108 protein-coding genes and 1 tRNA gene (2 of these 109 only partly in view) are annotated in these 115,078 nt (G+C 55.4%); 52 read left to right on the forward strand and 57 right to left on the reverse strand.

Annotated features, from left to right (window positions below):
* Both VJ369_RS06280 and VJ369_RS06285 read left to right on the forward strand, forming a co-directional pair.
* Positions 1 to 250, forward strand: the 3' end of a protein-coding gene (locus VJ369_RS06280) for a response regulator transcription factor (RefSeq protein ID WP_096254153.1). The gene continues 491 nt to the left of window position 1, outside the view; only the last 250 of its 741 coding nucleotides appear in the window; its start codon lies beyond the left edge, outside the window; it ends in the stop codon at positions 248 to 250.
* Entirely contained in the window at positions 247 to 1,749 is a 1,503-nt protein-coding gene (locus VJ369_RS06285) for a HAMP domain-containing sensor histidine kinase (RefSeq protein WP_324091237.1), read from the forward strand. The genes VJ369_RS06280 and VJ369_RS06285 overlap by 4 nt, the downstream gene beginning before the upstream one ends.
* On the opposite strand, the gene upp is transcribed toward VJ369_RS06285, so the two are convergent.
* Entirely contained in the window at positions 1,746 to 2,393 is a 648-nt protein-coding gene (upp, locus tag VJ369_RS06290; protein WP_105677932.1) for a uracil phosphoribosyltransferase, read from the reverse strand. The genes VJ369_RS06285 and upp overlap by 4 nt on opposite strands.
* Before the next feature lie 199 nt (positions 2,394 to 2,592).
* On the opposite strand from upp, the gene tadA reads away from it, so the two are divergent.
* The gene (gene tadA / locus VJ369_RS06295; protein ID WP_324091238.1) at positions 2,593 to 3,069 is read left to right on the forward strand and encodes a tRNA adenosine(34) deaminase TadA; all 477 of its coding nucleotides are present in this window, start codon (positions 2,593 to 2,595) and stop codon (positions 3,067 to 3,069) included.
* Positions 3,070 to 3,163: 94 nt separating this feature from the next.
* Positions 3,164 to 3,254 (forward strand) — tRNA-Ser (locus tag VJ369_RS06300).
* Between the two features lie 150 nt (positions 3,255 to 3,404).
* On the opposite strand, the gene VJ369_RS06305 is transcribed toward VJ369_RS06300, so the two are convergent.
* From VJ369_RS06305 to modA, 7 genes are all read right to left on the reverse strand, one after another.
* Positions 3,405 to 3,947, reverse strand: a complete 543-nt coding sequence (locus tag VJ369_RS06305) for a YaeQ family protein (RefSeq protein ID WP_324091239.1) — start codon at positions 3,945 to 3,947, stop codon at positions 3,405 to 3,407.
* 172 nt (positions 3,948 to 4,119) lie between these two features.
* Entirely contained in the window at positions 4,120 to 4,638 is a 519-nt protein-coding gene (locus VJ369_RS06310) for an NUDIX hydrolase (protein WP_324091240.1), read from the reverse strand.
* 69 nt (positions 4,639 to 4,707) lie between these two features.
* Positions 4,708 to 5,586, reverse strand: coding sequence for an NTP transferase domain-containing protein (locus VJ369_RS06315; RefSeq protein ID WP_324091241.1), 879 nt, complete (start codon positions 5,584 to 5,586; stop codon positions 4,708 to 4,710).
* Positions 5,583 to 6,830 (reverse strand): gephyrin-like molybdotransferase Glp, encoded by a 1,248-nt coding sequence (gene glp / locus VJ369_RS06320; RefSeq protein ID WP_324091242.1) that lies wholly within the window; start codon positions 6,828 to 6,830, stop codon positions 5,583 to 5,585. Before glp (VJ369_RS06320) ends, VJ369_RS06315 begins: the two co-directional genes overlap by 4 nt.
* Complete coding sequence (locus VJ369_RS06325) at positions 6,830 to 7,576, reverse strand: ATP-binding cassette domain-containing protein (protein ID WP_324091243.1); 747 nt, start codon at positions 7,574 to 7,576, stop codon at positions 6,830 to 6,832. The genes glp (VJ369_RS06320) and VJ369_RS06325 overlap by 1 nt, the downstream gene beginning before the upstream one ends.
* Positions 7,573 to 8,379 carry an ABC transporter permease gene (locus VJ369_RS06330; RefSeq protein ID WP_324091244.1) on the reverse strand — a complete coding sequence of 269 codons (807 nt, stop codon included), beginning with the start codon at positions 8,377 to 8,379 and terminating at the stop codon, positions 7,573 to 7,575. Before VJ369_RS06330 ends, VJ369_RS06325 begins: the two co-directional genes overlap by 4 nt.
* Positions 8,372 to 9,136, reverse strand: coding sequence for a molybdate ABC transporter substrate-binding protein (gene modA / locus VJ369_RS06335; protein ID WP_324091245.1), 765 nt, complete (start codon positions 9,134 to 9,136; stop codon positions 8,372 to 8,374). Before modA ends, VJ369_RS06330 begins: the two co-directional genes overlap by 8 nt.
* Before the next feature lie 133 nt (positions 9,137 to 9,269).
* Here modA and moaA point away from each other — a divergent pair, with 133 nt between their 5' ends.
* Positions 9,270 to 10,310, forward strand: a complete 1,041-nt coding sequence (gene moaA, locus VJ369_RS06340) for a GTP 3',8-cyclase MoaA (protein WP_324091246.1) — start codon at positions 9,270 to 9,272, stop codon at positions 10,308 to 10,310.
* A gap of 206 nt (positions 10,311 to 10,516) precedes the next feature.
* On the opposite strand, the gene VJ369_RS06345 is transcribed toward moaA, so the two are convergent.
* The 3 genes from VJ369_RS06345 to VJ369_RS06355 form a co-directional block, all read right to left on the reverse strand.
* The gene (locus tag VJ369_RS06345; RefSeq protein WP_324091247.1) at positions 10,517 to 10,867 is read right to left on the reverse strand and encodes a DUF6036 family nucleotidyltransferase; all 351 of its coding nucleotides are present in this window, start codon (positions 10,865 to 10,867) and stop codon (positions 10,517 to 10,519) included.
* Positions 10,864 to 11,460 carry a helix-turn-helix domain-containing protein gene (locus VJ369_RS06350; RefSeq protein ID WP_324091248.1) on the reverse strand — a complete coding sequence of 199 codons (597 nt, stop codon included), beginning with the start codon at positions 11,458 to 11,460 and terminating at the stop codon, positions 10,864 to 10,866. The genes VJ369_RS06345 and VJ369_RS06350 overlap by 4 nt, the downstream gene beginning before the upstream one ends.
* A gap of 62 nt (positions 11,461 to 11,522) precedes the next feature.
* Positions 11,523 to 12,068: a DinB family protein gene (locus VJ369_RS06355; RefSeq protein ID WP_324091249.1), complete on the reverse strand. Its 546-nt coding sequence runs from the start codon at positions 12,066 to 12,068 to the stop codon at positions 11,523 to 11,525.
* Positions 12,069 to 12,172: 104 nt separating this feature from the next.
* Between VJ369_RS06355 and VJ369_RS06360 the strand changes: the two genes are divergently transcribed.
* From VJ369_RS06360 to VJ369_RS06375, 4 genes are all read left to right on the forward strand, one after another.
* On the forward strand, positions 12,173 to 13,129 hold the full coding sequence (locus VJ369_RS06360; protein ID WP_324091250.1) for a YafY family protein: 957 nt from the start codon (positions 12,173 to 12,175) through the stop codon (positions 13,127 to 13,129).
* A 752-nt stretch (positions 13,130 to 13,881) separates the two neighbouring features.
* Positions 13,882 to 17,562 (forward strand): hypothetical protein, encoded by a 3,681-nt coding sequence (locus tag VJ369_RS06365; RefSeq protein ID WP_324091251.1) that lies wholly within the window; start codon positions 13,882 to 13,884, stop codon positions 17,560 to 17,562.
* 698 nt (positions 17,563 to 18,260) lie between these two features.
* Entirely contained in the window at positions 18,261 to 19,217 is a 957-nt protein-coding gene (locus tag VJ369_RS06370; protein WP_414652625.1) for a S66 family peptidase, read from the forward strand.
* Positions 19,218 to 19,435: 218 nt separating this feature from the next.
* Positions 19,436 to 19,726: a hypothetical protein gene (locus VJ369_RS06375; protein WP_324091253.1), complete on the forward strand. Its 291-nt coding sequence runs from the start codon at positions 19,436 to 19,438 to the stop codon at positions 19,724 to 19,726.
* A gap of 104 nt (positions 19,727 to 19,830) precedes the next feature.
* On the opposite strand, the gene VJ369_RS06380 is transcribed toward VJ369_RS06375, so the two are convergent.
* Both VJ369_RS06380 and VJ369_RS06385 read right to left on the reverse strand, forming a co-directional pair.
* Positions 19,831 to 20,412: a shikimate kinase gene (locus VJ369_RS06380; protein ID WP_324091254.1), complete on the reverse strand. Its 582-nt coding sequence runs from the start codon at positions 20,410 to 20,412 to the stop codon at positions 19,831 to 19,833.
* 176 nt (positions 20,413 to 20,588) lie between these two features.
* Complete coding sequence (locus tag VJ369_RS06385) at positions 20,589 to 20,999, reverse strand: hypothetical protein (RefSeq protein WP_324091255.1); 411 nt, start codon at positions 20,997 to 20,999, stop codon at positions 20,589 to 20,591.
* Positions 21,000 to 21,593: 594 nt separating this feature from the next.
* On the opposite strand from VJ369_RS06385, the gene VJ369_RS06390 reads away from it, so the two are divergent.
* Positions 21,594 to 22,649 (forward strand): PDDEXK nuclease domain-containing protein, encoded by a 1,056-nt coding sequence (locus tag VJ369_RS06390; protein WP_324091359.1) that lies wholly within the window; start codon positions 21,594 to 21,596, stop codon positions 22,647 to 22,649.
* Between the two features lie 371 nt (positions 22,650 to 23,020).
* Here VJ369_RS06390 and VJ369_RS06395 read toward each other — a convergent pair whose 3' ends face one another.
* Positions 23,021 to 23,428, reverse strand: a complete 408-nt coding sequence (locus tag VJ369_RS06395; protein WP_324091256.1) for a molybdenum cofactor biosynthesis protein MoaE — start codon at positions 23,426 to 23,428, stop codon at positions 23,021 to 23,023.
* Between the two features lie 2 nt (positions 23,429 to 23,430).
* The gene (locus VJ369_RS06400) at positions 23,431 to 24,603 is read right to left on the reverse strand and encodes a ThiF family adenylyltransferase (RefSeq protein ID WP_324091257.1); all 1,173 of its coding nucleotides are present in this window, start codon (positions 24,601 to 24,603) and stop codon (positions 23,431 to 23,433) included.
* Between the two features lie 39 nt (positions 24,604 to 24,642).
* Here VJ369_RS06400 and VJ369_RS06405 point away from each other — a divergent pair, with 39 nt between their 5' ends.
* From VJ369_RS06405 to VJ369_RS06425, 5 genes are read left to right on the forward strand one after another with little or no spacing between them, the layout of a single operon-like run.
* A complete protein-coding gene (locus tag VJ369_RS06405) occupies positions 24,643 to 24,894 on the forward strand; it encodes a MoaD/ThiS family protein (protein WP_324091258.1) in 252 nt (83 codons plus the stop codon).
* Positions 24,895 to 24,897: 3 nt separating this feature from the next.
* A complete protein-coding gene (gene glp, locus VJ369_RS06410; protein WP_324091259.1) occupies positions 24,898 to 26,130 on the forward strand; it encodes a gephyrin-like molybdotransferase Glp in 1,233 nt (410 codons plus the stop codon).
* Positions 26,123 to 26,599, forward strand: a complete 477-nt coding sequence (moaC, locus tag VJ369_RS06415; RefSeq protein ID WP_324091260.1) for a cyclic pyranopterin monophosphate synthase MoaC — start codon at positions 26,123 to 26,125, stop codon at positions 26,597 to 26,599. The genes glp (VJ369_RS06410) and moaC overlap by 8 nt, the downstream gene beginning before the upstream one ends.
* A complete protein-coding gene (locus VJ369_RS06420; RefSeq protein WP_324091261.1) occupies positions 26,589 to 27,080 on the forward strand; it encodes a MogA/MoaB family molybdenum cofactor biosynthesis protein in 492 nt (163 codons plus the stop codon). Before moaC ends, VJ369_RS06420 begins: the two co-directional genes overlap by 11 nt.
* 38 nt (positions 27,081 to 27,118) lie before the next feature.
* A complete protein-coding gene (locus VJ369_RS06425; protein ID WP_324091262.1) occupies positions 27,119 to 27,328 on the forward strand; it encodes a DUF1653 domain-containing protein in 210 nt (69 codons plus the stop codon).
* Positions 27,329 to 27,352: 24 nt separating this feature from the next.
* Here the strand turns inward: VJ369_RS06425 and VJ369_RS06430 are convergent, their stop codons facing one another.
* A complete protein-coding gene (locus tag VJ369_RS06430; protein ID WP_324091263.1) occupies positions 27,353 to 27,784 on the reverse strand; it encodes a MarR family winged helix-turn-helix transcriptional regulator in 432 nt (143 codons plus the stop codon).
* 79 nt (positions 27,785 to 27,863) lie between these two features.
* On the opposite strand from VJ369_RS06430, the gene VJ369_RS06435 reads away from it, so the two are divergent.
* Positions 27,864 to 28,964 (forward strand): ABC transporter permease, encoded by a 1,101-nt coding sequence (locus VJ369_RS06435; protein WP_324091264.1) that lies wholly within the window; start codon positions 27,864 to 27,866, stop codon positions 28,962 to 28,964.
* Positions 28,965 to 29,061: 97 nt separating this feature from the next.
* On the opposite strand, the gene VJ369_RS06440 is transcribed toward VJ369_RS06435, so the two are convergent.
* The 11 genes from VJ369_RS06440 to VJ369_RS06490 all read right to left on the reverse strand — a co-directional run bounded on the left by VJ369_RS06440 (position 29,062) and on the right by VJ369_RS06490 (position 41,746).
* Positions 29,062 to 29,355 (reverse strand): DUF6966 domain-containing protein, encoded by a 294-nt coding sequence (locus VJ369_RS06440; RefSeq protein ID WP_324091265.1) that lies wholly within the window; start codon positions 29,353 to 29,355, stop codon positions 29,062 to 29,064.
* Between the two features lie 65 nt (positions 29,356 to 29,420).
* The gene (locus VJ369_RS06445; RefSeq protein WP_324091266.1) at positions 29,421 to 30,071 is read right to left on the reverse strand and encodes an alpha/beta hydrolase; all 651 of its coding nucleotides are present in this window, start codon (positions 30,069 to 30,071) and stop codon (positions 29,421 to 29,423) included.
* A 517-nt stretch (positions 30,072 to 30,588) separates the two neighbouring features.
* On the reverse strand, positions 30,589 to 31,392 hold the full coding sequence (locus VJ369_RS06450; protein WP_324091267.1) for an IclR family transcriptional regulator domain-containing protein: 804 nt from the start codon (positions 31,390 to 31,392) through the stop codon (positions 30,589 to 30,591).
* 80 nt (positions 31,393 to 31,472) lie between these two features.
* Positions 31,473 to 32,129, reverse strand: coding sequence for a 3-oxoacid CoA-transferase subunit B (locus tag VJ369_RS06455; protein WP_324091268.1), 657 nt, complete (start codon positions 32,127 to 32,129; stop codon positions 31,473 to 31,475).
* On the reverse strand, positions 32,129 to 32,800 hold the full coding sequence (locus VJ369_RS06460) for a 3-oxoacid CoA-transferase subunit A (protein ID WP_324091269.1): 672 nt from the start codon (positions 32,798 to 32,800) through the stop codon (positions 32,129 to 32,131). Before VJ369_RS06460 ends, VJ369_RS06455 begins: the two co-directional genes overlap by 1 nt.
* Before the next feature lie 43 nt (positions 32,801 to 32,843).
* On the reverse strand, positions 32,844 to 34,055 hold the full coding sequence (locus VJ369_RS06465) for a thiolase family protein (RefSeq protein ID WP_324091270.1): 1,212 nt from the start codon (positions 34,053 to 34,055) through the stop codon (positions 32,844 to 32,846).
* 177 nt (positions 34,056 to 34,232) lie between these two features.
* Positions 34,233 to 36,500, reverse strand: coding sequence for a choline BCCT transporter BetT (betT, locus tag VJ369_RS06470; protein ID WP_324091271.1), 2,268 nt, complete (start codon positions 36,498 to 36,500; stop codon positions 34,233 to 34,235).
* 724 nt (positions 36,501 to 37,224) lie between these two features.
* A complete protein-coding gene (locus VJ369_RS06475) occupies positions 37,225 to 37,698 on the reverse strand; it encodes a DUF3237 family protein (RefSeq protein ID WP_324091272.1) in 474 nt (157 codons plus the stop codon).
* 459 nt (positions 37,699 to 38,157) lie between these two features.
* On the reverse strand, positions 38,158 to 39,516 hold the full coding sequence (locus tag VJ369_RS06480) for an MFS transporter (RefSeq protein ID WP_324091273.1): 1,359 nt from the start codon (positions 39,514 to 39,516) through the stop codon (positions 38,158 to 38,160).
* A 95-nt stretch (positions 39,517 to 39,611) separates the two neighbouring features.
* Positions 39,612 to 40,622, reverse strand: coding sequence for a PDR/VanB family oxidoreductase (locus VJ369_RS06485; RefSeq protein WP_324091274.1), 1,011 nt, complete (start codon positions 40,620 to 40,622; stop codon positions 39,612 to 39,614).
* 29 nt (positions 40,623 to 40,651) lie between these two features.
* The gene (locus tag VJ369_RS06490) at positions 40,652 to 41,746 is read right to left on the reverse strand and encodes an aromatic ring-hydroxylating dioxygenase subunit alpha (protein WP_324091275.1); all 1,095 of its coding nucleotides are present in this window, start codon (positions 41,744 to 41,746) and stop codon (positions 40,652 to 40,654) included.
* A 113-nt stretch (positions 41,747 to 41,859) separates the two neighbouring features.
* On the opposite strand from VJ369_RS06490, the gene VJ369_RS06495 reads away from it, so the two are divergent.
* Positions 41,860 to 42,441, forward strand: a complete 582-nt coding sequence (locus VJ369_RS06495; RefSeq protein WP_324091276.1) for a PadR family transcriptional regulator — start codon at positions 41,860 to 41,862, stop codon at positions 42,439 to 42,441.
* A gap of 84 nt (positions 42,442 to 42,525) precedes the next feature.
* On the forward strand, positions 42,526 to 43,275 hold the full coding sequence (locus VJ369_RS06500; RefSeq protein ID WP_324091277.1) for an IclR family transcriptional regulator: 750 nt from the start codon (positions 42,526 to 42,528) through the stop codon (positions 43,273 to 43,275).
* A 114-nt stretch (positions 43,276 to 43,389) separates the two neighbouring features.
* Here VJ369_RS06500 and VJ369_RS06505 read toward each other — a convergent pair whose 3' ends face one another.
* The 10 genes from VJ369_RS06505 to VJ369_RS06550 form a co-directional block, all read right to left on the reverse strand.
* Positions 43,390 to 44,259 carry an ABC transporter ATP-binding protein gene (locus tag VJ369_RS06505; protein WP_324091278.1) on the reverse strand — a complete coding sequence of 290 codons (870 nt, stop codon included), beginning with the start codon at positions 44,257 to 44,259 and terminating at the stop codon, positions 43,390 to 43,392.
* Complete coding sequence (locus VJ369_RS06510; protein ID WP_324091279.1) at positions 44,249 to 45,022, reverse strand: ABC transporter permease; 774 nt, start codon at positions 45,020 to 45,022, stop codon at positions 44,249 to 44,251. Before VJ369_RS06510 ends, VJ369_RS06505 begins: the two co-directional genes overlap by 11 nt.
* Entirely contained in the window at positions 45,019 to 45,852 is an 834-nt protein-coding gene (locus VJ369_RS06515; protein ID WP_324091280.1) for an ABC transporter permease, read from the reverse strand. The genes VJ369_RS06510 and VJ369_RS06515 overlap by 4 nt, the downstream gene beginning before the upstream one ends.
* The gene (locus VJ369_RS06520) at positions 45,849 to 46,826 is read right to left on the reverse strand and encodes an ABC transporter substrate-binding protein (RefSeq protein ID WP_324091281.1); all 978 of its coding nucleotides are present in this window, start codon (positions 46,824 to 46,826) and stop codon (positions 45,849 to 45,851) included. Before VJ369_RS06520 ends, VJ369_RS06515 begins: the two co-directional genes overlap by 4 nt.
* A gap of 86 nt (positions 46,827 to 46,912) precedes the next feature.
* Positions 46,913 to 47,911 (reverse strand): ABC transporter substrate-binding protein, encoded by a 999-nt coding sequence (locus tag VJ369_RS06525; protein WP_324091282.1) that lies wholly within the window; start codon positions 47,909 to 47,911, stop codon positions 46,913 to 46,915.
* A gap of 258 nt (positions 47,912 to 48,169) precedes the next feature.
* Positions 48,170 to 49,687, reverse strand: a complete 1,518-nt coding sequence (gene menE, locus VJ369_RS06530) for an o-succinylbenzoate--CoA ligase (RefSeq protein WP_324091283.1) — start codon at positions 49,685 to 49,687, stop codon at positions 48,170 to 48,172.
* 56 nt (positions 49,688 to 49,743) lie between these two features.
* Positions 49,744 to 50,199, reverse strand: coding sequence for a MaoC family dehydratase (locus tag VJ369_RS06535; RefSeq protein ID WP_324091284.1), 456 nt, complete (start codon positions 50,197 to 50,199; stop codon positions 49,744 to 49,746).
* Between the two features lie 56 nt (positions 50,200 to 50,255).
* The gene (locus VJ369_RS06540; RefSeq protein WP_324091285.1) at positions 50,256 to 51,443 is read right to left on the reverse strand and encodes an acyl-CoA dehydrogenase family protein; all 1,188 of its coding nucleotides are present in this window, start codon (positions 51,441 to 51,443) and stop codon (positions 50,256 to 50,258) included.
* Complete coding sequence (locus VJ369_RS06545) at positions 51,443 to 52,333, reverse strand: amidohydrolase family protein (RefSeq protein ID WP_324091286.1); 891 nt, start codon at positions 52,331 to 52,333, stop codon at positions 51,443 to 51,445. The genes VJ369_RS06540 and VJ369_RS06545 overlap by 1 nt, the downstream gene beginning before the upstream one ends.
* 17 nt (positions 52,334 to 52,350) lie before the next feature.
* Positions 52,351 to 53,280 (reverse strand): SDR family NAD(P)-dependent oxidoreductase, encoded by a 930-nt coding sequence (locus VJ369_RS06550; protein WP_324091287.1) that lies wholly within the window; start codon positions 53,278 to 53,280, stop codon positions 52,351 to 52,353.
* A gap of 134 nt (positions 53,281 to 53,414) precedes the next feature.
* On the opposite strand from VJ369_RS06550, the gene VJ369_RS06555 reads away from it, so the two are divergent.
* The 7 genes from VJ369_RS06555 (at position 53,415) to pcaC (ending at position 59,436) form a co-directional block, all read left to right on the forward strand.
* Entirely contained in the window at positions 53,415 to 53,888 is a 474-nt protein-coding gene (locus VJ369_RS06555) for a MarR family winged helix-turn-helix transcriptional regulator (protein WP_324091288.1), read from the forward strand.
* A gap of 157 nt (positions 53,889 to 54,045) precedes the next feature.
* Positions 54,046 to 55,242, forward strand: a complete 1,197-nt coding sequence (locus tag VJ369_RS06560; protein WP_324091289.1) for a 4-hydroxybenzoate 3-monooxygenase — start codon at positions 54,046 to 54,048, stop codon at positions 55,240 to 55,242.
* Positions 55,243 to 55,286: 44 nt separating this feature from the next.
* Positions 55,287 to 56,120, forward strand: a complete 834-nt coding sequence (gene pcaH / locus VJ369_RS06565) for a protocatechuate 3,4-dioxygenase subunit beta (protein WP_324091290.1) — start codon at positions 55,287 to 55,289, stop codon at positions 56,118 to 56,120.
* Positions 56,121 to 56,699 (forward strand): protocatechuate 3,4-dioxygenase subunit alpha, encoded by a 579-nt coding sequence (gene pcaG / locus VJ369_RS06570; RefSeq protein WP_324091291.1) that lies wholly within the window; start codon positions 56,121 to 56,123, stop codon positions 56,697 to 56,699.
* A gap of 127 nt (positions 56,700 to 56,826) precedes the next feature.
* A complete protein-coding gene (locus VJ369_RS06575; RefSeq protein ID WP_324091292.1) occupies positions 56,827 to 58,233 on the forward strand; it encodes a lyase family protein in 1,407 nt (468 codons plus the stop codon).
* Positions 58,215 to 59,012: an alpha/beta hydrolase gene (locus VJ369_RS06580; protein ID WP_324091293.1), complete on the forward strand. Its 798-nt coding sequence runs from the start codon at positions 58,215 to 58,217 to the stop codon at positions 59,010 to 59,012. The genes VJ369_RS06575 and VJ369_RS06580 overlap by 19 nt, the downstream gene beginning before the upstream one ends.
* Before the next feature lie 16 nt (positions 59,013 to 59,028).
* A complete protein-coding gene (gene pcaC, locus VJ369_RS06585; protein WP_324091294.1) occupies positions 59,029 to 59,436 on the forward strand; it encodes a 4-carboxymuconolactone decarboxylase in 408 nt (135 codons plus the stop codon).
* Between the two features lie 86 nt (positions 59,437 to 59,522).
* Here the strand turns inward: pcaC and VJ369_RS06590 are convergent, their stop codons facing one another.
* On the reverse strand, positions 59,523 to 59,954 hold the full coding sequence (locus VJ369_RS06590; protein ID WP_324091295.1) for an acyl-CoA thioesterase: 432 nt from the start codon (positions 59,952 to 59,954) through the stop codon (positions 59,523 to 59,525).
* Positions 59,955 to 60,013: 59 nt separating this feature from the next.
* Complete coding sequence (locus tag VJ369_RS06595) at positions 60,014 to 61,138, reverse strand: hypothetical protein (RefSeq protein WP_324091296.1); 1,125 nt, start codon at positions 61,136 to 61,138, stop codon at positions 60,014 to 60,016.
* Between the two features lie 179 nt (positions 61,139 to 61,317).
* On the opposite strand from VJ369_RS06595, the gene VJ369_RS06600 reads away from it, so the two are divergent.
* Together VJ369_RS06600 and VJ369_RS06605 are read left to right on the forward strand one after the other, a co-directional pair.
* Positions 61,318 to 63,165 carry a calcineurin-like phosphoesterase family protein gene (locus tag VJ369_RS06600; protein ID WP_324091297.1) on the forward strand — a complete coding sequence of 616 codons (1,848 nt, stop codon included), beginning with the start codon at positions 61,318 to 61,320 and terminating at the stop codon, positions 63,163 to 63,165.
* A 111-nt stretch (positions 63,166 to 63,276) separates the two neighbouring features.
* A complete protein-coding gene (locus VJ369_RS06605) occupies positions 63,277 to 64,251 on the forward strand; it encodes a D-2-hydroxyacid dehydrogenase family protein (protein WP_324091298.1) in 975 nt (324 codons plus the stop codon).
* On the opposite strand, the gene VJ369_RS06610 is transcribed toward VJ369_RS06605, so the two are convergent.
* The gene (locus VJ369_RS06610) at positions 64,217 to 64,933 is read right to left on the reverse strand and encodes a phosphatase PAP2 family protein (RefSeq protein ID WP_324091299.1); all 717 of its coding nucleotides are present in this window, start codon (positions 64,931 to 64,933) and stop codon (positions 64,217 to 64,219) included. The genes VJ369_RS06605 and VJ369_RS06610 overlap by 35 nt on opposite strands.
* Before the next feature lie 66 nt (positions 64,934 to 64,999).
* Between VJ369_RS06610 and VJ369_RS06615 the strand changes: the two genes are divergently transcribed.
* The 8 genes from VJ369_RS06615 (at position 65,000) to VJ369_RS06650 (ending at position 74,355) form a co-directional block, all read left to right on the forward strand.
* A complete protein-coding gene (locus VJ369_RS06615) occupies positions 65,000 to 65,458 on the forward strand; it encodes a 23S rRNA (pseudouridine(1915)-N(3))-methyltransferase RlmH (RefSeq protein ID WP_170947926.1) in 459 nt (152 codons plus the stop codon).
* 63 nt (positions 65,459 to 65,521) lie between these two features.
* Positions 65,522 to 65,980, forward strand: a complete 459-nt coding sequence (locus VJ369_RS06620) for a hypothetical protein (RefSeq protein WP_324091300.1) — start codon at positions 65,522 to 65,524, stop codon at positions 65,978 to 65,980.
* A gap of 58 nt (positions 65,981 to 66,038) precedes the next feature.
* Positions 66,039 to 66,503 (forward strand): hypothetical protein, encoded by a 465-nt coding sequence (locus VJ369_RS06625; protein WP_324091301.1) that lies wholly within the window; start codon positions 66,039 to 66,041, stop codon positions 66,501 to 66,503.
* Positions 66,487 to 66,789 (forward strand): transcriptional regulator, encoded by a 303-nt coding sequence (locus VJ369_RS06630; protein WP_324091302.1) that lies wholly within the window; start codon positions 66,487 to 66,489, stop codon positions 66,787 to 66,789. The genes VJ369_RS06625 and VJ369_RS06630 overlap by 17 nt, the downstream gene beginning before the upstream one ends.
* A gap of 40 nt (positions 66,790 to 66,829) precedes the next feature.
* Positions 66,830 to 71,494, forward strand: coding sequence for an ATP-dependent helicase (locus tag VJ369_RS06635; protein WP_324091303.1), 4,665 nt, complete (start codon positions 66,830 to 66,832; stop codon positions 71,492 to 71,494).
* 23 nt (positions 71,495 to 71,517) lie between these two features.
* A complete protein-coding gene (locus VJ369_RS06640) occupies positions 71,518 to 72,333 on the forward strand; it encodes a DNA-formamidopyrimidine glycosylase family protein (RefSeq protein ID WP_324091304.1) in 816 nt (271 codons plus the stop codon).
* Positions 72,334 to 72,344: 11 nt separating this feature from the next.
* A complete protein-coding gene (locus VJ369_RS06645; RefSeq protein ID WP_324091360.1) occupies positions 72,345 to 73,352 on the forward strand; it encodes a pseudouridine synthase in 1,008 nt (335 codons plus the stop codon).
* 103 nt (positions 73,353 to 73,455) lie between these two features.
* Positions 73,456 to 74,355, forward strand: a complete 900-nt coding sequence (locus tag VJ369_RS06650) for a hypothetical protein (RefSeq protein WP_324091305.1) — start codon at positions 73,456 to 73,458, stop codon at positions 74,353 to 74,355.
* Here the strand turns inward: VJ369_RS06650 and VJ369_RS06655 are convergent.
* The 3 genes from VJ369_RS06655 to VJ369_RS06665 all read right to left on the reverse strand — a co-directional run bounded on the left by VJ369_RS06655 (position 74,352) and on the right by VJ369_RS06665 (position 77,535).
* Positions 74,352 to 75,128, reverse strand: coding sequence for an SDR family NAD(P)-dependent oxidoreductase (locus VJ369_RS06655; protein ID WP_324091306.1), 777 nt, complete (start codon positions 75,126 to 75,128; stop codon positions 74,352 to 74,354). The genes VJ369_RS06650 and VJ369_RS06655 overlap by 4 nt on opposite strands.
* Positions 75,129 to 75,348: 220 nt before the next feature.
* Positions 75,349 to 75,807 (reverse strand): GatB/YqeY domain-containing protein, encoded by a 459-nt coding sequence (locus tag VJ369_RS06660; RefSeq protein ID WP_324091307.1) that lies wholly within the window; start codon positions 75,805 to 75,807, stop codon positions 75,349 to 75,351.
* 279 nt (positions 75,808 to 76,086) lie between these two features.
* Entirely contained in the window at positions 76,087 to 77,535 is a 1,449-nt protein-coding gene (locus VJ369_RS06665; RefSeq protein ID WP_324091308.1) for an MDR family MFS transporter, read from the reverse strand.
* Positions 77,536 to 77,720: 185 nt separating this feature from the next.
* On the opposite strand from VJ369_RS06665, the gene VJ369_RS06670 reads away from it, so the two are divergent.
* Positions 77,721 to 78,260 carry an NUDIX hydrolase family protein gene (locus VJ369_RS06670; protein ID WP_324091309.1) on the forward strand — a complete coding sequence of 180 codons (540 nt, stop codon included), beginning with the start codon at positions 77,721 to 77,723 and terminating at the stop codon, positions 78,258 to 78,260.
* A gap of 5 nt (positions 78,261 to 78,265) precedes the next feature.
* On the opposite strand, the gene VJ369_RS06675 is transcribed toward VJ369_RS06670, so the two are convergent.
* The gene (locus VJ369_RS06675) at positions 78,266 to 79,357 is read right to left on the reverse strand and encodes an FUSC family protein (RefSeq protein ID WP_324091310.1); all 1,092 of its coding nucleotides are present in this window, start codon (positions 79,355 to 79,357) and stop codon (positions 78,266 to 78,268) included.
* Between the two features lie 134 nt (positions 79,358 to 79,491).
* Here VJ369_RS06675 and tgt point away from each other — a divergent pair, with 134 nt between their 5' ends.
* Positions 79,492 to 80,784 carry a tRNA guanosine(34) transglycosylase Tgt gene (tgt, locus tag VJ369_RS06680; protein WP_324091311.1) on the forward strand — a complete coding sequence of 431 codons (1,293 nt, stop codon included), beginning with the start codon at positions 79,492 to 79,494 and terminating at the stop codon, positions 80,782 to 80,784.
* An 87-nt stretch (positions 80,785 to 80,871) separates the two neighbouring features.
* Here tgt and VJ369_RS06685 read toward each other — a convergent pair whose 3' ends face one another.
* From VJ369_RS06685 to VJ369_RS06695, 3 genes are all read right to left on the reverse strand, one after another.
* Entirely contained in the window at positions 80,872 to 82,479 is a 1,608-nt protein-coding gene (locus tag VJ369_RS06685; RefSeq protein WP_324091312.1) for a DUF6297 family protein, read from the reverse strand.
* Positions 82,469 to 83,155, reverse strand: coding sequence for an ABC transporter ATP-binding protein (locus tag VJ369_RS06690; RefSeq protein ID WP_324091313.1), 687 nt, complete (start codon positions 83,153 to 83,155; stop codon positions 82,469 to 82,471). The genes VJ369_RS06685 and VJ369_RS06690 overlap by 11 nt, the downstream gene beginning before the upstream one ends.
* Positions 83,156 to 83,219: 64 nt before the next feature.
* On the reverse strand, positions 83,220 to 83,930 hold the full coding sequence (locus VJ369_RS06695; protein WP_324091314.1) for a queuosine precursor transporter: 711 nt from the start codon (positions 83,928 to 83,930) through the stop codon (positions 83,220 to 83,222).
* A 303-nt stretch (positions 83,931 to 84,233) separates the two neighbouring features.
* Here VJ369_RS06695 and VJ369_RS06700 point away from each other — a divergent pair, with 303 nt between their 5' ends.
* From VJ369_RS06700 to VJ369_RS06720, 5 genes are all read left to right on the forward strand, one after another.
* Positions 84,234 to 85,016 carry a TetR/AcrR family transcriptional regulator gene (locus VJ369_RS06700; protein ID WP_324091315.1) on the forward strand — a complete coding sequence of 261 codons (783 nt, stop codon included), beginning with the start codon at positions 84,234 to 84,236 and terminating at the stop codon, positions 85,014 to 85,016.
* Positions 85,017 to 85,202: 186 nt separating this feature from the next.
* Positions 85,203 to 85,817, forward strand: a complete 615-nt coding sequence (locus VJ369_RS06705) for a hypothetical protein (RefSeq protein ID WP_324091316.1) — start codon at positions 85,203 to 85,205, stop codon at positions 85,815 to 85,817.
* Between the two features lie 36 nt (positions 85,818 to 85,853).
* A complete protein-coding gene (locus VJ369_RS06710) occupies positions 85,854 to 86,678 on the forward strand; it encodes a hydroxymethylpyrimidine/phosphomethylpyrimidine kinase (RefSeq protein ID WP_324091317.1) in 825 nt (274 codons plus the stop codon).
* Positions 86,679 to 87,017: 339 nt separating this feature from the next.
* Positions 87,018 to 87,506: an FBP domain-containing protein gene (locus tag VJ369_RS06715; RefSeq protein WP_188687242.1), complete on the forward strand. Its 489-nt coding sequence runs from the start codon at positions 87,018 to 87,020 to the stop codon at positions 87,504 to 87,506.
* A gap of 456 nt (positions 87,507 to 87,962) precedes the next feature.
* Positions 87,963 to 91,280 (forward strand): S8 family peptidase, encoded by a 3,318-nt coding sequence (locus VJ369_RS06720; protein WP_324091318.1) that lies wholly within the window; start codon positions 87,963 to 87,965, stop codon positions 91,278 to 91,280.
* 137 nt (positions 91,281 to 91,417) lie between these two features.
* On the opposite strand, the gene VJ369_RS06725 is transcribed toward VJ369_RS06720, so the two are convergent.
* The 4 genes from VJ369_RS06725 to VJ369_RS06740 all read right to left on the reverse strand — a co-directional run bounded on the left by VJ369_RS06725 (position 91,418) and on the right by VJ369_RS06740 (position 95,661).
* A complete protein-coding gene (locus VJ369_RS06725; RefSeq protein WP_324091319.1) occupies positions 91,418 to 92,680 on the reverse strand; it encodes a glycoside hydrolase family 3 N-terminal domain-containing protein in 1,263 nt (420 codons plus the stop codon).
* 25 nt (positions 92,681 to 92,705) lie between these two features.
* Entirely contained in the window at positions 92,706 to 94,025 is a 1,320-nt protein-coding gene (locus VJ369_RS06730; protein WP_324091320.1) for a Y-family DNA polymerase, read from the reverse strand.
* Complete coding sequence (locus tag VJ369_RS06735; RefSeq protein WP_324091321.1) at positions 94,015 to 94,431, reverse strand: translesion error-prone DNA polymerase V autoproteolytic subunit; 417 nt, start codon at positions 94,429 to 94,431, stop codon at positions 94,015 to 94,017. The genes VJ369_RS06730 and VJ369_RS06735 overlap by 11 nt, the downstream gene beginning before the upstream one ends.
* A gap of 72 nt (positions 94,432 to 94,503) precedes the next feature.
* Positions 94,504 to 95,661 (reverse strand): glycosyltransferase 87 family protein, encoded by a 1,158-nt coding sequence (locus VJ369_RS06740; protein WP_324091322.1) that lies wholly within the window; start codon positions 95,659 to 95,661, stop codon positions 94,504 to 94,506.
* Positions 95,662 to 95,951: 290 nt separating this feature from the next.
* Between VJ369_RS06740 and VJ369_RS06745 the strand changes: the two genes are divergently transcribed.
* A complete protein-coding gene (locus VJ369_RS06745; RefSeq protein ID WP_324091323.1) occupies positions 95,952 to 96,809 on the forward strand; it encodes an NAD(P)H-binding protein in 858 nt (285 codons plus the stop codon).
* A 208-nt stretch (positions 96,810 to 97,017) separates the two neighbouring features.
* Entirely contained in the window at positions 97,018 to 97,821 is an 804-nt protein-coding gene (locus VJ369_RS06750) for an aminoglycoside phosphotransferase family protein (RefSeq protein ID WP_324091324.1), read from the forward strand.
* 81 nt (positions 97,822 to 97,902) lie between these two features.
* Here VJ369_RS06750 and VJ369_RS06755 read toward each other — a convergent pair whose 3' ends face one another.
* The gene (locus VJ369_RS06755) at positions 97,903 to 99,180 is read right to left on the reverse strand and encodes an FAD-dependent oxidoreductase (RefSeq protein WP_324091325.1); all 1,278 of its coding nucleotides are present in this window, start codon (positions 99,178 to 99,180) and stop codon (positions 97,903 to 97,905) included.
* Positions 99,181 to 99,490: 310 nt separating this feature from the next.
* Here VJ369_RS06755 and VJ369_RS06760 point away from each other — a divergent pair, with 310 nt between their 5' ends.
* Positions 99,491 to 100,687: a hypothetical protein gene (locus tag VJ369_RS06760; protein WP_324091326.1), complete on the forward strand. Its 1,197-nt coding sequence runs from the start codon at positions 99,491 to 99,493 to the stop codon at positions 100,685 to 100,687.
* An 80-nt stretch (positions 100,688 to 100,767) separates the two neighbouring features.
* On the opposite strand, the gene VJ369_RS06765 is transcribed toward VJ369_RS06760, so the two are convergent.
* Together VJ369_RS06765 and VJ369_RS06770 are read right to left on the reverse strand one after the other, a co-directional pair.
* A complete protein-coding gene (locus VJ369_RS06765) occupies positions 100,768 to 101,388 on the reverse strand; it encodes a malonic semialdehyde reductase (RefSeq protein WP_324091327.1) in 621 nt (206 codons plus the stop codon).
* A gap of 344 nt (positions 101,389 to 101,732) precedes the next feature.
* Positions 101,733 to 102,917, reverse strand: coding sequence for a sensor histidine kinase (locus VJ369_RS06770; protein WP_324091328.1), 1,185 nt, complete (start codon positions 102,915 to 102,917; stop codon positions 101,733 to 101,735).
* Positions 102,918 to 103,229: 312 nt separating this feature from the next.
* On the opposite strand from VJ369_RS06770, the gene VJ369_RS06775 reads away from it, so the two are divergent.
* The 4 genes from VJ369_RS06775 to VJ369_RS06790 all read left to right on the forward strand — a co-directional run bounded on the left by VJ369_RS06775 (position 103,230) and on the right by VJ369_RS06790 (position 108,374).
* A complete protein-coding gene (locus tag VJ369_RS06775) occupies positions 103,230 to 103,904 on the forward strand; it encodes a response regulator transcription factor (protein ID WP_324091329.1) in 675 nt (224 codons plus the stop codon).
* 114 nt (positions 103,905 to 104,018) lie between these two features.
* The gene (locus VJ369_RS06780) at positions 104,019 to 106,571 is read left to right on the forward strand and encodes an ATP-dependent Clp protease ATP-binding subunit (RefSeq protein WP_324091330.1); all 2,553 of its coding nucleotides are present in this window, start codon (positions 104,019 to 104,021) and stop codon (positions 106,569 to 106,571) included.
* 266 nt (positions 106,572 to 106,837) lie between these two features.
* Entirely contained in the window at positions 106,838 to 107,650 is an 813-nt protein-coding gene (locus VJ369_RS06785; RefSeq protein ID WP_324091331.1) for a hypothetical protein, read from the forward strand.
* 61 nt (positions 107,651 to 107,711) lie between these two features.
* Complete coding sequence (locus VJ369_RS06790; protein ID WP_324091332.1) at positions 107,712 to 108,374, forward strand: alpha/beta family hydrolase; 663 nt, start codon at positions 107,712 to 107,714, stop codon at positions 108,372 to 108,374.
* Here VJ369_RS06790 and VJ369_RS06795 read toward each other — a convergent pair.
* The 3 genes from VJ369_RS06795 to VJ369_RS06805 form a co-directional block, all read right to left on the reverse strand.
* Positions 108,371 to 109,081, reverse strand: coding sequence for an AAA family ATPase (locus VJ369_RS06795; RefSeq protein WP_324091333.1), 711 nt, complete (start codon positions 109,079 to 109,081; stop codon positions 108,371 to 108,373). The genes VJ369_RS06790 and VJ369_RS06795 overlap by 4 nt on opposite strands.
* Before the next feature lie 13 nt (positions 109,082 to 109,094).
* A complete protein-coding gene (locus tag VJ369_RS06800; protein WP_414652627.1) occupies positions 109,095 to 110,582 on the reverse strand; it encodes a helix-turn-helix domain-containing protein in 1,488 nt (495 codons plus the stop codon).
* A 154-nt stretch (positions 110,583 to 110,736) separates the two neighbouring features.
* Positions 110,737 to 111,906 carry a hypothetical protein gene (locus VJ369_RS06805; RefSeq protein WP_324091334.1) on the reverse strand — a complete coding sequence of 390 codons (1,170 nt, stop codon included), beginning with the start codon at positions 111,904 to 111,906 and terminating at the stop codon, positions 110,737 to 110,739.
* A 467-nt stretch (positions 111,907 to 112,373) separates the two neighbouring features.
* Between VJ369_RS06805 and VJ369_RS06810 the strand changes: the two genes are divergently transcribed.
* From VJ369_RS06810 to aceA, 3 genes are all read left to right on the forward strand, one after another.
* Complete coding sequence (locus tag VJ369_RS06810; protein ID WP_324091335.1) at positions 112,374 to 112,925, forward strand: thymidylate kinase; 552 nt, start codon at positions 112,374 to 112,376, stop codon at positions 112,923 to 112,925.
* Between the two features lie 9 nt (positions 112,926 to 112,934).
* Positions 112,935 to 113,537 carry a HutD family protein gene (locus VJ369_RS06815; protein WP_324091336.1) on the forward strand — a complete coding sequence of 201 codons (603 nt, stop codon included), beginning with the start codon at positions 112,935 to 112,937 and terminating at the stop codon, positions 113,535 to 113,537.
* Positions 113,538 to 113,847: 310 nt separating this feature from the next.
* A protein-coding gene (gene aceA, locus VJ369_RS06820) for an isocitrate lyase (RefSeq protein ID WP_324091337.1) crosses the window boundary here: on the forward strand, positions 113,848 to 115,078 show its 5' portion. 71 nt of this gene lie beyond the right edge of the window; 1,231 of the gene's 1,302 nt are visible here — the first part of the coding sequence; it begins with the start codon at positions 113,848 to 113,850; the stop codon falls past the right edge of the window.

Consider the following 115,078-nt stretch of genomic DNA (forward strand, 5'->3'; position numbering starts at 1 on the left):
CTCTCGCGCCGGGCGTTCCATTTCGCTCACCGCCACGGAGTTTGACCTGCTTAGCTACCTCATGAATAACGCCCGCCGAGTCGTTTCCAAGTCGCAGATCCTAGATAACGTCTGGCACTACGATTTTGACGGCCAGGCAAATATTGTCGAGCTGTACATCTCCTACCTGCGCAAGAAGATCGACGTTGATGCCGAATCAATGATCCACACGGTGCGCGGCGTGGGCTACGTCCTCAAGCCTGCTGCATGAGTTCGTTTCCTACGGGACTAAGGCCCAGCTCACCTCACGCATTACAGCGAAAGCTGCTGATTATTCTGCTCGGTTCGCTCACTGCCGTCTGTGTGCTGCTTGGCCTGCTCTACAACGCCGGCATGCGACAAACACTCATGGATCAGCTGCATGAACAACTCAACGCCTCGGTCGAACGCGCCAGCAGCTACTCGGTCGGTCTGGCTCGGCCCGATCAACGCTTGTATGCCCCCGGCCAAGCTGCGGGTACGCTCACCGCCCGCTTTGTGGACCGCTATGTATTCTCCGGCGATGTGCTGGATCAACACGGCGAACGAGTGATGCTCACCCAGGATGATGCGATTCATCTAGTGACCATCGATGTGAACTCTGAGCCTGTGCGGCGTTCCTTATCCGTAGGTGACTATCTGCTTTCTGCTGTTCCCGATCCCGGTTCCGGCGGCGTGCTCATCGTTGGCCTACCGCTGGACTCCACCGATCGCACGTTGCTTGAAATGGCCTGGCTGACGTTGTTCATCGCGATTAGCTTAGTGCTCGGTACCGGCCTAGTAGGGACCTGGCTGATCAGCCGCTCCTTCGCACCATTAAAACGTGTCGCCGCGGTAGCTTCCTCCGTGGCAGCCGAAGAACTTGATTCAGGCAAGGTGGAGCTGACTCAGCGTGTGGACTTAGCCGATGCCGTGCCAGGCACCGAAGTCGGAAATGTGGGACGCGCGCTCAATGCGATGCTCGACAACGTGTCCACCGCACTGACTGCGCGTGAAAAATCCCAAGATCAAATGCGCCAATTTGTGGCAGATGCATCCCACGAGCTGCGCACCCCGCTGTCGGCAATTCGCGGATACACCGAATTGCTCTCCGCCACCGAACATTTCTCGCCGGACGGCCGACGCTCCGTGGACCGGGTTCTGCAGCAAAGCCACCGCATGGGTTCCTTAGTGGAAAACCTGTTGCTGTTAGCCCGCTTAGATGAAGAAAACTCATTCACTATGAAACGTCTAGATCTCTGCGTGCTGACCGCCGACATCACCGAGGACTTTAAAGCCACCGCGGATGATCATCAATGGGAATTTAAGTGCCAGGCCCCAGGAACTTTTGTTGACGCCGACTCGGCATCGCTACGTAGGGTGATTACAAACCTGCTGGCCAACGCCCGCAAACACACTTCGGCGGGTAACAGCGTGACCGTCAGTGTGGGACAAGACCTGGAAAATAACGACGCTGTCTTGCAGGTACACGACACCGGTGAGGGGATCGCTGAAGACTTCCTGCCCAAGGTGTTTGAACGATTTACCCGCGCAGATAAGGCGCGTTCGGGCTCCGACGGCACCACTGGACTGGGTTTGCCGATTGCTAAAAGTATTGTCGAAGCGCATCGCGGCACCATTACGGTGACATCTCAGCCCGGTCATACGCTCTTCGAGGTGCGGTTGCCGCTGGCCGGCGAAGTGCCAGCCAGCGGCAACCCAGAAACCTTCGGATCAGAGGATTCCGCTTAGGCGATGGGTGCGGTGACGCCGTAGAGGCGGTCACCGGCATCTCCCAGACCCGGGATGATGTAAGACTTCTCGTCGAGCTTCTCGTCCATGGCTGCCAGCACGATGTGAATGCGATCGTCGCCCCCGTGGATTTCCTTCAGGCGTTCAACGCCTTCCGGAGCTGCGATCAGGCAGATGCAGGTCACCGATTCGGCGCCTCGGGCGAAGATGAACTTGATTGCCTCGGCCAGGGTACCGCCGGTGGCCAGCATTGGGTCCAGTACGAACACCTGACGGCCGGTCAGGTCATTTGGTACGCGGTCTGCGTAGGTGATGATATCCAGGGTCTCTTCGTTACGGGCCATGCCCAGGAAGCCAACCTCGGCGGTGGGGACCAAGCGGGTCATACCTTCGAGCATGCCCAAACCTGCACGCAGAATTGGGACTACCAATGGGGTGGGCTTCGCAAAAGTAATACCCGTGGTGGTGGCTACCGGCGTGACGACCTGAACTTCCTCGGTTTTCACCTCACGGGTTGCTTCATAGGCCAGCAGGGTGACCAGTTCGTCGGTCAGCTGACGAAAAATCGGGGACGGAGTGTTTTTGTCTCGAAGAACTGAAACCTTGTGTGCCACCAATGGGTGGTCGACTACCTGTACGCGCATAGGTAGAAATCTATCAGCCCACCGGGCCCGCAAACGAGAGAAAAGCCCGAAATTCCGGCGGAAAAACTCGTTGATGTGCCCAACTAAACAGGAAACAGCGAATATTTGCTTGCTCTAACGGCTTTGTCGGCATAATTTCTTCGTCGCGGGATACCGAAGTGGGACCCGCGCCAACCAGAGCACGTAGAGTAAAAGCACTATGGAGCACGTACATAACAGTTGGATGGATCTGGCCTTAGCACAGGCCCGAGCCGCGTTGGAGACCGATGATGTACCTATCGGCGCCATCATCATCTCCCCCGAAGGCAAGCTACTCTCCACCGGCCGCAACGAACGCGAAGCGGGCGCGGATCCCACGGCGCACGCCGAGGTCCTGGCCATCCGGAATGCGGTGAAGGCGCTGCAGGCAGAAGGCAATGCCGACGGGTGGCGACTAGAGGACTGCACCCTCGTAGTCACTTTAGAACCCTGCGCAATGTGTGCCGGGGCAATTGTGCTTGCACGCATCCCCCGTTTGGTCTTCGGAGCCTGGGATGAGAAGGCCGGGGCATGCGGTTCCGTCTTTGACATCGTCAGAGAACCACGGCTGAACCACTGGGTTGAGGTCTATCCTCGGGTGAAAGAAGAAGAATGCGCACAGCTACTGCGCGATTTTTTCCGTTCCAAACGCATCTAATCGCAACCAACAATGTGTTTCGAACCACTAACTGCGCATTGGAGCCCTTTCGTTTTGGAGTTCTCTAAAGGTTCGTTATAGAGTTATCAGGTCTGGTGACGTGTCCGAGCGGCCGAAGGTGCAACACTCGAAATGTTGTGTACGGTAACCCCGTACCGTGGGTTCAAATCCCACCGTCACCGCCACTAAGAAATACCCCGGTTCCCTTTAGAAATTAAGGGAGCCGGGGTATTTTTTCGTTCAAGACCACTCAGAGAATCCGCTGGAAGACCTAGACGCTGAAGTCTCGCTTCGATGACCAGAGAAGACACCGAAGCGAAATGCTCCACCGGTACTTAATCGATCTGGTGCTCGTGAATCTCAGTCTCAAGATTGGTGCCGTTGATTTCAAGATAAATCTGCCCTTCGGTGACCGAGACCGACAGGGTATTGCGCCGAGTCCGCTCCTTGGCAGCAGAGTCAATGAATCGCGGGTCAAAGGAACGAACCACAATGTCCTGCGCTTGGTAGATCGTTTTACCCTTCCACGAGGCCAACAACTTTGCTGGTTCGCGGTGGGTATATACGGCTGTCCGGTTAGCTTTTTTACTTCCCAAATGCAGACGAGCGGCATCCGGTGCACCGACCTCAATCCAAGCCAGAATATCCCCGGTCAGATCCTTGATCATCACCGCTGGTTCTTCTCCGGTAGAGACTCCACCTGCGGAGAAGGTGATGCCCTCTTCAAACTCCAGGGCGTACGCCAGAACACGGGTGATCAGATAGGCGTCGGTTTCCGAGGGGTGCTGTGCCACCCGCAATGAAAGCTCCTCGTAAACACCGCGATCCACATCAGCCAGTTGGACTTCGAAAGTTTGTATTGTCGCGCCGATAGCCATAGTTCACGAGTTTACCGTGGGCGCGCAGCACCTCTTTACGCCCCCAAAGGCTGGCGTCCACAAGTTCTCACTGAAGAGATGCGCCGCAAGGACAAGGGACACGACAAAAGGAAGCGGCTAAAACAGCCCTCAAGGACTCAAAAGATGTCGTTTAACCTCGTGAACAAAATACCTAGTGGGCAACTGGCAAATTCCCGTTCAACCCGCGTAGCCAATCAAGAAGGAGCTCCACGGAGTCAGGCATGTACCGCGCGGGGTCTCGGGTGATATCTGTAATCAGTTCATTCTGAGCTACCCAGGATCCACAGGCGACTTCCTCGGCCTGCAGGATCAATGGTCCCTGGGCGATGGTCCAATATAAGAAGGCCCGATAGGTGGTGTTGGCGTCGCAATAATTCGCTTCGCCCAATCCCACCAGCTTGCTGTCGACTCCCAGCTCTTCCTTGGCTTCGCGCCGCGACGACTCATCAGGGCCTTCGCCCACCGCAATCACCCCGCCAGCGGTGAAATCATACAGCCCCGGATATACGTCCTTGGTCGGGGTGCGCTGGTGAACGAAGATATTCCCGTCGGCGTTGAACACCACAATTGAGGTGGCACCATGGCGCAGATTCTCCGCCCGAACTTGCGAACGCGGGGCTTGACCAACAACTTGGCCGTGCTCATTAAACAGTGCGACTTGTTCTTCCATGCCTACATTCCACCGCGGCAGGCAACACAACGCAATCTGCCGGTAAAGACCTGACGGGCAAAAAATGGCTCAGCTGAGTTTTTCGGGGTTTTCATCCGCCCAGCGATGAGCACGTGAGACGAGCTGCTCCGAGAGCCCCGCAAGACCTCCCTTGCCGCTTCCCACAGCCAGGCCAAGCAGGAAGGTGCTCAACGGCGCCGCAGGGCGTGCTACCTCATGTGCTACATGCTTAGCAGCATCGAGCACAGTGGCGATATCTACGTCACCGGAATCCAGGCCCAATTCCTTGGCTGCGGCTTCCAGCCATTCGTTCAATGCTTCGGGTGGCAGATGCTGTGCCATGCGTGTCCTTTCATCGTGGCGGGCGCTTTCCAACGCCTGCGGGGTATCAATATCACTGCTGGTTTCATCATCCACCGCCACCTGTGCCAGGCGAAGCTGATTTAGGGCTCGGCGCACCGGTGCGTTGACCAGTTTCTCGCCTAATCCTTCACAGACCGAGGCCAAGGCGGAAGTCCGGTAGATTCCGGCCAACCATTGGGTATGACCTTGCCCATCAACCAATAACAGACCCTCGGCGTCCCGCCGGTCAAAGTTGTTCGTCAAGGCCGCTGCTACGGCGGCCGGACGTTGCAGGTCGCAGGCCAGGACCATAGTCCATTCGTTGGCACCGTCTGCCGCCAGTTGCCGCAATCCTGCGGCGATGCCGGCCAAGGGGCCGGCGAACGGAGGATCTTCGCGCACCACGGCATCGGCCTTCGTTCCGCTGGATTTCGGACCCACTACGATTACGCGGCTAGCTCCTGCCCTGCGGGTGGCTGCTACTGCACGGTCAACGAGCCGCTGTCCATGCAATTCCAGCTCGGCTTTGCCGCTCCCGCCCAAACGTCTGCCCCGGCCACCGGCGAGCACGAGCGCATCAAATTCAGGAAGGTCGATGGCACTCATGGGAGCAACCGCAGCACGTCGACTTCATCCCCGGGATTAACCTGTGTGGTGCCAGCTGGAACCAGCGCATAACCTTCGGCCGCGCCGAAGCCGCCTACCGAATGGGAGATGCTCTGCGCCTGCACCGCGGGGGCGCAGCGCAACACCACACCGTGCTCGAAGACCACCGGGATCACCTGCATCCGTCCGGCGGCGCCTTTCCAGCCGACTGCGGCGATGGCTCGCAAGGTTGGGCGCAATACCTCGCGGTGGCCCTGCATGGCGCGCAGGGCCGGCCGCACGAACAGCTCGAAGCTGACCGCGGCGCTCACCGGATTACCCGGTAGGGCGAAGATCATTGCGCCGGCGGCCAGCCGACCGGCGCATTGAGGCTGGCCGGGGCGCAGCTTCACTCGGGTCGCCTGCACATCGGGCTCGGTATCCAGCACCTGGCGCATCACATCGTAAGCACCAGGTCCCACTCCGCCGGTACTCAGCACCGCATCATGGGTGGCACCTAGAATTTTCAGTTGCTCACGCACCGCTTCGGTATCATCCACGCAGTGCACCACGGTGTCCGCTTGAATTCCGGATTCGGCAAGAAGCCCGGCCATCAGCAAGGAATTTGTTTCCGGGATCTGCCCGCGCGACAGCTGATCCCCGGGTGTACGCAGTTCTGCCCCGGTGATCAGTACCGCAACCTTGGGCATGGTGCGCACCATCAACGAGCTGGCACCGGCCGCAGCCAATGCCGATAGCCGGGCAGCGGTGAGTTCCTCACCGGCCTGGGCGACCAGGTCCCCGGCCGCCTTGTCCTCCCCGCGCCGGCGCACATCCTTGCCCGCAGCCACCGGCACGTTGACCTGCACCGTGCCCGCATCCCAACCCGCGACGAGCCCTGAGGTATCCTCGATGCGCACCACGGCGTCGGCGCCGGAAGGCAGCGGAGCGCCGGTCATGATCTTCACGCACTGGCCAGGGGTCAATGCCGGGTCCCATCCGCTTCCGGCCGGTACCTCACCGATGACCTCCAAGACCACCGGCGCAGCAGCCGCATCAGCCGAACGCACCGCATAGCCGTCCATGGCCGAGTTATCCCACAACGGCAGCGGATGCGCGGCGCTCACGTCTGCGGCCAGCACCGCCCGGTGCAGGTCGGCGAAGCCTCCGGCCACGTCGATGATGCGCGGCGGCAGAGGAGTCACCAAACTGAGCAGCCGCTCGCGGTGCTCTTCGAGTTCTATGGGGTCGCTGCGGTGGGGCATCAGTGGTCTTTCTCGATGGCCAAGGGGTGCGCGGGCAGGGTGGCTACCACGGCACGGACAAAGCGGCTTGCGGGGTCGGCGAAAACTTCAGCGACGGTTCCCCATTGAATAATGAGACCGCGTTCGAGCACCAGCAGATCATCGGCGAGCGCCAGGGTATCCGCGGCCGAATGCGAGACCACGATGGCGCTGGTGGCGGTGCGTTTCAGTTCTTCGCGCACCAAAGCGCGCATGTCCATGGCCGCCTCGACATCCAGTGAGGCGAAGGGCTCGTCGATGAGCAGGATCTTCGGTTTGGCGGCCAGCGCACGCGCTAAGGCGATGCGTTGGCGTTGGCCTCCGGAGAGGGTTCCGGGCCGGTGCGTGGCTATTTCTTGAAGTCCCAGCCGTTTAATCCACTCGCCGGCGGCAGCCTTGGCCTCGGACTTATCCATTCCCCCCGCACGCGCCCCAAAAGCGATGTTCTTCAGCGCATCCAGATGCGGGAACAGGTGCGGGTCCTGTCCCAGCAGGCCAACTTCGCGCAGGTGCGGTGGACGGTGTGCCACGGCATCGGCGAGGACATTTCCGGAGAGTTCAATGCTCCCGGCAGTGATTTCCTGAATCCCCGCAATGGCATGGACTATCGTGGACTTGCCCGATCCGCTCGGGCCCATGATCGCCAGCGTGCGGCCGGCGGGAACCTCGAATTTAACGTCCACGTCGAATCCGGTGCGCGGCACGCGCAGCTGGACCTTGAGCGTCATTTCAGCGCCCCCGGACGCCAGGCACGCACCAGCAGCAGTACCACCACTGCGGTGGCCAGCAAGAGCAGAGACAGCGCGACAGCCGAGTCGCGCCCGGTGCCGGCGCCATTAAAAGCGGTGTAGATGGCCAGCGGCATCGTCTGGGTGACACCGGGCGCATTGCCGGCAAACAGTGCGGTCGCACCGAACTCGCCAATGGCCCGGGCAAAGCACAAGATAATACCGGCGACCAAGCCCGGTGCGGCCAGCGGCAGGGTGATGCGGGTGAGCACCATCCAGCGTCCGGCACCCAAGGTGGCGGCGGCCTGCTCATAGCCGCTGCCAGCTGCGCGCAGCGAGCCTTCTACGGAGAGCACGAGGAATGGCAGTGCAACAAAGCTTTGGGCAATGACCACCGCGGCTGTGGAAAAGGGCAGGGTGATCCCCCACAGTGAATCGATCACCTGGCCGATAGGGCTGGTGCGCCCGAATAGGAAGAGCAGCGCAACACCGCCAACCATCGGCGGAAGCACCAACGGCACCGCGATCAGCGCTCGCAGCAGCTGAGCGACGCGGGTCGAGCTGCGGGCCATCAGCACCGCCAGCGGCACACCGAGCAAGACGCACAGCGCGGTGGCGGCCACCCCGGTGCGCAAGCTCAGCCAAAGCGCGGACAGTGCCACCTCGCTGGTGGCATCGGTGATGAGTGTGGACCAGCTGGCGCGGCCCACCAAGGCCAGCAGCGGCAGCACCAGGAGCGCCACACCTAACAACGCCGGGGCGATGGCAAACCCGGGAACTCGCACCCCGGTATCGCTAGCCACGTGCCTGACCTGTGCCGAAGCCGTGCTCGGCCATGATCGCTTGGCCGCGCTCGCCGACCACAAAGTCGACGAATGCCTGCGCTCCGGGGTTCTCGCCCAGCGTGGTAATCGGGTAGCTGTTGACGATGTCTTCTGCCCCCTGTGGCACTATCGCTGCGACTCTTTGATCATGCCCCACGTCGGTGGCGTAGACCAGTCCCGCATCTGCCTCACCCGCCGCTACCTTCTGCAGCACAGCAGTAACATTCTGTTCCTGGCTGGCCGGGGTGATCTCCACGCTGCTGGCCTTGAGTAATCGTTGAGAAGCCGCTCCGCAAGGCACCTGTGGAGCGCACAGTACGGTGGTGGCGTCCGCGAGGTCAGCTAGGGAGTCAATGTGAGCCGGATTATCTTGCGGCACCGCGATTACCAGGGTGTTACTGGCGAAGATCACCGGTTCATTGCCGAGGCCGCTCGTCGTCACCTCAGACATATTTCGTTCGTCAGCCGAGGCAAAGACATCCACGTCTGCGCCTTCCAGGATTTGTGTGGCCAGCGTCGACGAACCGTCATAGCTGATGCTGGTGATCTGCACGTCCGGGTGTTCTGCAGTGAATTCTTCAGAGATCTGCTCGAAGGCTCCCTGCAGGGAGGCCGCTGCGGCGATGGTGATGGAATCCCTGGCTGCATTGTTGCTCGCCGAACAGCCGGTTAGGGCCAGCGAGGTCGCGGTGACGAGCACCGCGCATCGGAGGGCCAACGGCCTACGTACATGCATGAATTCTCCAGAAATTGTGCTTTGAGCCCATGCTACAACCGTCCTGCAGCCTCCTTGCTTATTTTACGTGCTGATTTGCGCTTTCAGACGACTCCCTATCGTCTAAGCCCCCAACCGGGTTAAGCTGGGAAGTATGAAATCTCCATTAGCAGGGGACATCCTTGATGCCCGTTCACGCCCCCTGCATGACTTGCGGATTTCGGTGACGGATCGGTGCAATTTCCGGTGCGTGTACTGCATGCCCAAGGAAATTTTTGGCCGTGACTTCCAATTCCGTGAGCGCTCAGAGCTACTGAGCTTCGAGGAAATTGAACGTCTGGCCCGGGTGTCGGTGTCCCTTGGCGTCACTAAGCTGCGCCTGACCGGTGGCGAACCACTTCTGCGCCGCGGCATCGTGGATCTGGTGGCGATGCTCTCCAAGCTGCGCACCCCGGAGGGTCAGAGCGTTGATCTAGCGATGACTACTAATGGTTCAGCCTTGCCGGTGCTCGCACCCGCCCTGAAAGAAGCCGGGCTTAACCGTGTCACCATCTCCTTGGACTCGCTGGATGATGAAAAGTTCAAGGCCATTAATGATGTTAAATTCCCCGTGTCCAAGGTGCTGGAAGCTATTGAGGTGGCTCGCGATGTCGGTCTGGGACCGGTAAAGATCAACACCGTCATCAAACGCGGCGTCAATGACAGCGAGATCCTTTCCCTAGCCGAGCATTTCCGCGGCACCGGGAACATCCTGCGCTTCATTGAATTCATGGATGTCGGCACCACCAATGGCTGGAAGCTCGACGAGGTACTCCCCTCTGCTGAAGTGGTCTCCATGATCAACAACCGGTGGGCATTGGAACCGGTCACCAAGACCGAACCGGGCGAGACAGCAAACCGCTGGCGCTATGCCGACGGAGCCGGTGAAATCGGCGTAATTTCCAGTGTCACCAATGCCTTCTGCGGCAATTGCTCGCGGGCTCGGGTCTCGGCCGAAGGCCAGCTGTACACCTGCCTGTTCGCCGGCTCAGGATATGATCTGCGCCAGCTGATGCGTGACGGAATCAGCGACGAAGACTTGGCCAAGGCGCTAACCGGCCACTGGCGCAAACGCGATGACAATTACTCGGAACTGCGCGCCGCACTGACACCGGGCAATCGCAAGCGTATCGAAATGTCCTACATCGGTGGCTAGAGGTTTTTGTTGGCCTTAAAACGTCGCGCTGCACTTAGGGCTTCTGCTGCGACGATCTCGTAATTTACCCGTCCCTGGGATAACGGGATCGAATCTACTCCATACTTTCCGTAGGCGAAGCCGACTATTTCACTTGGGTCGTTGAGTCCTAAAACGTTGATTAAATGCCCTAAATCAAGAATGTCTGTGTCACGTTCAGCTGCCAGCTACATGTCGGTCAATGTTGGTAGATCTGCCAACTTGATGTGGGCAAGAACCGGATCTGGAGCAGCTGTCCAGCCGGCATTGTCGGGAATAAACGCAGCTGCGCTCGAGTTCAGCCATTTTTTAGGCAGTCCAAACTCCTGGGCCATTGCGTCGATGATTTCTTCCACTTCAGCTTGAGGCGAATAGCAGGCGTCAGTATCTTCCGTAGCACGATCAATTAGACCGTGAAGAAGCAGTGCTGAGCCCCCGACGATTCTAATATTCAAAGTGAGTTCACGTTCACCCGTGCGCCTGTCGAGTTCTACTAGCAACTCATCCACTTGGAATCTTCTTATCCCTGCTCCGCTCATGTTGTTCCTAAGCTCCGTTCACCTATCCAAACGTTCAGCTCTTGAAGTTCGCTAGGAGTTTCAGAGCGGATAACCTCCTTCATCTTCTCCCCTGCCGGATACAACTTTTCCAATAGGAAAACGGGCTCCGCCGGCCGCGTGATGTCTGCGGCCCACCGCGGGATTGGAGTCTGAGTTTTATTCGCAATCCACCGAGTTAGTGCGGCCAGCGCCACCTGATACTGAGCGTCTTCTATGGCCGGCGACTTATCCAAAAGTGGATGGCCCTGTTCTATGGACTCCGCTGAATACTCGCTCACAAGGCGTAGAGCATATTCGTAGTCCTGTGCATGGAGAGCCTGTTGGAAGTCGCGCGCTATCTCAGCACCCCGGTCGCGTACGATGCGCCGTCCGGGCTCCTCAAAACCAAGCGTCTCTAGGACTTTGAGAACCAACCCAAGAGCCACCGTCTCTTTTCCAGATTCCAGGTCAACGATGAACTTGCGCGAAACACCCACCGAACTGGCCAACGCAGCTTGAGTCAGACCGAGAGCACCGCGTTGGGTGCGGATCTTGCCTGCCAAGCTGGCGGCTGTGAACGATGGGCTTTTCATATTCCCACCATGTCACCGTGCGGTGACCTGATCGATAGATTGAGATGATGTCACATCCCGTGCTAGCCCATCGACTTCTGCCCATCCAATGATTCGCGGATGATGTCCGCATGCCCTGAATGCTGGGTGGTTTCGGAGATGATGTGCAGCAAAGTGCGGCGTACCGACCAGTGGGTATCGACGAACCACGGAGCTGAAGGCAGCTCATGCACGGTGTCCAGGTCCACCTCCGCCAGTAGGGCATCGGTGCGCTCGGCAGTCTGCGCATAGTTTCCCAGGAGCGCAGCCAGGGTTTCGCCGGATTGCATGTGGAACTCATCGTGGAAGGCTTCGATGGCTTCGGGTGGCATCTGGCTGAAATCCGCTCCATCCCAGGCCATGGCAGCGCGGCCCTTGACGATGAATCCCTGCCACTGCTTTTCCACGGCATTTACATGCTTGATCAAACCGCCAAGGGTCAGCTCGCTGGACGTGGTGCGCTGCGCTGCCTGTTCGTCGCTCAACCCTTGGACAGTGAACCGCAGGAAATGCCTGGCGTTGGCCAGCGACTGGAACAGGTCGGCGCGTTCGCCACGCAGGGTGGTGTTGGTGATGGCCATGGTGCTCATAATTGCCTCCTGGCATAAGCTGCAGCCGGTATTTCCAACTGGTAATACCCAGAATATGAGTAATAGGTGCCAGTTTCTGTCCTAAATCAAGGCAGACTTATTGCATGAGTACCAGCACCAGATTTTTGCGTTTGCTCTCCCTGCTGCAGACCCATCGCTACTGGTCCGGAGACGAGCTTGCCGAACGCCTGAATGTCAGCTTGCGCACCGTGCGCCGAGACATCGACCGGCTGCGCGATCTAGGATATCCGGTGCAGGCTGATCGTGGCGTGGGCGGTGGCTATCAGTTGGCATCCGGCACCGCGCTTCCACCGTTGGTGCTTGACGACGAGGAAGCCGTGGCACTAGTAGTCGCATTGCAGTCCACCATTCATGGCGGATCTTCCACGCTAGCCGAGGCCGCGTTGCGGGCAATGGGAAAAATTGTGCCTGTGCTTCCAGCCAGGTTGCATCAGCGCGCGCAAGCGCTGGCCACGAGCACCGTACCGCTCAATTCCCAGTCCTCCGTACCTGATCCAGTGGATCCAGGGGTACTTGTGGCGTTTGCCCAGGCTTGCCGCGACCATGAACGAATCGCCTTCGATTACCTTGATGCCAAAGGTAGCGCGAGCTCTCGCAGGGCAGAACCGGTCCAGCTGGTGAACGTGGGCAATCGCTACTACCTGGTGGCTTTTGATCTGGACCGCGATGATTGGCGTAGCTTCCGCGTGGACCGCGCACAGAACCCCTCGCCCAGGGCGTTGCGTTTCACGCCCCGCCAAGTGCCAGGTGGCGATGCCGCGGGATTCGTACGCGCGGGGTTGCGCGGGAGCGGACAACTAGAGGTAAGCGCACGGATTCACTCCAGTGCACAGAAACTAGAGCCGCTCATCGGTCGTTGGTTTCAGATCCAGCAGATCGATGAGGAAAGTTGCCTCGTGCGCACCGAGAATATGGATCTGCGCTGGGTGGCGTTCGGCCTTGCGATGAGTGAGTCGAGGGTCAGCGAGGTGCAGCCGAAGGAATTGCGTGAACTGCTGAACTCGTGGTCAAAGAATTTGGTGCAGGGTTCCAAACAGTAACGGTGGAATGCCGTGCTCAAAGTTGTTGAAGATGAGCAGATCCGCCATTCGCGGATCAACAAGCCCTCGCCCTGTTGTGTCTAGCGATTTCGGTGCGCAACTACCTTCACCCCTCGTAGATTGAGCGCCGATATTGTAGATTATGTCAAGGCTGTTGTATTTGTATTTTTTGCAAATAAAGAAGTTTCGGATAACGCACCACATTGATCTACAATCCCCTTTTGGTCTGAGGTTTACCAGTGACCGCGTCAATTATTCTGGCGCCGTACCTTGCCCCAAGACGCCGCAAAATCTTCAGTAAAAATGTATGAATTGACGTGGTGTTTCAGCCTCAGGCATTGCGCGTTTCGCAAATTATGTGCAAGAATCGCAATCCAGTTTCAAACGCTGAGGACGCTCGATGGGCGACAATAAAAATATTCTGCTAGTTCCGTTCGGGCAAACGATCCAGACTCCGTTGCTTTCGTCAACGTGGTCCTGAACAGTAGGTATCAGTTTGAATTGATCTCTAAGGACGTTGATGCCTTCTTCTTACAGATGAAAACACCCGAAAATCATCCTGAGCTGTGCGGTAATATAGCTACCCATAATGCAATGATCATCGCAGAATATGTTCTTATGATGCTCCGGAATCCGAGATCGCATTGCACGAAGCAGGTTTCTCATCAGGCATTCCTAGATAGGGTATTTTGTTAGTAAAACTTGCGTCGTTCGAATACAACCCTTGGTTCATCCGCCGATAGAATCCATTCATGGATCTACTCTTTCATGGATTTTCCTTGTCGCCTTCAACCTTGGCTGAAGAGGGCGAGAACCTCAGCCTACAGTCGCTACAGCCTAAGTACGAGCCTATCGATCACGCAGCCTATGTCGATATGTTGGAGTCTTCTTTAGCAGAGAGATCGTCCAGAGCTGCTCGGAATATTGCGCTCACAGGAAACTATGGCAGTGGCAAGAGCAGTATTATTAGCGAACTGGAATCAAGGTTGGGCAATCGCTCTGTAAACCTTGCCCTCGCTACAATGCAAGAAGACCTCCCTCCGGCGAACTCTAATGATGGAGAATCGGGCCAGGGAAAGCCATCTCTAGTAACAAACTTCATCCAAAAAGAAATCGTAAAACAGCTGTTGTACCGCGAGAAACCTTCGCGAATGAGGGGATCGAGGTATCGACGCATTGAGTCATTTCGCTGGTGGCCAGCAACCGGAATTTCGGCCGGGCTTGCCCTGGCGGTTGCTTTCATGCTCATTGTTACGGGCATGGGAGACCGAATTAGCCAGAGAATCCCAAGTGACATTTTCTGGGTTCAAGCGCTGATTCTATCGACGCTCACAATCATCCTTGCTGGCACTTTCTTAACGATTCTGTGGACTGCTCATGGAAAGCTTCGCGTAGACAAATTTACAGCGGGAGCCGCATCTTTTTCGCTTACCGGTAGCGACAGTTACTACTTCGACATTTTCCTCGACGAAATCATCTTCTTCTTCCAGCGTACAGGTTGTGATGTGGCTGTGTTCGAGGATATTGACCGGTTTGAGGATCCCCATATCTTCGAGACTTTGAGGGAGCTGAACACGATCTTGAACAGCTCCAAGCAGCTCGGCCAACGCCCTATCAGGTTCGTCTATGCAATCAAAGACAGTGTATTTGAGATGCTGGGCCGTCCGCGAGAAGATGGCAAGCAGGCTCGGGAGTGGTCCGAAACGGCAGCAAATCGTACAAAGTTTTTCGATCTCGTCGTCCCGATCGTTCCGTTCATCACCCACCGTACGTCCCGCGACCTGATTACTGAGCAAATGGAGCATTCACCAGAAGGTCCCTCGGCAAACGTCATCTCCACTGTGGCCCCATATCTGACAGATATGCGCTTGATCAAGAACATTCGCAATGAGTACGAGATCTTCCGCCGGGTCGTGTTATCTGCCAGCGACGGCTTGGTGGGTCTGAACGCGGACTCTCTATTTGCAATGGTCATCTACAAGAACGTGCACTTGACGGACTACGAAATGATTAAGAGCAACGAAAGTAGACTGGACGATTTGTATCGGGCAAGCCGTCTACTGGTAAAAGAGAATATTGATCGGCTTGATCAGGAGATCCGCGATCTTTCTGTCCGGCGAACGAGGCTGGAGAGCGCTACAGCGCAAGGGCAAACTTATGCCACAAGGCTTTTCCAAAGATTAAGCACCACTAGCGATCTATTCGGTGCAAAATGGGACCAACAGGTACGGGTGAATGGTTCGAGCTATTCCTTAAGTGCCGCGTCAAGCGATAATTTTTGGTCCGAGTTCCTTGCACATGGTGGAGATGTCCGCGCCCTTGACGGATGGGGGAACCAGCGGAGAACAGCACTCTCCGTTGAGCTCGTGGAAAAGCTTTTGGGCATGAAATTGGAACCTGAAGATTGGAAGACCAGCGAGCTCTCTGGCCTAGAAGAACAGATCGCTTCCTGTGAAAAAGAAAAGGCCTTTCTCAAATCAGCAGATATTTCCGCACTTGTCGCTCGTCCTGACTTAGTGGTGGGCAAGAAGGAACGGACATCCTTGCTTGATTATGCGCGATCCAAGAATTTATCCGAACTAGCTATCAAGCTTCTGGAAACGAAGCACATCGATGAGAACTACGCCCTCTACGTTTCCAAGTTCCATGGCATCAATGTTTCAATGCCCGCGATGAACTTCATCCTTAAAGTCGTCCAGCCTGGTACGACCGACGCGTACTTTCAACTGACTAGGGCACAGGACGTGCAAGGCGTTATCGACGAGGCGGGGGACAGTCTCTTCAACCAAGAAGCAATCTACAACATAGACATTATCGACTATCTGATAAAGACCGGCGACACTCGTCTTGACCGTACATATAAGCGGCTCGCACGAGTAAGCGTCCCCGACTTGGAGTTCATAGGAACCTACATACGTGAAGGTGGAAGCCCTGAATCGCTAATAAGTAATTTGGCGCCTCAGTGGACTGGTGTGTTTACATTCTTGGGCAATTTCCAGGGCACCCCGCCCGAACGAATGGTCCGATTACTAGACAGTGCGTTATTAGGCTCAGCTTCCACGTTGACGTATGAATTCGACGAAAATATCCGGAAGCTACTTTTTGATGAATACCCCGAGCTTTCTACATTTACTGGATGCATTGATGAAGTAGAGGCTAACAAGGTAGCGAACCTTCTTCAGAGATTTGGTATTTTCATACCTGAGCTTGAGTTCGTAACTTCGTCCGTTCGGCAGCATCTTATTGATGGTCATCTGTACCAACTGACGTTACCTAATCTGTCCTCCGCGCTGGAAGGCGAGTCCGATCTCGCTCTCGATGTAATTAAGGACTCAAGCCGCTCTGTATATGAATATGTCCTGCGCGAACTACCAACGTATCTTTCTGTATTGGGAGAGGAGACTCCAACCATCAGGGACGCCTCGCGATTCCCCGCGGTCCTAATTGATGTAGCGGATAGTGAGCCGAAACCACTCAGCCTCCTCATAAGCCGAGCTCATCGGGATTGTGTTCTCGAGGATCTTGCCACTGTTCCCACTGCCGTTTGGCCGCACATCGCCGAAGCCGGGCGCATGCTGCCATCATTCAAGAACGTAAATACCTACCTCGGAGTCGAAGACGAGCAAGCATTGGACAGCAACCTCGCACATTTCCTGGAAAATGAGCCGATCATCCTAGACACTCCTGAGGAAGCGGATGAGACGTCCGCACGAATGGCTGTACGGTTCATCAATTCAAAATTGCTAGAAACTTCAACGGCCATATCACTCGTCAAGAGCCTTCGACTCAATTCCCCAATAGCACTTAGTGAGATCAAGCCTCGGGACAGCGATATATTCGGCGAACTCCTGGCTTTAGGTCTTCTAAACGACACGAGCGAACTTTTCGTCCATATCGCCGACCAAAACTGGGCTACCAAAGAAAAAATAATTGTTTCTTCGACGAAATTTCACTCCTATCTAGAGGATGTCAAGCTCAGCAGGACCGAAATCCACAACATAGCCACTAGCGTTGAAGTCCCCAACCTAGTTAAAGAGGCACTGATCTTAGCGTTGCCCGCATACCAAGATGTTCCAGATAGAAAGTCGTTGCAGGCTCTCGCCCATCAATCTCTGGTGTCCAACTTCCCAGTCACTCTGGCATCTCTGACTGTTATGATCACGGGGAACATCTCACATGATGCTTCACTTCAGCTTCTTGTCCCTCACTTGCGATCCATTGATCGGGATGACCTCATGAAGATTGTTGGACTTTTGGGAACGCCCTATGACATGCTTACACGCAAAGGAGGACATCAACCTCTCCTGCCGGATACTCCGGAAGTTAAAGCGTTGCTCAGGGTACTGAAGGAAATGAAACTCGTTAGCTCGGTTTCTTTTGACAAGAAGGCTAAAAAAGTGCGAGTTTACATGAAACGCGCAGAAACATCCTGACGCGTTTGGTCTGTAGCCCCCGGCCTTGGATCAAGTGCTCGAAGAGCTCAGCACTAGGAGATTTGGGATGTTGCTCCCCCGCCGTTCCAGCTTCTACGATCTCATTCTGATCCGGTCGAAAATTGTTTAGGATCATCTCCAATTATGGGTGTTCCAGGTTCTCCTCACCACATGATCCACAACGAAACTATCACATGGTTTGCTTTAGGTCTCTCGGATTCAGCTGGGCGCCCTGCCCCATGATGCTACCGTATGTATTCCATTACTGGCTCATCACGGATCCCGGGTCTCAGCAAAGGATCCTTTGCCCAGATTCAGGACAACTTATCTCTGAGTCCATCACGAAGTGTCGTGGCCGTGTTGTTATTTTCCTTAAAGCCAAATGCAGTGGAAGCACGAAGCTTTCTGAACCTGAATTATGCTCTTCCAGGAGAACCCGAATTGAGGAATAATCTGAGCGTTGCCTGCTGGCAAGCATTCTCCAGGCTTCCGTCCCGAAGTATGGAAACCCTTTCCTCACAGTATCTAAATCGACCGTTTTTGGTGTCCTGTATATGGCCCCTTCACCGGGCTTTTTCTCGGGTGGGGTATACGGGAATCTGAAATCTTTGAAAACTCGGAGTTTCGAAAATTTACCCAGTCAACGGATCGAGTGCCCCGTATGGCGACCGGCTTGCGAGACCCTCTGGCGGGGCACGGTGAAACAGTCCAGCAGAAATCTTAAGCTGGCCTGCGGCTTTGCTATGGTCTCCGAAAATGATCACAGCACACTCATCGAGCACAGGTTTCACGAGATGGGCTTGAGAGTCTCTTACGGTGCCCACGTGGATGAACGAGACATATTCGATTCTTCCTCCATCGCTTCGCGGGTAGCTGACCTGCATGATGCTTTTGCTGATCCTGAGGTCAAGGCCATCATCACCGTCATCGGTGGATACAACAGTAATGAGCTTCTCCCACACCTGGACTGGGATCTGAATGCCGCTAGTCCCAAGATCCTCTGCGGCTATTCGGATATTACAGCGCTCCAGAACGCGATCCTCGCCCACACTGGTCTCGTGACATATTCGGGCCCGCACTGGTCAAGCTTTGGGATGCGTAACCACTTCGAAGAGACCCGGCGCTGGTTCATCGATGCCCTGTTTGACGGATACAAGATGGAACTGTCCCCATCCCTGACTTGGACTGACGATACTTGGTTCCTCGACCAGGACAATCGAAGCATCCTGCCCGGGGAAGGATGGTGGGCCCTGCAGCGTGGAACCGCGTCCGGCCACATCATTGGCGGCAACCTGTGCACACTGAATCTTCTCCAGGGAACGGGCCATATGCCGTCGCTTAATGGAGCAATGCTCATGTTGGAAGACGATTCCATGACAGATCCATCGACCTTCGCCCGCGACCTTGCTTCACTCCTACAAACCGCCGAAGCAAGTGAAATCCGAGGTTTGATAATCGGCAGGTTCCAGCAGGCAACCGGCATGACCCGCGAGATTCTAAAGGAGATTGTTTCCAGGCAGCCAACGTTGGCCGGTCTACCTGTCTTGGCGAACGTCGATTTCGGGCATACCCAACCACAAATGACCCTGCCAATCGGTGGCCAGTCCGCTTTGAATTTGGAATCGACCAGTAGTCTCCAGATCGCTGAATACTAAGAAGGGCGCCGAGCAACCACATCCAAGCACTATGGAAAAGCTCTCATTATTAGTCTGATATTTCGGGGTTTCGAAACCTGTAGAGCCTTACCTCAAACCTTTTTTCACTTCGCATTGCCTCAGGGCTGAAAATTGTCCTGCAGGAGGTTCCATATATGCGAACCAAGGGGGTGCTGCCGTTATCGCCTAGACGCGTCGTCTTCATAGAGAATAGTGCTTTGGCAGATGGATTCTATTTCGATCTCGTGGATTACTCTGATGTCAATGATGTCTCCACTGGGAGGTATGTAGTTGTACGCCACCTATGGGAGATCACGGAAGATAGGCCAGCGGTGAACGATTCCAACGTTCTCAGTCAAGCAACAACACACGTGGAGGCTTTGGGAATGAAGCCGACTGTTGTCGGCCTTCCAGGGTGGCAGGGAAGCGTGGATAATCCGGCAGCGTCTCTTGCGTGGTTTTTCGACAACGGGTTCTACGTATTCGAAATTGATGACGACGTGACGTAGCTCGGATGATTTGCCGTTCCGTTTTCTCTGAACTGATGTATGTGTCCCAGTAAAGGTTCGACGAAAGGAACAACAAGGCGGACAAAGGGTTGATCCGTGAGCGTCTAGGAGCTGGCGCGGTGAAGCATCGCGACAATCCTTTCAGCGGTTACCTCTGGAGCTTCGCTACCTGTAATTATGGTTTCAGTGGCCAGGTCTCGCGTTCCTTCGTCATCGAGCCATTCCGCGAGAAAATCATGTCCTGAGCTGATCCAGTCCGTACCTTTTGAATCAAGCGCTCTACTACGTAGCGTGCTCAATGCTTCGGAACGGTCTGCTGAAGGCAAGACAAGCAAGACGCAAGTCATATCCTTCAGAGCATTCCTTACACCTTGGAAGTGTCGTTCATTTTTGTACGATGTATTTCCTGCACCCATAGCGACAACGGCACCGGGATAGTCCGCTAATACGCGAGTCACAGCATGTGCTCGCGCGACTTCCCATTCACGCTCGGCAGCTACGCGACCTACCAATGAACTTCTGTACGAGAGCTGTTCGAGGCTCCAACCAACCTCCTCGTAGTAGTGATCTGCAACTTCGTCTATATCGACAAATGGAACAGACAAGCTCGTAGCTACGATTTGGCCCAAGGTCGATTTTCCTGTTGCGGCCGGACCGATCAGGATCAGCGGAGAATTGCGACTCATAAAGCAATCTTGGCATCGGAAATACTGAAAGCGACACGGCTTCATGAATAAGCGCTGTCGTCGTGTCCGATTAGGGTTGATGACCGGGACAGACCCCGACACCCCTACTTTGTTTTAATGGTCTTCCCGGGCGAAGAAAATATTGATGGACAGAGCTTACGGCCAGTCCTTCACATTCAGGTCGTTTGGTTCGAGTCAGTCCGCACCCCGATGCCGGCTTTGAGAATCGCTGCTGCCAGCTCTGGTTGAGTTGGGCAGGCTTCGGGGTTTGGACAAACCAGCAGGCTCAGTGCGCGAAGACCCAGGCACAGTTGTGAGCCAGGCAGGAGGGGAAGCAATGCCGTTTCAGCGGCCTTGGAAATGCCCCAACCAGCGACTTGCGCGATCCAAGAAGGCGCCCCGGCGTCGACCACGGCAGTCTCGAAGACACTGCCAACCGCATCCGCGATAACCGCGGGGTCAATGACATCAGCGAGGTCGGCCAGCATCTCGCACAGCCAGTGTTTGCTTTTTCCACGCTTTGCAGCTTCACCAGCCAACTCAACTGACAAATCGAGCAGCGCGACCGCGAAATCCTTTGACTCCATGACAGTGAGGCCCGCATTAATCAGGACGCGCTCAACTTCGCGAGCCCTTGCTGCTTGTTGCGTTGATAGGTATGGATTCGCTGTATGAGGCGCGACGCTGCCCGGGATGGCCGTGTCCGTCGAGGCTGAGTGGGTCGACGAAGGAGAATTGTTTGAACTCTGACTGAATCCCGAAGATTGCCCCCCGTGCACGGGCGATGGGCATCGGGCTTGGGCAAGGCTACTGCGGTGCCCTCTAATTGGTGCTGTACAAGACATACTTTTGACACTAGCCTACTTCCCCCGCTTCGCTCTTGATCGCTGATCCGACCCCACGGGCACAAGCCTTCTACCGAAAGAATGGCTTCTTCAACGACGGGACAGTGAGGATCGAAGACGCCGTACGTTCAGTCCGAATGACCCGAACGCTCTAAACAGCAACGTCCGGTAAAGGTTCCGCTTACGGGACACCAAAAACGAACGATACTGACACAGTGAGAGCTACGCCCCGAAATATTGTGCCCTGCATTGTGTGAAGTAACGGACGCGGCGCATTAATTGTCCAGGTGGTGACTGGACAATTTCGAGGACCTTCGTCATCGGCACTTATGGTTGATACATGTCCCAGACGAACGAGAACTACCCAATGATTATTCTGATGCTCTAGCGACCCTAAAAGCGTTGATCCATGAGACCCAGCATCGCGCCCATCGGATGGTCAATACGGCCATGGTTGAGCTGTACTGGAATATCGGACGAATCATTCTTGATCGTCAGGCAGACCAGCCGTGGGGAAGCAAAGTCTTCGACAGAGTAGCTCGGGACCTACGAGCAGAGTTCCCTCACATGAAAGGTTTTTCGCGGACGAATCTCTACAACATGCGAGACTTTGCCGAGGCCTGGGGCGATGACGAGTCAATTGTCCAGTCAATAACTGGACAATTGAGCTGGACTCACAACGTCGCACTTCTGAACAAGATTACTGACCGAGCACTACGCCAGTGGTACGCGCAGCGTGCTGTTCAGCATGGGTGGTCTGTGGCGGTTCTTGAACACCAAATTCACACTCAACTGCACGCTCGGGAAGGCGCCGCTCCAAACAATCTTGAATCTCGTTTACCAAGCGAAGGAACTGACCTAGCCCGTGAGGTTGCTAGAGATCCCTTAATTTTCGACTTCTTAGGGCTCACGGAAGAGGCGCAGGAGCATGCCTTGGAAGAAGCCATGACCTTGCGTTTGTCGCAGACGTTGGCAGAGTTTGGTGCGGGTTTCGCGTTCCTAGGACGGAAATACCATCTCGATGTCGATGGCGATGATTTCTATATTGATCTGTTGCTGTATCACGTGCCGTCCGACCGGTACGTTGTTGTTGAGTTGAAAGCTGGAAAGTTCAAACCCGAGCACTTGGGGCAACTGAATTTCTACGTCGCGGCCGTCAACGACATGTTGCGGCTTCCCCGTCAGGCGCCAACAGTGGGGATCCTTGTGTGCGGGTCCAAAAATGATCGGACGGTACGCTACGCGTTGGATGGTTCTACACAGCCTTTAGCGGTTTCGTCTTATACGTATGAGGCTCTGCCTCAAGAAGAGAAGACGACTTTGCCGTCCCCTGAAGCGATTGCGGCTGCGTTAGAAATCGACGGTGAAACGGCGAGTCAGTCGCGCCTGTGAGACGTCTTGCAACCCATGGATTATAAGACGTCTCGCCGTCCACCTTTTCTTCAGATGCAAATCCTTGCAAACTCGACGCCCGAACCGTCTTGCAACTATGTGCTGTAACCAACCTCTTCGGATTATGTCCCCATTATCAGTTGCAAGACACCTTCGGCTAGCTCTTCGCAGATCGTCAAGTACCCCTACCATCAATAGATGTGTCGAAGTCTATCCAGGTTTCTCATCATGCCCCGCCAACTTCAGTTGAATACCTGGTCTTCAGGAAATCAAGAGCTCCAGGCAGACCCACCATTCACGAGCCAAGAGGCCAGTCGTTCAATCCAACAAATCGAGAACCACCCAACAGTCCTTGACCGGGTTCAAAACGATTAAATCCCCACCCATTCGGAGCTACCGGAAGTGAAGTGCTGCTTCTTCCAAATCGGCACCTCAGCCTTGATGCGTTCTACCAAGTTCTCGATGGCGTCAAACGCTTCCTTGCGGTGCGCTGCAGCCGAGGCAGCCACCAGAGCGGCATCACCAATCTTCAGCGGACCCACGCGGTGCACGGCCGAGAGTTTCAGTCCAGTACGTTCCTCTTCTTCCGCGATGATCTTCTCCAGGAATTCTTGGGCCTGCGGATGATGTGAGTAGTCCAGCGAGTTCACCGACTGTCCACCATCGTGATTGCGGATAATCCCGTGGAAGAGCACCACCGCCCCGGCCGTATCGGACTGCACCGCGGTGCGTACCGCAGCCTCGTCGATGGGTTCTTCGGTAATCAGGGCATAGCTCATAGTCAGGCTCCTTCAGCTTTCGAGGGTTCGGCCAGCAGATTCGGGGCCAGGGCCGCCAAGACGGGGATTCCACCCTCAAGATAGTTAACATCCACTCCACGGCCGGCCAATAATGCGGCGGCACGCTGCGAGCGGGGGCCACGGGCACAGTACACCGTGACGCGAGCGGGGATCTGCCCTAGGGTCGCGCCAGCTTCAATGGCGGCTTCCAATTCAGGCAAAGGCATGAACAGCGAACCGGCAATGTGCCGTTCGAAGCGTTCATCTTCATTGCGCACATCCAACAAGACTGGTGCTTCGCCACTAGCTAGTGCTTCGGCGAGCGCGGCAGCGTCGATGCCTTGCACTTCGGGCAGCGATCCGGAGCAGAACAGCACGTAGTCGATCAGCTCGGTCACTTCTGCGGCTTGCGGGTCACGTGAATATTCAAGGCTGCGGGTGTTGGCGGCCAGTGCGTCATAGATCAACACTTTGCCCACCAGTGGCTTGCCGATTCCGGTAATAAGCTTCAGCGCTTCGGTGGCCAACAGCGAACCGATGGTTCCGCATAATCCGGGCAGTACTCCCCCGACCGCGCAGTCCGGCACCGTCCCCGGGGCTGGTGGCACCGGGAAGAGATCGCGGTAGCCCGGACCGTGCTCGTGCCAGGCCACGGAGACTTGGCCGTGGTGTTGCAGAATTGATCCCCAGATCAGTGGGATACCGGAGAGCTGCGCGGCATCATTGCTTAGATATCGTGTCGGGAAGTTGTCACTTCCATCAATCACGAGGTCATAATTCGCAAAGATCTCCAGCGCATTGTCCGAGTCCAGCCGCAGCATGTGCTCGATGATTCTCACATTAGGGTCCAATCCGGTGGCCGCTTGGGCCAGCGAAGTGGTCTTAGCAACCCCGATATTTGCGGTGGTGTGGGTGATCTGGCGGTGCAAATTTGATAACTCAACTACATCATCATCAACTATCCCAATCGTGCCCACCCCGGCCCCGACCAGATACGGGATGCAGGCACTACCCAGCCCACCGGCGCCGATCACCAGTACCCGGGCGGCAGCCAATCGGCGCTGGGCAATGAGATTAAACCCAGGCAGCGAAAGTTGCCGTTCGGCCCGTTGCCGCTGCTCTGCGCTCAGTTCAGCCCCGGGGCCAACAAGGGCTGGAAAGTCGCGTTCGCTCATCATCGTGTCCTCCGCGCACCGGCGCGATAGCATGAAGTCATGTCGAAGATTACGATACGCTACTTCGCTGCCGCCGCAGCGGCGGCGGGGACCGAGCAGGAGTTATGGAACAAACCAGAAACCCTAGCCCAATTGCGTACAGAGCTCAGTGAAGCCTATGGCCCTGCGATGGCCCAGGTACTGCGCGCCGGAAGCTTCCTGATCAACGGCGTAGTCCGGCGCGACGCCGGTGGATTAGGCAATGATGAGTCGCTGACCGTGGACGTACTGCCGCCCTTTGCGGGCGGATAATCCATGTCCTGTACCCTAGAAAACCACCGCTTCGAGCTTGAGGCGCTATTGCGCCCGGTATTCAGCTCCTTAGGTACCCGGATACTACCGGTGGCAAGCGCCGAGCTCTGCGACAAGGTCACCAGCGAAGATCTCTTTGCTGCCTTGCCCATCCCAGCCTTCACCAATTCGCAGATGGATGGTTATGCTGCGCGCAGCGCCGACCTGATCTCCGCTTCCCCAACTACCCCGGCTACCCTGCCTTTGGGCTTCACCGCCGCAGCCGGAGACCGGCAGCTTCAACTCCAGCCGGGCACCGTCAGCCCGGTGATGACCGGGGCGATGATTCCCCAGGGAGCGGACACCGTCATCCCCGTAGAAGAAAGCGTCCTCGGTACTTTTCCGAAGCTGATTCGTCCGGGCCAAGGCGCTGTCAGCGGTCATGCACAGTTCACCGCACGCAGCGTCCCGGGACGATTCATCCGCCCGGTCGGAGTTGACCTGGAAGCCGGAGCCTTAGTGGCTAGTGCCGGTACCAGGCTGACCCCCACGATGATTGCAGCCCTGGCTTCCAGCGGACTACGCGAGATCCCGGTGCGCCGGACACTGACGGTGGCACTGTGCACTACCGGCGACGAACTGGGCGGTACCAACCCGGACGAGGGCCAGATCCCGGATGCGAACTCCCCCATGCTCGCAGCCCTGCTGCGCCGCTACGGGGTAGATGTGCGCACCCTCCAGCTGCCTGATGACCCAGACCGGTTCGCGGTAGCTATCGATCAGCTCCAAGAACAAGTCGATCTGATCCTCACCGTTGGTGGGATTAGTGCAGGCGCTTACGAAGTGGTCCGGCAGGCGCTCGCCGGACGTGGAGGAAATTTCCATCATGTGGCGATCCAACCCGGCGGGCCACAGGGCTTCGCCCAGCTGGAGCACGCCGTAGTACTGTGTTTTCCGGGGAACCCGGTCAGCGCCCTGCTTTCGGTTGAACTATTTCTCACCCCGTTACTGCGCGCGCTCGGTGGACTATCGGAACCGCAACCGGAGCACTTCCCATTGGCGCAAACGGTAAGTTCCCCGGAACATAAGCACCAGGTGCGCCGGGCACTGATCCAAGATGGTCAGGTCACCATCCTGGATCCAGGATCACATCTGGTTCATGACCTTGCCCGCGCCGACGCGCTGGTGCATATCCCGGTAGGAGTCAGCGAGCTGGCCGCCGGGCAAAGCGTTGAAATTTGGAGAATGAATGTCTGAGAAACTCACCCACCTGCGCGAAGACGGCAGTGCTCATATGGTCGATGTCAGCGATAAAGCCGTCACCAAGCGTGTGGCTACCGCCGAGGCCATCTTCGTCACCCGCCCGGAGGTCATTAAAATGCTGATGACCGGAAATCTGCCCAAGGGCGAAGCGCTGGGCACCGCCCGAGTCGCCGGCATCATGGCAGCCAAGCGAACCTGGGAACTGATCCCGCTATGCCACCCGCTCCCCATCTCCAAGGTCTCCATCGACTTCACTGCAGAGGATTCGGCTGTGCGGGTTACCGCACAGGTGACCACCAAGGGTGTCACAGGGGTGGAAATGGAAGCCTTAACAGCTGCCAGCGTGGCCGCACTGACCCTCTATGACATGGTCAAGGCCGTGGACAAGCATGCCGAGGTTTGCTCTGTGAAGGTGTTGGCTAAGTCTGGCGGAAAGAGTGGTGACTGGGTTCGTGGAGACTAATCGTAGTGCTGCGGTAGTGGTCGCCTCCACCAGTGCGGCGGCAGGAACCACCGTAGACAGAACCGGGTCACTGATTACCAGGTGGCTGACCGAGCACGGTTTTGAAACCGGTGATCCACAGGTAGTTGCCGATGGGCAGCCGGTGCGTTTTGCCGTAGATGAGTTATTGGCTCATGGCGTTCAGGTAGTAATCATCACCGGCGGAACTGGGGTCTCCCCCGATGATCAGTCCCCCGAAATGGTCGCCCCGTTGTTGGACGTACAATTGCCCGGTATTATCGAGGCCATCCGCCGTCGCGGTGAAGCGTCCACCCCGCTGTCGATTATTACTCGCGGAGTCGCCGGGTTTGCGGGCAAGAGTTTTGTGATTACGCTTCCCGGTTCTTCCGGTGGGGTGAAGGACGGGTTGGCCGTGTTGGATCCGGTTCTAGATCACCTGTTAGCCCAGCGTGACGGTGACACCGGGCACGGTCCACGCTAATGATCATTTCACTAGCTTCAATCTGAAAGGCCACATCGTTGAGTATCGAGCCTGGAATTTACCAGCACTTTAAGGGTCAGCGCTACGAAGTGCTGGCCGTAGGCAAACACACTGAGACCGAAGAGCCACTGGTCTTTTACCGCATGCTCTACGGTGACTACAGTTTTTGGGCCCGTCCGTTGGCGATGTTTGACGAAGAGATTGAGCGCGACGGTTACAAAGGTCCGCGTTTCGCCCGGATTGCTTAGCCTGGAATGCTGTTTGATCCGCTGCTACTGTGAATCAGCTAGGTTATAGCGTTCCAACGCCGCCGCGAATGACGAGATCTGCTCTTCGCTCCAGCCCGTTAAGCGATCGTTAACCGCGTCGCGCTGCACTGCGGCAGAAGCTTCTAATCGTTCTCGTCCCAGATCGGTCAGCCCTAGTACGCGACCACGACCTGCCTCCGCGTCGTCGTAGGCGGCATAGCCTAAATCCAGTAGCGTACCGACCTGCCGGGAGACTGTCGAACGGTTTAATGCGAAGGCTTCAGCGATGTCAGTGGCCCGGGTTCCGGGAGTATCTGCAATAAATCGCAGAAGCGAATGCTCCACCAGACTCAGCGGTTCAGCCAGCTGCCGAGCGCGCGCATTGGCACGTCGGGTGATCATCTGCATGTGTAGGTAGACCGATTGGATATCGATCTCGCGCTGTTCGGTGCCCATAGTCCGAGTCTAGTACGTAGCGCAATAACCACACTTTCAATGTTGCATAATGCAACATTGTGAGTATTCTTTAACTCTAATGACTCTCACTGATACCTCCCCCGCTAAAACTCCTTCCTCTAGACACGCAAGCACCCCCACGCCAAAGAAGTCTTCCGCAGCGGAGCCCGCGAAGCTTGGCTGGGGGAAGCTGGTTTTGACCATGCTGATCCCATTTTTCCTTTGCGCGATTATGGGCTTGTTCTACTTAGGTGCTTTCCACGCACCTGCACCCCATAACGTACAGGTGGCGGTCGTTGGTGATTCTGCGCAGTCCAAGGTCTTCGCACAGTCCCTTCAGGACAAGGCAGACGGAGCACTGAGCGTGCGCACCGTACCTGACGCCCGGAGCGCTGAAAAGCTTGTCGCGCAGCGAGAGATCGTGGCAGCCTACGAAACCAAGGACTCGATGGCAACCCTCTTCGCCTCCAGTGCAGCTTCGGAAACATCGCTGAACATCGCTCAGAAGATTTTCATGAATCTTGCATTTGAGCAGGGACAGCGATTCCACATCGAAGATGTGGTTCCCACCGGAGAACAAGACAGCACCGGTCAGGGGCTATTCTTCTTGTTGGTGGCACTGAGTATCGGTGGTTATGCCAGTGCGGTGCCACTTGCAGGCTTCATGGGCAAGGTCAACCTTCCGGTTCGTTTTGCCATGGCGGCAGTTGCCGCAGCGGTGGTGGCTTCGATTGCGGTATTGATTGCCGGACCGATATATCAGGTCATCAACAGCCATCACGCCGGGATTTGGTTAATTTCCTGGGCCTATGCAGCTGGCATCACCCTGCTAGGCCTAGGTTTACATCCCCTCTTGCGGCACTGGACCACACCCGTACTGACCCTGTGTTTCGTCGCCCTGAACTTCACCAGCTCAGGTGGAATTTTTCAACCGGAAATGCAGCCTGGCTTTTATGGCGCATTGAATACCTTCTGGAACGGCGCGGGGTGGCTACATGCGGTGCAAACCCTGGTCTACTTCCCAGATCAAGCGATCGGTATGGATATCTTGCGTCTGATTCTGTGGCTCGTTCCCGGGGTTGCATTGATCATTCTGACCCACACCTGGAGCGTGCGCAAAACTCGCCTAGCTATTGAGAATGCAAAGATCAAAGAAGTCGAAGAAACCGTTGCGGCGTAGCTGAAACGGTTCGCTGTGCGGTCAAGTGCCACGATGGCGCTAGCCGCACCTTTCGCATCGTCGAGTACGTCCCGCTTGCGCGGAACCGCACACTTGGTTAGCCGCGCAGGAGTTTTCCATGGGCCGCGTGCAGTGCGCGATTTAGCCCATCCACCGCTTCTGCCATCACAGCGGTGCCCACATCATGAAATGAGCCCATACCGCCACGGTACAGTCCCAAGGCTTCGCCCGATGCCTCAGACAACTGCTCGCGGGTTTTGATATCAACAAAAAGATCGTCAAGCCAACTCGCCACATGATCTCGCCGCGAATCGTGATCATGTGCGGCGGCACGATGGAGTTTTGCGATCGCCGCGTGGAGTTCCACCAACGCCTGATTCATAGTGGCCATGAGCCAAGATTACCTGCGTGCACTGCACCAAAACCTAAGGAAGCACGTAAAACTATTTGCCTAGCTCAGATTTCGCCGACCGAGCCAGCGCCTAGTTGCGTGCTGACGTAACTGCGCACATCGTTCAGTTCATCCACATTAATCCCATGAGCCAAGCCGGGATAGATGCGTTGGGTCAACGATGAATGACGAGGCAAAAATTCGGCGGTGCGCTCGATTGCAACCTGCGCGATCACCCGGTCTTCGGATCCGCGGCCCCAGAACACCGCCGGCAACTGTTGCGCGAGCGTAGCGTCGGCTGACTGTTCCCCGCCGAGGACGAAACCACCAAGAATTGTCGTGGCCAGTACGCGTTCCGGGCGGGTTCGCAGCAACTGGCTTGCCATCAGACCACCCTGCGAGAACCCGATGGGAACGATCTTAGTTTCTGGATCCACATTTTCATCGACCCAGGCCCAGATAGCCTCGGTAGCCGCGCGAACCGGAGCCTCATCAGGTACGCCAGGAGTGGTGATTTGAAACCATGCCGCGCCACCCTGCCCCAGTTCCAACGGTGCCCGCAGAGAAGCCCATGGCAGGTCCAAGCCCAGCGGTTCAGCCAGCGAGCTCAAGTCGTTTTCGTTGGAGCCATACCCATGCAGGAAGACCAGCACGGCCGCAGATTGCGGATCGCTACTCCAATTGGCAGAACGCACGTCACTTAATAGATTGCTCATGGCAGGTCAGCTCCTCATAAGTTGCTCGCAGGTCAGGCCCCGCGGTGGAAGAAAGTTGGAGTACCTCGCATATTGGCCGATTCTTCAACAAGTTTAGAATACCGTAATTTATTGAAGATTCAAGTAATATGCTTCGATTCCACAAGTTCAGACTGCTTTCCTCTCAAGGCTCCAGCATTAGAAGGCATTAGCGAACTTGTGACGGATAATCGCGTTCAGTATAAAAATCCGCTCGTTTTCTCGGAACGCACTGGCATCTCGCGTACCCCGGTGGCATATATATGAGTGCCCAACTTTGCAGCCACCGAGGGTCCGGAAAATGCTGAGTTCAGCTCTGCCGCCTCGGCTAGGCGCGGCGCTGCAGGGAGCAGCGGCAGCTATTTTAGCGATTAAGAGCATCCCGAGGTGTTTTCTCAGGCAATGAATAGCTCGAAGTTTCCGGTCAGCGACGAGCACCCGGCGTTCTCCACGCTGGCACTTCAGCAGCGAACGTCAAGGTTATTTACACTTGACTCTTTTATCGGCTTGCAGCCAGGGCTTCACGTACCTGCTGCGAAGCTTTTAGCAGCTCAGGCAAGATCTTCTGTGCGGCCTGCACGGCAGATTCTAGGGTATTCGGGTGAACGCTCATCGACACATTCATTGCAGCGACCACGTTTCCGTCGGGACCGAACACCGGTACGGCGACCGAGCGTAACCCGATCTCCAATTCTTGATCCACTACGGCATATCCTTGCGCGCGGATCTTGTGCAGTTCCGCGAGCAAATCCTGCGGATTGTCGATACCCACACCGGTTGCCGCCGGTACCCCGGCAGACACAATGGCAGCTTGCTTTTCCTGGCTCTGGTAGGCCAGATGCACCCTGCCCATGGAAGTATTCAGCACTGGGAATCGGGTGCCCACCGAGATTCCCACGCGCATAATCGAACGGGTGTGGACCCTGGCAATATAAACGATGTCAGAGCCATCAAGCACGGATGCCGACGCAGATTCGTGCACCTTAGCCGACAATTCCTCCAAGACCGGTTCAATGAGCTGCGGCAGCGTTGCGCTAGAGAGGTACGCATAGCCCAGCTGCAAAACCTTGGAGGTCAGTTCGAAGTACTTTCCGTCCGAGCGGACATACCCAAGTTCTTGCAAGGTCAATAAGAACCGGCGCGCGGTGGCGCGGGACAGCCCGGTTCGCACGGCAACCTCAGACAGCGTCATTGCCGGATGGTCCACATCAAAGCTGCTGATCACCTGAAGCCCGCGCGCCAAAGACTGCACGGAGGAAGTAATTGCACCTTGCTCGCTCACGAAACTCCTTGCACAGACCATCACAACGGCCCGCTGGTATTGAAAAGTGGGGGTGCCTTACACAAAATACTGGTCAAGCACCCCCACTAATCTACTGTGTTTTAGGCCTTGGTCAGTTCAACCGGCACCTTGGACTGCAGTTCTTCGAAGCTGATTCCGTGTGCGGAACGTACGAAGACCTTTGAATCTCGTAATTCAAAGATTGCTACCTCGGTGTAGATTCGCGAGACGCAGCCAAGCCCGGTGACCGGGTAGGAAAGCGCCTCTACCAGCTTTGATTCGCCGGACTTGGTGAACAGGCTCATCATGACCCAAGTCTGTTTCGCACCAATGGCCAGATCCATGGCGCCGCCGACCGCAGGGATCGCGCCCTCAGCGCCGGTGTGCCAGTTCGCTAGGTCGCCGGCCTCGGAAACCTGGAAGGCTCCAAGTACACAAACGTCCAAGTGCCCGCCTCGCATCATTGCGAAGGAATCAGCGTGATGGAAGAAAGAGGCGCCAGGAAGTTCGGTGACCGGAATCTTGCCTGCGTTAATCAGATCCTCGTCAATGTCCTCCCCGGTAGCTACCGGCCCCATACCCAGCATGCCGTTTTCGGTGTGCAGGGTGACTCCCTGTTCACTGGTCAGGAAGTTTGAGACGTTAGTCGGCTGGCCAATTCCCAGGTTCACAAAGGCACCGGATGGAATATCCGCGGCGACCTTCTGAGCCATCTCATCGCGACTGAGTTTTTCTTGCGTGCTGGAGTAATTGCTCATTATTTGTTACCTCCAAGTGCCACAACGGTATCTACATAGATCCCTGGGGTGATGACGTTTTCAGGATCCAGGTTGCCTGCCTCGACTACCTCGTCCACCTGAACGATGGCCTGTTTGGCGGCGGTAGCCATAATCGGACCGAAGTTACGGGCGGTCTTGCGGTACACCAGGTTGCCCATAGTGTCAGCTTTGAGTGCCTTGATCAGCGCGAAGTCTGCATTGATCGGGGTTTCCAGAACATAACCCTTGCCATCAATAACTCGGGTTTCCTTGCCTTCGGCCAATAACGTGCCGTAACCGGTGGGAGTGAAGAATCCGCCAATGCCCGCACCTGCGGCACGGATACGCTCTGCGAGGTTTCCCTGCGGAACCAGTTCAAGTTCGATGTCCCCGGCGCGGTAGGCCTCGTCGAAGTGCCAGGAGTCTGACTGGCGCGGGAAGGAGCAGATAATTTTCTTCACCCGGCGTTCCTTGATCAGCAATGCGAGGCCAGCGTCAGCCTGACCGGCGTTATTGTTCACTACGGTCAAGTCCGTGGCGCCGCATTCCATCAGCGCGTCGATCAGTTCCATCGGCTGTCCTGCGTTACCGAAGCCACCGATCAAGACAGTTGAACCGTCCTTGATTTCGGCGACGGCGTCCGCAGCCGAGCTAGCTATGCGTGGTGCCATGTTTTTGCCTTTCTAAAGATTTGCGAAATCCAGTAGCCGGAGACTACTTGGTTGCGTTTTCGTTCTCGATAACTACTGCCAGCCCTTGGCCGACACCGATGCAGATCGCTGCCACACCGTAGCGCTGGCCGGATTCCTGCAGACGGCGTGCCGCGGTACCCAAGATGCGCAACCCCGAAGCACCCAGTGGGTGGCCGATGGAGATCGCGCCGCCCCATGCGTTGACGATGGTTGGGTCAATATCCCAGGCGCGAATGCAGGCCAAGGACTGTGCAGCGAAAGCTTCGTTGAGCTCAACGACTGAAATATCGGACCACTTCAGACCGGCCTTGGCCACTGCCTTATTGGCCGCTTCTACCGGGGCGAAGCCGAAGAACTGCGGGTCCAAGGCAAAGGAAGCGTTGGAGACGATACGGGCTAAGGGAGCGGCGCCTAGCAGCTCGCCGCCACGGGCAGAACCAATGAAGGCTGCCGAGGCACCGTCGCTCATTGGCGAGGCGTTCCCTGCAGTCACCGTGGCGTTCTCGCCGGTACGGAATACCGTGCGTAGTTTGGCCAAGGTTTCTGCGGTGGAATCAGCACGAATGGTTTCATCCCGCGTGAGCTCGGTTCCGCGCTTATTTGCTGGTGGAACCGAAACGACGAGGTTGTCATATTTTCCGGCATCCCATGCGGCCGCCGCCTGCTGGTGGGAAAGGGCCGAGAATTCGTCCTGATCTTCACGCGAGATATCGTGCTTTTCTCGCAGCTGCTCGGTGGCTTCACCCAGAGAAACGGTCCATTCACCAGGCATCGCCGGATTAACGAGACGCCAGCCCAAGGTGGTATTGGCCAGCTCTAGATTGGACATCGGGAAAGGGCGTTCGGTCTTTGGCAGAACCCAGGGGGCACGGCTCATCGATTCGACTCCACCGAGCAAGACTAAGTCAGCATCGCCGGTGGCGATCTGGCGGGAGGCCGCAATGGCTGCGTCCAGCGAAGAACCGCACAACCGGTTCATGGTGGTCCCTGGTAACGAGGTAGGAAGACCAGCCAGCAGGGTACTCATGCGTGCCACGTTGCGGTTTTCCTCACCGGCGCCGTTGGCGTTACCGAAGATCGCTTCATCGATGGAGCTGGCGTCGAGCTTGGGGGCGCGAGCCACCAGCTCTCGCACTACGTGCGCTGCGAGGTCATCGGGACGGTGGGAGGACAGCGCTCCGCCGATCTTCCCGAAGGGGGTTCGGATTGCGTCGTATAGGTATGCCTGCTGCATTTATCCACTACTCCATCGCTATTTTTGTTCGCACTGCGAACTTATGTTCGTAATACGAACTTTAGCAGTGAGTGGTCTGCGTTTTCAAGAGGTAACGAACAAAGAAAGTCCACGGAAGCCTGCTTTCAGTGAAAGCAGGCTTCCGTGGACTTCCGAATTCTTTGTGGGCGATTTTTCCTAGGACTTATCCTTTTCTTCCGACCCATCGCCTTCGGACGGCTTGGCAGAATCAACTTGCGGCACCATGCCGGTAGCTGGCCTTGGCGGGGTTAGCACCGAGGCGGAATCATGCTCCGTGGAGTACTTCAAGAACGACAAGTGCGCTTCGTAACGGTCAAGTACGTCGTTAATAACTTGTTCTCTATCCAAGCCCATCACGTCGTAGCCTTCGGTACCCGTTTGAGTAAAAACTTCAAGTCTGAAATACACATCGATTTCCCGCGACATTGAACGCGCACCAAACATCGGCACCGGCGCTTCCACTGCGGCTACCTGGTAGTGGAAATTACGGTGCTCGGGAATGTAAACAACCAACGCATGCTCGGAGATCTGCGTCTGCTCGTTAGGGGTGGTAGTCAGCTCGGCATGGTAGCCAAGTTTCATGAACTCTTGAGTCACTTCTTCCATAGCAGGATGAACTACCTTGTCCACGTAGCGGGCAACCTGCTTGTTCGACGGATAAGAACGCAACTGCGCCAGACGCTGACGCCAGGTCTTATCGGGGGCGGCACCTCCATGCGCAGCCGTAGACCGCCGACGATTCATCCGGCCCTCACGCTCAGCACGCTCCATTCTCAAAACCTTGGAGAACGAAGCCATGACCAAGTAGGCAATGATCGTCACCGGCAACGCGAAGATCAACGTGGCATGTTCCATCGTAGTGACACCACCGGCCACAAGCATGGCCACGGTAAGCACCGCGGTCAGTAAAGCCCAGAAAATTCGCAGCCACTTGGGGCCGTCCTGTGACGGGTCCGGAATCGTGGATGAGAAGTTAGACATCACCATGGCGCCTGAATTGGCGCTGGTCAGGTAGAAAAGTAGTCCAGAGAGCGTTGCGAGTCCAATCAAGAATGGAGCACCGGGGAACATTTCCAGAAGGCTGTACCAGCCATGCTCTGGGGAGTCGATGGCTTCTTGGGCAAAGCCGCTATTGCCATCCATCACCATCTTCAACGCACTGTTTCCGAAAATCGACACGATCAAGAAGTCGCATAACACCGGTGCAGTAATAGCTGCAATCACGAATTCACGTAAGGTGCGCCCACGCGATATTCGTGCCAAGAACATTCCGACGAATGGTCCCCACGCCAACCAGAAAGCCCAGAAGAAGAGGGTCCAGCTGGCCATCCACTGCGACCCGTCATCTTGATAGGCGAAGGTTTGCAAGGTTCGTTCGGGGAACGTAAAGATGAAACGTCCAATATTCTCGACTAAGGCGGACAGCAGGAACGAAGTCTTGCCCGTCACCAAGATGTAAAGCATCATTGCCGCGGCAGACCACAGGTTCAACTCCGAGATGATGCGGATACCTTTATCCACCCCCGAGGTACATGCAGCAATGGTCATCACGACCGCCACCGCCACCAAGGCGATCTGCAGACCCAGCCCTTCAGGAAGCCCGAAAATCGAGGCAAACCCAACGTTGAGCAGAACCACGCCGATGCCCATGGAGGTTGCGACACCAAAGACCGTGCCAACCAACGCAAAAATGTCGATAACATCCCCGGTGGCCCCACGCACGCGTTTGCCCAAAAGTGGATATAGCGCTGCGCGGATCGATAACGGCATTCCCCAGCGGTAAGCAAAATAGCCCATGGCCATACCCAGTAGTGCATACATGGACCAACCGGCGACCCCGTAGTGGAACATGGTCCAGACCACCGCATCCTGAGCCGCCGCTGCCGATTCAGGATCGGCTGCGGGAGGAGTAATGAATTGGGTAATCGGACCGGTCACCGAATAAAACAACATATCGATACCCACGCCGGCAGCGAAGAGCATGGCCACCCACGTGACCAAATTGTACTGAGGACGAGAATGGTCAGGTCCTAAACGGACGCTGCCTTCCTTCGAGAACGCCACCCACAGGACAAAAAGCACTACCAGAGTGACGGTTAAGACGTAATACCAGCCGAGGTTGGTGGAAATCCAGGCAACAGTATTAGCCATCGTGGAAGCAGCGTTATCTGGTGCGAACATCGCCCACGAGGAAAACGCCAAGATCAATACCGAAGAGATTACAAAAACACGCCAGTTAACCTTGGTACCGCGCTGTTCCGTGAGTTCTTCAGGCCCTTTGCTCAGTTCCGAACTAGTAATCGGGGCTCGAAATTCTTCGGCAACAGGGTTTTTCGGCTTCTTGCTGACGCCGAATTGGCTGCGCTCCACAGTGGGCTGGAGTTTGTCTTTATTTTCCTCCGAAGCATCGTGGGGGTCAGCCATGTAGTCCTCCTGAAATTAGAGTCCACACTGTAGCTAAAATCCAGCCATCAACTACCGATGACTGGAATTCAACAATGCGGGCATATTCGCGCAGTACGCCGTTACGTCTCTTCAAATTTCATCGTAGGGGTTACCGGCGCTGAGAACTAACCAATTGAAAATAATATTGGTCGTCTAAACATTCACTAGCTCGGTGCCACTCCTGGGAATTGCACGTATGTCGAGGATAAAACGCCCATTGTCTGCAGTAGCCGCTGCCCTTATCCAAGATCACCCAAAAGTGATGAAAGTTCAGGTCCAAGAGCCATTAAACCGGTTGATCCGAGTCTGAAGTTGACCTTGGGCCTCGGATCAATGGAAAAGCAGCTCGTCGCCAATCATGCGGAATCGTCCGCAACCCGAGCATGGAACCAATTGGTATTTAGGCGTTCCCGAGCTTCGGACGTGAGATCCAGCGGTTTCCAACAGACGCCTTTTCAAAGCCAGCATTGGTGACCGCTAGAGCGCAGCTCGAACCGATGAAGTTACCATTTTTATTGAAGCCAACCTCATCCCAGTTCGCGATGGCCACCTCGCAAGATACGGCCTCGGGCTCGCTAAGGGCTTTGCCGGACGAGTCGTAGACAGTCCCGGCATCTCGTTCTAGAGCCTGCGTGAAACTAAAATGGCTTAGGAACCGAGTGCCAACATACCTCGGCACCCAACCCATAGTTAGCGCGGATTTCTACCGAACCCGGAACACATCAATTCGCACGCCGCGGGCATGCCGTTCACCGGCACCTATGAATAATGTGCGATTCAGCCAGGCAAATGGCCCAGAATCATCGGCAGAGAGCGCAGGTATGCACCGGAAATAAACACGCGAAGGGTCCACGTGTTCTCCTTCCATCATGCGCTCAAGATCCTCAGCTGCGGCCGTACGTATCGCGCGGTTCTCAACCAGTATGCGGTGCCCATCCTCTAGCTCCAGGACATAATTCGCTTCCAGATACGCCAGGTCCGGGGATGGGTATCGCTGAAAGTCCGCGCCCGCATCAAGCACACGTCCTTCCAGCTGCGGACCGCTCACGGTACCGCCCCGGATCGGAGCAACTCGGCGCATGCCTTGAGCGGTGTTACCAATGGTGATTGTTTCACTGACTTCAACGTCAATTGTTGCCACGAAATCAAGGACAGGCGAAGTAGGAATAATTGTCATGAGAAGAATCCTTCCACTAGCTTTGATTCAACATAATGTTGCCCCAGCAAACCGACTTGGCGGTTCACGCTCACTTCGATGCTACGTTCTTACACGTTGATGGAGACACGCGTATTATCTTGACTCTTTGGCCGCCTGCCACCTTAGAGGTTACAACTTCGTGTAGGCCGATCGGGATAGCTGTTTCCAGAGCAAATATGGCAGCACCTTTCGGTTTTACAGTCCACTGAAAGGTGCTGCCAGTGTCGAATCTGTGCATCTGGGTAGAAGGCTTATTCGTTGACATACGTCGTAAGCGAATCGTGAATTGAGTTCTCAAGCGCGCAGCGATTTCCTCGCTTGTCGACTGACTTCGAATCGCCTAGTTGAGCGTGGTTATCTCACATGCACTTGAACCGTAGCCATATCCGCTTCATTTTTACGCTGAGCCTTCGATCTGGGAACCGGATCCACCGAAAGCTAGTCTGCCGTTTCCAGAGCATTGGCCTGAGAAGTTGTTTCCATATCAGCTGTAGCCAGTGGTCGCATGAATCCAATGGCAACGGCGGCGATGAGCACGACCAGGCCTACCCCCAGATACAGTTGGCCCGCGCTCCATGAGGCATCAAGCAATGTCCCAGCCGCCAGCGGTGCAAGAATCGCGCCGAATCGGCCAATACCAATAGCCCAGCCCACCCCGGTGCTTCGCGTCTGCGGCTTATAAGAGGCGGGCGCCAAGGTGTAGAGGCCGGCAATGCAACCGTTGATGAGCATGCCTACGACAACACCCATCACGAATGCGAGTGCCAAGATACCTACCGCAGAGATGAAAAGCACCATGGTGATGGAGGAAAACACAGTGAAACCGAGCAAGACTTTGCGCGTCTGCCACTTGGTGGTCAAGAGGCCAAACAACAAGGCTCCAAAGGTTCCGCCCAGGGTCAGCATCAGTCCGCCAATTACGCCTTGGCTTTCGGTCATGCCAGCGGTAACCAGCAGTTTAGGCGTCCAGCTGTTAACAAAGTAGAAGCCGAACATGATGGCAAAGAATGCAACCCAGATCAGACTGGTGGCGCGGCGGTTCGCAGGGGAAAACAGGGCTGTTAATAGTTGTCCCTTTTCCCCACCCGCAGCTGTTCCTCGTGCGCTGGAAGAGAATAGGACGGTATCTGCGGCCAAACGTAGTTTACGTGCAAGGACTCGCAGTTTCGCTTCGGCCCTATCGGTACCTTTTGTAAGTAGAAAATCTACAGACTCTGGAACCACAATTAGTAGCAATATAAACGCAACGGTGGTGAAAATTCCACCGAAAATGAATACCGAACGCCATCCAAAGCTAGCCTGGAGGGATACTGCGGCCATGCCACCGAGGGTGGCACCGACTCCGTACCCTGCGGTATAGATGCTGACCGCCATGCCACGCCAGCGTTTGTTGGAATACTCGCTGGTAATGACATTAGTGCAGGCGAGGATGCCGCCCACTCCCAATCCGGTGATCACACGCCAAAGACCTAATTGCGTGACATCATCAGCCGTAGCTGACAGAAACATGCCGATTGCGGTGAGCGCCGTGGTGAATAGCAGCATTGGGCGCCGGCCGAAGATATCGGCGAAAGGCGCCAAGAAGAGTGATCCAGCTGCCATCCCGAGTAGCCCGGCGCTGAGTAGGACGCCGAGCTGAGCACCATTCAGGCCAAATTCGTTGGAGACCTGGTTGGCGGTGAAGGCCATCGCCAACACATCAAACCCGTCTAAGGCGTTCAGAAAGGTGCAAACTCCCACCACTACCCATTGGAAGGCAGTCATGGGCGAAGCATCAATACGTTCTTTGATATTCATTGCAGAGTTCTTCCATTTTTAGGCGCGTTCCAACGCTCTAGGGCTTCCCCGCTTGGGAACCCTAGAGGACGTTAGTTGGTGTTTTTTGGTGTTCTCTAGTTTGGTTCGATGGTGATGATGGCGGGGCCCGTCATTGATGTGTCGGTTTGTGCACCGGTTTTTGAGGTCACAGCACGCGAGACACAGCAGTTCATCTTGGTCGATAACCGTTGCTGACGTTCGGAGTAAAAGACGTCTCGGTGGTCGATAGTCCCTGATAATTCCAGGATCCGCACTTCGCACAGTCCGCATTCGCCCTTACGGCAGTCGAACATCATATCCGCGCCGGCATCTTCCAATGCTTCAAGCATGGAACGTCCCTGAGGGACCGTGACTTCAAGGTTTAGTTTGGGGACTCGGACGGTGAACTCCTCAGGGTCATACCACCCGCTGTTGCCAAAAGTCTCGTAACGCAGGTTAGGCAGATCCAATTCGCGCTCAATCCAGTTGCGTCGAACTGCATCCATTAACCGGATAGGGCCGCACATATACACCTCGGTCCCTTCGCTTGCCCGCTTCACGAGCTCGTTGACCTTCAGCGCGCTTCCCTCGTCGTCTATGTGGGCTTCTAGCCGCTGTCCGTGTAGCTCGGTCAGCTCGTCCAGGTAAGCCATGGACTGACGGCTACGCCCGGCATAGACCAGCGTGTAGTCTGCTTTCAGCTGTTTCAGGACGGCGGCCATGTTCGCGATAGCGGTAATACCGATACCACCGGCAAGCAGAATGTAGCGCTGCGCGCCGACGCGTAACGGGAAATTCTGCAGTGGCTGAGTAATCTCCAGCGTTTGCCCCGGACGCAGGGAATGCATGAAAATCGAACCGCCACGTGACAGCGGCGCCTTCATCACGCTAAGCGCTAGACGAGTGCCCGTCTGGTTGGACTCTACGACTGAATAGGACCGTTTTACGATTTCCCCGTCGATCTGCACCATGAGGTCTATATGCGTTCCAGGCTCGGCCTTGACCGGCATTGTAGGTTCAAGCACGATACGCAGGATGCCTTGTGCCACCTCGATGGTCTCAATCACGGTGGCTGATTGCCAGGTTTCAATGTTTGTCGCTGCCATGGTTTTCTCTCGCTCTTTCTAAACGCTCATTAGCTTGCTGAGGGCAGACGCCCCTCGGCGTCCAGCATGGCTTCGAGAATTCTGCGTACCCACATGCCACCGGAGTCAATATTCAAGTTGTAGAACTCATAATCAGGGTTGGCATCGATGGCAGCCTGTTGCGCCTTGAGCATTTCCTCGTCTTCTCCGAAGACACCGTGCACGCCGTCACGCAGCTGCGTGGTGATCAGCTGGCTGTCGAGGCAATAGTTGCGCATGAAGGCCCAGAAGTAGTGCGATGACCTGTCAGTCTCCGGGGTAATGGTGTTCATTACGAATCCGTTAACTCCCTGGCTGCGGTCACCCTCCGGTGCGCCGGTACCCGCTTTAGCTACGCCCACGTCAATGCTGATGGTCGAGGGAGCCTCGAAATTGATGATCTGCCAACGATCCACCTTGCCCTCAAAACCAGGGAACTTATCTCGCATGTTCTTCAACCAGAACGGTGGGGCATCGATGTTGTGCATCCACCGGGTGACAGTCACTTTGTTGCCTTCGCGCACCGTCACAAAATCAGATTCACTGAGCTCTTCCTGACCGATAGTGGAAGAGTGAACGAACTCTTCGTGAGTCAGGTCCATTAGATTGTCTAGCACCAGCTGGAAGTTGCAGGCCGCATGAATGGTTAGCCCATCGCCGGCCCATTGTTCCGAAGTCATCTGGTGCATGTCCGGTACCAATTCTGGATCAGCCAAAGTCGGATCTCCCATCCAGATCCAGACGTAGCGATAGCGCTCCACTGTTGGGAAAGAAGGCACGGTTGCCGAAGGGTTGATGGTTTCCTGCGCTGGCATGGAAACACAGCGTCCGGCAGAGTTGTAGACGATGCCGTGATACGGGCACTGGATCCCATCTTTACCAACAGTTTTGCCCATCGACAACGGCGCCAAGCGATGCCAACACGCATCAGCCAGCGCCACAACCTTGCCATCTTCGGTGCGGTATAGCGCTACCGGACGGTTAGCTATGCGGCGGGACATCGGCTTTCGGGTGATCTCGTGATCCCAGCCGACGACGTACCACGCGTTGAGCGGGTGAGGCAGGACCTTGTTAGTGGTGGAGCTGGTTGCAGCGGTGGTTGTCATGGTGTTCCTTCCCAGAGTGTGAGAAACTAACTATCGAGATAGTGAGTGTTCCGAATCACAGACTAACTATGTATATAGTTATTGGCAAGACCTTTACACCAGAGAAAGTTTTCATGAGCCTCCCAAACGCGCTGCTAGCCCTGCTCGTAGTTGAGCCAATGACTGGCTATGATCTCCACAAGCACTTCGAAGCTTCAGTCGGCCATGTGTGGCATGCCCCAGATTCACAGATTTACCCAACGCTCAAACGCATGGAAGCCGAAGGTCTGCTCGAAGGGGAAGACATTCCGTGGGGCCCGCGTGGCAAGAAACGCCAATATCACGTCACGCCCGCTGGCCGAGAGGCTTTTAAGAGCTGGATGAACACGCCTCTGGAATATGCTCGCACTCGCGACCCCGCTCACCTAAAAGCCGCTTATCTGGAGTGGGCGGAACCTAACGCAGCGCGCGAGCATTTGTTGGCGCATATCGATCACCACAGCTCCTTGCTGTCTCAGTGGCAACAGACAATGAAGGAAATTGAAGACGGGACCAGTGGCATGCTGGCACGGCGCTTGGCGCACACGCCGAAGGAAGACCAAGAAAAAACCCGTGCCTATAAACGCTTCACTTATGAAGGACTGATCGCTCAGGCCGAAGCCGAGATTGCGTGGGCACGCCGTGGGCTGGCACTTGTAGACAAGCTCAACGGCTAGTCCGCCACATCTCATTCCAATCTGGACAGGGGATATTCGTACCCGCTAATGAGCCTGGCCACCGTACTGATTTACAGTAGAACCATGGCAAATTCACCCAGCGGGGATTCAATGCTGGATCGTTTAGTGCGGATCCTGGATTCTTTTGACTCAGAAAATCAGTCTCTGAGCGTCATTGCGCTGGCCCGCCGGGCAGAAATTCCCAAAGCCACCATGTATCGACTGCTCGATGAGTTAGTTGGCCACGACTTGCTGGCACGGAATAAAGATGGCCAGGTCCGCCTCGGACTACGGTTATGGGAATTGGCAAACCGAAGCACCACCACACAGGATCTGCGTAAAGTTGCGTTACCTTTTATGGAAGACATCAACCAGCTCCTAGGGCAGAATACGCAGCTCTCAATGCTCCACCAAGATGAAGTGCTGATCATTGAACGGCTCTCTCGTCCCGGCTCAGTAGTCAACAAGGCCAACGTGGCCGGTCGCATGCCGGTACACAGCACTTCGATGGGGATGGCGTTGCTTGCCTTCTCACGTCCAGAAGTTATCCGTGAGTTCCTGACGCGCCACCAAGAAATTATGGAATCAACGCACCCGAACTTTCGAGCAGAAATGGCCGAGATCAGACGCAATGGATACGCCTCATTCGATGGGTACATCGATTCTGAAACGACCGGAGCTGCGGCGCCAATTCTGGATAGTTCTGGCTACCAGGTAGCCGTTCTATCGGTGGTAGTCCCCCGTGATTCATCGTCGTTGCAGCCCGCTGCCATGGCACTGCGCACCGCGGTTAGAGGAATCTCGCGCGCACTGCTACTAACAAATAAGGCTTAAACGCTGGCTCAACCAGCACCCATACTGTTCCCGGTTAAACGTCTGTTGGCCTGATTAAACACCTTTTCAGGAATCAATCAGGCCAACATCAGCAACAGGAAAGGTGCATAAAAACTACTTCGGATTAGTCAGGAATGTAGTCTTCGCTTCCTCCGGACGGTGCCCCTGCTTAGCCTTCTGAATCTCGGCATAAACATGGTGACGCAACTCGGTAAAACGCGGCAGTGACCGAGTCTCCAACTGATCACGTTCCGCAGGCAAATCAATGACAATATCTTCTTGCACCACCGTCGGTGAGGAAGACAAAATAATCACACGTTCACCTAGATAGATCGACTCATCAATATCGTGAGTTACGAACAGCACGGTCACGCCCAGCTTTTTCCAGACGTTGCGGATCAGGTCTTCAAGATCCGCGCGGGTCTGCGCATCAACGGCTGCGAAAGGCTCATCCATCAGCAACACCTCAGGCTCGTAAGCCACGGCACGGGCAATCGCCACGCGTTGCTGCATACCGCCAGAAAGCTGCCAAGGGTAAGAGCGCGGCACGTGGCTAAGGCCCACCGCGTCCAGCGCTTCCTCCACAAGCTTTTTACGCTCAGCCTTGGGCACCCCGGCATTCTTCAACGGCAATTCAACATTGTCCGCCACACGCAGCCAAGGGAACAGGGAGCGGCCATACTCCTGGAAAACTACCGCCATCTTCTTTGGCGGTCCGGTGACCTTTTCACCATCGAGCAGTACTTCACCGCTCGTAGCACCCAATAGTCCTGCGATGCATTTGAGCAAGGTGGTCTTACCGGAACCAGAGGGTCCAACCAAGCACACGAGTTCTCCGCGTCCCAGGTCAAAGGTCAGGTCGCGTACCGCTTCAATATCGCCACCGTCGGTGTGATAAACCTTCTTCAATCCTCGCACCGATAGCAGCGCTTCACCTTCGGGCAGCGTCCGTCCACCGGTGGTGCCATTGGAATTAGACAGCATTTTCAACCTCTTTCAGACCGTTGTACCAACGCAAGACGCGGCGTTCGATCCACTGGAAAATAAACGACATGATGACACCGATCAACCCGAGAACCACGATGCCAGACCACATTTCGGGAACCGCGAAGGACCGCTGGAATTGCACGATGGCAAAGCCCAATCCGGAGGATGAGGCAAACATTTCGGAAATGACCATGAGGATCAGACCTACTGACAGGCACTGGCGAATGCCAGCCATAATAGTCGGCATGGCGCTCGGCAGTATCTGGTAACGAATTCGCGCGAATCCGCTAATCCCATAGGAACGACTGGTTTCGTTTTGTACCGGGTCAATCGCGCGCACACCTTCAATGGTGTTAAGCAGCACCGGCCAAATTGCACCGGAGATGATGACCGCAACTTTCATTCCGTCGTTGATACCGACCAGCAGCATCAGCACGGGAATCAATACCGGTGGTGGAAGTGCCCTGAAGAATTCGAAGACCGGCTCGGTGATGGCACGCGCGGTGCGGTTTAGACCAACAAGTAGCCCCAACAGCACTCCAAGAATAATCGCACCCACGACGCCAATGAGCAGCCGGCGGATACTTGGCAACACGTCGGTGAACATACGCTCGCCGATCCAGGTATCAATGAAGGTTTTCACTAAGTCTGCCGGGGTGGGTACGAAGAAGCTTGCCCCGCCCGCGGTAGCAAGAATCCACCAGAGGATCAGCAGAACTGGAAGCGCCAAAATATAGAGGAGAGACGTGAGAGTTTTCATGCGATGATCTCCCCACGAACTGAGACGTGCCATGACAGGATGCGCTTTTCAACCAGGCGCATGCCTACGTTGATAAGCACACCTAGAAGCCCGGTGGCAACAATCAATGCATACATGCCAGCGATGGCACCGCCTGACTGGGCCAGCTGGATTTCTTTACCCAGACCGGGTGAGCCAATGATCAGCTCTGCCGTAATAGCCAGGATCAATGCCACCGCAGCTCCGAGCCGAATACCTGTCATCAGGTACGGAAGCATGGTGGGGAAGATGACGTCGCGGATCCGCTGGAACGGTGAAAAACCATATGATCGTGCCGTCTGCATCGCCACGTTATCAACGTCCGCTACACCGTAGAGCACCTGGATCAGCACCTGCCAGAAGCAGGCGTAAATGATCAACATCAGCGAGGATTCAATTTTGGTGCCAAAGAGCAGCACCGCCAACGGAATCAGCGCTACCGACGGAATAGGGCGCAGAAACTCAATGGTGGAGTTGGTGGCCCTGCGCAGGAAGCTCGACATTCCGATGACCAGCCCCAGCACCAGGGCAAGGAGCACCGCAACTAATAGTCCAATGAACCATGCGAGCATGGTTTCACCCACTGCCAACCAGAATGCGGTCAAGGTGAAGTCCTTGGCCAGGGCGACCAGTACTTCCGAGGCGGGTGGCAGATACTCCGGTTTCACGATGCCAAGAGCCGGTAACAGTTCCCAAATCCCGAGGAACACGACGATACCAATCAAACCCCAGACCGCATTGGGCACCTTGGCCTTGGTGGTTTTCCGCCGGATTCCTATACCTCGCGCCGGCTTGGTGGTTACGGTACTCATGGAAGCAGCTTGTCCAGGTCAACTGGCTTTGACAGAGTCCCGAAGCTTTGCGCTGCGTCGCCGAGCTTCTGCGCAGCTTCACGATTGAATTCTGAGCGGAAACGCGGAAGGACCATCTCGGCACGCCCTGCGTCATCGATCTTTGTATAGGTTCCAACGATGTCGCGGACCGCGTCAGGATTCTCTTGCGCGTAATCCAAAGATTTGTTCATGGCACGCGTGAACTTTTCGGTTACTTCTGGGTTCTTTTCGGCATATTCGGTTGAGGTGAAGTAACCGGCGACGTCCAGTTCTGGATCAAATTCAGCGAAGTTTGCCGAGAGCATCTTCGCGCCCGAATCAAGGGCCACACTCTGGAAGGGCTCCAGGATCCACGCTGCGTCAACGATACCGTTTTCAAGGGCAGCCGGAGCATCTGGGAATGGAACCTCTACGAATTCAACGCTCGAAGGGTCACCGCCGTCTGCTTTAACGATGGATTTGATGGTGGTGTCACCGATATTGGAAAGGTTGTTCACCGAGACCTTTTTACCTGCAAGGTCCTTTGGTGAAGCGATTTTTGAGTCAGCCTTGACAATGACAGAGCCGACGTCAGATTTGGTGTCTCCAGTGGTGGAAATACCGTTAGCCACAAATTTCATGTCTAGGCCCTTGTCATTGGCGACCATTACAGAAATGAAGTTTGAGAACGCGAAGTCGTAACTTCCCGACTGGATCCCCGGAACAATTGCCGAGCCGCCCGTGGCGGTTTCAATTTCCAAGTCAAGTCCTTCGTCAGCGAAGAATCCCTGCTTGTCGCCGAGCCAGATCGGCGCGGTGTCGACGATGGGAATCACTCCGACGGTGATTTTATCCAGCGCACCATTTGCGTCGCCTGATTCGTCTGCAGCTCCGCCGCTAGGCGATCCAGAGCTGCAGGCAGTAAGTGCGAGTACCGCCAAGGATGCAACGGCTAGCTTAATCGAGTGTTTCATGACTACTTCTCCCATATGGTGCAATTACTTGCTGCGGTTCCGGTGGAAACCCGATCCGCAGCAAGTCGAACTCGGCTCGATGAAGATTACTGAATGATCATTGAATTGAGATCCGGGGCCTTGTCGAGGAATCCAAACTTCGCGGCAAGGTCGCCCAGCTTGGTGAGCTCATCGACGGGAGTCTCGGCTTCCCAGGTCTCCATCGTCAAGCCTTTGGCTACTTCGGCGTCCATATTGATGAAGTCGGGCAACATGGCGCGGGCTGCATCTGGGTCTTTTTGCGAAACCGGAAGAATTTCTTCCATTGCGCTCTTCCAGCTGCTGATGACTTCAGGGTTCTCCTGAGCAAACTTGCCACTGGTGAAGGTCACCATCGTTGGCATGCCCACGATAGCTTCCTGATTTGGGTAGCCGAGCAAGACATTATCCTTGTTTGCCAAGGCACGTGAGAGGAATGGTTCCGGTGTCCACATCGCGTCAACATTGCCGCGATCCAGTTGCGCTTCCATATCTGGGAACGGCATTTCGCTGAATTTAAGATCCTTCGGATTCGCACCGGCCATCTCAGCTGATTCCATGATGGTCAGGTCACCCTGGGTACGCAAAGCATTAACCGAAGTGGTCTTTCCAACGAGGTCATCCCAGCTGTCAATGCCCGAATCCTTGCGGACGATCACGCCGTTGGCATCTTCGCCTTCAGAAACGGACTCGGAATAGCCGGAGACAATTTTCATGTCTAGACCCTTATCCACGGCTGTCATCACCGACAGTGGGTTGCCCACTGCGATAGCCAGTTCACCGGTGGAAACCGCCGGCAGCATGGCTGCTCCAGCGTTTGAAGTACTTAGTTCAACGTCAAGGCCGTGCTTTTCGAAGACGCCTGAGTCAATGCCCTGCTGCACGGCAACTGACGGGGCGATGGGCAAGATACCCACGACGAGCTTGGTCAGCGAGCTATCGGATGAGCCCGAGGCACTTGCTTCGCCCGTGGAACCGGAGCCTGATGGCGATCCGGAACCGCAACCGACAAGTGCGAATGAAAGGACTGTGGCTCCTGCGAGCAATGTAGACCAACGCTTATTCATGTTTTCCCCTTGAAACCCGTTGATTCGGCTCCGAGTGGTGAGCCAAACTGAGTGTGACTTGAGCCACAACTCAAGACTAATGCAACCATTGAAAAAGTCAATGGTTGACTTTATAACTATTTGAATTCCAGTGGTTTCCAAGGCGCATGCTGTTTTAACGCAGCGTCACACATTGACGCAATACACCCGAGCCATCCAGATAGTACTTGGTTGGCTCGGGTATTTAGGCCGAATAATTCAGCTGCAACACAACGCGGCTTAGCTGTATTGCTTCCGCAGTTCTGCCTTGCGGATCTTTCCGCTCGCGGTGCGCGGCAGTTCGTCGAGAAATACCGCGGTTCGGGGAATTTTGTATCTCGCCAGACGCCCGCTCAAATGTGCCACGATGTCGCTCTCTCTCAAAGCACTACCAGGCTTTAAAACCAACACCGCACGCGGCACTTCGCCCCATTTTTCATCTGGGATACCGATCACCGCTACCGACTCAACATCCGCCAGTTCCATGATTGCCTGTTCAACTTCGGCTGGGTAGATATTCTCCCCACCCGAAATGATCATGTCCTTGAGCCGATCCGAAATATAGAGGAAGCCTTCGCCATCTACATAACCGATGTCGCCCGAACGGAACCAGCCCCCTTCATAGAACGCACCCGCGGTAGCTTCTGCCCGTTCCCAGTATTCGCTAATGACATTTGGCCCACTGATCAAAATTTCACCTACCTCGCCGGGAGGAAGTTCCTTGCCTTGCACATCGGCGATTCGAATGTCGGTAAAGAAATGGGGCAGTCCGGCTGATCCCATCTTGGATCGTGAATGCGAGGCCTGCAACAGGGTGGTCCCCGGTGCGGTTTCCGTCAGTCCATAGCCACCGCTGAATCCTAATCCGCGAGATTCATAGGATTCAAGCACCCGCAACGGCACTGCGGAGCCTCCACAGGTCAGCATCTGCAATGAGGACAAATCGGTGTCTGCCCACGTGTTGTGCTCGGCTAACATCTGGAAGGTCGTGGGAACTCCGGACAGTTGGGTAACTCGGTACTGCTCTACTGCCTGTAGCACTGCAGCCGGGTCAAACCGCTCTTGAAGCACCAGTGTGCCACCCTTCAAGAGGACCGGAAGTGCTCCCATCCCCATCGCAGCCACGTGGAATAGCGGAGAAATCAACAACCCGACCGATTTACTCGTCACGTCATAATCGACGATGACATTGTAGGAATTCCAAGTCATATTCCCATGGGTCAGCACCGCCCCCTTAGGAGTCCCCGTAGTGCCTGAGGTGTAAAGAATAATCGCCGGATCCTCTAAGCTCACTTGACCATCGACGTGCCGGTTCTCGCCAGAATTCAGTGCCCGTTCATAACTCGAATCCGCACCAGGCACCGCCGCGACTTCCAAGCTTTCACGCACCGGACTATCGACAACGGCGCTCTGAGCCTCTGCGGCAAAATTCTCGACATAAATAAAGAGCTCGCTACCAGAATCCTGCAAAGCAAAATTCAGCTCGCGCGGGGCTAAGCGGATATTAAGCGGAACAAAAAGAGCACCAAGCTGGGTGACCGCAAACATCGTTTCTAAAAACGCTGCGTGGTTGGTACCTAAGAAAGCCACCCGGCTGCCGTGGGAAATTCCTCTGGCGCGCAACGCGTCGCTAAGCCGATCGATACGCTCTGCCAGCTGCGCATAGGTGAAGCTCACTCCGGCATGGATCACCGCTGTATGTTGCGCTGATTTCACCCTGCGGCGGTGAATCCAGTTGCCAAATCCTTTATTTAACATCTGTCGCTCATTTCGCTAATTCTGTCGCGGTGCTATCGCTGTTGCTGCCGGGTTCGTTAGGCGTAGAAACGGTAGAGGCCACGGGAAACTACGGCAGGCTTGCTCGCTCCTTCGACCTCGATCACCTGGTCTACGGCGATCTGGTATCCGCCCTTGACCTCATTCACTTCGGCGATAGTCGCCTTCATTCGTATCTTCGAACCCACCGGAACCGGGGAGGGGAAGCGAACCTTCTCCAGGCCGTAGTTCACCCGAGTCTTTACCCCGGTTACATCGAAAAGTTCTGACCAGAAAGCGATCTGCAGGCTCAGCGTCAGGTAGCCGTGGGCGATGGGGCCACCGAAAGGACCCTCCTTCGCCTTTTCCGGATCGGTGTGGATCCACTGGTGGTCATCGGTGGCGTCCGCGAAGGTATTTACCTGCTCCTGGGTCACTACTCGATAGTCGCTGTAGCCCAGCTCCTTGCCGGCAGCGGTCGCGATATCTTCGTAGCTCAAGATGGTCTGTGCCATGGTGTGTCTCCTGTTGATTCGTTTCAGTTTGGTCGGTTTTTGTTGGATCAGTAGTTCTAGCGGAAGGCACTAATACCGGTAATAGCTCGTCCGATGATCAACGAGTTGATCTCGTGAGTACCCTCGTAGGAATAAATCGCCTCGGCATCGGCATGGTGGCGAGCGACATTGTGCTCCAGCAGAATTCCGTTGCCGCCGCAGACCTCTCTGGCAAGCGCCACGGTTTCTCGCAGCATCCGGGCGGTGAACATCTTGGCCATAGCCGAGTTCTCATCGCGGTATACCCCGGCGTCTTGTTGCTGAGTTAGGCGCACCACCATTGCCAAACTAGCGGTGACATTGGAAAGCATGTGCGCGAGCTTCTCTTGAATCAGCTGAAATGATGCCAGTGGTTTACCGAATTGGGTACGTTCGGTGACGTAGTGACGCGCAGCTTCGTAGGCTCCCGCGGCGACACCGGCGGCAATCCAGGCGACGTCCGAACGCATATTGCGAAGACAAGCCGCAACGTCAGCAAAGGAATTAATTTCCTTGAGTCGCACTGAATCTGGAACCCACACGTCTTCCAGCTCGATATCGGCATTCTGCATGATCCGCAGGCTTGTCTTCCCGGTGATCTTCCGAATTTTCACCCCCGAATTATCGGTGGGTACCAAGAAGCATTTGACCTGTGAATCGGCCGCGTCACGAGCAAAGATTGCCAGCACATCGGCTTGCGCGGCTCCGCCAATCCAGCGTTTTGCGCCATCGATGCGCCATCCGTCGACGCCCTCGCGCTTTTCGGCGATGGCTGAGGTGGCCAAGCCGCCGGCGATATCCGAACCGTGATCCGGTTCGGTCAAGGCGAAGACTCCCTTGTATTGATAGGAACAAATCAGCGGGTCAAGTTCAGCCACTTGTGCAGCGCTACCGCCCAGGTTCACCGTGGTGCGAAATAAACCTGCCTGTGCGTTGTAAAAGGTCACCACGGAAGCATCGACGCGGCCGATTTCAAAGTTTCGAAATCCCCCGTACAACCCCGAGGGTTTCTTCCCTGCTTCTCTGAGTTCCGGCGGGTCCATCAGGTCCGCCTCGATCAGTGGCCCAACGATCTGTTCGGGAAATTCCCCGCGTTCCCAATAGTCATTAACTATCGGGCGAACGTGCTGATCAAGTACCGTACCCAACCGTGCCAAAGCCGCGCGTTCTGGCTCGCTCAACAGATCTTTGAAGCCGTAGAGGTCGCTACCGGTGACTGCTTCCATCAACCATCAACTCCGAGGACTCGCATCGCGTTTCCTTTCAAAATTCCTGGACGTACCGAATCTTTAAGTTCCAGCTCGGCGAAGGCACCCATCCATTTCTGCGGGGTGATCAACGGATAATCGGTACCGAACAAGAGCTTGCCAGCCAAGACGTTATTTCCCATTTTCACCAGCGAGGCAGGGAAATATTTTGGGCTCCAGCCCGATAGATCGATGTACACGTTCGCCTTATGCGTGGCAATTGAATTTGCTTCATCCTGCCAGGGCACTGACGGGTGCGCCATGATGATGGTCAGGTGCGGGAAGTCGGCTGCCACGTCGTCGAGTAATAACGGGTTTGAGTAGCGAAGCTTGATTCCCCGCCCACCGGGCAAACCCGCACCCATACCGTTTTGACCGGTGTGGAAAATACACGGCAACCCCAATTCCTGCAGAGTTTCCCACAACGGATAAAAGGCTACGTCGCTTGGGTCAAAGCCCTGGAGTGACGGATGGAATTTAAAACCACGTACGCCTAGCTTTTGTGCCTGGTAAGTGGCGTCTTCCAATGCAGCTTCTCCGCGACGAGGGTCAACGGAACCAAAAGGAATGAGCACATCGTTGTTACGGGAACACCCGGCAACCAAATCCTCGATGGAATTTGGTTCATGGCCCAGTGCGGTTCGCGCATCAACGGTGAAGACCACCGCAGCCATTTGTCGTTCGCGATATACCTGGGCGATGCGATCTATCGACGGGGTGCGTTCTTCAGATTTGAAATATGCTGCGGAAGCCTCAAAGAGGTCCTCGGGCATAGCCTTGTGACCGCATTCGTCCACTTCAAGATGCACATGCATGTCAATGGCATTGATAGCTTCGAAGTTGATGCCTAGTTCATATCGAACCGTCATTTGTTTTTCCTCGAACCTTATTTGACTGGCTCTGGACGGAGCTCTTCGGGAAGTTCCGGGAACTTCTCTCCAACGCTCTGCTGGTACTCACCAAAACGAGTAGAAAATTCGCTGGTCAACGTCTCGTAATCCCAGCCACCAGCATGGAATTCGGTGTTCACTGCTTCTGGATGGCTCCAGATCTGGATGCGGTCTCCACCCACCCCGATGGCCTGCCCGTTCACATCCGCAGCAGCATCTGAGGCAAGGAATGCGATCAGACCGGCCACGTCATCGGCGGTGCCGAAGCCTAGTTCCCTGCGGAAGAAGTCCGGCATGACTTCGCCACGTTCATCGGCCTGCACCGCGGCGGAGAAGAATGGTACGGTCTTAGTCATTTCGGTTGCAGCTACCGGGATGACAACGTTGGCGGTAACTCCCGCACGCTTCATTTCCAGCGCCCAGGTACGCACCATGCCCACGATGCCGGCCTTTGCCGCTGCGTAGTTGGTCTGGCCGAAGTTACCGCGCTGACCGGTAGGCGAACCGATGGCTATGATGCGTCCGGCCACCTTATTTTCCTTGAAGTAGCCGTAAGCTTCGCGCACACAGGTGAAGGTGCCGCGCAAGTGCACGTTGATCACCAGATCAAAGTCTTCGTCTGTCATTTTCAGCAGGGATTTATCGCGCAGTACACCTGCGTTGGTTACTAAGATGTCCAGTCGTCCAAAATTCTCGATGGCCCCGGCAACCAGTGCTTTGGCTGCTTCGGTCGAGCCCACCGCGGCAACAACACCAGCGGCCTTGCCGCCGGATTCAGTGATTGCGCTAACTGCTGCTTCGACGGTCGCCATGTCGACATCATTGATGATCACCGAAGCTCCCTGGCGGGATAGTTCTTGGGCATAGCTCAGTCCGAGGCCGCGTCCACTACCGGTAACGATTGCAACTTTTCCTGCTAACGACATGAGATCTCCAATTTAGTGTGATGTCCCGATTGTTCCGCTGGGGCGAAAAGTGGGAACCTTAGCTATATACATAAGATCTTTAATCCTTGAAAAAGTCAATGGTTTATTTTTTCATGAAAAGCGAGGACAATGAGATGAGCGCGACTAACGCGAAAAATTCGACCAAGGCGGAACAGTTCATGAAATGCGACCTCATGCAGGAGTTGGATTTCCTTGTCGCGCGCATGCGCTCACTCGGGTCCGGTCGAGCCAATCTGGCGCTCAAACCTTTCGATCTAAAGGTGCGCTCATACTCAGTCCTTTCATTGGCATGTAGTGAAGTTTTGCCAACTCAACGAGACCTTGCCGAGTTTCTCGCTCTCGATCCAAGTCAAATCGTCCCCTTGGTTGACGGCTTGGAAGCTAAGAGTCTCGTCACCCGACTCGCTGATCCGAACGACCGCCGTTCTAAGGTGATTGTCGCTACCGACGCCGGCAAAAAACTCTACGGTAAGGCTCGCAAGGCTACCGAGCAGAGTGAGCAGGAGACACTTAAGGCACTCACCCCCGGGGAGCGTACCCAGCTTCGCGAATTACTCTCCCGGGTAGTGCTGGGTGATAGCGCGTAACCATTGAGCAAGTTTTCTCATTCAATGAGACGCCGAGTGTTGCTTCGCCGAATGACACCGCATTCTTGAGGAAGTTCAACATCCTCGACCATGTTCAGAAATTCGGCAATGCCGCCGGATATCACTGAGACTGGTCCCGCACAGATTGGCAGGCACCATGGCTCAGACCCCACGGATCATTAAGACCAAGGTCGGCATCATTGGAGGCGGCCCTGCAGGCCTCATGCTCTCGCACCTGCTCTCCAAATCGGGTATCGACAATCTTGTCGTTGAAATGCGAGATCATGAAACCATCCGCAACACCCATCGCGCGGGAATTCTTGAAGCTCAGGCAGTAAAGATGCTCACCGAGTCCGGCGTTGACGGACGTGTACTGACCGACGGTGATGAACACGCCGGAATCGATCTCCGATTTAATGGGGAATCGCATCCCTTGGACTTCCGCGATCTGGTCGACGCGACCGTGACACTGTATGCGCAGAACGAGGTCTTTGTTGACTTGGCTGCCGCCCGCCAGCGAGACGGTGGCGACGTTCGCTACAACTGCGAAGTCACCGAGATCATGGATATGGAAACCTCCACCCCGAAATTCCGTTTCACCGACGCCGAAGGCACTGACTTCGAGGTCCATGCAGACGTCATCGTAGGCGCCGACGGATCACGTTCATTCGCTCGCCGGCAGATGCCAGACACTGTGCGCAAGGACTTCAAGGTCGCGTACCCATTCGCTTGGTTCGGTATTCTCACCGAAGCGCCAAAGTCTTCACCGGAATTGATCTACGCAAACTCGCCTCATGGGTTTGCGCTCATCTCCCAACGCAGTGAGACCGTGCAGCGCATGTATTTCCAGTGCGACCCAAATGAAGACGTCAATGCTTGGAGCGATGACCAAATCTGGTCAGAACTGCAAAAGCGCGTTGATGGTCCAGATAATTTCCAGCTCAAGACCGGCAAGATCTTTGACAAGACCGTCTTAGGCTTCCGCTCCTTCGTCCGCGAGCCTCTCTCGCATGGGCGTATGTTCCTGATTGGCGATGCCGGGCATACCGTGCCACCGACCGGGGCCAAGGGACTAAACCTTGCCTTCGCCGATGTGAAAGTGCTCTTCGAAGCACTCGATTCCTTCTTCTCCACCGGCAGCGACAAGCTCTTAGGCGGCTATTCTGACCTGGCATTGAAGCGCGTTTGGAAAGCACAGAACTTCTCCTACTGGATGACTTCCATGCTGCACACCCCCGTCAACGCCGACCCCTTCATGGCTAAGCGAGCATTGGGCGAACTGGAAACAGTCACCTCATCCCGGTATGGCCAGCAGTACTTGGCCGAGTCGTACACCGGCTGGCCGCACTCCTAAAACACAGCCATCTCAACACTCATCCATCCCGAAAGGAGCACGTAGTGAGCACCGAAACCACCAAGGACGAATCCTTCGAGAATTCCCACGTCCTGGATCCTGCGGCCACCGCCGACTCGCAGGAAACAATCAGCGAAGAAATCACCAGCATTCACGAGGCATACCGCCAAGAAGTGATTGCCGGGAAGCAGGCTGAAACTCAGCCACGCATCAACTTCGCCCCATACCGTTCCTCGCTGCTACGTCATCCGACGAAGAACCTGCACCATGTGGACCCGGAAACTATTGAGCTGCACTCCCCTGCCTTCGGCCAGCGCGACGTTCATGCTTTGGAATCAGACCTGACCATTCAGCACAACGGCGAGCCCATTGGTGAGCGCATCGTTGTGGCCGGACGCGTGCTTGACGGTGACGGACGTCCGGTGGCCGGACAGCTGGTAGAAATCTGGCAGGCCAATGCCGCCGGCCGCTACATCCACAAGCGAGACCAGCACCCGGCCCCGATCGATCCGAACTTCACCGGGGTGGGCCGTGCGATCACCGGTCCGAACGGCGAATACTCGTTCACCACCATCAAGCCGGCACCGTACCCGTGGAAAAACCACCACAACGCCTGGCGTCCGGCGCATATTCACTTTTCATTGTTCGGCACCGATTTCACCCAGCGCATGATCACCCAGATGTACTTCCCTGGTGACCCATTATTCTCGTTGGACCCGATCTATCAGGCCATCACCGACCAAGACGCACGCGACCGATTGGTCGCCACCTATGATCATTCGATCACCAGCCACGAATGGGCCACCGGCTACAACTGGGACATCGTCCTGACCGGCTCAAACCGCACCTGGATGGAAGACGAAGAGGGAGATCACTAAATGGCTCAGGCACCAAAACTCAAACTCGCTCCTACTCCGGGACAGACAATTGGTCCGTTCTATGGTTACGCTCTGCCCTTTGAAAAAGACAACAAGCTGGTTAACCAGGCCAACCCGAACTCGGTACGTCTACACGGCGTCATTACCGATGGCAAGGGCGAAGTCATCCCGGATTCATTGCTTGAAATTTGGCAGGCAGACGAGAACGGAAACGTGGTTTCCCGCGATGGTTCACTAGTTCGTGACGGGTACACCTTCACCGGCTGGGGCCGCACCGCGGTGGATAACGTTGGGCATTACACCTTCACCACGGTCAATCCTGGCGCCACCGAAGAAGGCAAAGCCCCGTTCATCATGCTCACCGTCTTTGCTCGCGGACTACTCAACCGCCTGTTCACCCGCATCTATCTGCCGGAGAACACCGCGGCACTGGCCGCGGATCCGTTGTTATCTTCTTTGACCGAAGAGCAGCGCAAGACCTTGATCGCGACTCGCGAAGACGACGGCGCATTACGTTTTGATATTCGCCTGCAAGGTGAGAACGAAACAGTGTTCCTCTCCTACCCACGCGAGAGTTAAGCACCAATTACAGACCCCGTGTCAGCGCTCCCGCACCCGAAAAAATCGGTGCGGGAGCGCCCACGGGGTTTTGCCCGTTGTCGGGCACTAAAGTTTGACGTACAGCCAGCAAAGAATTGAGAGATGGATGAACAGCGTGGATTACGGTGTGCTCGCTCCAGCTTGGGCTGGAACAAATGCTGCAGCCACCGCCAGCGATGTGGCTTTTGTTCAAGCCATGCTAGATGTTGAAGCCGCCTGGGTGAATGTGCAAGCCGAGGTGGGGCTATGCACCTGCGAAGATGCACAGGCCGTTGCCCAGATTGCCAAGGTCTCCCGATACGATCTGGCGTCCTTAGCTGCGAAAACCCCGGATGGGGCCAACGCGCTAATCCCGCTGCTGTCCATGATGCGCGCACTGCTAGTGGAAGACGGTGCCTCCCCCACAGCTGGTACTGCGCTACACCGGGGTGCCACCAGCCAAGACATTATCGATTCAGCACTGATGCTCGTGGTCTCACGAACCTTGGAGTCCACGCTTGCCGATCTTCGTCAGACCGCGCGCGGTCTAGCCTCCTTGGCCCAGGAGCACCGTGAGACAGTGTGCATTGCCCGCTCACTGACTCAGCATGCACTGCCGACCACCTTCGGCTGGAAGGCAGCCAGCTGGCTGTCGGCAGTGCTCAGCGCCGAAGCAGGGCTGCAGCAGGCCGAGCAGCATCTTGCCCTGCAGTGGGGTGGCGCGGTAGGTACGCTCGCTTCGCTTGAGCAGCTGCTTGCCAAGCATCCGGAAGTAAAGACCACCTCCGCAGAGTTGAGCAGCAAGCTCGCAGGCGCTCTGGGTCTCAAAGATGTCGGCACCCCTTGGCATACCAACCGCATGCCAATCCTCCAGATTGGTTCGGCGTTGGCAAGCACTGTGGCAGCTTTAGGTACCTTTGGCGCCGATGTACTCACCGCCTCACGCCCGGAAATCGCTGAGCTTTCCGAACCACTCGAGGCCGGCAAGGGCGGCTCCTCAGCTATGCCGCATAAACAAAACCCGGTACGTTCGCTGTTGCTGCGCAACGCTGCGATCAGCGCCCCGGGATTAGCCGCAACCTTGTTTAGCGCCGCGGGTACCGCGGTTGATGAACGTCCCGACGGAGGCTGGCACTCCGAATGGCAGGCGCTACGCGAACTGCTGCGGCTAGCATCCGGAGCCGCTCATCACGGTGCGGTACTCGCCCGTGGGCTTGAGGTCAATGAATCTTCCATGCAACGCAATCTACGCCTGAGCGGCGATGCAATCATGTCCGAACGTGTTACCTCTGTGGCCGCAGGATTGGTCAGTGGAGGCAAAGCCGCCATTCAAGCATTAGTTCGACGTTCGCTGACCGACCAAGTCAGCCTTGGTGAACTATTGCGTTTAGAAATCCCCAGCACCGAGCTTTCAGACAAAGAACTCTCCGAATTACTTGATCCGGCCGGGTACCTCGGTGCCGCGGATCGTTTCACTACAACCGTTCTCGCCGAATATTCGGCACGGAAGGAATTATGGCAGTCCCACAGCTAACCCCCTCATTGCTACACACCAACAAGGAGCTCCCAACGCTCATCGCAGGCCCCTCATTGGGCACCGCGGCCTTGCCGCTTTGGGGACCAGCCGTACCGTATCTGAAAGAGCACTTCCAGGTCGTCGCTTGGGATCTGCCTGGCCACGGTGAAAGCAAGCCTTCCACCGAAGCGTTCTCCTTAGCTGAGCTGGCCTCCGGCGTGATTGCCATGATTGATGCGCTGCGCGCAGATGATGTCATCACCGAAGGCTCCAAACTGTACTACGCCGGCGTTTCGGTAGGTGGCGCTACCGCACTGCAGCTGGCAGTGGACTACCCGGGCGTCTTTAATGGCATTTCATCCATCTGCTCTGCAGCGAAGATCGGCACCCCCGAAGGGTGGACCGAACGCGCTGAACTGGTAGCAAAGGCCGGAACCCCCACCATGGTTGCTGGGTCCGCCCAGCGCTGGTTCGCTCCAGGATTCATTGAGAAGAACGCGGTGGTCTCCACCGACCTGCTGCACAGTCTGCAGGATGCCGATCGTTTCGCCTACGCCCATGCCTGCGGTGCTTTGGCCGGATTTGATGTACGTGAGCAGTTGGCCTCGACCACCGACCCGATCATTGCGATCAATGGTGCCCAGGATCAGGTCTGCCCGCCGGCTGATGCACAATTTATTGCCGAGCACGCCCCGAAGGGCACTGCGGCAGTTATTGATTCCGCAGCCCACCTTGCACCTGCTGAAGCCCCCGAAGAAACGGCGGCTTTGCTGGTCGATTTCTTCACCTCCAACTAAAGAAGGTCTAAGCCTGATGTCAGATTCTCAGCGCCAGCCCGGCGACACTTATGATGCGGGCATGGTCGTGCGCCGCGAGGTACTCGGCAGCGAACACGTAGAGCGCTCCACCAATAACTCAAACGAATTCACCGACGAATTCCAGGAAATGATCACCCGCTACGCATGGGGCACCATCTGGACCCGTGACGGGCTGCCGCGCACCACCCGCAGCGCCATCACGCTAACCGCCATGATTGCCGGCGGCTACTGGGAAGAACTGGAAATGCACGTACACGCGGCCCTGCGCAACGGCATGACCGCCGATGAAATCAAGGAAGTCTTCTTGCAGTGCGCCATTTACTGCTCGGTGCCTGCCGCTAATGTGGCCTTTAAGATCGGTAAGAAGGTCTTGGACGAGTACGCCGCGCACGAAGCCAAGTAACAACATTTCCTAAACATCCAAAACCAGTGCCCCTCCGAATGAATCAGAGAATTCGTTCGGGGGCACCGGTTTTCGCCTGGCAAGGCTCAGCTACGTGCTGGAATCAGCGACTTTCCCAGCCAGTCGCGTTCAACCTCGTTGAGCACGCGTGAGGATTTACCATCTTGCGCCAACGAAACCATCACTGTAGTTGAGTCGAAGACCGGCTGACCTTCTTGGTAACCGATTCCGCGCACGGTAAAGGATTTGTTTCCCACGCGGCTAATCCCCATACGGATCAATATTTCCGGTTGGTAATACAGCGGACGCAGGTAATCGATATTAATCGAGGCCACTACCGTGCCATTTTCAAAACGTCCGGTGTTGCCGTCTTCGCGCGTCCACCGGATCCGTGCCTCTTCCATCAGCGTCACGATACGGGCATTGTTAACATGCCCAAGGGCGTCCTGATCAGACCAGCGAAGTTGCAATAATACTTCGGTAGCTGCGGCTAAATCCTGCGGGCTTGGTTCACTCATGACATCCATTTCATCAAAATTTGGTCATCGCACCTAGTTGGGTGACGTGCTGCTTTGCGTCAGTTGTCTGGAAAACGAACCCATCGACGATCCTCGTTGTGAGCGTCAAGACAGTTCCAGATTTCAGGTTCCGCATAGAATCTCAGCTCATCGGTGAACCAGTAGGTCTTATCGGGATCCCAACCGGCAATCACTGTGGCAAACTTTTCGTCGACCTCCAAACATTCCCCGGCGAGCGCCAAATAGCCGGCAATGCTTAGATGTACGCCGTCATAGTCTTGAGCCACCGCAAACCAGTCCGGCATCATCCATGCTCCGTCGCGTCCGGTGGTCCGATACCAGTCGTGGCGCTTGTGGGCGGTGACCTCGACACCATAGCTGCGGCATAGTTGGACCCAATCGATGGCCGTCAAGATTTCTAAAACTCTGACAGCAGGAAGAACGCTAGCTTTCCGTGTGACTGCCTGCTCCCAGTTGAAGGCATCTTCCACGCAGCTCACCCCTATTGGTTGCTGGTTAGTGAACACCCCGGTAGTGGCCCGCAATTCCCAGCTAGGCTTGGACCACCATTCGCCTCCAATCATGGCGGTGACCGGTGTTGGCTTGTCGGCCCGCGCACGTGCCTCAGTGACGATCAAGTTCTCTTTCCACCGAAGGAGTTTGTCAACAACACCTGGCTCGATGCTCGTCACCGAGCCCGCAGGATCAGGCTGGTCAAATTCCACATGAAACTGTGCGCGCAGTTCAACCGGGGCCACCCACTGCTGCATGAAACCAGAGACCGCAATGTGCTCGGCGACCCGATGCAAGGCGTTGCGCAGCACGGGTGCAACCAACAAAGTGTCCTCCCCATCTGGTTCTTGCCAATATCTGGCATGGGCAACTGAGTTCTCTAACGCATTTTGCAAGAGTCCTTCGGTCACCGGCAGCAATTTGGTGATACTAATCAGCCTGCCAAGTTCCTCCACGCTCACGCGAACGGTTCGTCCCTCTTCCGCGCCTGGGCCAAACATGACCACCGAATCTCCACGAGCTACCTCCACTTGATAGGAGGCATGAAACATTGCCAAGTTCAATGGATGCTCTTCGACACTGGGCAGACTCTGGTCTTCACTGTCCAAGATAAATTGCCACAGCAAACGCCGTCCCCGCCGGCCACTGAGCAACAGCTCGACTAAATCCATAACTGACCCCTGCATTCAACGAATAAAAACGATAAATCTTCCCAAGACATCTAGTTAGTTTTAACGCGATTGGTTATTTGAGATTACCCCAGCGCTCACTGTTATTTACCTCCGGCTGACAGTGTTGGCACTGGCTGGCCAACAGACCGGTCGATTGCCACCACCCCGGAGGAACGTTCGTGAAATCACTCGCTCAACCCGGCAAGACCAATCGTTTCACCCCGCTACGGATCACCGCAGGTTCGCTTGTCATTCTCGCAACCTCCGCAGCGCTCACCGCAGCGAATTCAGCACCCGTTCCAGAACAAGCCAATACCTCAGCCGCCAGCTGGGAAAGCAGCGCTTACCGTGGCCACGTCGAAGTCATTCCTGCCGACACCGAACAGCCGAATAAAGCACCACGAACTGTCAATGGCACGGTCTTCGATGATCAAAATCGCAACTCTAAGCGGGACGCTAACGAACCCGGAAGACCCGGAGTCACCGTGTCCAATGGACGCGAGGTGAGAACCACTGATGGTCAAGGACGCTATGAACTGCCAGCCTTCGAGAACATGACCATGTTCGTCACCCAACCGCGTGGCTATCAGGTTCCGGTCGATGAACATAACGTCGCGCAGTTTTTCTACACTCATCTTCCCCAAGGGTCACCGGAGCTTAAATACGGCGGGATTGCGCCAACCGGTCCGTTGCCTGAAGCCGTCAATTTCCCGCTCACCCAAAGCTCTGCCACCCAATCTCCCGAGCAAAGCTGCCTGATCGGCGCGGACGTACAGACCTACAACCAGAAAGAAGTCGAGTTCGCCGGCAATGGTGTCTTCACCGATTTGGCGCAGCGCACGGATTACACCGGGTGCGGGGCACTGTTCATCGGGGACCTGGTGGGTGATGACCTATCCATATTTTCCCAGACTCGCGAACTAACCTCCATGCTCAACGGACCGGCACGCTTCCTTCCCGGGAACCACGACATCGACTACGACGCCCTAGACGGGGAACACGAATTTGATAGCTTCCGCGCCCAGTTTGGGCCAGAATATTACTCCTATGACACTGGAAAAACACATGTCGTTGCGCTGAGCACCATCGCCTACCCCACCAAGGTTCCAGCCAAAAAAGGTGACTACACCTATGACCTTGGTGAACAGCAACTGAACTGGTTGCGCGCCGACATTGCAAAGGTTCCAAAGAACAAGGCCATTGTCTTAGCCGGGCACAGTCCCTTGCTGGAATTCTTCTACAGCGATGAGCACACCACCAAACAGATCAAGGAAATCTATAAGATCCTTGAAGGCCGCGAAGTTGTTTCCCTCGGTGGACACACCCACATGTCCGAGAATCTACGTGCCGGTGATTTGATGGCCGGATGGAAGGATGAAGTAGGCGAGGCCGGGTTGCCGTTCACCCATCTGACGGTGCCAGCGGTTTCCGGACAATGGTATGACGGCCGGGTTACCGACAATGGTTATCCAACGTCCATCCAGCGTGACGGTACCCCACCCGGAGTCTTGACCTTAGATATCAAAAACACCAAAATCACCGAACGTTTCACGATTACCGGGGGCGATACTTCAAAGCAGATGTCTCTGGGACTTAACACCCCGCTCTACCGCACGTGGTATGAGCAAAACGTCACCAAGCCACGTGGCACTGTAAACGCATTGGAAGATCCGCTATCGGTCCGCCAAGCAGACCTGTCCAAGGACACCTGGCTCACCACTAACTTCTGGATGGGAAGTACTGGTTCAAAGGTCGAGGTAAGCCTTGATGGTGCAGCATCAGCCACAGCTCAACGTACCCAGCAATTGAATGGTGAACGTCCCCGCGTAGGTGCCGAATTCTCCGACCCGGTGGCCATTGCCGAACAGTTCGTACATGGCGGCGGACTTGCTGAGAAAACCACCCACCTGTGGCGTTTTGAAGTACCTTCGGACCTTGCGGTGGGTTCGCACACCGCAACGGTGAAAGCCACCGACGTCCATGGACGTACCTTCAGCGACCAACTGACCTTCGAAGTCACTTCTTAAGCGAGCGTGATTCATGGCGGTGCCCGCTTTACTCAGCTGGGCACCGCCATATTTATGACTCATAGGCTCTCTGTCGAGACCTTAGACCCTTGGCACGCATAGGATGAAACCATGCGTATTGCTATCTTGGATGACTATCAGAACGCGGCTCGTGACTTCGTGGATTTTGACGGACTGACTGCCGAACTCAATGCCGATCTCACGGTGTTCACCGAACATCTTGGCCACGAAGACGACGTGGTCTGTACCGCGTTAGAACCATTCGACGTCATCATAGCGATGCGCGAGCGCACCCCATTTACTCGGGCGCGCTTCGAAAAACTACCTCACCTGAAGATGCTGGTTTCCACCGGGCGGCGAAACGGTTCGATCGATTTGGCTGCGGCAGGACTGCACAACGTGCTCGTGTCCCACACCGGATATTCACCAACCGACGCGGTGGAACACACCTGGGCTTTGATCCTTGCCGCCGCCCGCAGGCTCGACGTGGAGCTGTTCTCTGCGCAGAATCCGCACGGTGCGGCAAAACCTTGGCAATCCACCTTTGGCATGGGCTTGGCAGGCAAAACCCTCGGCGTCTACGGCCTAGGTAATCTTGGTTCGCGCGTGGCCACAGTGGGTCTGGCCTTCGGTATGCGGGTTATTGCTTACAGCCAGAATCTGACCAAGGCACGAGCTACAGAGGTAGGTGTTGAGCTGGTTTCCGAGGCTGAACTCTTCGCCACCAGCGATGTACTGACCATCCACCTGAAACTTTCCGAGCGAAGCACTGGAGTGGTCGGTGCCAAGCAGTTGTCTTGGATGAAACCCGAGGCGATCCTAGTGAACACCTCACGTAGCCGCATTGTTGACACTCAGGCCTTGATAGCTGCTTTAGAGAATCAGCTACTTCGCTTGGCTGCGATTGATGTCTTTGATGTGGAGCCACTTCCGGAAGCCGATCAGCTTTCCCGTACCCGCGGGCTAATCGCTACACCGCATATTGGTTATGTCACCGCCGGACAGTTTGAAATGTTCTATCAGGATTCGGCTGAGAATATTCGTGCGTGGTCTAAGGGTTCACCGATCCGCGTGATGGGTCTCTAACCACGGGTTTGCGAGGCACGAAGTAGAAGTGCAAGATTGCGACTACTGCGGCCCAAGCGGCACCGATCAGCAGTCCTACGACTACGTCTGATACCCAGTGGTGCCCAATGTAGATGCGCGATGCGCCCATGGCAAGTACAAAGAGGGCCGCGATGATGCTGATCAGGGATGCGTATCTTTGCAGACCGTAAACAATGGCTAGATAGCTGGCAATACCAATTAGCGCGGCCGCGTTGAGTGTATGGCCGCTGGGAAATGAATAGGATTCCGGCGGTGCTGGTCCGCCCGGAATCCCCTGCGGACGGATGACTTGAAGGCTCGATTTGAGAATAACCGTCAGCAGCACCGAGACCAGCGCGGTGAAAGCAACCGTCGCCAAGGGCCACACGCTGCGCGTCCACCAACAAAGAAGACCGGTCAGCACGAGCATGATCATCGTCATTCCAGGGGTAGACCCCCAAAAATATAGGAAGTCGGAAATACCTTGTAGTGATGGAGTTTGATGATCTAAAACCCACTGGTATGTGGGTTGGTCCATGTCTTTAGCCCAGCCCCCGACATGCAAGGAAACTAGCACTCGTCGAGTGAAAAAGAACATCGCAACCACAAGACCAAAAATGATCCACAATATTTGTGTGCCACGAGGCTTGTGCCCCTGACGGAAGTTCCACGACGATCTCATAGCTTCCATCGTAGTGGTCACGTCGGTACGCAACTTCCGCCACGAGCTATACGGAACAATAGAACCATGACGATCAAAATATTGGCCATCGGCAAAAAGCATGAGTCCTGGGTGGATGAGGGAATTGCTCGCTACGAAAAGCGCCTGAAGAAGCCTTTTGACCTGTCGTGGCAGTTGCTTAACCATTCTTCGCGTGAAAATGATGCGGCACGTATCGAGGAATCGGCACGAATCCTGGCAAAGATCGATGACCGTGATTTTGTGGTGTTGCTCGACGAACGTGGCAAGAACGTGGACTCCCCCGCACTAGCGAACACACTACGAGCTCCCATAGATTCTTCACGCAATGTCGTCATCATCATTGGTGGAGCCTACGGGGTGGATGCTTCGGTTCATCAGCGAGCGAACTTTGAGTGGTCCTTGTCCAAGCTGGTCTTCCCGCACCAGCTGGTGCGACTTATCCTCACCGAGCAGCTCTATCGGGCCCAGGATATTCTCGCCGGCGGCAAGTACCACCACGTTTAAGCACTTCCCTTGACTTTCCGTAACGGAAAGACAAGACTTTCCATAATGGAAAGTGAGAAAGTCATGACTGGCGAACAGGTAGATAAGCTCACTGCAGCTGAGCTTTTGGCAACCGCAGATCGAGCTTCCCACACGATGGTTGCTGCACAGGGTCCAACTCGTATCTTTCTGCTCGTATATGCCCTGATCGCCAGCACGGTGCTGAGCCTTGCGGATGTTATTTCAGGAACCGCCCTTCTGTGGCTGGCAGCTTTGATCATCCCGTTTGTGCTAGTGCAATTTTTTTCCACGCGTAATCGAGTCAGGGCTCGCCCTGTGCTCGATGGTTCAGCTACCTACGGCTGGTATTTCTTGATGGCGATAATTGCCGTGAGCTGCCTGCGCATGTGGACGGCCGTTGACCCTGCATCTATCGGAGCCAAGTGGATCATTTCGTGCTTTATTTTGTGGCAGCTGCTCTCCGCCGCGCAACGCGCGTTGGATAAGGATCGAGTGCAGGATACTCGGGAACAAGCCGTGTGACTAACTAAGTCACCGCGCAACCAAAGCATCCGCATCTATCCACGAAGAGGAGGAAACCATGAACCAGTCATCACAGACTCCGCCAGCGCATGATGCCAAAGCACTTCTCGCTCAAGCCGAGGCAGCATCCACTGCCAGCGTGAGAGCCACAGAGCCGCCATTTGGATTCTTACTGAGCTTGACATTGATCTGGGCAGGGATCTTCTCACTTTACGGAGTCATCAATTCAGCACTCTGGTACTGGTCTTTGCTACTTTTCTTGCCCGTGTTGGTTTGGTACATCTTTTGGTCTCGCAAGCGCGCAAAATCCCGGCCGGCACTGAAACACTCCGGCAAATACATGCTTGGTGTCTTTGTCATGCTCGCTGGGATGCAGTTCGGTAATTTCTGGATTCCGCAGACCTGGTTGCTTGTCGCACTCAAGTTCGTGGCACTATTCGCGGTGCTTACCACCGCGTTCTGGGTCATGCGCCGTGAAACGATCACTTCTCGCATCAAGGATGGGAATGAACAAGCAAGCTAACGCGGCACGCTTCGACGAGCTGATCCATGCACCGATTAGGCTGCGCATCTGCGCCAGCCTTGCGCCGGTGCAATGGGCAGAGTTCGCGCACCTCCGTGATGCTTTGAACGTTGCCGACTCGGTACTCAGCAAACATCTGAAGCAACTTACCGACACCGGTTATCTCCAAATCGAACGATTCACTAAGCTCGGCCGCAGCCATATGCGCGTCTCCTTAACCAGGGCAGGTCGGGACGCGTACGTAGGGCACGTGGCAGCCTTACGTGAAATTACGGCTGGCGAATAATGCCACTTCTTGTCGGTCCCCACGACGTAGTATCAATTCCATGAACGAGATTCTTTCCAGGTTTGGCGCAGCGACCCGTCAGTGGTTCACTGACGTTTTCACCGAACCAACGGCAGCCCAAGTCGGCGCCTGGGATTCAATCTCCAGCGGCCACCACACGCTGGTCATCGCGCCCACTGGTTCGGGTAAAACCCTAGCGGCGTTCCTCTGGGCATTAGACCGGCTTCACCAAGCCGAAGTTCCCAAACCAGCGCTGCCAGGGCTGGAACCTGAAACCACCCAAGGTTCCGGTTCGGGCACTAAGGTGCTTTATATTTCACCGCTCAAGGCTCTGGGCGTGGACGTTGAACGCAACCTGCGTTCCCCACTAGCCGGAATCCGCGCCACCGCCCATGACCTGGGAATCTCTCAACCCTCGGTTTCGGTGGGGGTACGCTCCGGGGACACTCCCCCGAACGTGCGCAGGCAGTTGCTAAAAAACCCGCCGGACATTCTGATCACGACACCCGAATCGTTGTACCTGATGCTGACCAGCCAGGCACGGCAGACCTTGACGAATGTGCACACCGTCATCATCGATGAGGTGCATGCAATCGCTAGTTCCAAACGCGGCACCCACTTAGCTTTATCTTTAGAACGCCTCGATTCATTATTGTCGGTGCCGGCCCAACGCATTGGGCTTTCAGCCACCGTTGAGCCACCCGAAGAAGTAGCTCGATTCCTTGCAGGTTCTGCCCCAGCAAATATTGTGCGCCCTAAATCCACCAAAAAATGGGAACTAGCGGTCCGCGTTCCGGTAGAAGATATGACAGACCTGCCGGCTGCGGCAGGTGCCCACGACCTCGGTCCTGGTTCCTCGCCCACCGCGGGGGCAAGCATCTGGCCGCATGTGGAAAACCAACTCGTTGATCTGGTTCTGGCCAACCACTCGACAATTATCTTCGCGAATTCGCGCCGGTTAGCCGAAAGGCTCACCGGCAGGCTCAACGAGATCTACGCCGAACGTGAAGGGTTTTCAACCGAAAATACTTCCAATACAACTCCCGCGGTAATGATGGCGCAGGCCGGATCCTCGGCGCCCAGCGACCCGCAAGCGCCACTGCTCGCGCGAGCGCACCACGGTTCGGTGTCCAAAGATTCGCGAGCTCAAATCGAGGAAGACCTCAAACTCGGCAGGCTACGCGCGGTAGTTGCCACCAGTTCACTGGAACTGGGTATCGATATGGGACTAGTTGATCTGGTCATTCAGGTCGAATCCCCCAACTCCGTCTCCTCCGGATTACAACGTGTCGGACGTGCCGGACACCAGGTGGGTTCCGTTTCCAAGGGTATTTTCTTCCCCAAACACCGCGCAGATCTGCTCTCCACCGCGCTTGTAGTCACCCGTATGCGAGATGGCGCCATTGAAAAAATGGTTATCCCCGCCAATCCGCTAGATGTGCTGGCCCAGCAAACGCTCGCAGCGGTCGCCATGGATGAACTCAACGTCGAAGCCTGGTTTGATACGGTTCGCCGGGCCGCCCCCTACCAGCAGCTGCCACGCAGCGTCTACCTCGCCACCTTAGATATGCTCTCGGGCAAGTACCCTTCCGATGAGTTCGCCACATTGAAGCCACGACTGGTCTGGGACCGTGACGCTGGAACTCTCACCGCACGCCCCGGAGCCCAACGCCTTGCGGTGATTTCCGGGGGCACCATCCCGGACCGCGGACTATTCGGTGTATTTCTCGCCGGCTCGGAAGATGACAAGGCCCCTAAACGAGTGGGCGAACTCGACGAAGAAATGGTCTATGAATCCCGGGTGGGAGACGTCTTCGCACTCGGTGCTACCAGCTGGCGTATTGAGAACATCACCCACGACAGGGTGCTTGTCACCCCGGCCTTCGGCCAGCCAGGCAAACTACCGTTCTGGCACGGTGATGGGCTGGGCCGCCCGGTAGAGCTGGGCGCCGAGCTAGGTAAATTTACCGCTGGGCTGCTCGCCGAAGAACGAGGGGAGGCCACCTTACGGCTGGAACATAACGGACTGGACTCGTACGCCGCTAATAACCTGTTGAATTATTTAGGCGACCAACAACGCGCCACCGGTCAGGTGCCGAACCATCAAAACTTTGTCATCGAACGCTTCCACGACGAACTAGGCGACTGGCGCGTCATGCTGCATTCCCCCTTCGGACTGGCCGTCCACGCACCATGGGCTTTAGCGATCGGGGCCCGGGTACGTGAACGCTGGGGGCTGGACGCCTCAGCAATGGCCGCCGATGACGGGATTGTTTTACGCATCCCCGCGATGGATGACGAACCGCCAGGGGCTGAACTCTTCGCGTTTGAAGCCGATGAAATCGTTGACGTGGTCACCTCCCAGGTAGCGAACTCGGCGTTATTTGCTGCCCGCTTCCGTGAGTGTGCCGCGCGTGCTTTACTGCTTCCACGAATCAATCCCACCAAACGCACCCCCTTATGGCAGCAACGCCAACGCGCCAGTCAGCTGCTGGACGTAGCGCGTAACTACCCGGACTTCCCGATCATCTTGGAAACCGTGCGTGAATGCCTGAACGACGTCTATGACCTACCTGCGCTGCGTGAAATCCTCTCCCAAGTATCTTCCCGCGCCATCCGGCTGGTAGAGGTACAAACAGAACTCCCGTCCCCATTCGCACAATCTTTGCTCTTTGGCTACGTGGCGCAGTTCCTCTATGAGTCTGATGCGCCTTTGGCTGAGCGCCGTGCCGCGGCACTTAGCCTGGACCCGGTGCTGCTTGGTGAACTTCTGGGCCGCAACGACGTTCGCGAGGTACTTGAAGCACAGGTGATCGCGCAGCTTGGAGACCAGTTGCAACATCTCGCACCGACCCGTCGCTTCAGCGGCGTCGAAGGAGTGGCGGATCTGTTGCGTCTGCTCGGACCGATGAGCGCAGCCCAGCTTGCACTGCGTTTACGCCATCCGGAACACGACGATGCTGCACTCGATGAGCAGAGCGCGAGAATCCACGCCGAAGCTTTGGTGGCCACCCGCCGCGCATTCACCCTACGTTTGGGAGGCCAGCACTCTTACGCGGCCATCGAAGATGCCGCTAATCTTCGTGATGCTTTAGGCACTCCGCTACCTACTGGAATTCCCGCCTCGTTCTTGGAACCCGCAACACAGCCGGTTCAGGATTTGGTCTCTCGGTATGCGCGCACGCACACGCCTTTTACGGCCGGCGAATTAGCAGCAGCATTGGGACTCGGTGTTGCGATGTTGCGTCCGGTATTGGACCAGCTCGTGGCCGCCGGACGATTATCGCTAGGAGCTTTCCGTCCTTTAGAGCTAGTCCCGGAAGGTATTTCCGGGGATGAATATACCGATATTCAGGTTTTGCGCACTATCCGTACCCGCTCGTTAGCGGCTTTGCGTGCCGAGGTGGAACCGGTAGACCAAGCCACCTATGCCCGGTTCTTGCCCGCCTGGCAGCAGATCGGGTCCCAGCTGACCGGAAGCGATGGAGTCTACGAAGTGATTGCTCAATTAGCAGGCGCAGATCTTCCTGCCTCGGCACTTGAGTCCTTCATTCTTCCAGCACGACTGCGTAATTATCAGAGTGCTTGGTTAGATGAATTAACCAGCTCAGGTGATGTGCTGATTTGTGGTGCCGGCGCCGCGGGAGGCAAGGACGGATGGCTGTCGCTGCACACCGCCGAGCATGCGGCGCTCACCCTTCCCGGAGGAAATACCGGCGAGTTGAGCGCGCTGGACTTAAAGGTGCTGAATTCATTTCAAAGTACCGGCGCTTATTTCACCGAAGAAATTGCGGCGCTGCTACAGCATAGCGAAGAGGTTCCACCAAACAATCAAGAAATTACCGAGTCCTGTTGGAACCTGTTCTGGGCCGGTTTCATCTCCCCGGACACGCTCACCCCGGTGCGTGGTTACCTTGCCGGTGGCAGCACCGCGCATAAAATCGCTAAGCCGGCCCCACGGGCACGCGCGGCAAGACTTAACAGGCTGTCGGGGTTAAACCGTTTGGCTCGCGAACAAGCAGGGCAGTCCGCTCGCTCACTGCGTGGTGGTGCAAGGTGGGCTTTACTCCCGTCTCCGGTCACAGACCCGACCATCGCCGCCCATGCCACCGCCGAGGTGCTCTTAGAACGCTATGGGGTACTCACCCGGGGTTCGGTCGCTGCCGAGGCGGTGCCCGGAGGATTTGGCCAGCTATACCGGGTGCTGTCCAAACTCGAAGAAGCGGGCCATGCCCGCCGCGGATACTTCATCGAGAAGCTCGGCGCCGCCCAGTTCTCCACTTCCAACACCATCGACCGTTTACGCGGTTTTGTGTTGCCAGATGATCCACGCCGCAAATCCACTGCCACTGTTTTAGCTTCCACAGACCCGGCGAATCCCTATGGTGGAGCATTACCTTGGCCGGTGGGCGATACCGGGCACCGGCCGGGGCGTAAGGCTGGCGCTTTAGTCGGATTTCTCGATGGTTCGCTCTGCTTCTATCTGGAACGTGGAGGCCGAACCGTACTAACCTTTGGTCATCATTCAGAAGATGGGTGGCAGCTACTTGCCTCTGAACTGGTGGCGGCGTTGCGCACCGCAAAGGTAGACAAGATTGCCATTGCCACGGTCAACGGCGAATCGGTCAGTTCGCATCCGCTGGCGGCTCCATTACTTTCCGCAGGATTTTATTCCACACCACAAGGAATTCGGTTCCGCCGGTAACCACTACAAGCTCAGGAGGGTTCATGCCCGAAGGTGATTCCGTCTATCGAGCCACCGCTCGGTTGCATCTAGCCTTGGCCGGCCGCAAGCTACTTCGCAGTGACTTTCGAGTTCCTCAATTAGCCACGACAGATCTCAGAGACTATACGATTGACGAGGTCCGCCCGCGAGGCAAACATCTGCTGATGCGCCTAGTGCCACCGTCAGGGAGCGAATTTGAACCGGTGACCCTGCATTCTCATTTGCTGATGGAGGGCCGCTGGGATGTGTATGGCCCTGCCGAGCGTTGGAAACGTCCAGCGCATACGGCCCGAGTCGTGCTGTATACCGAATCTGCCACTGCCGTCGGTTTTGATATTGCCCAGGTGGATTTGATTCCCACCGACCACGAGCAGAAACTAGTCGGCCACCTTGGACCAGACCTATTAGGCGCCGATTGGGATCCAGAGCAGGCGAGAAAGAATCTGCTGGCTGACCCCGAGCGAAGCATTGGCGACGCCTTGTTGGACCAACGGTTGCTGGCTGGAATCGGTAACGTATACCGGTGTGAAGTGCTGTTTCTAGCCAGGACCCACCCATTGATGCCGGTAGGCAGACTCGAGAATTTAGCGCGGATCATTGAGCTCTCCCACCGGCTACTGCAGGTCAACAAAGATCGAGGTAGAAGGGTTACTACTGGAGATCCGCACAGTAGAGAGCCACTATGGGTTTATGGGCGTGCAGCAAAACCGTGTCTGCGTTGCGGAACTAAAATTCAACTGTTTAAACTCGCCGCGCAGAATACCGGGCAAGAACGAGACTGCTATTACTGCCCCGCGTGCCAGGAAATGAAAGAATAGCCCTTATGGCTATGCTCTCCCCACTCCCGGTACGTAACGGCGTCAACGCAACACGTTTGCGTGTGCCCAAAGACGGTCCGTGGGACACCGTCGCAGACTACCTGCTGGAACGTTTCGGCCATGTAGATCCGGAAGGTCTTATGCGTCGTTTTGATGAGCAGGAGATCGTTGGGCTCGGTGGGGTTCCATTGAATATCAACACCACACTGGGCGAGCACGAGTTCATTTGGTATTACCGCTCCTTACCGGCGGAAACCCCGATTCCCTTTGAAGCAAAAATCTTGCATCAAGATGAGCACCTCATAGCCTTGGACAAACCGCATTTTTTGCCTTCCACTCCGGGCGGTCGGTTCATCCAGGAATCCGCGTTGGTCCGCCTGCGCAACCAAGTAGGAAACCCCGATCTGGTTCCCATGCACCGGTTAGATCGGGCCACCGCCGGGGTAATCTTATTCGCGGCAAATCCGCAAACTCGCGGCGCATATCAAATGCTTTTTGAAAATCGAAAAATCTCCAAAAAATATCAGGCGGTCGTTGCCCTGGAACCTGGAGCAGATCTAGAGACCGGTCGGGTACTTGAAGCTAATGGAGAGCACCCCCACGTGCGCACTGCCCAAGAATTGCATGCGCTATTGCAGTCAATGCCTCTAGTCTTTGAAAACAGGATGGCCAAGCTCAAGGGCCAGCTTCGTTCCTCGGTTGAAGAGGGCATACCCAACGCACAAACCAAAATTTCTTTGGGCGCCGTCGGTACTAGCAAAGGTCATCATGCGGGCTTAAAAGTTGCCCTGATGGAGCTAGACCCGCTCTCCGGCAAAACCCACCAGTTACGTGTCCATCTAGCTTCTCTGGGGCTGGGCATCATCAATGATGCGTTCTACCCGCGACTGTGGGACCTGGCTCCAGACGATTACTCACGTCCATTACAGTTACTGGCCCACACAATTTCTTTTACCGACCCACTCACCGGAAAACCGCGTACTTTCAGCTCGCACCAACGTCTAATAGAAGCGCCTTAGACCAAGCCCCTCTTCTAAAAGCCAGTGGATTATCCTAGGCTGTTGCACACACCTGACGAGCAGCGTCTGGGTTTTTGAAGCACACAGCTAAGGACGGTAACCGATGGCAGAGCCGCAGCCCACCGAGAATTTACGTTCGCTTGTGGACTCAGCCCAACAGGCTATTGCCGCGGCCTCACAAAAACAGAGCCTGCAATTGCCTTACGCCGCTCCTGACCGTCGTCCTAATCCTGCGGTAGAGACCTTTGACAAGGTTCGTTCCGGACTTTTTGGACTGGCCGCGGTCCTCTTGCTGATTACTTCCTTAAACGCCGCGCTGGATACCAGTTTTAATTCCTCAACAGATATTTTGAACACCTCGCAAATTTTGGCATTCATCTGGCCAGCTATTGCGGTGCTGATGATCGCCAGCGCCATTTATTCGGCGTTGCCGCATCAGCTTTCCTCGCGGAGGCAACGAGCCATCACCGTCTATGGTCTGTCGGCCACAGCGTTGATGGCCTGCGCGCTGACCTTTACCGCCGGTTTTTTGCTTTGGCCAGGAGCGATACTTGCAACCTTGGCTACCGGCCTTGGGTTGTATGGCATGCTCCACATGAATCGACAGACCGCGCGCAATCATTTAGAGCGCATCGCCACCGATCTACCCGTGAGTTTATTCAGTGGTTTTTCGTTGGTATTCACCGTGCAGCTGTGGCTCTCTGCCGCTGGCTGGAACAGCCCAGGACACTTACTGTGGATCAGTATTTTAAGTGTTGCGGTGTCACTATTGGCGGTTGTGTTCGCGCAGACAGAACGCGGCCGTCACGCCTTCGCCGCGGGTTTCGGCCTCGGCATGTTATCGGCCGCGTTCAGTGCTTGGCGCCAAGACAGCGCACCTTTGTGGTTTGCCGCGTTACTGGTCTTCATGACGATGATCGTGTTTATCTGTGCCGAAAGCCGACGCTTCCACATAGCTCACGCAGAACATCGGATCCAGCGCGGGCTTAGCGCCGAAGCTTAACGCGGCGCCATCCGGATGGCACCATCGAGGCGGATTGTCTCACCGTTGAGCATTGGGTTAGCAACAATGTGCGCCACTAGGTCCGCGTACTCCTCGGGACGTCCCAGCCTGGACGGATGGGGCACCTGCGCACCTAACGAATCCTGAGCTGCTTGCGGCAATCCATCCATCATGGGCGTGTGGAAGATTCCCGGCGCTATCGTCATCACTCGAATTTGGTGAGCTGCCAGTTCGCGGGCCAATGGAAGCGTCATTGCGGCTACCGCACCCTTAGAAGCAGCATAGGCGGGCTGACCAATCTGACCATCAAAGGCGGCCACCGACGCGGTATTGATAATCACTCCGCGCTCGCTGGTGCCGTTTGCGTCGACTACCGCGTCACTATGCGCCATAGCTTCGGCCGCCAGACGTACCACGTTGAAGGTACCGGTGACGTTAATTTCAAGGACCTTAGCGAACTTCTGCAGTGGAATAACGCCCTCGCGTCCGAGCACCTTGCCTGGAGTGGCAACACCTGCGCAGTTCACCACGGTTCTCAGGTGTCCGAGTTCGGTGGCTCGTTGCACCGCAGCAGCCACATCCTCTGCTTGGGTCACATCAGCCGGAACATAGCGAACATTTGCAGCAATCTGGGCCGCAATTTCATCACCATCTTCACGAGGAAGATCCAGCACCACCACGTGCGTGGCATTCTCGGCAAGTTTTTGTGCAGTGGCTCGTCCCAAACCGGATAGTCCTCCGGTGACGAGCGCGACGGTATCTCGCAGTTCCATCAAATCCCCTTTTGAGCGTTGTTGACTTGAAATTTAGCCTAACCTCCGCTGGAAGATTTGAGAAGTATCCGTTAGTTGAGATGGTTAAACGCCTGGGACGTTGTTGGATCCCTACCGGTTGCGCAAGATACTCAATGAATACCGGTGCAGACCCTTGCCAGATAGGTTAACCAAAAAAATTGGCGGTCAGAAGTTTATCTTCCGACCGCCAATCACATTGTTAGGCTAGCTTTGCGCGAACAAGAGTCGAGAGGGTTTTACCGTCGTAGCGGCCAGCAACCTGAGCATTGATTAGCTTCATTGCGGAGCCCATATCTTTCATGGTCAGCTCACGCTCGGCAGATAACTCAGCCATTACCGAATCAACGATTGAACGAGCCTCATCATCGCTTAATGCCTGAGGTAAATATCCTTCAAGGAACGCTGCCTCTGCCATTTCAGCCGCAGCGCGATCGGCGATTCCCTTGTCGGTGTAGGTCTTCGCGGTTTCATGGCGGTTAGCAACCTGCTTGCGGATGAGCGCTTCCACCTCGGCGTCGTTTAGTTCCGTAGGAGTCTTGCCAGACTTTTCACGAGTCTCAATTTCGCCCAAGACATTGCGCAAGGTGGTTAGTTCCATCTTGTTTCCTGCCTTCAGCTGCGTGATGCTGTCTGTTCGAAGCTGCTCTTTGAGTGACATTTTCTTTCCTATTCCTCGGAGTGAGACGCTGGTGTATACGTCAACACTATTCCTGTTCGTCAGGTATTTAGGTACTGCCATTAAAACCCGTACGTCCGGTATGAGCGCTTCAGCTCTGGGCCTCTAAACCGCTCATTTGAATGAGCCAACCAGCTTTTCCATCGCGGCAGGCCGTCCCAGCGGCGTCATGGATACCTCGCTTTTACTCAGACGGAAATGGCCACCAGTTTCCGGGAAACCCGGAAACCGATGGCCAATGACACCGCCATATAAACTGGATTAGTGCATCGCCGGAGTATTTTCAGGCTCTTGAGCCACAAGCTCTTTTTTGCCACCCAGCAGGAATCCAATGACCAGGATACCCACACTGCAGGCAGCTCCCACGAAGAATCCTGGGGCGAAGCCCTCCACCGTTGCGACAAGCTTGTCGCTTCCGGCGGCAAGCTTTGAAGCAGTGGTCGCAGCCACGACGCCTACTACCAACGCCGTGCCCATCGCGCCACCAAGCTGTTGCAGGGTTGAGAGCAGGGCCGAACCATGGGAGTGCAAGTGGTGTGGCAGTGGGTTGAGTGCCGTGGTGAAGGCCGGGGTGAAGATCAGTGCCATACCTAGGCTCATTGCCAGGTGCAGGAGTACCAAGAGCCAGATTGGCGTGGTGGAATCCAGAATCAATGCGTAGGCAAGCAACACCGCGGTGAGCACCAGCGCACCGGGAACTACCAGCGGCCGAGGCCCAACCTTGTCGTACATTCTGCCGACAAATGGCGCTAATACACCCATCAGCAAGCCTCCGGGAAGCATGATCAATCCGGTAGTCAGCGTCTCCATTCCAAGTACATTGGTGAAGAACATTGGAAGCAGAATGATCACACCGAATAAGGCCACCATAGCGAACATCATCAGCACCAATGAGAGCGTGAAATCGCGGTAAGTCAGTGGGCGCAGGTCCAAAAGCGCTTTATCTTCACGCTGCAATCGGCTCTGTAAGAAGGCGAATGCGGCCAAGCACAACACCGCAAAAATAAGGATTCCCACATTTAGTGCCGAGGCTCCACCGGCCGACAACCGGCTCAGTCCGAAGACTATGCCGCCGAAGCCCGGAACGGCCAACAAGATTGACAGCCCGGACAGCGGGGTCTTTGCCTGCCCGGATTCATTACCCAATCGTGGGGTGCCAATAACCAGCGCCAGGATAGCGATTGGAATGATCACGATGAACATGAAACGCCAGGACAGGTACTGCAGAATCAAGCCGGACAGCGTCGGGCCAATGGCTGGTGCTACGGAAATGACGATGGACACGTTGCCCATCAGTACGCCGCGGCGTGCCGGAGGAACTAGGTCAAGGATTGTGGTCATCAGCAACGGCATCATCACCGCGGTGCCGCAGGCTTGAATGACGCGGGCTACCAGCAGTACCCCGAAACCTGGTGCTATAGCGGCCAGGGTGGTACCCAACGCGAACAGGCCCATCGCCAGTAGGAAGACCTTGCGGGTGCTCAGCACCTGCAAAAGGAAGCCTGTCATTGGAATGACTACGGCCATGGTGAGCATGAAGATAGTTGCCAACCACTGGATCGCGTCAGCGGTGACGTCAAATTCGACCATCAGCACAGGCAATGCCACATTCATGATGGTTTCGTTGAGGATGACCACGAAGCTGGAGACGATCAGTACCGCAATCGTGGTGAAATTCTTTTTGCTCAAGCGCTCTGGGGCGTTCGTCAAGGCAGGACACTGCTTCCGAGAGAAGTCGGGGGGGAGACAAGCCGCCGAAATAGGGTGAAACGGCTCAACTAATCCTACAGTTCGTCCTTTTAACGCACCAGAGCCGGTGGTGCCCATTGGCAGTGAATTACGCAACACAGCGGGAAGTGCACCACAGTGACGCAAATATGTATGAAGATGGTTCTATGAATGTGCGTACGCCCGACCCATATCCAGGCTGGCTCAACGAAGAAGATCTCCACGAAGCCCGCCAACGTCTTCCGATGCTCTATGTTGAGGCTATCCCCGTGCGCCTCGATCCGCTGGGCTATGTCAACGAGGTAGGTTTGCTTCTCACCGGCGATGAGTCGGGGCAGATGTTACGCACCTTCGTTTCCGGCCGCGTGATGTACCGAGAAACGATTCGGGCGGCGTTGATCCGTCACATCGAAAAGGATCTGGGCACCATGGTTCTCCCCCAGCTGCCAGCCTCTCCGGTACCATTCACCGTTGCTGAGTATTTCCCCTCACCCAGTGAAACTGGACTGACCGACGACCGTCAGCATGCCGTAGCGATGTGCTATATCGTCCCGGTGCGTGGCGAATCAACTCCGCGTCAGGACGCCCTCGAGCTGACCTGGCTCTCCCCTGCCGAAGCCCTGAGCGAAGACATTCAAGGTGAGTTCGCCGGGGGTAGAGAAAATATTCTCCGGCAGGCATTAGCCCATGTCGGAATCAATATCTAAGTAGATTATTTCTGACCTTGCTCGGGAATACCTAGACGCCGGCGCATGCGCTTGCCGAACCAGCTACCAACGAGCACACCCAGGATGCCCACCGCGGAACCGATGACCGTCTCAACAACACGGTCATACATCACCGCGGTGGACAGCCCGGTGATCAGACTGGTGCCTACCAGCGCCAGCGGGGTAATAAATACCTGAGCAAGGAAGTAGTTGCGCATTACCAGCATTTCGGCCAAGAACTGGAATAGCCCAATAAAGACCACGAGGATCCACATCGCTGGGTTCAGCACAATAAGCAGTGCAATGAGCAACATGCCGGCCAGCGTGCCGAGCACACGGTGTACGCCACGACGTACGCGCAGAGCCGTCGTGTGACCTGCCAGCGGCACCACAGCGGCGACCATTGCCCAATAATTATGGCCAGCTTCAAGCTGGCTGCCGACGATATTCGCTAATGCGCCAGCTACGCCGGCGGTGAGCACGTAGAACAAGCCCTCCCACCAGATCGCTTTGCGTACGTTATCTGACAGCGGCGGCAAGGGTGTACGTTTCCACAGACTTGACCACTGCCCTAAGGCGCCACTTGCACCGATAATCAGCGCTAGCAGAATAGTCGCAGCCGCAGCAGCCATGGCGTCGCCAAAGGGCGCTGGCTTAGCAATCGAGGCAATCGCGGCGAATGCGAAGATGTGAAACAGCGAGCCGCCGGGCCGCAAACGCAAAAATCCGGTGACCACCGAACAAATGCCCGCTATCAAGGTTGTAGCTCCGACAACCTGCCAGGCCTTGAGCTCGGGGTTATCGTGGTCAATCCAGAAGTTTGAGGCGCATAACGCCAAACCGATCACGATAAAGAACAGCACTCCTGAACGTGTCTGCATGCGCAACCGATTCCAGTACCCATCAACACGACCGTATACTCCGGTGAACGCACCAAAGACTACAAAGACCATCAAGTCTAATCGGTCTATAAGTAATAAGAAGATCAGCGGCGCGAAGACGCCGATACCTGTGCGTAGTCCGATCCAGTGATCTTTCCGAGCTGGACCCAAGGTCACCAAGGAACGTGCGGATTCCTTAAAATTTTGGAAATTCACTAGATCCTTCCGTCGTTTACGACACAGTGCTGTTAACTGAATTATTCGCCTTTGACCAAGTCGAACGCTAGGTTTTGGCTCACTTTTGGGCTGTCGTTTTCCTCACCCGGCACCTGATACGGCACACTGGTTACGTGTCCGAGAAGAACTTTAACCCCAGCACCCCGCATTCCCGCCAAACCGAGTTCGGTTTTGAGGTGGGTACACGCCTGACCTCTCCGGAGGGTGAGCCGATGTTGGGCCGTACCGGCGTGATCAATACCCCGCACGGCCAAATCAAGACCCCTGCCTTTATTGCGGTCGGCACCAAAGCCACCGTCAAGGCGCTAACTCCGGTGCAGGTTGAACAGCTCGGCGCGCAAGCGGTGCTTGCCAATGCATACCATCTCTACCTGCAGCCAGGTTCCGACATCCTCGATGAGGCTGGTGGCCTCGGGAAGTTCATGAGCTGGGAGGGGCCTACCTTCACCGATTCCGGTGGTTTCCAGGTAATGAGCCTCGGCTCAGGTTTCAAAAAGGTCATCGATATGAAATCCGTGGATCAGTCTGGCCCGGATGATGCGGTTGCCCCCGGCAAGGAACGCCTAGCAAATGTTGACGATGATGGGGTCTGGTTCAAGTCCCATCTTGACGGCAGCAAACACCGTTTTTCCCCAGAAATCTCGATGAATGTCCAGCACCAGATTGGTGCCGACATCATGTTCGCTTTTGACGAGCTGACCACCTTACAGAACTCCCGCGGTTATCAGGTGGAATCCCTGGAACGTACTCGTTTGTGGGCTCAACGTTGCATTGCTGAGCATTTTGCGCTGACCGATTCACGTGCGGGCAAAGAGTATCAAGCGCTCTTCGGTGTGATTCAGGGTGCTCAATATGAAGATCTGCGCCGTAAGGCGTGCCAGGATCTCGGGGCAATGGCTTTTGACGGTTTCGGTATTGGTGGAGCCCTCGAGAAAGAAAACCTTGGCACCATCGTGGGGTGGTGTTCCGAAGAACTTCCGGAAAACAAGCCACGTCACCTGTTGGGAATTTCCGAGCCAGATGATATTTTCACGGCTATCGAGAATGGTGCAGACACTTTTGATTGTGTCTCTCCCACTCGTGTGGCCCGAAACTCCGCTTTCTACACCCCACACGGACGGTTTAACCTCTCCGGGGCCCGGTACAAACGCGACTTCACCCCATTGGTTGAAGACTGCTCTTGCTACACCTGCCAGAACTTCACGCGCGCCTACATTCACCACCTGCACAAGTCCAAAGAACTGCTCAGCCACACGCTCATTTCCATCCACAACGAGCACTTCACTGTCAGCCTGGTAGATGCGGCACGCAACGCTATTGAAGACGGTAGCTTCTTTGAACTGAAGGCAAAGGTCATGTCAGAGTACTACGCCGGCAACCCCGATCCGCAAGGGCTGCCTGCCTAAACTCTTAACTGTATTTTCGGGCAACGGCGGGTATCGATGAATTTCAGTAATCATCGATACCCGCCGTTGCGCTTTGTTGGCCGTGAGTTACCGGACGTGAGCGGTTGCTGATTCGCCGGCTCTTCGTAATGCCGCGTACCCCGGGTAAGTGCACAGCAATCCTAACGCCCAGATTCCCCATGGCACGGCCGCGATTGGTGTAAGCAAAAGTAAGATCAAGGGCAGCCCCGAGACTGTTGCTTGAAGGAAATACCGAAGTTCGATAAGCATCAGCGAACCGGTGTGTATCTCGTTGCTGGCACCAAGAATCAGTGCTTCCCAGTCACGTTCTCCACGCGTAGCCCGGCCCCAGGCAGCAGCACTAGTGCCACTGCCGGCCACCAATACGCCGGGGATCCAAAATCCAAGGTTTGCCGGAGGGATCATGCCCAGTGCTAGCGGAAGCAACGAACAGATGCTCAAAATTACGAGAATCACGCACAGCGTGAATCCAATGGCCGGGCGGACCAAGGCTGTGCGTGGCAGGCCCAACATCTGTGCCAGCCCTGGCGCATTGGCCAATGGGCGATTCAGGCGTCCGAGGCTCTCCGTAAGCACCCATAACAGCAACACAAAGAATCCGGTCACTGCCAGTGGGTTAGCGATGGAACGTACCGCTAAAACCAGTGCGACGGTCAGCAAGACCAAATTTCCCGGTGCACGCCAATATCTTCCGCGAAGGTACCGCAGCAAAAGGATCTGGAGTACCACTGGCAGGTGGCGCAGTGGTCGATACCAAGAATTTCTTGTTCGGGGACCTGCCGATTCTGGGGCCGGCAGCATCCCGCTCAATTCCATCTGGGCCAAAGAACCTACAAGCTCATTCTGTATCTGCCCAGCCAGTCTTAGGCTATTGGCCTTAACCTGGTCTATTTTGCGCGTTGCCTGCCAAATAACTATGGTTGCCAGCAGCAGTGCACCCACGCAGCCTGTGGCCCAGAATCCTGGGGCATAGGCCAGTTCTCCAAGTAGTCCATAAGCGCCCTGAGCCCAGATGTTCTCGGTTAATAGCAGGCTCCAGGAAATGCCCAGTCCCATAGTGAAGAGCATCAAGAGCAGACGACAGATTCTGCGCACTGACCGCGCACACTCAGCTATTTGCACTAGCGTTGCAATCGCGCTGAGCAATGCACCCATCACAGCGAAGAAAACTAAAGCACAGACGAATACCTGAACTTCAAACCGACCAGAAACGGTAAAGAGGCCTGCCAGCCACAAGATTCCGATGAAACTGTTGAACAGCGCACCGAGGATAAGTGCATTATAAAATGAACGTTTACGTATCCCGCTGAGATCCACGGCTAGTGGTAACCACCAGGCGGCTTTGTCGGGCCGAAGACCACAGGGACCGAGGTAAAGCAGACCCCTGAAACACCCCAGCAGTAGGACTGGGAGCAGGGCCACCGTAAGATCTTGCAAGTCCCAGACTGCGCTGGGCAGTTGCGTTGCATTTCCACCTGCACCTTGCAGCGCGAAGAGCACCCCGGAAAGTGCGCTAAACAAATAAACCAGCGCAACAACCGCCAACAGCACCCAGATATACCCCTCAGAGAATGCGTCGATGCGGGCGGAGCGATCCCGACGTTTCTTGACTGTGCGGATCAGTTGTCTAGGGTCATAGGTTTGTTCTACCTCGTGGCCTCGTTTAACGTTCAAGCCACAACGCCCCTGACTGCGCGCCAAGTGTTTGCACCTGATCGCCGTCCAACAGGACCACCTCGCCAAGACATTCACGAATTAGCTGGGGGTCGTGGGTAACCACGAGCAGGGTTACCCGATTGGCGCGCATTTGCCGAAGCCGTCGATAGAGCTTAGTTCGAATGCGCCGATCTAGTCGTTGTTCCGGTTCATCCAAAATGAGTAAGCTCGCCGGGCGGATAAGGGCGGCCGCCAATAGTAGTTTGCGCCGCTGACCAGAAGATAACTCCTGGGGTAGACGTTGCTTCACCTGGGTGAGTTCAAAAAATTCTAACTCGGCGTCGACGGCTGCCTGCCACGCTTTGATCCGATGACCACGGGCCACCATTTCAAGATGTTCAGCCACCGATAACTCGTCGAAAAACACACCGTCGGCGACCTGGACGGCGACCTCTTGGCGAAACCGCGCCGAACCTTCGTCTAAGGGGGAACCACAATAAATGACAGTCCCGGAAACGGCTGGTTGCAGTCCTAACACGGTCCTAATGAGGCTCGATTTACCGCTCCCGTTTGCGCCGATAATGCCCATTCCGGCTCCGGTCTGCACGGAGAAACTAATTGGTTCGCATAGAGCCTGTCCGGCATAGCCAATCAGCAGTTCGTGGGTTTCGATTTGTCTGTCGCCTGAGCTCATTTATTTAGCTTAGCGAGCGCGAGGTAACTTGGCTGTCATCCCTACTGCTGATTGAAAATCGACTTTAGACACTTGGCGCGGGTGCTGCATAACTTGGTTCACGTTTCTTGAACCAGCGAATGACCAATGAGGTGACCGGTACAAAGATGATCTCCACCGCCGTTTTGTAGACGAATCCGACCGCTACATAGTTGATGAAATTAGGCGTATCGGTGATTCCGATGACCGGTGCCGCCACGGCACAAAAAATCAAGGTATCGAGGAACTCTCCGACACCACTTGACCCGATAAGTCTGCCCACCAGTCCACGTTCACCAAAGCGTTGCTTCATCCGGACCAAGACCCACGAGTTGGCTAACTGCCCGATGAGAAAGCCCAGCCCCGATGCCAGAACGATCTGCCAGATAGGTCCTAAGGTACGTTCGAGAGCTTCTTGCCCGTCGTAAAATTCGGCTGACGGCAGTTGAATCATGATCCAAAAGGCGAACACCGCAAAGAACGCGAGTGCAAACGTGACCAGGATGGACCATCTAGCAGCTTTGAGTCCATAGACTTCCGAAATCACGTCGCCGAGAATGTAGGCCAAAGGGAAGAGGAAGAAGCCGCCATCGGTGATAAACGGTCCGATGATCACGCCCTTTGACGCTCCGATATTGGAGAGTATGACTATGGCGCCCATGAGCGCGAGCACTGCAGAAAAATATGGAGATCCGGCCGTCGCAAATATTGCTTTGGAGGCTCGGGTACTTATTGGTTTGGTGTTCGGTTCACCCATGAAAATTTCCTAGTTAAAAGTGGTTCGCCAAGACTCCGCATGGACCGACACCTGGTTAATCAACATGGCTTGCTGACCTGTCATGATGTGCCGGAGCGCTGTCCCGCTGTATTAGCACTTACCTAGTTAGTATCCCATGAAGACCTCAGCTCACTTCCGTGACCTACTTCACGGTAACTAGGTTTGTTGAAGCACAAAATACTTAATCTTCCATCTCACCTTGCATTCTTCAGAATATGAATTCGAGGAAAGAAAAATGGCCGTGACTCGGCCCGCATCATTTGCAGCAATTTGATGAGCTTTTTGAACGCGTTCAAAAATTGGATACACTCAAAGAGTATGGGAACTCTTAGCCAGCCAACTCCGCTGAATCAGCCACGCACCGGCAAAGGTCAACAAACCAAGGCCAAACTACTGCGCACGGCTTTGGACGCGTTTGCCGAAGACGGATATCAGGCCGCCAGCATGCGCGCTATCGCGTTACGTGCCGGGGTGTCCCTTTCTCACGCTTATTACTACTTCGGGTCAAAAGAAGACATAGTTCTTGAACTGCTCATCGCACTACGGACCGAACAATTTGAGATATGCAGTGCACAACTCGACGAAGGCAACACCTTAGAAGCGAATATCCGCATCGTCTTCGACGCCAGCGTGCAGGTGATGGAAAAATACCACGATTTCGGGCCATCCTTTCTCAAGGTTTTACTCTCAAGAGATCTCGAAAATAGCGAGCTCACGCAGATCGAGATGTCTCTATGGGAGAGCGTTGTCGTCGGAGCGCGCCCGCTTCCTCCGCTGGCAATCCGGCGTGACTTGCCTCGTTTTCTCTGGTTACTGTCACGGCAGATCTTTTCAACTTGGGCCTATGACAGTTCGCCCAATCAGCGCCGTTCGCGTTCACTGATGCGCAGCATCGCCCCGGTTATTGGCAAATTCACCATCCTCTGCCGTCTGCCGGTCGTGCGTTCACTCTTTGAAGATGTCCTCTCCCTCATGGATTCCGGCGCAGGTTCCATACAGGAACGAACGACCTCGACCGTTGAATCTGCCTCTGAACACCGGTCCAGCAGAGCCAAAGCCTCTTAGTCGCCACTTCAACAGGCACACGCGAGCCTTTCCAGCTCCGTGAACCTCACGGAAGTGACTCTGCGCTTGCTCACGATAAGTCCCTCTCGGCGCCCGGGCTACGCCGTTGCATATTCACTATATTTAAGGCGTAAAGTCGAAGGTGCTGATCCATTATTTTCAAGGTGTTTAGGAGCTAAAGTCACTATGAGCGGAAACGCGACTCCCCTGCCGCAGTGGACCGAGAGTTATGCACTGCTCCGCGATCGCATTGCCACATTCCCGCGTCCAGGTCAGTTACGCTCCGTTGACAGCAATGGTGATGACCCAGAGCTGCTACGTTATTGGCCAGCCAGCGATTGGAGCCCCGATAGCGAGTACCGCCGCTTGATCTTGCTCGGGGCGCCGAATACCGAGGTTGCAGAATCGCTTAAAGCTGCGGGCTGGAATGAAACTTCCTCAATGAATCTGCTGGCCGCAAAACCAGATGATGTTGAGCAAGTAGTACAGCTCGCGGAAACCTCAAGCGTTTTTGAAGCACCTATGGACAATTACGACGTGGTCGAAGTCGCTGAATTTGACCGCCCTGTAGCCCGTGGACGCATGCATTACGGCTCAACTTATGGGCTTCTTTCGGACCCTGATTTGCAGGCGCCAACCAACCCGGACTTGGTACGTCGTGCGGTACTGGCAAACTTTGCCGGGGCTGCTTACAGTCACGGCCTGCCGTGGATCTTGCTTGTTGCTAGTTCCGACCATCTCGATTCGATGACCGAGGGCTGGTCAAAAGCTACTAGTATCAGCATCTGGCAGCAAAGCTAAACACCAATACATTCCGCACTACCTTCAAATGGGACTATGACTACTACATCAAATACCTCAGGCCCAGCCCTGACCTTGACTATTGCCGGTTCGGAAGCAACCGGAGGCGCCGGGGCCCAAGCAGATCTTAAAACCTTTCAGGAGCTCGGCACCTACGGCATCGTTGCACTGACATGCATCGTGTCTTTTGATCCAAAGGACTCTTGGAACCACCGCTTCGTTCCAGTAGACCAGCAGGTCATCGCAGATCAGCTCGAAGCAATCCAGACTTGTTACGAAGGTCAGCTTGGCACCGTCAAGCTCGGCATGATGGGCTCGCCAGCCACGATCAACACCGTCGCCACCGCGTTGAAGTCCCAGAAATGGAACAACGTACTCCTTGACCCAGTGTTGATCTGCAAGGGCCAGGAGCCAGGCCATGCGCTAGATACTGACCAAGCGCTGAAGTCGACATTACTTCCGCTGGCTAGCTTCGTTACCCCGAATCACTTCGAAGCAGAACAGCTCTCCGGGCTTTCGATCGACAATGAAGAAGACCTCATTGCCGCTGCCAAGAAAATCCATGCGATTTCGGGTGCAGCAGTACTCGCCAAGGGCGGCGTACGTATCGCCGGCGAAGACGCTATTGACGTCTTCTACGACGGAACCACACTCGAAGTACTCCGCGAGAAGAAGATCGGCGAAGTTGCCGTGTCCGGAGCCGGCTGCTCGCTGGCCGCCGCGGTTACGGCCGAATTAGCGAAGGGTGCAACCCCACTGGAGGCTGCACGCACCGCGAAAGCCTTTGTCACCGAAGGCATTCGGAACCGTGTCTCAGGAAACACACCCTTCGACGCACTTTGGCAGGGCGGCCGGCGCTAAGACGCCTGACACCGCACGCGACAAAGGCCACATCCATTTGGATGTGGCCTTTGTTATGATTAACAGATCACGACTCCAGATTTAACTCTGGAGCTCACACTGTCAAGACGTTGTGTGCCCGGGCACGCGGTAGGGAGGTCGGCTATGCAAGCCACTTTGACACCTGCCCCGTTCGTCCCCTCGACGGACGGGTAGCTTCCAAACTCCACACCCAACGCCGTCGGCGTTTCTGGTGCTTATTTAGGCTACCTTCTGTGAATTCGTTGCTGATGGGACATTCTTCTTCCACACGACTTTCCTGCGCCCTCAATGCGCGCAGCACATTTTTAAGGACCTGCCTTGCAGCCACTGACAGAAAAGACCATTCGCTCCGCCTTCGTTAATGCCTCGCGCAGTGAGACGAAGAAACTAACGTTGCCAGAGAATTTTGCGACGTTGGACTGGGAAAACCTTGAGTACCTTGGATGGCGCGATCCCAAAATGCCACAGCGTGGATACCTTGTTCACAGCAACGCCGCGGGCCAAACGCGGGCGCTCTTGCTGCGTTCAGCAGATGGGACCCGAAAGCGTAGCAGCTTGGCCATGTGTGACATGTGCCGAGATGTGAATATTCCTTGCTACGTCGGGGTATTCAGCACCCGGCGGGCAGGCCAACCCGGACGCGACGGTGACACCTTGGGCACCATGATTTGTTCCAACTTTGAATGCTCAACCAACGTGCGCATTCCACCTCCAAAGAACGCAATTTACCCTGACCCGATGGTAGTTGTTGCCGAACGCATTGAGCTACTCGACGAAAGAGTGAACAGTTTTATCGGCCGTGTTTAATCGCCACTTCAGTTAGCGGGTTTGAATTTCAGCTAGTGGGCGCAGCATGCTCTGGCAGAGTACGCTGCGCCCACTTCTGCTTAATTCACGGCTAAGCCCCGCGAGCTCTGTGCATATGGGAACGCTGCTAAGCGACGAAACCATTACCCGCTGGTAACAATCGGTTAAAAATATCTAAAAAGTCCTCGGCCACTAGGGGCTTCGTAAGCGCTGTTTTGCTTGGTGATTCGCGGTTTTGAATATGAAGCAAGTGCAAAATACATTCCTTTTCCAAAGATCACTATTCAATAACCCCTTGATATATGACGTAGGTCACCTAAGATTCCACAGTAGGAGACTCGACGTTTTAGCGGACGTCGGCCCCGGTCATCACTCAATACGCACCTTCATGCTGCGAGTGGAAACCGTTGCATCTTCACATGAAAGCATCCCGCTTTCAGCTCAGCTAGGAGAATCATGGTCACTCGGCGCAATCCACGATTGCCGCGGCTCATCTTGGGCTCAGCCACCGCTTTAGCGTTGGCTGTCACAATGACAGGTCCGGCATCAGCTGCCAACATCCCCCAACCGTCCGACGGTGAAAACGCAGCCTCACTGCCCATCGTCAAAAGCCAGAGCCTTTCAGGACTAAAAGTCAGCGGGCAACTAGCCAAGGCCACCGGCGAGGTCTCAGTATTCGTTCAACTCGAAGGCGACGGCGCATACAAAGAGGTCAAAAAGTCCGGTAAGAAGAAAGACAAGGACAAGGTTAAATCTGTCCGTACCCAGGTTAAGTCCAAGGGTAAAGAGCTGGCCAAGGAAGCAAAATCCGAGGTTATCTACACAACTTCGAACGCATTGAGAGGCGTTGCACTCACCGGTGATGCCAAAAAGCTCCGTGCGCTAGCCGAACGTACAGATGTCGCAAAGATCAGCGCCATCGTACCCAAGTCTCCTTCTAACCGCGGTGCGGTGATCGACACCGAAGCGTTGGACGCGTGGACCGCGCTAGATACTACCGGTGAAGGTGTGAAGATTGCAGTGCTCGACACGGGCATTGACTACACCCACTCAGGCTTTGGTGGACCAGGCACCATTGAGGGCTACAAGAAAGCCCAGGCTTCCAAGGAGCTGCCTACCGCAGATTCCGGATTAATTGACAGTAAGAAGTTCATTGGCGGCTGGGATCTTGTCGGCGACGACTACAACGCTGACCCCGACGCCCCGGATTACCAGCCAGTCCCTAACCCAGACCCGAACCCGTTGGACTGTGAAGCTGCAGGTCATGGTTCGCACGTTGCAGGCTCAGCGGCCGGCTACGGCGTTAATTCCGACGGTTCCACCTTCACAGGCGACTACTCCTCACTGACCGCCGATGAAGTCGCCAAAATGAAGGTTGGTCCGGGCACCGCTCCGGAAGCTCAACTCATTGGCATCCGTGTCTTCGGTTGCGGCGGATCATCCTCGGTTGTGGGGCAGGCATTGGACTACGTGCTTGATCCAAATGGTGACGGAGATTTCTCAGACCGCGCCGATGTGGTCAATATGTCCCTCGGTTCGGATCACTCACCGGTTCAGGATCCAGAAAATGACATTGTTGATGCACTTTCTGAAGCTGGAATCCTTTCGGTCATCGCTTCGGGTAACGCTGGCGATGTCACCGACGTTGGCGGCTCACCTGGTAACTCGCGTTCCTCGTTGACGGTAGCCAATACCGTGGGCTCCCAGGTCACCTTGGATAAGATCCAAGTAGATGCGCCTGACAATGTTGCAGGAACCGCCGCAGGCCAGTACTCGGCAAACTTTAACTACACTTCTGCTGACCCGTCCGATTTGAGCGGCGACGTAGTAATGGCTCCGGCCAACAACGCTTTTGGTTGTACAGAATTTGAACCAGGTTCGCTGGAAGGCAAGTGGGTTTGGCTGCAGTGGAGCGAAGACGGCGAGTTCCCTTGTGGATCCGGCGCACGCTTCAACAACGCCGAAGCCGCCGGTGCCACCGGTGTCCTGTTAGATGCTGAAACCAACCTGTTTGATGCTGGCATCGCCGGCAACGCGAATATCCCAGGTGCACAGTTCACCCTGGACTACTCGAATAAGCTACGCCCAGCCGCCGAGGCAGGAGACCTGAAGGTCACTCTGGATGCTTCCTTCGTTGGCGCTGCTTCCGGTGAATCAGGCGTCAAGGACACCTTAAATTCGTCCTCCTCACGAGGCGTGCACGGCTCCAACGGCGTAGTAAAGCCCGACGTTGCAGCACCAGGTACGCAGATCGGCTCGGTAGGCGTTGGAACCGGCAATGGACCAGCGGTCATGTCCGGCACCTCGATGGCTACCCCCATGGTTGCCGGTGTGGCAGCACTGGTCATGCAGGATAAGAACCTCACCGCAGCTGAAGCTAAGAGCACCATCATGAACACCGCAGCAGCGGATGTTTTTGCGGCAAATGGTAAGGCCTACGGTCCAAACCGTGTTGGCTCGGGCCGCGTCATGGCCAAGGCAGCACTTGATACCCCAGCCATTGCCTACGATTCGAAGGCAGCGGATCTGACCAGCGTGGTCTTCGGTGTCCTTGAAATTGACGGTAAGAAGAAATTCTCCGAAACACGTTCAATCACCGTAGAGAACACCAGCGACAAGGCCCAGACCTACAAAGTCAACTACGTGTCCGCTACGCAGATCCCTGGCACCAGCTTCTCGCTGGATCGCAACAGCGTGAGTTTGGCACCAGGTGCTAAGGCTCAGGTCAAGGTTACTCTGCAGGTGGATCCCAAGAAGTGGGTCAAGACTTTGGACCCAACCATGGAGACCGCCCAGCAGGGTCTGGCCCGCGCTTGGGTATCAGATGCTAGTGGTCGCGTTGAGCTGACCAGCTCAACGGCTCCCACCTTGCGTGTTCCAGTGCAGGCAGCGCCTAAGCTCGCAGCTGATATGACCGCTTCGGTCAAGAAGCTGAAGAAGGGTGCAAACACCACCGAGCTGAAGCTCAAGGGTAAGGATATCCGCGTAGGTGAGGGGGCCACCTCGGTCACTTCCCTCCTAGGTGCCTTTGAACTTGGTGCTTCGAGCGAGCGCGGTCCTAAGTCAATGGACAGCGTTCCGGCAGCCCGCGCGATGGACTTGCAGCACGTTGGTGCAGCCAGTACCGCACCGGTAACCGGTATGGCCGATGGACTACTGAACATCGGTATCTCCACCTGGGATAACTGGGCACACCTTGCCGGCGGTACCGAGTTGGACGTCAACATCGATACCAACGGTGATGGCAAGGCCGACTTCGTGACCTTCACTACCGCACTCGACGGAATCGATCTTGACCTAGCGGCCACCTTCGACCTGGCTACCGGTGCACAGGTAGACCTGCAGCCAGTCAATGGCGTGCTTGGAGATGTTGATACCAACAGCTTCGACACCAACGTAGCGATCCTGCCGGTATCACTTGCCGCGCTGGGACTGGATGAGAATTCAGCAGAAATCTCTTACAGTGTTTCAAGCTACTCCTGGTACCACACCAACGACCAGGGCGCGATGATCCCAGTGGATGAGACCGACTGGGTCAAGTTCAACGTTGCCGAACCTCAGGTTGATTTTGGGGCTCAGGGCACCGTCTTCACCGATCTGAAGGGCACCAACATTCCGGTGACCGTTGCAGATCCATCCGTTGCTTCCAAGGCACTGTTGCTGCACCTGCACAACAGCACCGGAAAGCTCGGAGCGAAAAAGAACGAGACCGGCGACCGCGCACAGGTCTTAGACATCACCAAGGGTGACAAAAAAGGCAACGGAAAAGGCTAACCTTTCCTGAGCTAAGCGTCTGCATATAAATGTGCAGACCAAAAAGCTAGACCCGGGCGTTCCCTAGCGAGTAGGGATCCGCCCGGGTCTTCTCTTTGTCCAAAAATAGCTTCATCCGGCAACAAGGCCGCTGAGCATTATGAGTTTTCGCGAAGCTTTTCGGCCAGAATCAGTGTTGCCGCCTCGCGGACCTGCGCCGCCAACTTGTCATCGTTTGCTGCTTGCTTTGCTAGGGCGCTGGCCATGGTCAGTGACTTATTCTCATCCACGCATAAAGGCATCGTGCCGCCGGCTTGAACAAATTTGATCGCTCGTTGTCCTACCGGCACCGCGGAAACCTGTTTCGCATCGCATAGATCATCGGAGATGATCAAGCGTTCATAACCTAGGTCCCCACGCAGCAGATCGGTGATGATTTTCGTGGAGAAAGGAGCATCATGGTCCTTATCCAGCTGCGTATATTTGGCGTTTGAAATCATAACCCATGCTAGGTCTTGCTCAATGGCTGCCTTAAAAGGTTCTAGATCGTTGCTACCCGCCCCAATTTTTGTGTCGGTAACCTGGGCATGGGTGTCAGTGTTCAGGCTTACTCTGCCCAACCCAGGGAAGTGTTTGACTACCGGGTGCACTCCGGAATCACTGAGTTCTTGATTCACCACCAGAATCGAGGACGTAACATCCGCTGAATTATCGGCGTACTGCCTTCCGAATTTTCCGATAGGCGCATTGCCCGTGCCCAAATTCTTCGATACCACGTCGGCTACCGGGGCAAGGTTGACGTTGATCCCGGCCTCGGATAGTTCACTACCGAGCGTGGAAATATTTGACCGTAGTTTTTTCTGGGACCATGTGCCCTGCTCTGATGCTGTGGGCAGCTTGGTAAATCCGGTCCCCTGCAGCACCCGGACAAAGCCACCTTCTTGGTCGGTGGCTACCCAGACCGGTAGTCCGTCGGGGACATTTGTTCCCAACCCTTCATGGAGTTTGCGCACACTGCTAGAAATCTTAGTGTGCGAGAGCTGCGACCTGCCGCGAAGGAAAACATTTGAAATTCCCGACTTCTTCAGCGAAGCGATTTGTGCCGCTGAGGCGCCGTCTGCCGAGACACCGGCCATAACCAAGCTCCGCGCCTGCTCAGATAGGCTCATCGAGCCGGCGAGCGCCACCGCTTGCTGTTGCAGTTGCGCTTCCGGGTCAGCCTCCGTGGGGCTGGCCGAGCTGGCTGCAGCCGAAGGCCCAGTAGCTGATCCGGAGTTTGAGGGGTTTGGTGAGCTGGGCTGAGTTGGCCCAGCGATACTCGGCGCAGGCTGGTCCGCGTTTTCTGCGGGGGCCGTACAACCGCTTAGTAGAAGTGTGCCGAGCAAGCTCAGCCCCACCGTTCGACGCAGCACAGTAGACATGAACGTTATTGTGTCACCAAAACCTTCATGCTTGCACGGTAAAGAGCTCGTCCCAGTTACTGGTGCAGCGCGGTGACATATGTTCGCGCTTCATGGACCATTCCGGCGCTTTGGCCAGGCCGGCGCTGCCCAGGCCAATAGCTTTTGCGCCAAACCGTTGGGAGACCTGTTGCACGACATCACTGACGTTGACTTTTTCGGAGTCTTCAGCGGATGTTGAGCCTAGTAGCCCTAGGTCCAGTTCTTCGGCTCCGGGGTGTTCACTCAGCCCGGAGAGGATCACTCCCCCACGGACGTAATCGATACCTGGCTCCATCAACTCGTTCATCGCCGCGACCGCAATCTTCGTCAGCACAATGGGATCTCGGGTGGGACTGACTAGACGTATTTGGGCGCTCGGAAATGATGCGGCCGAGGTAGCAAAGCGGCTTGTTCCGGCGGTCACCGTGAGCAAGCTAGCGTAACGGCCTTCACTGGCCAGACGGCTTGCTGCTTTCTGTGCGTAGATGGACATCACCTGATCCATCGCTTCACGTGTTCGCACAGGGGTGGAGAAGGAACGGGTGAACATTACCTGGCCTTTATCCGAGCGCTCTTCCACCGGCCCGATACAGCGCTGCCCGTTGAGCTCCATCACCGTGCGTTGCAATACGACAGAGAACTTCTTGCGGATGAGCTGCGCGTCGGTGGCCTTGAGTTGGGCGATGCTTTGAACGCCCATCCCCGTCAATTTTTGACCGGTCTTTTTGCCCACACCCCACACATCTGTTGCGGGAACCTGTGACATGATTTTGGAGACCAGAGCAGGCTCCATCAGCTGTTCAATGCATACTCCGTCCATAGACGGATTGTGCTTGGCGATGTGGTTAGAGAATTTAGCAAGGGTTTTAGTCGCAGATACCCCTACACAGACCGGCACCCCGATGGACTGGGTAATCGCGGCGCGGATCTGCACGGCAGTGTCACGGACTTGTTCCAGCGTTCCGTTGAGGCCAATAAATGATTCGTCGATGGAATACACTTCCTGCCAGGTACCGAAGCGGCCTAGAAGTTCCATCACCCGAGCCGATATATCCCCATATAGCTCATAGTTACTCGAACGCACCGCAAGATTGTGGCTGTCCATGAGGCGGCGCACCTTGAAAAATGGCTCTCCTGTGGCGATTCCTAGGTCTTTGGCTTCCTGTGACCTGGCGACGACGCAACCATCATTATTGGAGAGTACGACAACCGGCCGGTTGCGCAAGGAATAGTCAAAGATGCGTTCGCAGGAGACATAAAAGTTATTCACGTCTACCAAGGCAACATGGTCGCTGTGCCCGGATGATCGAGGGTCAGCGGACATAGTGCAGGCACCTGGTGATCACGCCGAAGACCTCAACTTCGTCTCCTTCGGTGAGGAGCACCGGTAGTGGTGACTCATCGCTGAGTAAACCCACGTGTGATCCCTCTGTCTGCCACCGGCGTACCAGCATCTGGCCGTTCAAGCTCACCACAACCATGGTGCCGTGTTTAACCAGCAGGGCACGGTCCACGATAATCTCGTCGCCGTCATAAATTCCTGCAGAGTGCATCGAGTGTCCCGATACCCTCATGATGAACGTGGCGACCCGATCATGAACTAGCAACCTATTCAGATCCAGCCCGCCATCAAAGTAATCACGCGCCGGGGAGGGGAACCCCATAGCAGAAACGGCCTGCACCGGTCCTTGGGTTGCTCCTGGAGGCATCACTGATTCGGCGTCGCGCACCTAGACACCACCCTTAGATAGAACAAACATTCGAATACTAAGAATTGTACAGTGCGTGGGTGACAACCAAACTCAGCTGAGAGAGTGCACCGAAACAGGCTTACTGTTCACGATTTTCTTGGTGTTAGTCAAAACAATCACAAGACACAACAGTTGGGTGAGCACCGGGACCGCGGGTAGTACATAGCACCAAGCGGGCAGGTCTCCATCCGGGAAATAACCGGCAAAAGCCACAATTTGTTTAGACCCAATCGACAGAATCAGGTACGTCAGAGCCAACGCACCAAATACCGTGCGTCGCAGTACCGGCTTGAGCTCCATCGCTACAACAACCCACGCAAACGTGATGACCGGCAACCAAACCCAGTGATGGGACCAGCTCACCGGAGAGACAAGCAAGGGGCAGGCTGAAGCAATGCCGAGCAACACCACAGGCTTGACGTGCCCGTAGAGCTTCCACAGTAAAGCGACAAAAGAAAGTCCCACACCGAGGGCCAAGATGAGCCATGCCAAGGATGGGGCGTTTAGTCGTTCAAGTAGTCCTTGCAGGGATACGTTGTCGATATACCCCACGTTTCCTACCCGTGAAGGATCCTGCACGACGTCCAGCCAATAGTCCAAGGTGTTTTGTGTTTGGAAAATCAGGCCTACAAGCTGGGTGCCGATAAAAGCGGCAATTCCAACGAACATCGCACGCCATTTACGCATGGCAAAAGGCAGAATCAAAAATGCGATCGGCGTCAGCTTGATCCCTGCACAGATTCCTACGGCAATCACAAACGGCATCAATGACTTGTAACGCACGAAGGTGAGGTAACAGGCGCCGAGAATGAGGATGTTGATCTGCCCGAACCATACTGTGTCGCGGAAGGGAGCCGACATCAGCATTAAGCTCGTCAAGGTCAGCGGCGTGAGCACCGAATTCAGTGCAGGCCATTTGCCCGCCACTCGTGTGGCCACGTCTTTGGCAACAAAAAAAGTCAGGATGATCGAGGCAGCCATGGTGAGCGTAACCGACACCCAGTAAGGGAAAAATGCCATCGGTAAGAACAAAATTGCCGCAAACGTCGGGTAAGTAAACGGCAGCCCCGGCGAATTCACCGGACCCACGAACGGTCCATAAAGGGCTTCTGGTTCACGCAATAGCGTCAAGGCGCCTTCGCGGTATACCGATAGATCCCACCCGGTCGGTTCAATGGCAACCAGCACAACAACTAGTGCCGCAACCATCAGGATTTCAAGGACTGCCGTACCTGGATGGACCTTACGAAAAATTGAAGAACGGATCTTCTTGCACCCCTTAATGGTGATCGTTTTGAGCCAATCCGCCCGGTTCGGCTTTTACCCGCACCCCGCGATCATTCGACCGGCGATCAAAGGCATGCAACCACCCTATTTTATCGATTTATCAAGCTTTGTGTTGCACCTTCGGCTTCTTCACGTTTAGCGCGCGCCACGCCACGCTTTAGGGTTAGAACGAGGGCACCGATTTGGGCGCCTCGCTACATTGGAGGTGCCAGATGAAAATACTCTTGATCAGTTGCGGAGATGTTGCGACCGAGGCCGGGCTGCGCTTTCACGCTGCCGGACATCAAATCACCGCCTGGCGTCGTGACAGCTCGAAACTTCCCTCGGTTTTCACTGGATACAACGTCGACCTGCTCAAAGCAGATTCTTGGCCGCAGATTGATGCGGAAACCGATCTTGTTCTCTTTACCCCGGTACCGGCCACCCGTGATGTGACCGGATATGAGCGCGGCTATCTGCAGACAGCTCAACAGTTAATTGATGCTTTAAAAGCCTCCTGCCCGCGCCTCAAGCGACTCATTTATGTGTCTTCTTCGGCGGTCCTTGGCGGTTCAGAGGGGCAACTGGTCAATGAGACCGCGCCTCTTGAACCGGCCCGGCCTACCGCGAAGGTACTCGCCGACACCGAGGCACTGCTGGCCACAAGCGGTCTACCGCTGACAATTTTGCGCGCTTCAGGAATTTATGGACCGGGGCGCACCAGACTGATCGATCAGGTTCGTTCGGGTTCGGCGCAATTATCAACCCAGTCTCACTGGACTAACCGGATCCACCGCGATGATCTTGCCCAAGCCATCGTCCACGTGGCTTCGCTAGGGCAAAAGGCCGAAGCACTGTATTTGGCTACCGACAGCGAACCAGCCCAGCTTGCAGACGTTTATCTCTTCCTCGCTAAGGAACTTGGCGCGGAAATCCCCGAGCCTTCAACCGAACCTCCAGCGTCGCGAAACGCCACGGACCGTCGGCTAACTAATGCGCGACTCCTAGCGTCGGGTTTCATTCCGCGTTTCCCAAGTTACCGCGAAGGTTACAAATCAATTCTTGCTGATGAATCCTCCCGGCATGCTTAGCCGAACAAGATCCGTGGAAACAAGTGAGCCCGCTAAATTCGAAGCCCCGTAGAAAGAAGGATCACCGTGTGAGTACACCGTGGACCCCGCGAATCAGTTGGGCACAGCTCCCTGCACATGTCCGTCATGCGGTTGAAGACAACTCGGCTCACCTGTAGTTGAAGCGCACGGCCAGCAAGGCGGGTTTTCTCTTGGTACGGCGGACCGGGTGCGTGCCGCGGACGGACGCAGGGCATTTGTTAAAGCCGTCGGCACCTCGCTCAATGCCGCCGCGCCGCGGTTACATCGAACCGAAGCGAAGATCTCGGCATTGCTGCCCGCTACATTGCCAGTTCCAAAGCACCTAGGGTCATATGAAGAACAGGGCTGGGTGGCCTTGGTCCTTGAAGATATTCCAGGCTCCCACCCCAAGACACCGTGGACTCATGTCGAACTTGAACGAGTACTCGACTCGTTGCATGCACTAGTTAGCCATCCGGTACCAAGCACATTGGCTCATTTACCTGCGCTGCACACCGAGGTTGCGGCTGAGTTCACCGGGTGGGACCGCATTGGCACCGATCCGCCGACGAACTTGGATCCGTGGATTGCTGATCGTCTCCCGCGGCTCAAGGACAGTGCGCGAGTCGGGTTATCTTGTCTCGAAGGACAGTCGTTGGTGCACTCAGACATTCGTTCAGACAACCTTTTGCTAACCGCGCAAGGCGCCTACATCGTCGATTGGCCTTGGGCATGTATCGGGGCTCCGTGGTTTGATGCGTTATCGGTTCTCCTAAATGTCCGCTTGCACGACGCCGACTTCGATGTAGCATCCGCCCTGGGCAGCCATCAAGTTTTCGAAGGTCTACCGGCAGAAAGTATTGATGGGTTCCTCGCCGGGATGTCCGGTTATTTCATCGACGGCGCTCGGCAGCCCGCTCCGGCTGCCCTGCCCACCCTGCGCAGTTTTCAACAAGCACAGGGTGAAGCGGCCATCGGTTGGCTTCGTGAGCGCTGGGAACCAGTGGCCTAGAGTCAAAAGGCCAAAGGCTCGGTTAATCATCGATCCACAATGAAAAACCGAGCCTTTAGGCGTTCAGAAGTTTGCGGGAGGTTAGAAACCCTTACGCAATGGGTTGAAGTGACGTGCCAACGTGGAAACGGTCTGCCCGGTAATCTGCTCGGCGAGAATCTTGCCGGTCAATGGGCCCAGCGCAACGCCCCACATGCCATGGCCGCCGCCCACCGAGACGCGTGGCGAAGAAGTCTGCCCAACCAACGGCATGCCGTCGGCGGTGCATGGACGACCACCCACCCACTCTTCTTTGCGGTTTTCCCAGTTGATTCCCTGGTATACCGGTGCTGCAGCAGCGACAATTGCTTCGATGCGCTTTGGTTCCAGCTTGTGGTTCACGTCGCGGAATTCCATGGTTCCGGCAATGCGGAAGCGATCCCCCAACGGCGTACAAGCAACACGCTGGGACGGGAAATAAATCGGGTGCGTTGGCATGCTTTCTGGTTCAACCGTGAACGAGTAGCCGCGGCCTGCCTGGACCACCACGTTAACACCAAACTTTTTGGCCAGATCAGTCATCCATGCACCGGTAGCCATCACCACATGATCTGCGGTAATCGCACGGCCTTCGGAGCCAATGACGGTCACCGATCCACCGTTATCGCGTACATCGGTGACGTTGAACGAACCGATGATGTCTCCACCCCGGGCAATGACTGATTCGGCCAGTGACTCCATGAACTTCGGCGGGTTGATGTAGCGCTGGTTTTTGATCGCCACGCCAGCTGCAACGTTATTGGAGAGGGTCGGCTCGATAGCGCGCAGCTCATCACCGCTGAGCAACTCATAGTCCACAGAACCGCCGGTCTTCTGAATCATCTCGAATTCATGCAAGAGCGCATCGCGGTCCTTGAACGAGGTGAAACCGGTAAGGAAAGGATCTGCTGGCTTGGTTTTTTCTGCCACCCCAGGACCAGCCGAGGTACCCTCAGAAATCTCGTCAAAAGCATCCAACCCGTGGGTGCCGATTTCGGAGTAAATACGCATGGCTTCTTCCCACTTTTTAGGAGTGGAGTGCCAGGTGAAACCGAGAAGGAAGCGCAGAAGCTTTCCATCAGCCTTCAACGGAATATATAGCGGTGAGGCCGGGTCAAACATCATCTTCAAACCATTGGAGAAGATTGATGGCTCTGCAATAGGCAAGGTCAATGCCGGAGTCAGCCAGCCCGCATTTCCCCACGACGAACCGGAAGCCACGCCGCCACGGTCCACGACGGTAACTTTGACGCCGGCTTCCTGCAGGTACCAAGCCGTCGACAATCCGACGAATCCGGCGCCAACAATTACGACATGATCCGGTGCTGGTGTTACCGCCATGGGCTACTCTCCTCAAAAGACTTATATAGCTCAACAAAAGAGCCTTATGTCTTCACTGTCGCGCGAACTGCAGGGAAAATCAACGGGCACTGAGGATTCAACGGTGACGGCAACCACATATATGTGTGACCTGTATTTTTGGCTGTAATTCCAAATTTTTACCGCAGAAAATACGGTGCTTCGAAAGTATCCCCTCGCTATCCTCGGCTCGCGCTGACGATGCCTTGCGCTGAACAACGCTGAATAGAGCTCCCTGCGTAGACTGGAACGGACGACCAATTCTCATTTAGCAAAGGAACAACGACAGATCATGGCATCACGCAAGCCCGCTAAGAAAAAGGCCTCCTCGGGCCATCCAGCACGCCAAGCTGGGGCTAGTAGCGCACCGTTTGAATCTGAAGTTCGACAGGCCTTGCAGCCGTTCAAATCCCAGCTATTCCGCCATTTTCAAGCTGATGGCCAACCAGCAAGTGAAACTCGAGCTGGTTTGGAAGGTCTCACCACTTTATTGGTCGCGCATGCACAACTACGGAAAAAGGTGGATGTCACGACATTGGACCCCACCGTTCTTGGCGAACAGCTGGGGCACCTAGCTTCGATTGGCAAGGAAGTCTCAGAAGCTAGCGCGGCCATCCTCAAGCACTATCTAACTTTCTTGGGTACCACCGCGAATTTTGGCGGCAACGTTGAGGAATTCAAGGAAGTTTTTGAGTTCCTCTCTCGCATGGCCGGGGACTCACCCATCGTTGTTCCATTCATGGACGATGACGAAGCCAACTCAGTTCTGGAATCCATGCCATTTGTTTATGCGGCACGTGAATTGATTGGGTGGGTCGGCGAAGGCAAGCCAAGTGATCCCACAGGAATGATCAGCGGACAGACGCTACAAGAAGCCGCCGAAGCTCTGGGCCTCCTGGTTACCGTTGATGAGACCAGCACCCCAGAAGCCAACCTTTGGGAGCCCGAAGACGGAACCGTGGTCGCGGATCTGTCATCGGTTCCCCGCCTGGCCGCTTATTGGGATGCCTTTATCGGCACCGCCATGCTTCGCTACAGCGCACCGCAGGCTGTACCCACCGATTCACTTCGCGAAGCCCTGCTCGCATCGACCGGAGCTGGCTCACGCCTGATCAAGGAGCTACTCGCCGAGGTCATCTATTCGCATGTGCTGATCAATACCTTGCGGACTCCAGGGCAGGCCCAGGTTGCTGAGATGGTCGCTGGACTTCTCACCCATGCTGCCTCTTCGAAGCCGCCACGCACCGAATTTGCATTGCACATCCCTTCCGAAGATGACCTGCCGGTTGAGCAACACCACCTCATCTCAAGCCTTGAGGTCGCGGTCCCGCAGGTTGAAACTATCCTGCGCACCTTTGAGCGCGAAGGCCTACTGACCTTGGAAGAGGAAATCACCGTACCGGTGATCTTGCGGGCGGCACTTGAGCGCGCGCTTTCCAAGGTGTCGGACCACGTTCTTGAAAATGACCCGTCGGGAGCCGGAGAGTAACCCTCGCACTAATGGCTAAAGGGGTCCTCCGTAACAACTAAATTAGTTGTTACGGAGGACCCCTTTAGCCATTAAAGTGACTAGATGCTGCGAGTAGCGAACTGCGCATCGTGGCGTGGAAGTCGATCAAACCATGCGTCAGCGCCTGGCTTGCCAACGTTCACTATCAAGAACGACTTGTTGCGGCCATCGGTGTTCACCACGGCGTCAACCGCAGCTGCGTCAAAGCCACCCATTGGGCCAGCAGCTAAACCAACGGCACGTACTGCCATGATGAAGTATCCGGCCTGCAACCATGCGTTGTTGTTTCCAATTGCGGTGCGAGCACCCTGATCTTCAAACATTGCCTTGCGCTCTGGAGCATGCGGGAAGAAAGATGGGAATTCTTCGTGCCATTCGGTATCGAACGAAAGAATGGCCAAGGCCGGCGCAGCCAGCGCTTTTTGTGCGTTAGTGCCGGCCATAGTCTCTGAAACCTTTTGACGAGCCTCAGCGCTTTTCACCCAAGTGATGCGCAATGGCTGGTTATTCATGAGAGTTGGACCCATTTTCATGGTGTCGTAGATTGCATCCAGAACTTCATCCGAGACCGGTTCATCACTAAAGGCGTTTGCGCTACGGGCTTCGAAGAACAGCTGATCCGCCGCGTCCGAGTTAATGCTCAGCATTTCGTATGGTTGGGTTTCAGTCTGAACCGACATGTGATGCTCACTCTCGAAAGTTGATTGTATCCAAGAGGTATAACGGAAAACTCGGTCTAGGACATTCCGCATCAGCGATGTGAGCTACAGCACAACAGGTATCGGTGAGGTTATAAAAGGTACGTCGCGCCACCAACAAACTCAGGCGTGCGATGGGGGCACAACGCCGAAGAAAGATCAGTTCGTCCATGACGCAACGTACCCTTTAATCACTGCGGAACTCTTGATGATGCCACTCGCAAAACATCACCAATTTCCCTGCGGTGATCGGTCTTCACCGATACATCTATAACTTATCGCGATTCCAAGAAAAGCGAAATCATACTTAAGTAGGAGGGTAGGGCCTAGAACGGGATGCTGGCGGTAAGTACCCACCGGCCATCCACGACCTCCGCATTGAACCGGCCGCCGAAGGCATTCATCCGGTCTTGCATTCCAATAAGTCCAATTCCACCGACCGGCAGATCACTTTTATTGGGTTTTGACTTCGGCATCTGATTAGTCATTTCAAGGATCGCGTTCGACCCAGAAATCTCTAAGCGCAGACCGCAGGAACCCTCGCGCTTACCGTGTTTGATAATGTTCGTGGTCGCTTCCTGCATCACTCGATACAACGCAGTCTGCGCAGAGCGCGGAAGTTCAGAGATTTTTTCGTCGGTGTGAGAGGTCACAGAAAAACCGGATTCTTTTAACCGTTGCGTAAAGATCTCCAGACCTTGAACTGCATAAACAGTGGTTGCTGCCGGCTTATCGTCGCTTCCACCCGACGAGTCACTCATTGTCCCGTCGGTCCGCAATACGTTAAGCATCAGCCTCAAGTCGTGAAGCGTCTCAGTACTGAGCTTTGCAATGATGTCGATTGCATCGATGGCCGCCTGGCCGCTGTTGGCAAATTTTGCAGCTTTAGACTGCATAGCCACCACGGTAATGTCGTGGGCGACAATATCGTGCAGGTCCCGGGCGATGTTTTTACGTTCGCGTTCTATCGCGACGCGGTTTTGCTCGCGGCCCTCTTCCATTTGGCGGATCGCACTAAGATTTCGTTCGCGCAGATTGAATATAATTCGCGCAAGAACAAATGAGAGAACAGACAATGGTACAAGTGCGACCAAAAGGATCGCGTCATCACCCGCGCGAACTCCATATTGGCCCATCCAAATGAGCACCAGCACCAGAAACCAATTGCGGATGATTCGCGAATCGACAGTGGCGGCAAAAACACTAAAAATAATCAGCGAAAAAACTAGCCACAAGAAAAGGCCGCCATCCCAAAACCCGAAATACAGGATCGCGAGAAACGCTCCAAGCGAGGTCGATGCCCATCTAAGACCAATTGCTAATGACACCGACAGCAGCAGTCCAACTACCGCACCGCGAATCGACCGTTCTGGAGTATTTTCGATCCCGCTGGTGAGTAGCGTTAGGAATTCAGTGGCGGTAATGCCGATTAGAACCGTCAAACCCGGCAAAACGATTACGCCCCGGCCCGCAAAACATTTGTTCAGGGCGGCCTTGACTCGTGAATTCATACGCCGAATACTTCACCGGAGAAGTGGCGAAGTCAAATAAATGCTAGTTACACGCTACGTTATAGTTTCGGCAGAGCCAGATTGAAAAGTCATTTCCCCAACCCGCTGGAGTCGCTACAGCAAGTCCTGAATAGGTAGACTCGGCAACCGGTGCCGCGGTTGCAGGTGCGGCTGCAGCCAATGGGGCCGCTACCAGTGCGGCTACTGCCAAAATCTTTAAAGCTTTCATTTCAAACCCCAAAACTATTGAACTTATATACTTCGATTTAAGGCAGGTTGACTCCTGAGCTGCCTCCCATCCAAAGGAAACCAATGGAACAGATTAAGGTCCTCATCGTAGATGATGAGCCTCTTATTCGGCACGCGCTTAGCACGATCCTAGCAACGGATCAGGGAATTGTAACTGTTAATTCGGTACAAAATGGGCAGGAAGCGGTAACCTACTGTGAAGCAAACGAAGTAGATGTCGTCCTCATGGATTTACAAATGCCAATCATGAATGGCATTGAAGCTACAAAGAATATTAAATCCTTAGAAGACAGCCCGGAAATCCTTGCGATTACCGCATTTTCCTCGGACGATTATCTAGTTCCGGTCCTTGTTGCGGGCGCCAGTGGTTACCTCGTCAAAGACACTGAACCAGGCGAAATTATTAAAGCGGTTTATTCCGTTCACAATGGGTCCGCGGCCATCTCACCGTCGGTTTCGGCTGATTTAATCACCGCGGTTAGAAACGTTCACAGAACGCCTCAAGATATTGCGGACCTTATCGACGATCTGGGTCTAACTAATCGTGAAATGCAAATCCTTGGTCTTCTCTCCGAAGGGTTCAATAACACGGAGACGAGCCGGCGCTTGAATATCTCCGAGGCTACGGTCAAGACCCATATGGCGAAGATCTTTATGAAATTGGAAGTACGCGACCGGGTGCAGGCACTCATTGCGGCAACACGGCTGGGGCTCATCGAGATCCCCCGCGATGCCTAAAACCTGTGAACTACCACTCTTCCAATTGCCTAACTCCACTTTGCGGGAATAGATTCTGTCGTATTACGTTGAACATGAGCATAGACCACTCAAGTTTCTACTAGGAGGCTCATCTTGCCAGCATTTTTCGGACCACCGTCAGACGGCTCGTTCGAGGAATTCCTCTCCCGGTTCCTCTCCTCACGAGCTCAGGCTGCGCGCCCCATCGACATCACCCGTCTGCTCTCGCAGCGCACCCATGAAGCGGTATCTATTGCCGCAGGCTTCGCCCACGAAAACGGACATTCAGAAATTGATGCGTTGCACCTGCTTGTCGCCCTGCTCCGCACCGAGCCTGCCGGACAACACCTGAGCGCAATGGGCGTGGATCTTGAGGCCCTCTCCAAGGATGCAATCCAGCGCCTGCCACGCCGCGAAGAGTCAACCGAGAAGCCTTCCCGTCTCTCCTCCGCTGCGCAGCGCAGTCTCTTTGATGCGTATCAGGTTGCTCGGAATTACGGTTCGACCTATATCGATCCTGAACACCTATTCCTGGCCTTTGTCTTCTCACCAGACTCCCCCGTGGGCATGCTGCTCGCACAGCACGGCATCACTGGCCAAAGCCTGCAACAGGCGGCGATGGAGCAAGCCCAGCGCGCGCAGTCCGGCGAAGCTGAGACTGGCGAAGAACAAGACGTCTCAATGCTTGAACGCTACGGCACCGATTTGACCGCTTTGGCATCTGACGGACAAATCGATCCGGTTATCGGTCGCGATGACGAGTTGGCTCAAGTCGTTGAAATCTTGGCTCGCCGCACCAAAAACAACCCGGTACTTATCGGTGAAGCTGGCGTAGGTAAGACCGCTATCGCCGAGGGACTGGCTCGCGCCATCGTTGCCGGCGAAGTCCCTGAGCAAATCCGTGGAACTCAACTGATTTCCGTTGACCTTCCGGGGATGCTCTCTGGAACGCGTTACCGCGGCGATTTTGAACAGCGCTTGACCGGGCTGCTTGAGGAAGTCGCTGACGCGGAGGGCCAGACCATCATCTTTATTGATGAAATGCACCTGCTAGTTGGCGCCGGTTCCGGAGAATCCGGAAATATGGATGCAGCTAATATCCTCAAACCACGTCTAGCTCGCGGTGAATTGCACCTGATCGGAGCCACCACGCTAGATGAATTCCGCAAGGTTGAAAAAGATTCGGCTCTGGTACGCCGCTTCGGCAAGGTCACCGTGGGAGAACCTTCTCAGGAAGTCGCCCTGGCGATCCTTGAGGGGTTGCAAGAATCTTATGAAGATCACCACCAGGTGCAATACACTCCTGAGGCTTTGAAGGCTGCAGTCTCGCTGTCAGCCCGCTACCTGACCGACCGTCGTTTGCCGGATAAGGCAATCGATCTGCTCGATATTGCTGGCGCCCGTAGGTCCATCGCCGCTGGTGGCACCGAAGACGTACAGGCACTACGCAATGAGCTGGTCGACGCAGACCGCGAAAAGGCCCGTGCGATCGGCGAGGAACGTTATGAAGATGCCAGTGCATGGCGCGATCATAATGCTGCTCTCACCGAGCGCATTACCGCTGCCGAAAAGGCCGGTGATTCTGGGATCACACGCATCGTTGATGAAGCCCAAATTTCCGAGGTCATCGCGCGCTCGACCGGAATCCCGACCTCCCGGATCAACGGGGATGACAAGAACCGGTTGGCGTCTTTGGAAGAACAGTTGCATGCCTCGGTTATCGGCCAGCACGACGCAGTTGCGGCTGTCTCCCGTGCGGTGCGCCGTAGCCGTACCGGTTTAGCTCCGGCACAACGTCCAATTGGTTCCTTCTTGTTCCTCGGCCCGACCGGCGTCGGTAAAACCGAGCTGGCTAAGGCGTTGGCTAATAACCTGTTCGGTTCATCCGATGCCTTAGTACGGATCGATATGAGCGAGTACGGCGAAAAGCACACCGTCTCGCGGCTCATCGGTGCCCCTCCAGGCTATGTGGGGCACGACGAGCCAGGGCAGCTCACCGAAAAGGTACGCCGCAACCCTTACTCGGTGATTTTGCTCGATGAAATCGAGAAGGCTCACCCCGATGTATTCAACGTGCTCTTGCAGGTCTTGGATGATGGGCGTCTGACAGATACTGCCGGTCGCACCGTCGATTTTTCTAATACCCTGATCTTGATGACCAGTAACCTCGGCGGTGAATACCTCGCTAACAAGGCCGGCAATTTTGGTTTCACCTCGATCAATGCGAGTAGCGAGAAGGCTGAAATTCGGGCCAAGGTCATGGGCAAGGTGCGTGAGTTTATGCGTCCCGAGTTCCTGAACCGCCTGGACGAGGTACTACTCTTCGGTAAGCTCAGCGAGTCTGAGATTGCGCAGATTGTGAACCTGGTTCTCGACGAGACCGGCAAGCACCTCGCGGAGCAGGAACTGAAACTGCACGTCACCGACGCTGCTGTTTCATGGTTGGCAACGGAAGGCTACGATCCAGAGTTCGGCGCTCGTCCCCTGCGTCGTCTGGTTCAGCGCAAGGTCCAAGATGCTATTGCGGATCTGCTGATCGGTGATGAACTCAATGCCGGTGACACCGTAGAGGTCGACTTCACTGCAGGACAGCTAAAGGTTGCCAAGCAGGTCCCAGCCGCGGAAATCGCATCAAGCGAACCGGTCATGGACTACTTCGGCAGCTAAAAGGTTCTCACAAGAGGGGCTAACGGATCATTCCGATCCGTTAGCCCCTCTTGTGTTTAATCGTCACTATTGATTCCAGAATCTAGGTCGTTACGGAGCAATGAATTCGCAACTTGTTCTGTAGTAGAGCCTCGATAGACTGACAATTGACCAATTCCCCGGAGGTTTCATGCGTTCGCGTAGTCTGTTTGCCATTGTTGCTGCGTCTTTAGTGCTGGCAGGATGCTCAAGTCAGCCCGACGCGATTGCCTCGGTATCTCCGCCTAATGACAAAGAAACTCACGCTCCTGCTGCTTCTACTTCACCTTCGGTTTCGGCTACCTCAACTGTTGAAGCGGCGGCTGTTTTGCCCCCCTATAGAGGCAAGCGGTCAAGACTGGGCTGATTCGAAAATCCAAGCTTGGCTGGATAACTCGGGGATCAAGTCGGTGAAGGGGTTCTATCCCCCAAACAATTTGATGATCAGTTGGAGCGGTTCAGCACCGGGGCATCTCGAGATAGTCCTGGATAATTCATATCAATTCAACCAAGACGGAATGCTTCAAAGCTACGAACGTCCCACCGATGAACTTCGAATAATGGGCCTCGTGATGTTCGAAAGCATCGGTGAACAATCACCGGAATTAGAATCAGTAACTTTTGCTACCGAGAATGGGAAATACTCGGGCACTTACTCCCGATCCCGAACTGGCGCCGACCCTAATGATCGTGATGCTTGGGCTAAAGAGAAGTACGTGCAATGGCTCGATTCGATGAATGATACCTATGAGTCATTTTGCGGTGCGACCATCAAAAAGATTGAAACTTACCGTAGCTGCATCCCGACCGATCCACACGCGTACATTGATTCCGTAGAGTCACCCAAGTTTGGTTACCTTGTAGTGAAACTGTCGTCTGGTGCTTGGCAAAAGAATACGTATGATTCAGCACCATTGGATGGAGTCAGACTAGTTTCCAGCAATATGTTGATCAGGATCAATGCCAAGGCCCATGGAAATGAACAGGTGGAACAACTGACCGTCATAGTCGAGGGATACGATGAAACGAGCACCGAGTTCAAGAATCCTCCCATGGAGTAGTCTCGCCGCACGCACCAGTCCAGACTCATTGAAGACCCCAGAAAGAACTACGCTTGATTCTATGAGCCAAGAAATTTTTATCCCATGGGAAGATGGCCATTTGAGCGCATCTCTAGACGCTGCGGATGATGCATACGCGTTTCTTATCTTGGCTCACGGGTCAGGTGCCGGAAAAGATCATGTCTTCATGGCTGGGTTTGCTTCAGCCATAGTGCAACACAAGGTCTCGGTATTGCGCTTCAATTTTCCTTACATGGACGCCGGTAAAAAGTTCCCAGACAAGGCGCCGGTTGCCGTTGCCGCGTGGAAACAAGTCCACCAGTGGGCCGCAGATAACCTTGCGGCGGACCTTCCCATTTTTACCGCAGGAAAATCCTTCGGTGGACGAATGGCTTCCCTTGCTGTCAGCGAAGGGATGCCCGCCGAAGCATTGATTTTCTTGGGCTACCCACTGCACGCCCCGAAGAAGGAAGACAAGCTCCGCGACGAGCACCTGTACCCACTCACCATTCCTATGCTTTTTCTTGAGGGAACCCGCGATCCATTCGCCAACCCAGCGATCATCAACCGTATGGTTTCGGACCTGAACGAAGAGAGCCAAATTGTCTGGTTTGAAGGCGGGGACCACTCATTTAAAGTTGCTTACTCGGGCCGTTCGGTAACCCAGGATGGCGCCGCATTAGCCGAGCCCACCGCCGCGTTTATTCGTAGACGGCTTAGCTAAGACTTCAAAAAGTCTTGGGGGCCGGACAGAAACTCTCGCCACTGCCTAATGAGTTCAAGCTGATCGTATTCACTTTCGCGCATACCCCAAGAACCGATTTCTAAGATCTTAGCGCCCGGAAACGCTGCCAGAACGGGCGAATGAGTGGAAATGATCAGCTGCGAGCCTCGCTCTACTATTTCACGCAACTTCCGCACCAAAGCACAGCATCCTGCTAAAGACAAAGCTGATTCAGATTCGTCCAGAAGCCACAGACCTTTGAGATTTACTCGCTCATCGACGAGGTCCAAGAAAGATTCGCCATGACTGCGCTCGTGCAAGTCCGAGCCCAACGCCGATTGTTCCAAGTATGTGTAGAAGGAGTGCATGGTTTCTGCACGAAGAAAGAACCCCTTCCGTGAGGCAGCCGCACCCCGATGGAGTTTAAGCATTTGTGCGAGGGAAGATTCCGATGCTCGGGTCACGTGCATCGCGCCGGTAGAACCACCTTCCGGGTTCATCCCGTAGGCGATCGCCACCGCTTCGAGCAATGTAGATTTGCCAACACCATTTTCTCCAACAATCACGGTGACCCGACCCAAATCCAGACCTTCGAGAAGCAGTTGCCGCACCGGTGGCAACACCAATGGCCATTGCACCGCCAGAGCTGCTCCCGGATCCACCGACTCCACACGACGCACGGGCAAGAAGAGGTCGCTTTGATTCATCGCCACAGGATGTCTAGCGCTGTCGTTGCAAGAATCGGTAAACCTCGGTTTCATCTACGCCAGGGAATGCTCCGGTAGGCATCGCTGCCAAAAGGTGCGTATTTGCGCGAGTAGACGGCCAAGCGTTTCCAAACCATTCGCTGGATAACTCCGCCGGTGGGCGTCTGCAGCAGTTTTCATCTGGACACGTTGACTGGCAACGTTCCTTGGTGTCCCGTCCACGAAACCATTTAACATGTTCAAAGGGAACCCCGATGGACAGTGAATACAGCCCCGAAGAGTGCCGTTCGGTGCGCGCAGTGCACCAGTAGGTGCCATTTACCGTGTCGGTGTACTGCTCGAAGGAACGGAATTTATCCATCTGTTCAAAGACCACGCGACTGGTCCAATAACGGCAAATACTCTGCCCTTCGATAGCGCCGGTGTGATCCGCTGGGAAATTAACTCGGTCATTTTCATAGGCCTTATGCAATATCCCCGATTCGTGGACCTTTTGAAAATGGCACGTTACTCCCAGGTGTTCCGTCGCCAAGTTGGTAAACCGGTGAGCTGCGGTTTCATAGGAGACCGCAAAAGCGTCGCGTAAATCCTCAATCGCAATTTCTCTTTTGGCCTTCGCCTGCCGCAGGAATTCGGTGGTTGATTTCTCGGGCATCATCAGGGCAGCGGCAAAGTAGTTGGTCGCGACGCGTTGGTCCAAAAAGTTCGCATAGCTGGTGGGGGCTTCGTGGCCCAGAATGTAATGTCCCAACGCCTGAAGCAGGACCGAACGTGGATCATGTTCCGAGCGGCTGGCCTGTGTTAGATAAATTCTCTTGTTCTTCAAGTCAGTCACAGAGCGGGTGGAATGCGGAAGATTCCCAACAAATCGGAGGCTGAATCCAAGGTGTTCAGCGATATCGGCTGCACGATGATGCGATAGCGGTCCAGCGTCATGGCCGACTGCTGCAAGCACCTTCGAGGCTTCTTGTTCAATTTCCTTGTAGTAGTTATTACGTTGACGCATCTCTTGACGTAGGGCGGTGTTCGCGCGCCGTGCTTCTTCCGGAGTCGCGGCTTGTTCTTCGAGACGGCGTTCTAGTTCGTTTTGCAATCCTACGAGTGATTCGAGTACGTCCATGGGTAAACGCGTACCTACTCGTACCTTGGGCAATCCCAATGCCTCATAGAGCGGGCCTCGTTGCGCACGTTCCAGGTCAATTTCCAATGCTGCACGGCGTGTAGGTGGCTCGGATCCCAACAGATCGTCCACTCCTACTTGCAATGCTCGTGCCAATGACTTGAGCAACGAAAGTTTTGGTTCCCGCTTCCCGTTTTCTATCAGTGAAAGCTGACTGGGAGCCGTTCCTACTAACGCTGAGACATCGTCTAAAGTTAACGACTTTGCTTTGCGCAAGTGGCGAATTCGCCGGCCAAGCGCCAGCGTATCAAGCTCCGGGTCCAGAACAGACTCCGATTCGACGTCAACGGAGAAATTACGATTCCATGTGGGTGCAGTCACATTCCCAGCCTAAGCGAAGAACAATCGATTTTTCTAGGAAATCGCCCTAAATGACAATGATGGCGCGCGACAAGAACAATCGAGTCAAAAGATATCCTATTCTTTCCCCTAAGGTGACAGCAGCGTTAACAGGCCAACTGCCTTACTCAACCAACTATTTCTTCCACTTCATGACTTCAACGTACGCGTCATTTGCTGAGTCCCCTGTCCCGCCAACGCCCCAGGCGAAGTAGTCACCGTTGCAGAAGGTTGTGCCGGTTAGCCCGCCCTTTGCAATCTTAGAAAGTTCATTGGATTCTAGATCCAGCAAATACTGCCACCCATCACTCGCGCCTCCAACGTCCACCACTTGCCAAGCGGCATACTGCCCACAAACCGCGTAGCCCACAGCGCGTGACTCAGCTGGCAGCGCGACGGCCATAACATCCTTGTTCTCAGGATTAATAACTAAGAACTTGTCGGCCAACTGAGTCATCAGAGTTTCCTCTTGCCCAACTAATCTTGTAAAAGCTACGGTGTCATCGAGCAACGGGCTTCCGGTGAGTAAAACTTCAGGATCCGCTTGCTCAGTATGAAGCGAAATTGATCTTGACACGTGATTCTCGGAATTCTTTTCTGTGTCGGCTTCAGTCATCACATCTAGAACCGCGATCCCCTGATCCAGCCCGGCGGGACTAGTGGCATCATCAGCGAAAATCTTGCTTTCTTCATCTCCAGATAGCGAATGCTGGAGAACCGACGTTGAAGTTGACCCGTTAGCTTTGGCGGTCAAAGTTGACCAATAAACGGTTTTATCGTCTAACACCGGTACGGCTACCTCGACGCTCAACTCGTTGGCGCTAAATTCGTCTTCATTTTTTGACTTGGCCAACAACTTTGATTCAGCTCCTGGGCCTCCGGTGAACAGCCGCCACGTTCCAGCGACGGATTGATAATTGGGGCTTTCTACCCAGAGATACCCATCATCTGTAGAGAGAGCGGAGGTGACGGTTCGGTTACCATCACCTTCAACCAGCTTCCGAGTACTTCCAAATGCTTCGAACTCACCGTTATTCGCAAGCCCGATTTCTCCATGGTCACTCAATTTGGCATCCGCTTGCGTCGGCTTCATTTGCTGGGACAGCTCACCGATGATCTTGCCGTGGGTGTTTAGCCCCAGCCCCAAGAGGAAATTCGATTGCTTTTGCCAGTTACCCGTTGAATCCTGTGCAGTGAACTGATCACCAAACGCTACTTCAGTGGCAGCGTCCAGCTCTACAATTCGCGCACTGACTTCTTCCCCACTGCCCCATTGGACCTCGGAGAGAGTCTGCGTTTGAGTCACGCCATCGTCAATTGCACCGGGCTTTGTCGCGGTCTCATTATTTGAAACACACGACGTGCTCAGACAGAGCGTCGCTGTGAGGAGGCCAAGGGCGAGGACTCGGGATTTAGGTCGCAAGGTCGATCCATTCTCTGGCCTAGTCACTGACTCAGGCTGCGCGACATCAAACCTTCCTCGCAGACCTGTTGGTCTTTACCTTAGATCAGCATTCTGGAGGTTTTCGACATCCCAAAGGATGACATTGGAGAATTTCATCCACCGCATGTTCGGATCTATTGCACTCACGCCCTGAGGCGTAGAAGCGTGGATTCACGTGAAATTCCCAGCAACAATCCGCTATCAACACCTGGTACTTGACCGTTGTAAAGAATAAGACATCAACTTAAGGACCTGCGATTATCACCACCGAAATCTCACAGCGCCCGGTTCATCATGCCAAGGCTTTACGGTCCGGAGGGACGCTGATTGTGCTGGGCATCGACGGGTCAGGCAAAAGCACCGCTATTGCCGCGCTCGTCCGTACTCTGCAGCAACAAGATTTTCTTGCCCATCGTGTGGCGAATCCAGCGGCGCGCAAGTGGTTGAATCAGCGAGTCGCCAATTCGCGTTTTGAAATTTCACGCGCCACACAGGATGGCATCGAATCAATTTTCCGGCTGTTCAATGTCATGCGCAATACGGTCAAAGCGTCGCTGTTCTCCGGGGTCACCGTGATGGATCGTCACCTATCCTGCCAACTTGCGCTTCGCCAGGTGCGCGGGCTGCCGCAAGGCCGACTCTTTCCTTGGCTAGCTCTCGCCTATACACGAGGCGCCGACGTGGTTGTGCTGGACGTTGGTGCAGACACGGCGTATTCACGAATCCACCAGCGCGGCGAAGATACCGAAACCAAGGAATTCCTTGAGGCGAGCCGCAACGCATATTTAGAGATGGCAGCGAAGCACAAATGGACGGTGATCAGCTCCGCCCAAAGCGTCGATGGTGTGGTTGATGAGCTACTGGCCGTGCTGGACAAGTAAACTCGAATTATGAGTGAAGCAGCCACGCAGTTTGCCCCGGGAACCATCGTCCCTCTGGCCCAGAGCAGCAAGAAACAGTGGGAACTGGGGCAGGTGCGCCAGATATGTGCCGGCGAGCTAACTACCGAGGGGCAGCTTACGGCCGCCGCGCAGGACTCCGCGAGCTGGAACCTCTCGATTCGTTCAATTGAAAAAGCAGGCTCTTTTCAGGGCTCCGGCATTGCACAGGCGCTGACGCTGATTGCCGGAGATTTCCTCCAGCTTGATGTTGATGGGCAGATTCACGGACTCGAACCATTGCGCCCATTAAGAATTGAAACGTCCAACCCAGTGACAACCAGCCAGCCCGCTGAGGAATTACTCGTGCTGCACCTGAGGACCAAACCAGGACGTGTGCGCGGCACAGTGCGCATCGTTGAACTGTCCAAGAAACGTGATCAGTACCTGTTTGATGGCCAGCTAGGTGTATTGGTCCAGGGTAACGGCGTACTGAAACTCAACGGCGAAGAACAAAAACTCGAAGTGCGAGACACCGTCATCGGTGGCGATACGGCCGAACCGACCATCTCTGGTCGCGGATTCATGGCAGTCGTATCCCTGGATCTGCCCTAACCGGAAAATTACTCATTTATGCACCATCCCATCCTTTAGCGCGCCCAAAAACTAGCCAGCACACGCTCCGGTATCAGAATAAATACACTTCTTCCTCTTTCGCTTCCCTCTTTTTGAGCAATATTGCTCTAACTGCGCAAAATGTGCGAAGAACTAAATATTTTTGAGATTTCTCAAAGAACTGCAAATCTTTCCTCACAAGACCCCTATTGAACCCCTTGCTTCTGCGGAATAGTCAATGTCACGAAGAAGTTCACCGCATTCGACGAATACGGACGAACACCAACATGTGGGCGAAGGGGCCAGCACAATGACTGAGCAGAATTCAATTGACAACCGCATCGCAACTATAGAGAACGACTGGGAGAACAACCCCCGCTGGAACGGTGTGACCCGCGATTACAGCGCCGCTGACGTCGTCAACCTGCAGGGTCGTGTTCAAGAAGAAAACACGCTAGCAAAGCGTGGTTCGGAAAAACTGTGGAAGCAGCTCACCGAGGAAACCCCCACCGGCGGATACACCAACGCCTTGGGTGCGTTGACCGGCAACCAGGCGGTCCAACAGGTCAAGGCCGGACTTCGAGCGATCTATCTTTCCGGTTGGCAGGTGGCTGCGGATGCAAACCTCTCCGGGCAGACCTACCCAGATCAGTCCCTCTACCCGGCCAACTCGGTTCCACAGGTAGTGCGCCGCATTAATAACGCCTTGCTTCGCGCAGACCAAATCGAATTCTCCGAAGGTATTCAGAGCGTTGAGGACTGGATGGTCCCCATCGTCGCAGATGCCGAGGCAGGCTTCGGTGGACCGCTCAACGCTTACGAGCTGATGAAGTCGATGATCACCGCCGGTGCTTCCGGGGTTCACTGGGAAGACCAGCTGGCATCTGAAAAGAAGTGCGGCCACCTCGGTGGCAAGGTGCTCATCCCAACCCAGCAGCACATTCGCACGCTCAATGCGGCTCGCCTGGCAGCCGACGTGGCGGGAACCCCATCGGTAGTCATCGCCCGCACCGACGCCGAGGCAGCCACCCTGATTACCTCGGATGTTGATGAACGAGATCAGCAGTTCATCACCGGCGAGCGCACCGCAGAAGGTTTCTACAAGGTCCGCAACGGCATCGAACCATGTATTGCCCGCGCCAAGGCCTACGCTCCGTACTCCGACCTCATCTGGATGGAGACCGGAACCCCGGACCTGGAGTTGGCTCGCAAGTTCGCCGAATCGGTCAAGGCTGAATTCCCTGATCAGATGCTTTCCTACAATTGCTCTCCTTCCTTCAATTGGAAGAAGCACCTGGACGATGCAACGATCGCCAAGTTCCAGCGGGAACTCGGTGCGATGGGCTTCAGCTTCCAGTTCATCACGCTGGCCGGCTTCCACGCACTGAACCACTCGATGTTTGATCTGGCCGAGGGTTACGCCCGCGACGGGATGAGCGCCTACGTCGAATTGCAGGAACGCGAATTCGCTTCCGAGTCCCGCGGCTACACCGCAACTAAGCACCAGCGTGAGGTCGGCACCGGCTACTTCGACAAGATCG

The sequence above is a fragment of the Glutamicibacter sp. genome (genome assembly GCF_035257265.1).
Taxonomy (GTDB): Bacteria; Actinomycetota; Actinomycetes; order Actinomycetales; family Micrococcaceae; genus Glutamicibacter.

Bases quoted from the DNA above. Each gene is read 5' to 3' on its own strand.
- VJ369_RS06285 (WP_324091237.1), top strand. From the start codon at position 247: ATGAGTTCGTTTCCTACGGGACTAAGGCCCAGCTCACCTCACGCATTA.
- upp (WP_105677932.1), bottom strand. From the start codon at position 2,393: ATGCGCGTACAGGTAGTCGACCACCCATTGGTGGCACACAAGGTTTCA.
- tadA (WP_324091238.1), top strand. From the start codon at position 2,593: ATGGAGCACGTACATAACAGTTGGATGGATCTGGCCTTAGCACAGGCC.
- VJ369_RS06305 (WP_324091239.1), bottom strand. From the start codon at position 3,947: ATGGCTATCGGCGCGACAATACAAACTTTCGAAGTCCAACTGGCTGAT.
- VJ369_RS06310 (WP_324091240.1), bottom strand. From the start codon at position 4,638: ATGGAAGAACAAGTCGCACTGTTTAATGAGCACGGCCAAGTTGTTGGT.
- VJ369_RS06315 (WP_324091241.1), bottom strand. From the start codon at position 5,586: ATGAGTGCCATCGACCTTCCTGAATTTGATGCGCTCGTGCTCGCCGGT.
- glp (WP_324091242.1), bottom strand. From the start codon at position 6,830: ATGCCCCACCGCAGCGACCCCATAGAACTCGAAGAGCACCGCGAGCGG.
- VJ369_RS06325 (WP_324091243.1), bottom strand. From the start codon at position 7,576: ATGACGCTCAAGGTCCAGCTGCGCGTGCCGCGCACCGGATTCGACGTG.
- modA (WP_324091245.1), bottom strand. From the start codon at position 9,136: ATGCATGTACGTAGGCCGTTGGCCCTCCGATGCGCGGTGCTCGTCACC.
- moaA (WP_324091246.1), top strand. From the start codon at position 9,270: ATGAAATCTCCATTAGCAGGGGACATCCTTGATGCCCGTTCACGCCCC.
- VJ369_RS06345 (WP_324091247.1), bottom strand. From the start codon at position 10,867: ATGAGCGGAGCAGGGATAAGAAGATTCCAAGTGGATGAGTTGCTAGTA.
- VJ369_RS06350 (WP_324091248.1), bottom strand. From the start codon at position 11,460: ATGAAAAGCCCATCGTTCACAGCCGCCAGCTTGGCAGGCAAGATCCGC.
- VJ369_RS06355 (WP_324091249.1), bottom strand. From the start codon at position 12,068: ATGAGCACCATGGCCATCACCAACACCACCCTGCGTGGCGAACGCGCC.
- VJ369_RS06360 (WP_324091250.1), top strand. From the start codon at position 12,173: ATGAGTACCAGCACCAGATTTTTGCGTTTGCTCTCCCTGCTGCAGACC.
- VJ369_RS06365 (WP_324091251.1), top strand. From the start codon at position 13,882: ATGGATCTACTCTTTCATGGATTTTCCTTGTCGCCTTCAACCTTGGCT.
- VJ369_RS06380 (WP_324091254.1), bottom strand. From the start codon at position 20,412: ATGAGTCGCAATTCTCCGCTGATCCTGATCGGTCCGGCCGCAACAGGA.
- VJ369_RS06385 (WP_324091255.1), bottom strand. From the start codon at position 20,999: ATGGAGTCAAAGGATTTCGCGGTCGCGCTGCTCGATTTGTCAGTTGAG.
- VJ369_RS06395 (WP_324091256.1), bottom strand. From the start codon at position 23,428: ATGAGCTATGCCCTGATTACCGAAGAACCCATCGACGAGGCTGCGGTA.
- VJ369_RS06400 (WP_324091257.1), bottom strand. From the start codon at position 24,603: ATGAGCGAACGCGACTTTCCAGCCCTTGTTGGCCCCGGGGCTGAACTG.
- VJ369_RS06405 (WP_324091258.1), top strand. From the start codon at position 24,643: ATGTCGAAGATTACGATACGCTACTTCGCTGCCGCCGCAGCGGCGGCG.
- glp (WP_324091259.1), top strand. From the start codon at position 24,898: ATGTCCTGTACCCTAGAAAACCACCGCTTCGAGCTTGAGGCGCTATTG.
- moaC (WP_324091260.1), top strand. From the start codon at position 26,123: ATGTCTGAGAAACTCACCCACCTGCGCGAAGACGGCAGTGCTCATATG.
- VJ369_RS06430 (WP_324091263.1), bottom strand. From the start codon at position 27,784: ATGGGCACCGAACAGCGCGAGATCGATATCCAATCGGTCTACCTACAC.
- VJ369_RS06435 (WP_324091264.1), top strand. From the start codon at position 27,864: ATGACTCTCACTGATACCTCCCCCGCTAAAACTCCTTCCTCTAGACAC.
- VJ369_RS06440 (WP_324091265.1), bottom strand. From the start codon at position 29,355: ATGGCCACTATGAATCAGGCGTTGGTGGAACTCCACGCGGCGATCGCA.
- VJ369_RS06445 (WP_324091266.1), bottom strand. From the start codon at position 30,071: ATGAGCAATCTATTAAGTGACGTGCGTTCTGCCAATTGGAGTAGCGAT.
- VJ369_RS06450 (WP_324091267.1), bottom strand. From the start codon at position 31,392: ATGGTCTGTGCAAGGAGTTTCGTGAGCGAGCAAGGTGCAATTACTTCC.
- VJ369_RS06455 (WP_324091268.1), bottom strand. From the start codon at position 32,129: ATGAGCAATTACTCCAGCACGCAAGAAAAACTCAGTCGCGATGAGATG.
- VJ369_RS06460 (WP_324091269.1), bottom strand. From the start codon at position 32,800: ATGGCACCACGCATAGCTAGCTCGGCTGCGGACGCCGTCGCCGAAATC.
- VJ369_RS06465 (WP_324091270.1), bottom strand. From the start codon at position 34,055: ATGCAGCAGGCATACCTATACGACGCAATCCGAACCCCCTTCGGGAAG.
- betT (WP_324091271.1), bottom strand. From the start codon at position 36,500: ATGGCTGACCCCCACGATGCTTCGGAGGAAAATAAAGACAAACTCCAG.
- VJ369_RS06475 (WP_324091272.1), bottom strand. From the start codon at position 37,698: ATGACAATTATTCCTACTTCGCCTGTCCTTGATTTCGTGGCAACAATT.
- VJ369_RS06480 (WP_324091273.1), bottom strand. From the start codon at position 39,516: ATGAATATCAAAGAACGTATTGATGCTTCGCCCATGACTGCCTTCCAA.
- VJ369_RS06485 (WP_324091274.1), bottom strand. From the start codon at position 40,622: ATGGCAGCGACAAACATTGAAACCTGGCAATCAGCCACCGTGATTGAG.
- VJ369_RS06490 (WP_324091275.1), bottom strand. From the start codon at position 41,746: ATGACAACCACCGCTGCAACCAGCTCCACCACTAACAAGGTCCTGCCT.
- VJ369_RS06495 (WP_324091276.1), top strand. From the start codon at position 41,860: ATGAGCCTCCCAAACGCGCTGCTAGCCCTGCTCGTAGTTGAGCCAATG.
- VJ369_RS06500 (WP_324091277.1), top strand. From the start codon at position 42,526: ATGGCAAATTCACCCAGCGGGGATTCAATGCTGGATCGTTTAGTGCGG.
- VJ369_RS06505 (WP_324091278.1), bottom strand. From the start codon at position 44,259: ATGCTGTCTAATTCCAATGGCACCACCGGTGGACGGACGCTGCCCGAA.
- VJ369_RS06510 (WP_324091279.1), bottom strand. From the start codon at position 45,022: ATGAAAACTCTCACGTCTCTCCTCTATATTTTGGCGCTTCCAGTTCTG.
- VJ369_RS06515 (WP_324091280.1), bottom strand. From the start codon at position 45,852: ATGAGTACCGTAACCACCAAGCCGGCGCGAGGTATAGGAATCCGGCGG.
- VJ369_RS06520 (WP_324091281.1), bottom strand. From the start codon at position 46,826: ATGAAACACTCGATTAAGCTAGCCGTTGCATCCTTGGCGGTACTCGCA.
- VJ369_RS06525 (WP_324091282.1), bottom strand. From the start codon at position 47,911: ATGAATAAGCGTTGGTCTACATTGCTCGCAGGAGCCACAGTCCTTTCA.
- menE (WP_324091283.1), bottom strand. From the start codon at position 49,687: ATGTTAAATAAAGGATTTGGCAACTGGATTCACCGCCGCAGGGTGAAA.
- VJ369_RS06535 (WP_324091284.1), bottom strand. From the start codon at position 50,199: ATGGCACAGACCATCTTGAGCTACGAAGATATCGCGACCGCTGCCGGC.
- VJ369_RS06540 (WP_324091285.1), bottom strand. From the start codon at position 51,443: ATGGAAGCAGTCACCGGTAGCGACCTCTACGGCTTCAAAGATCTGTTG.
- VJ369_RS06545 (WP_324091286.1), bottom strand. From the start codon at position 52,333: ATGACGGTTCGATATGAACTAGGCATCAACTTCGAAGCTATCAATGCC.
- VJ369_RS06550 (WP_324091287.1), bottom strand. From the start codon at position 53,280: ATGTCGTTAGCAGGAAAAGTTGCAATCGTTACCGGTAGTGGACGCGGC.
- VJ369_RS06555 (WP_324091288.1), top strand. From the start codon at position 53,415: ATGAGCGCGACTAACGCGAAAAATTCGACCAAGGCGGAACAGTTCATG.
- VJ369_RS06560 (WP_324091289.1), top strand. From the start codon at position 54,046: ATGGCTCAGACCCCACGGATCATTAAGACCAAGGTCGGCATCATTGGA.
- pcaG (WP_324091291.1), top strand. From the start codon at position 56,121: ATGGCTCAGGCACCAAAACTCAAACTCGCTCCTACTCCGGGACAGACA.
- VJ369_RS06575 (WP_324091292.1), top strand. From the start codon at position 56,827: ATGAACAGCGTGGATTACGGTGTGCTCGCTCCAGCTTGGGCTGGAACA.
- VJ369_RS06580 (WP_324091293.1), top strand. From the start codon at position 58,215: ATGGCAGTCCCACAGCTAACCCCCTCATTGCTACACACCAACAAGGAG.
- pcaC (WP_324091294.1), top strand. From the start codon at position 59,029: ATGTCAGATTCTCAGCGCCAGCCCGGCGACACTTATGATGCGGGCATG.
- VJ369_RS06590 (WP_324091295.1), bottom strand. From the start codon at position 59,954: ATGAGTGAACCAAGCCCGCAGGATTTAGCCGCAGCTACCGAAGTATTA.
- VJ369_RS06595 (WP_324091296.1), bottom strand. From the start codon at position 61,138: ATGGATTTAGTCGAGCTGTTGCTCAGTGGCCGGCGGGGACGGCGTTTG.
- VJ369_RS06605 (WP_324091298.1), top strand. From the start codon at position 63,277: ATGCGTATTGCTATCTTGGATGACTATCAGAACGCGGCTCGTGACTTC.
- VJ369_RS06610 (WP_324091299.1), bottom strand. From the start codon at position 64,933: ATGAGATCGTCGTGGAACTTCCGTCAGGGGCACAAGCCTCGTGGCACA.
- VJ369_RS06615 (WP_170947926.1), top strand. From the start codon at position 65,000: ATGACGATCAAAATATTGGCCATCGGCAAAAAGCATGAGTCCTGGGTG.
- VJ369_RS06620 (WP_324091300.1), top strand. From the start codon at position 65,522: ATGACTGGCGAACAGGTAGATAAGCTCACTGCAGCTGAGCTTTTGGCA.
- VJ369_RS06625 (WP_324091301.1), top strand. From the start codon at position 66,039: ATGAACCAGTCATCACAGACTCCGCCAGCGCATGATGCCAAAGCACTT.
- VJ369_RS06630 (WP_324091302.1), top strand. From the start codon at position 66,487: ATGAACAAGCAAGCTAACGCGGCACGCTTCGACGAGCTGATCCATGCA.
- VJ369_RS06635 (WP_324091303.1), top strand. From the start codon at position 66,830: ATGAACGAGATTCTTTCCAGGTTTGGCGCAGCGACCCGTCAGTGGTTC.
- VJ369_RS06640 (WP_324091304.1), top strand. From the start codon at position 71,518: ATGCCCGAAGGTGATTCCGTCTATCGAGCCACCGCTCGGTTGCATCTA.
- VJ369_RS06645 (WP_324091360.1), top strand. From the start codon at position 72,345: ATGCTCTCCCCACTCCCGGTACGTAACGGCGTCAACGCAACACGTTTG.
- VJ369_RS06650 (WP_324091305.1), top strand. From the start codon at position 73,456: ATGGCAGAGCCGCAGCCCACCGAGAATTTACGTTCGCTTGTGGACTCA.
- VJ369_RS06655 (WP_324091306.1), bottom strand. From the start codon at position 75,128: ATGGAACTGCGAGATACCGTCGCGCTCGTCACCGGAGGACTATCCGGT.
- VJ369_RS06660 (WP_324091307.1), bottom strand. From the start codon at position 75,807: ATGTCACTCAAAGAGCAGCTTCGAACAGACAGCATCACGCAGCTGAAG.
- VJ369_RS06670 (WP_324091309.1), top strand. From the start codon at position 77,721: ATGAATGTGCGTACGCCCGACCCATATCCAGGCTGGCTCAACGAAGAA.
- VJ369_RS06690 (WP_324091313.1), bottom strand. From the start codon at position 83,155: ATGAGCTCAGGCGACAGACAAATCGAAACCCACGAACTGCTGATTGGC.
- VJ369_RS06695 (WP_324091314.1), bottom strand. From the start codon at position 83,930: ATGGGTGAACCGAACACCAAACCAATAAGTACCCGAGCCTCCAAAGCA.
- VJ369_RS06705 (WP_324091316.1), top strand. From the start codon at position 85,203: ATGAGCGGAAACGCGACTCCCCTGCCGCAGTGGACCGAGAGTTATGCA.
- VJ369_RS06710 (WP_324091317.1), top strand. From the start codon at position 85,854: ATGACTACTACATCAAATACCTCAGGCCCAGCCCTGACCTTGACTATT.
- VJ369_RS06720 (WP_324091318.1), top strand. From the start codon at position 87,963: ATGGTCACTCGGCGCAATCCACGATTGCCGCGGCTCATCTTGGGCTCA.
- VJ369_RS06725 (WP_324091319.1), bottom strand. From the start codon at position 92,680: ATGTCTACTGTGCTGCGTCGAACGGTGGGGCTGAGCTTGCTCGGCACA.
- VJ369_RS06730 (WP_324091320.1), bottom strand. From the start codon at position 94,025: ATGTCCGCTGACCCTCGATCATCCGGGCACAGCGACCATGTTGCCTTG.
- VJ369_RS06740 (WP_324091322.1), bottom strand. From the start codon at position 95,661: ATGGTTGCGGCACTAGTTGTTGTGCTGGTTGCCATTGAACCGACCGGG.
- VJ369_RS06745 (WP_324091323.1), top strand. From the start codon at position 95,952: ATGAAAATACTCTTGATCAGTTGCGGAGATGTTGCGACCGAGGCCGGG.
- VJ369_RS06755 (WP_324091325.1), bottom strand. From the start codon at position 99,180: ATGGCGGTAACACCAGCACCGGATCATGTCGTAATTGTTGGCGCCGGA.
- VJ369_RS06760 (WP_324091326.1), top strand. From the start codon at position 99,491: ATGGCATCACGCAAGCCCGCTAAGAAAAAGGCCTCCTCGGGCCATCCA.
- VJ369_RS06765 (WP_324091327.1), bottom strand. From the start codon at position 101,388: ATGTCGGTTCAGACTGAAACCCAACCATACGAAATGCTGAGCATTAAC.
- VJ369_RS06770 (WP_324091328.1), bottom strand. From the start codon at position 102,917: ATGAATTCACGAGTCAAGGCCGCCCTGAACAAATGTTTTGCGGGCCGG.
- VJ369_RS06775 (WP_324091329.1), top strand. From the start codon at position 103,230: ATGGAACAGATTAAGGTCCTCATCGTAGATGATGAGCCTCTTATTCGG.
- VJ369_RS06785 (WP_324091331.1), top strand. From the start codon at position 106,838: ATGACAAAGAAACTCACGCTCCTGCTGCTTCTACTTCACCTTCGGTTT.
- VJ369_RS06790 (WP_324091332.1), top strand. From the start codon at position 107,712: ATGAGCCAAGAAATTTTTATCCCATGGGAAGATGGCCATTTGAGCGCA.
- VJ369_RS06795 (WP_324091333.1), bottom strand. From the start codon at position 109,081: ATGAATCAAAGCGACCTCTTCTTGCCCGTGCGTCGTGTGGAGTCGGTG.
- VJ369_RS06815 (WP_324091336.1), top strand. From the start codon at position 112,935: ATGAGTGAAGCAGCCACGCAGTTTGCCCCGGGAACCATCGTCCCTCTG.